101 protein-coding genes and 1 pseudogene (1 of these 102 cut by a window edge) are annotated in these 94,056 nt (G+C 43.6%); 82 read left to right on the forward strand and 20 right to left on the reverse strand.

The window, feature by feature from the left end:
* Window positions 1–1,115 carry the 3' portion of an amidohydrolase gene (locus BR02_RS0102355; RefSeq protein ID WP_031513824.1) on the forward strand. The gene continues 253 nt to the left of window position 1, outside the view, so the window shows 1,115 of its 1,368 coding nt (coding positions 254–1,368); its start codon lies off the left edge, out of view; its stop codon occupies window positions 1,113–1,115.
* 41 nt (window positions 1,116–1,156) lie between these two features.
* On the opposite strand, the gene BR02_RS0102360 is transcribed toward BR02_RS0102355, so the two are convergent.
* Window positions 1,157–1,924 carry an SDR family NAD(P)-dependent oxidoreductase gene (locus BR02_RS0102360; protein ID WP_031513826.1) on the reverse strand — a complete coding sequence of 256 codons (768 nt, stop codon included), beginning with the start codon at window positions 1,922–1,924 and terminating at the stop codon, window positions 1,157–1,159.
* Between the two features lie 241 nt (window positions 1,925–2,165).
* Between BR02_RS0102360 and BR02_RS0102365 the strand changes: the two genes are divergently transcribed.
* The 9 genes from BR02_RS0102365 to gltA all read left to right on the forward strand — a co-directional run bounded on the left by BR02_RS0102365 (window position 2,166) and on the right by gltA (window position 12,776).
* Complete coding sequence (locus BR02_RS0102365; RefSeq protein ID WP_051688080.1) at window positions 2,166–2,615, forward strand: MarR family winged helix-turn-helix transcriptional regulator; 450 nt, start codon at window positions 2,166–2,168, stop codon at window positions 2,613–2,615.
* Between the two features lie 21 nt (window positions 2,616–2,636).
* Window positions 2,637–3,740 (forward strand): efflux RND transporter periplasmic adaptor subunit, encoded by a 1,104-nt coding sequence (locus tag BR02_RS0102370; protein ID WP_051688081.1) that lies wholly within the window; start codon window positions 2,637–2,639, stop codon window positions 3,738–3,740.
* A complete protein-coding gene (locus BR02_RS0102375) occupies window positions 3,740–6,877 on the forward strand; it encodes an efflux RND transporter permease subunit (protein ID WP_031513831.1) in 3,138 nt (1,045 codons plus the stop codon). Before BR02_RS0102370 ends, BR02_RS0102375 begins: the two co-directional genes overlap by 1 nt.
* A gap of 374 nt (window positions 6,878–7,251) precedes the next feature.
* Window positions 7,252–8,289 carry a molybdopterin-binding protein gene (locus BR02_RS0102385; protein WP_031513833.1) on the forward strand — a complete coding sequence of 346 codons (1,038 nt, stop codon included), beginning with the start codon at window positions 7,252–7,254 and terminating at the stop codon, window positions 8,287–8,289.
* Window positions 8,290–8,397: 108 nt separating this feature from the next.
* On the forward strand, window positions 8,398–9,195 hold the full coding sequence (gene yqeB, locus BR02_RS0102390) for a selenium-dependent molybdenum cofactor biosynthesis protein YqeB (RefSeq protein ID WP_031513835.1): 798 nt from the start codon (window positions 8,398–8,400) through the stop codon (window positions 9,193–9,195).
* A 2-nt stretch (window positions 9,196–9,197) separates the two neighbouring features.
* Window positions 9,198–9,938 carry a selenium cofactor biosynthesis protein YqeC gene (gene yqeC, locus BR02_RS0102395; RefSeq protein WP_031513837.1) on the forward strand — a complete coding sequence of 247 codons (741 nt, stop codon included), beginning with the start codon at window positions 9,198–9,200 and terminating at the stop codon, window positions 9,936–9,938.
* Window positions 9,935–10,540, forward strand: coding sequence for a nucleotidyltransferase family protein (locus BR02_RS0102400; RefSeq protein WP_051688082.1), 606 nt, complete (start codon window positions 9,935–9,937; stop codon window positions 10,538–10,540). The genes yqeC and BR02_RS0102400 overlap by 4 nt, the downstream gene beginning before the upstream one ends.
* A 5-nt stretch (window positions 10,541–10,545) precedes the next feature.
* Window positions 10,546–11,394 carry a sulfide/dihydroorotate dehydrogenase-like FAD/NAD-binding protein gene (locus BR02_RS0102405; RefSeq protein ID WP_031513841.1) on the forward strand — a complete coding sequence of 283 codons (849 nt, stop codon included), beginning with the start codon at window positions 10,546–10,548 and terminating at the stop codon, window positions 11,392–11,394.
* A complete protein-coding gene (gene gltA / locus BR02_RS0102410) occupies window positions 11,382–12,776 on the forward strand; it encodes an NADPH-dependent glutamate synthase (RefSeq protein WP_031513843.1) in 1,395 nt (464 codons plus the stop codon). Before BR02_RS0102405 ends, gltA begins: the two co-directional genes overlap by 13 nt.
* A 41-nt stretch (window positions 12,777–12,817) precedes the next feature.
* On the opposite strand, the gene BR02_RS14670 is transcribed toward gltA, so the two are convergent.
* On the reverse strand, window positions 12,818–14,746 hold the full coding sequence (locus tag BR02_RS14670) for a sensor domain-containing diguanylate cyclase/phosphohydrolase (RefSeq protein WP_031513845.1): 1,929 nt from the start codon (window positions 14,744–14,746) through the stop codon (window positions 12,818–12,820).
* Window positions 14,747–14,750: 4 nt separating this feature from the next.
* Window positions 14,751–15,869, reverse strand: a complete 1,119-nt coding sequence (locus tag BR02_RS0102420) for an FIST signal transduction protein (protein WP_051688083.1) — start codon at window positions 15,867–15,869, stop codon at window positions 14,751–14,753.
* Between the two features lie 161 nt (window positions 15,870–16,030).
* Between BR02_RS0102420 and BR02_RS0102425 the strand changes: the two genes are divergently transcribed.
* The 3 genes from BR02_RS0102425 to BR02_RS0102435 all read left to right on the forward strand — a co-directional run bounded on the left by BR02_RS0102425 (window position 16,031) and on the right by BR02_RS0102435 (window position 17,438).
* Window positions 16,031–16,453, forward strand: coding sequence for a hypothetical protein (locus BR02_RS0102425; RefSeq protein ID WP_031513849.1), 423 nt, complete (start codon window positions 16,031–16,033; stop codon window positions 16,451–16,453).
* 72 nt (window positions 16,454–16,525) lie between these two features.
* Entirely contained in the window at window positions 16,526–16,855 is a 330-nt protein-coding gene (locus BR02_RS0102430) for a hypothetical protein (protein WP_238442383.1), read from the forward strand.
* 22 nt (window positions 16,856–16,877) lie between these two features.
* The gene (locus tag BR02_RS0102435; protein WP_031513853.1) at window positions 16,878–17,438 is read left to right on the forward strand and encodes a nitroreductase family protein; all 561 of its coding nucleotides are present in this window, start codon (window positions 16,878–16,880) and stop codon (window positions 17,436–17,438) included.
* Between the two features lie 44 nt (window positions 17,439–17,482).
* On the opposite strand, the gene BR02_RS0102440 is transcribed toward BR02_RS0102435, so the two are convergent.
* Genes BR02_RS0102440 through BR02_RS0102450 form a run of 3 tightly spaced genes read right to left on the reverse strand, consistent with a single transcriptional unit; the run spans window position 17,483 to window position 19,879 of the window.
* Window positions 17,483–18,199 carry an ABC transporter ATP-binding protein gene (locus tag BR02_RS0102440; protein ID WP_031513855.1) on the reverse strand — a complete coding sequence of 239 codons (717 nt, stop codon included), beginning with the start codon at window positions 18,197–18,199 and terminating at the stop codon, window positions 17,483–17,485.
* On the reverse strand, window positions 18,196–18,951 hold the full coding sequence (locus BR02_RS0102445; RefSeq protein ID WP_031513857.1) for an ABC transporter permease: 756 nt from the start codon (window positions 18,949–18,951) through the stop codon (window positions 18,196–18,198). The genes BR02_RS0102440 and BR02_RS0102445 overlap by 4 nt, the downstream gene beginning before the upstream one ends.
* The gene (locus BR02_RS0102450) at window positions 18,926–19,879 is read right to left on the reverse strand and encodes an ABC transporter substrate-binding protein (protein ID WP_169738558.1); all 954 of its coding nucleotides are present in this window, start codon (window positions 19,877–19,879) and stop codon (window positions 18,926–18,928) included. Before BR02_RS0102450 ends, BR02_RS0102445 begins: the two co-directional genes overlap by 26 nt.
* A gap of 263 nt (window positions 19,880–20,142) precedes the next feature.
* Here BR02_RS0102450 and BR02_RS14675 point away from each other — a divergent pair, with 263 nt between their 5' ends.
* The 6 genes from BR02_RS14675 to BR02_RS0102480 all read left to right on the forward strand — a co-directional run bounded on the left by BR02_RS14675 (window position 20,143) and on the right by BR02_RS0102480 (window position 28,228).
* Window positions 20,143–21,288, forward strand: coding sequence for an HD-GYP domain-containing protein (locus BR02_RS14675; protein ID WP_051688084.1), 1,146 nt, complete (start codon window positions 20,143–20,145; stop codon window positions 21,286–21,288).
* A gap of 90 nt (window positions 21,289–21,378) precedes the next feature.
* Window positions 21,379–23,526 carry a Tex family protein gene (locus tag BR02_RS0102460; RefSeq protein WP_084170900.1) on the forward strand — a complete coding sequence of 716 codons (2,148 nt, stop codon included), beginning with the start codon at window positions 21,379–21,381 and terminating at the stop codon, window positions 23,524–23,526.
* 95 nt (window positions 23,527–23,621) lie between these two features.
* Window positions 23,622–24,263: an adenylate kinase gene (locus BR02_RS0102465; protein WP_031513864.1), complete on the forward strand. Its 642-nt coding sequence runs from the start codon at window positions 23,622–23,624 to the stop codon at window positions 24,261–24,263.
* A 223-nt stretch (window positions 24,264–24,486) separates the two neighbouring features.
* Window positions 24,487–26,001, forward strand: a complete 1,515-nt coding sequence (locus BR02_RS0102470; RefSeq protein ID WP_031513866.1) for a spore germination protein — start codon at window positions 24,487–24,489, stop codon at window positions 25,999–26,001.
* Between the two features lie 3 nt (window positions 26,002–26,004).
* On the forward strand, window positions 26,005–27,108 hold the full coding sequence (locus BR02_RS0102475) for a GerAB/ArcD/ProY family transporter (protein WP_031513868.1): 1,104 nt from the start codon (window positions 26,005–26,007) through the stop codon (window positions 27,106–27,108).
* The gene (locus BR02_RS0102480; protein WP_031513870.1) at window positions 27,101–28,228 is read left to right on the forward strand and encodes a Ger(x)C family spore germination protein; all 1,128 of its coding nucleotides are present in this window, start codon (window positions 27,101–27,103) and stop codon (window positions 28,226–28,228) included. Before BR02_RS0102475 ends, BR02_RS0102480 begins: the two co-directional genes overlap by 8 nt.
* Window positions 28,229–28,273: 45 nt before the next feature.
* Here BR02_RS0102480 and BR02_RS0102485 read toward each other — a convergent pair whose 3' ends face one another.
* A complete protein-coding gene (locus BR02_RS0102485) occupies window positions 28,274–29,584 on the reverse strand; it encodes a [Fe-Fe] hydrogenase large subunit C-terminal domain-containing protein (RefSeq protein WP_051688085.1) in 1,311 nt (436 codons plus the stop codon).
* A 178-nt stretch (window positions 29,585–29,762) separates the two neighbouring features.
* Window positions 29,763–31,691 carry an ABC-F family ATP-binding cassette domain-containing protein gene (locus BR02_RS0102490; protein WP_031513874.1) on the reverse strand — a complete coding sequence of 643 codons (1,929 nt, stop codon included), beginning with the start codon at window positions 31,689–31,691 and terminating at the stop codon, window positions 29,763–29,765.
* Between the two features lie 111 nt (window positions 31,692–31,802).
* Here BR02_RS0102490 and BR02_RS0102495 point away from each other — a divergent pair, with 111 nt between their 5' ends.
* On the forward strand, window positions 31,803–32,228 hold the full coding sequence (locus BR02_RS0102495; protein WP_031513875.1) for a hypothetical protein: 426 nt from the start codon (window positions 31,803–31,805) through the stop codon (window positions 32,226–32,228).
* Window positions 32,229–32,374: 146 nt separating this feature from the next.
* Here BR02_RS0102495 and BR02_RS0102500 read toward each other — a convergent pair whose 3' ends face one another.
* A complete protein-coding gene (locus BR02_RS0102500; protein ID WP_031513876.1) occupies window positions 32,375–32,851 on the reverse strand; it encodes a phosphatidylglycerophosphatase A family protein in 477 nt (158 codons plus the stop codon).
* Between the two features lie 433 nt (window positions 32,852–33,284).
* Between BR02_RS0102500 and BR02_RS0102505 the strand changes: the two genes are divergently transcribed.
* The 17 genes from BR02_RS0102505 (at window position 33,285) to trxB (ending at window position 49,519) form a co-directional block, all read left to right on the forward strand.
* Window positions 33,285–34,907, forward strand: a complete 1,623-nt coding sequence (locus tag BR02_RS0102505; RefSeq protein WP_034638697.1) for a sigma-54 interaction domain-containing protein — start codon at window positions 33,285–33,287, stop codon at window positions 34,905–34,907.
* Window positions 34,908–34,998: 91 nt separating this feature from the next.
* On the forward strand, window positions 34,999–36,207 hold the full coding sequence (locus BR02_RS0102510) for an ABC transporter substrate-binding protein (RefSeq protein ID WP_031513879.1): 1,209 nt from the start codon (window positions 34,999–35,001) through the stop codon (window positions 36,205–36,207).
* A 76-nt stretch (window positions 36,208–36,283) separates the two neighbouring features.
* Window positions 36,284–37,156 carry a branched-chain amino acid ABC transporter permease gene (locus BR02_RS0102515; RefSeq protein WP_031513881.1) on the forward strand — a complete coding sequence of 291 codons (873 nt, stop codon included), beginning with the start codon at window positions 36,284–36,286 and terminating at the stop codon, window positions 37,154–37,156.
* A gap of 10 nt (window positions 37,157–37,166) precedes the next feature.
* Window positions 37,167–38,069: a branched-chain amino acid ABC transporter permease gene (locus BR02_RS0102520; protein ID WP_031513883.1), complete on the forward strand. Its 903-nt coding sequence runs from the start codon at window positions 37,167–37,169 to the stop codon at window positions 38,067–38,069.
* A 29-nt stretch (window positions 38,070–38,098) separates the two neighbouring features.
* Window positions 38,099–38,872: an ABC transporter ATP-binding protein gene (locus tag BR02_RS0102525; protein WP_420795375.1), complete on the forward strand. Its 774-nt coding sequence runs from the start codon at window positions 38,099–38,101 to the stop codon at window positions 38,870–38,872.
* On the forward strand, window positions 38,873–39,583 hold the full coding sequence (locus BR02_RS0102530) for an ABC transporter ATP-binding protein (protein ID WP_031513887.1): 711 nt from the start codon (window positions 38,873–38,875) through the stop codon (window positions 39,581–39,583).
* 42 nt (window positions 39,584–39,625) lie between these two features.
* Complete coding sequence (locus BR02_RS0102535; RefSeq protein ID WP_476580446.1) at window positions 39,626–41,344, forward strand: sigma 54-interacting transcriptional regulator; 1,719 nt, start codon at window positions 39,626–39,628, stop codon at window positions 41,342–41,344.
* A gap of 142 nt (window positions 41,345–41,486) precedes the next feature.
* Window positions 41,487–41,792 carry a (2Fe-2S)-binding protein gene (locus BR02_RS0102540; RefSeq protein WP_031513890.1) on the forward strand — a complete coding sequence of 102 codons (306 nt, stop codon included), beginning with the start codon at window positions 41,487–41,489 and terminating at the stop codon, window positions 41,790–41,792.
* Window positions 41,789–42,865 carry an NAD(P)/FAD-dependent oxidoreductase gene (locus tag BR02_RS0102545; RefSeq protein WP_031513892.1) on the forward strand — a complete coding sequence of 359 codons (1,077 nt, stop codon included), beginning with the start codon at window positions 41,789–41,791 and terminating at the stop codon, window positions 42,863–42,865. The genes BR02_RS0102540 and BR02_RS0102545 overlap by 4 nt, the downstream gene beginning before the upstream one ends.
* Window positions 42,866–42,870: 5 nt before the next feature.
* Window positions 42,871–43,410, forward strand: coding sequence for a 4Fe-4S binding protein (locus BR02_RS0102550; protein ID WP_337999110.1), 540 nt, complete (start codon window positions 42,871–42,873; stop codon window positions 43,408–43,410).
* Window position 43,411: 1 nt separating this feature from the next.
* Window positions 43,412–43,720, forward strand: coding sequence for a (2Fe-2S)-binding protein (locus tag BR02_RS0102555; RefSeq protein WP_031513895.1), 309 nt, complete (start codon window positions 43,412–43,414; stop codon window positions 43,718–43,720).
* Window positions 43,713–44,861 carry an NAD(P)/FAD-dependent oxidoreductase gene (locus BR02_RS0102560; RefSeq protein WP_031513897.1) on the forward strand — a complete coding sequence of 383 codons (1,149 nt, stop codon included), beginning with the start codon at window positions 43,713–43,715 and terminating at the stop codon, window positions 44,859–44,861. Before BR02_RS0102555 ends, BR02_RS0102560 begins: the two co-directional genes overlap by 8 nt.
* Before the next feature lie 25 nt (window positions 44,862–44,886).
* Complete coding sequence (locus BR02_RS0102565) at window positions 44,887–45,273, forward strand: 4Fe-4S dicluster domain-containing protein (protein WP_034638700.1); 387 nt, start codon at window positions 44,887–44,889, stop codon at window positions 45,271–45,273.
* The gene (locus BR02_RS0102570; RefSeq protein ID WP_031513900.1) at window positions 45,273–47,429 is read left to right on the forward strand and encodes an aldehyde ferredoxin oxidoreductase family protein; all 2,157 of its coding nucleotides are present in this window, start codon (window positions 45,273–45,275) and stop codon (window positions 47,427–47,429) included. Before BR02_RS0102565 ends, BR02_RS0102570 begins: the two co-directional genes overlap by 1 nt.
* 21 nt (window positions 47,430–47,450) lie before the next feature.
* Window positions 47,451–47,648, forward strand: a complete 198-nt coding sequence (gene thiS / locus BR02_RS0102575) for a sulfur carrier protein ThiS (protein ID WP_031513903.1) — start codon at window positions 47,451–47,453, stop codon at window positions 47,646–47,648.
* A gap of 118 nt (window positions 47,649–47,766) precedes the next feature.
* A complete protein-coding gene (deoC, locus tag BR02_RS0102580; RefSeq protein ID WP_031513905.1) occupies window positions 47,767–48,450 on the forward strand; it encodes a deoxyribose-phosphate aldolase in 684 nt (227 codons plus the stop codon).
* Between the two features lie 148 nt (window positions 48,451–48,598).
* Complete coding sequence (trxB, locus tag BR02_RS0102585; RefSeq protein ID WP_031513906.1) at window positions 48,599–49,519, forward strand: thioredoxin-disulfide reductase; 921 nt, start codon at window positions 48,599–48,601, stop codon at window positions 49,517–49,519.
* A 442-nt stretch (window positions 49,520–49,961) separates the two neighbouring features.
* Here the strand turns inward: trxB and BR02_RS0102590 are convergent, their stop codons facing one another.
* Window positions 49,962–50,288, reverse strand: a complete 327-nt coding sequence (locus BR02_RS0102590) for a transposase (protein ID WP_031513908.1) — start codon at window positions 50,286–50,288, stop codon at window positions 49,962–49,964.
* A 50-nt stretch (window positions 50,289–50,338) separates the two neighbouring features.
* Here BR02_RS0102590 and BR02_RS0102595 point away from each other — a divergent pair.
* Window positions 50,339–50,712: pseudogene (locus BR02_RS0102595) on the forward strand (IS1595 family transposase); the annotation flags it as partial.
* A 120-nt stretch (window positions 50,713–50,832) separates the two neighbouring features.
* The gene (locus BR02_RS0102600) at window positions 50,833–51,300 is read left to right on the forward strand and encodes a hypothetical protein (protein ID WP_031513912.1); all 468 of its coding nucleotides are present in this window, start codon (window positions 50,833–50,835) and stop codon (window positions 51,298–51,300) included.
* A gap of 334 nt (window positions 51,301–51,634) precedes the next feature.
* Here BR02_RS0102600 and BR02_RS0102605 read toward each other — a convergent pair whose 3' ends face one another.
* Complete coding sequence (locus BR02_RS0102605; RefSeq protein ID WP_031513913.1) at window positions 51,635–52,072, reverse strand: hypothetical protein; 438 nt, start codon at window positions 52,070–52,072, stop codon at window positions 51,635–51,637.
* A 196-nt stretch (window positions 52,073–52,268) separates the two neighbouring features.
* Here BR02_RS0102605 and BR02_RS15580 point away from each other — a divergent pair, with 196 nt between their 5' ends.
* The 4 genes from BR02_RS15580 (at window position 52,269) to BR02_RS0102630 (ending at window position 55,335) form a co-directional block, all read left to right on the forward strand.
* Window positions 52,269–52,433 carry a hypothetical protein gene (locus BR02_RS15580; protein WP_169738559.1) on the forward strand — a complete coding sequence of 55 codons (165 nt, stop codon included), beginning with the start codon at window positions 52,269–52,271 and terminating at the stop codon, window positions 52,431–52,433.
* An 81-nt stretch (window positions 52,434–52,514) separates the two neighbouring features.
* Entirely contained in the window at window positions 52,515–53,414 is a 900-nt protein-coding gene (locus tag BR02_RS14680; protein WP_157834915.1) for a S1C family serine protease, read from the forward strand.
* Between the two features lie 163 nt (window positions 53,415–53,577).
* Window positions 53,578–54,543: a metallophosphoesterase family protein gene (locus BR02_RS0102625; protein ID WP_084170904.1), complete on the forward strand. Its 966-nt coding sequence runs from the start codon at window positions 53,578–53,580 to the stop codon at window positions 54,541–54,543.
* A 102-nt stretch (window positions 54,544–54,645) separates the two neighbouring features.
* Window positions 54,646–55,335 (forward strand): metal-dependent hydrolase, encoded by a 690-nt coding sequence (locus tag BR02_RS0102630; protein WP_031513916.1) that lies wholly within the window; start codon window positions 54,646–54,648, stop codon window positions 55,333–55,335.
* 181 nt (window positions 55,336–55,516) lie between these two features.
* Here the strand turns inward: BR02_RS0102630 and BR02_RS0102635 are convergent, their stop codons facing one another.
* Window positions 55,517–56,236, reverse strand: coding sequence for a hypothetical protein (locus BR02_RS0102635; protein WP_031513917.1), 720 nt, complete (start codon window positions 56,234–56,236; stop codon window positions 55,517–55,519).
* Between the two features lie 105 nt (window positions 56,237–56,341).
* Here BR02_RS0102635 and larE point away from each other — a divergent pair, with 105 nt between their 5' ends.
* From larE to BR02_RS0102670, 7 genes are all read left to right on the forward strand, one after another.
* Window positions 56,342–57,169, forward strand: a complete 828-nt coding sequence (gene larE, locus BR02_RS0102640; RefSeq protein ID WP_031513918.1) for an ATP-dependent sacrificial sulfur transferase LarE — start codon at window positions 56,342–56,344, stop codon at window positions 57,167–57,169.
* Window positions 57,169–57,927: a nickel pincer cofactor biosynthesis protein LarB gene (gene larB, locus BR02_RS0102645; RefSeq protein ID WP_031513920.1), complete on the forward strand. Its 759-nt coding sequence runs from the start codon at window positions 57,169–57,171 to the stop codon at window positions 57,925–57,927. Before larE ends, larB begins: the two co-directional genes overlap by 1 nt.
* The gene (larC, locus tag BR02_RS0102650) at window positions 57,924–59,108 is read left to right on the forward strand and encodes a nickel pincer cofactor biosynthesis protein LarC (protein ID WP_031513922.1); all 1,185 of its coding nucleotides are present in this window, start codon (window positions 57,924–57,926) and stop codon (window positions 59,106–59,108) included. Before larB ends, larC begins: the two co-directional genes overlap by 4 nt.
* 98 nt (window positions 59,109–59,206) lie before the next feature.
* A complete protein-coding gene (locus BR02_RS14275) occupies window positions 59,207–59,536 on the forward strand; it encodes a LapA family protein (RefSeq protein ID WP_034638704.1) in 330 nt (109 codons plus the stop codon).
* 23 nt (window positions 59,537–59,559) lie between these two features.
* Window positions 59,560–62,331, forward strand: coding sequence for a helicase C-terminal domain-containing protein (locus tag BR02_RS0102660; RefSeq protein ID WP_051688089.1), 2,772 nt, complete (start codon window positions 59,560–59,562; stop codon window positions 62,329–62,331).
* 70 nt (window positions 62,332–62,401) lie between these two features.
* A complete protein-coding gene (gene pssA, locus BR02_RS0102665; RefSeq protein WP_031513928.1) occupies window positions 62,402–62,905 on the forward strand; it encodes a CDP-diacylglycerol--serine O-phosphatidyltransferase in 504 nt (167 codons plus the stop codon).
* A 278-nt stretch (window positions 62,906–63,183) separates the two neighbouring features.
* Window positions 63,184–64,452 (forward strand): two-component system sensor histidine kinase NtrB, encoded by a 1,269-nt coding sequence (locus BR02_RS0102670; protein ID WP_051688090.1) that lies wholly within the window; start codon window positions 63,184–63,186, stop codon window positions 64,450–64,452.
* Here BR02_RS0102670 and BR02_RS0102675 read toward each other — a convergent pair.
* On the reverse strand, window positions 64,449–64,850 hold the full coding sequence (locus BR02_RS0102675) for a TIGR04086 family membrane protein (protein WP_051688091.1): 402 nt from the start codon (window positions 64,848–64,850) through the stop codon (window positions 64,449–64,451). The two genes, BR02_RS0102670 and BR02_RS0102675, sit on opposite strands and share 4 nt — an antisense overlap.
* Window positions 64,851–64,942: 92 nt before the next feature.
* Between BR02_RS0102675 and BR02_RS0102680 the strand changes: the two genes are divergently transcribed.
* The gene (locus BR02_RS0102680) at window positions 64,943–65,551 is read left to right on the forward strand and encodes a TatD family nuclease-associated radical SAM protein (RefSeq protein ID WP_031513935.1); all 609 of its coding nucleotides are present in this window, start codon (window positions 64,943–64,945) and stop codon (window positions 65,549–65,551) included.
* A gap of 122 nt (window positions 65,552–65,673) precedes the next feature.
* On the opposite strand, the gene BR02_RS15585 is transcribed toward BR02_RS0102680, so the two are convergent.
* Window positions 65,674–65,838: a hypothetical protein gene (locus BR02_RS15585; RefSeq protein WP_169738560.1), complete on the reverse strand. Its 165-nt coding sequence runs from the start codon at window positions 65,836–65,838 to the stop codon at window positions 65,674–65,676.
* A 173-nt stretch (window positions 65,839–66,011) separates the two neighbouring features.
* On the opposite strand from BR02_RS15585, the gene BR02_RS0102690 reads away from it, so the two are divergent.
* The 23 genes from BR02_RS0102690 to surE all read left to right on the forward strand — a co-directional run bounded on the left by BR02_RS0102690 (window position 66,012) and on the right by surE (window position 83,888).
* Complete coding sequence (locus BR02_RS0102690; RefSeq protein ID WP_114638768.1) at window positions 66,012–66,227, forward strand: copper ion binding protein; 216 nt, start codon at window positions 66,012–66,014, stop codon at window positions 66,225–66,227.
* A 135-nt stretch (window positions 66,228–66,362) separates the two neighbouring features.
* Complete coding sequence (locus BR02_RS0102695; RefSeq protein WP_031513940.1) at window positions 66,363–66,569, forward strand: DUF1657 domain-containing protein; 207 nt, start codon at window positions 66,363–66,365, stop codon at window positions 66,567–66,569.
* A gap of 89 nt (window positions 66,570–66,658) precedes the next feature.
* Window positions 66,659–66,865 carry a DUF1657 domain-containing protein gene (locus BR02_RS0102700; protein ID WP_031513942.1) on the forward strand — a complete coding sequence of 69 codons (207 nt, stop codon included), beginning with the start codon at window positions 66,659–66,661 and terminating at the stop codon, window positions 66,863–66,865.
* Window positions 66,866–66,889: 24 nt separating this feature from the next.
* The gene (locus BR02_RS0102705; protein ID WP_031513944.1) at window positions 66,890–67,747 is read left to right on the forward strand and encodes a DUF421 domain-containing protein; all 858 of its coding nucleotides are present in this window, start codon (window positions 66,890–66,892) and stop codon (window positions 67,745–67,747) included.
* Between the two features lie 11 nt (window positions 67,748–67,758).
* A complete protein-coding gene (gene spoVAC / locus BR02_RS0102710) occupies window positions 67,759–68,238 on the forward strand; it encodes a stage V sporulation protein AC (RefSeq protein ID WP_031513946.1) in 480 nt (159 codons plus the stop codon).
* A 1-nt stretch (window position 68,239) separates the two neighbouring features.
* Window positions 68,240–69,244, forward strand: a complete 1,005-nt coding sequence (gene spoVAD / locus BR02_RS0102715) for a stage V sporulation protein AD (protein WP_031513948.1) — start codon at window positions 68,240–68,242, stop codon at window positions 69,242–69,244.
* Window positions 69,245–69,312: 68 nt separating this feature from the next.
* On the forward strand, window positions 69,313–69,666 hold the full coding sequence (gene spoVAE, locus BR02_RS0102720; RefSeq protein WP_031513950.1) for a stage V sporulation protein AE: 354 nt from the start codon (window positions 69,313–69,315) through the stop codon (window positions 69,664–69,666).
* Between the two features lie 15 nt (window positions 69,667–69,681).
* Window positions 69,682–70,119, forward strand: a complete 438-nt coding sequence (locus BR02_RS0102725) for a YhcN/YlaJ family sporulation lipoprotein (RefSeq protein ID WP_031513951.1) — start codon at window positions 69,682–69,684, stop codon at window positions 70,117–70,119.
* 14 nt (window positions 70,120–70,133) lie between these two features.
* A complete protein-coding gene (locus BR02_RS0102730; protein WP_031513953.1) occupies window positions 70,134–70,808 on the forward strand; it encodes a DUF421 domain-containing protein in 675 nt (224 codons plus the stop codon).
* Window positions 70,809–70,829: 21 nt separating this feature from the next.
* The gene (locus tag BR02_RS0102735; RefSeq protein WP_031513954.1) at window positions 70,830–71,210 is read left to right on the forward strand and encodes a DUF4363 family protein; all 381 of its coding nucleotides are present in this window, start codon (window positions 70,830–70,832) and stop codon (window positions 71,208–71,210) included.
* Between the two features lie 130 nt (window positions 71,211–71,340).
* Window positions 71,341–72,468, forward strand: a complete 1,128-nt coding sequence (locus BR02_RS0102740) for a DNA double-strand break repair nuclease NurA (RefSeq protein WP_169738561.1) — start codon at window positions 71,341–71,343, stop codon at window positions 72,466–72,468.
* Window positions 72,469–73,053: an HAS-barrel domain-containing protein gene (locus tag BR02_RS0102745; protein WP_031513958.1), complete on the forward strand. Its 585-nt coding sequence runs from the start codon at window positions 72,469–72,471 to the stop codon at window positions 73,051–73,053. It begins immediately after the preceding gene.
* On the forward strand, window positions 73,050–74,681 hold the full coding sequence (locus BR02_RS0102750) for an ATP-binding protein (RefSeq protein ID WP_031513960.1): 1,632 nt from the start codon (window positions 73,050–73,052) through the stop codon (window positions 74,679–74,681). The genes BR02_RS0102745 and BR02_RS0102750 overlap by 4 nt, the downstream gene beginning before the upstream one ends.
* Before the next feature lie 39 nt (window positions 74,682–74,720).
* Window positions 74,721–75,944 (forward strand): metallophosphoesterase family protein, encoded by a 1,224-nt coding sequence (locus BR02_RS0102755; RefSeq protein ID WP_051688092.1) that lies wholly within the window; start codon window positions 74,721–74,723, stop codon window positions 75,942–75,944.
* The gene (locus BR02_RS0102760) at window positions 75,941–78,508 is read left to right on the forward strand and encodes an AAA family ATPase (RefSeq protein ID WP_031513964.1); all 2,568 of its coding nucleotides are present in this window, start codon (window positions 75,941–75,943) and stop codon (window positions 78,506–78,508) included. Before BR02_RS0102755 ends, BR02_RS0102760 begins: the two co-directional genes overlap by 4 nt.
* Window positions 78,509–78,680: 172 nt before the next feature.
* Window positions 78,681–79,730 carry a tetratricopeptide repeat protein gene (locus BR02_RS0102765; RefSeq protein WP_031513966.1) on the forward strand — a complete coding sequence of 350 codons (1,050 nt, stop codon included), beginning with the start codon at window positions 78,681–78,683 and terminating at the stop codon, window positions 79,728–79,730.
* Between the two features lie 193 nt (window positions 79,731–79,923).
* A complete protein-coding gene (queD, locus tag BR02_RS0102770) occupies window positions 79,924–80,313 on the forward strand; it encodes a 6-carboxytetrahydropterin synthase QueD (protein ID WP_031513968.1) in 390 nt (129 codons plus the stop codon).
* Window positions 80,314–80,988, forward strand: coding sequence for a 7-cyano-7-deazaguanine synthase QueC (gene queC, locus BR02_RS0102775; RefSeq protein ID WP_031513971.1), 675 nt, complete (start codon window positions 80,314–80,316; stop codon window positions 80,986–80,988).
* Between the two features lie 5 nt (window positions 80,989–80,993).
* Window positions 80,994–81,557: a DUF366 family protein gene (locus BR02_RS0102780; RefSeq protein ID WP_031513974.1), complete on the forward strand. Its 564-nt coding sequence runs from the start codon at window positions 80,994–80,996 to the stop codon at window positions 81,555–81,557.
* Window positions 81,558–82,304 carry a 7-carboxy-7-deazaguanine synthase QueE gene (locus BR02_RS0102785; RefSeq protein WP_031513975.1) on the forward strand — a complete coding sequence of 249 codons (747 nt, stop codon included), beginning with the start codon at window positions 81,558–81,560 and terminating at the stop codon, window positions 82,302–82,304.
* A gap of 53 nt (window positions 82,305–82,357) precedes the next feature.
* Complete coding sequence (gene folE, locus BR02_RS0102790; protein WP_031513977.1) at window positions 82,358–82,912, forward strand: GTP cyclohydrolase I FolE; 555 nt, start codon at window positions 82,358–82,360, stop codon at window positions 82,910–82,912.
* Window positions 82,913–82,941: 29 nt separating this feature from the next.
* Complete coding sequence (locus tag BR02_RS0102795) at window positions 82,942–83,121, forward strand: YpmA family protein (RefSeq protein WP_031513978.1); 180 nt, start codon at window positions 82,942–82,944, stop codon at window positions 83,119–83,121.
* 8 nt (window positions 83,122–83,129) lie between these two features.
* Entirely contained in the window at window positions 83,130–83,888 is a 759-nt protein-coding gene (gene surE / locus BR02_RS0102800) for a 5'/3'-nucleotidase SurE (protein ID WP_031513980.1), read from the forward strand.
* A 31-nt stretch (window positions 83,889–83,919) separates the two neighbouring features.
* Here the strand turns inward: surE and BR02_RS0102805 are convergent, their stop codons facing one another.
* Together BR02_RS0102805 and BR02_RS0102810 are read right to left on the reverse strand one after the other, a co-directional pair.
* The gene (locus BR02_RS0102805) at window positions 83,920–84,996 is read right to left on the reverse strand and encodes an FUSC family protein (RefSeq protein ID WP_031513982.1); all 1,077 of its coding nucleotides are present in this window, start codon (window positions 84,994–84,996) and stop codon (window positions 83,920–83,922) included.
* Window positions 84,997–85,122: 126 nt separating this feature from the next.
* Window positions 85,123–86,676 (reverse strand): putative polysaccharide biosynthesis protein, encoded by a 1,554-nt coding sequence (locus BR02_RS0102810; protein ID WP_031513984.1) that lies wholly within the window; start codon window positions 86,674–86,676, stop codon window positions 85,123–85,125.
* A 306-nt stretch (window positions 86,677–86,982) separates the two neighbouring features.
* Here BR02_RS0102810 and fusA point away from each other — a divergent pair, with 306 nt between their 5' ends.
* The gene (fusA, locus tag BR02_RS0102815) at window positions 86,983–88,998 is read left to right on the forward strand and encodes an elongation factor G (RefSeq protein WP_031513986.1); all 2,016 of its coding nucleotides are present in this window, start codon (window positions 86,983–86,985) and stop codon (window positions 88,996–88,998) included.
* A gap of 56 nt (window positions 88,999–89,054) precedes the next feature.
* Here fusA and BR02_RS0102820 read toward each other — a convergent pair whose 3' ends face one another.
* The 4 genes from BR02_RS0102820 to lexA all read right to left on the reverse strand — a co-directional run bounded on the left by BR02_RS0102820 (window position 89,055) and on the right by lexA (window position 91,537).
* Window positions 89,055–89,237, reverse strand: a complete 183-nt coding sequence (locus BR02_RS0102820) for a hypothetical protein (RefSeq protein WP_031513988.1) — start codon at window positions 89,235–89,237, stop codon at window positions 89,055–89,057.
* A gap of 6 nt (window positions 89,238–89,243) precedes the next feature.
* On the reverse strand, window positions 89,244–89,402 hold the full coding sequence (locus BR02_RS15380) for a hypothetical protein (protein WP_157834916.1): 159 nt from the start codon (window positions 89,400–89,402) through the stop codon (window positions 89,244–89,246).
* Window positions 89,403–89,727: 325 nt separating this feature from the next.
* Window positions 89,728–90,912 carry a site-specific integrase gene (locus BR02_RS0102830; protein WP_031513990.1) on the reverse strand — a complete coding sequence of 395 codons (1,185 nt, stop codon included), beginning with the start codon at window positions 90,910–90,912 and terminating at the stop codon, window positions 89,728–89,730.
* Window positions 90,913–90,931: 19 nt separating this feature from the next.
* On the reverse strand, window positions 90,932–91,537 hold the full coding sequence (gene lexA / locus BR02_RS0102835; RefSeq protein WP_031513992.1) for a transcriptional repressor LexA: 606 nt from the start codon (window positions 91,535–91,537) through the stop codon (window positions 90,932–90,934).
* Window positions 91,538–91,710: 173 nt separating this feature from the next.
* Between lexA and BR02_RS0102840 the strand changes: the two genes are divergently transcribed.
* The 7 genes from BR02_RS0102840 to BR02_RS0102885 form a co-directional block, all read left to right on the forward strand.
* Complete coding sequence (locus BR02_RS0102840) at window positions 91,711–91,929, forward strand: helix-turn-helix domain-containing protein (protein WP_031513993.1); 219 nt, start codon at window positions 91,711–91,713, stop codon at window positions 91,927–91,929.
* Between the two features lie 67 nt (window positions 91,930–91,996).
* Window positions 91,997–92,347 carry a helix-turn-helix domain-containing protein gene (locus tag BR02_RS0102845; protein WP_031513995.1) on the forward strand — a complete coding sequence of 117 codons (351 nt, stop codon included), beginning with the start codon at window positions 91,997–91,999 and terminating at the stop codon, window positions 92,345–92,347.
* A 370-nt stretch (window positions 92,348–92,717) separates the two neighbouring features.
* The gene (locus tag BR02_RS0102860; protein ID WP_031514000.1) at window positions 92,718–92,924 is read left to right on the forward strand and encodes a hypothetical protein; all 207 of its coding nucleotides are present in this window, start codon (window positions 92,718–92,720) and stop codon (window positions 92,922–92,924) included.
* 58 nt (window positions 92,925–92,982) lie between these two features.
* Window positions 92,983–93,189 (forward strand): hypothetical protein, encoded by a 207-nt coding sequence (locus BR02_RS0102865; RefSeq protein ID WP_031514002.1) that lies wholly within the window; start codon window positions 92,983–92,985, stop codon window positions 93,187–93,189.
* Window positions 93,190–93,291: 102 nt separating this feature from the next.
* On the forward strand, window positions 93,292–93,546 hold the full coding sequence (locus BR02_RS0102875) for a hypothetical protein (protein WP_031514004.1): 255 nt from the start codon (window positions 93,292–93,294) through the stop codon (window positions 93,544–93,546).
* A gap of 16 nt (window positions 93,547–93,562) precedes the next feature.
* Entirely contained in the window at window positions 93,563–93,703 is a 141-nt protein-coding gene (locus tag BR02_RS15385; RefSeq protein ID WP_157834917.1) for a hypothetical protein, read from the forward strand.
* Window positions 93,675–94,056: host-nuclease inhibitor Gam family protein (locus BR02_RS0102885; RefSeq protein WP_031514006.1), on the forward strand; the 382-nt coding region annotated here is incomplete at its 3' end. The genes BR02_RS15385 and BR02_RS0102885, both read left to right, overlap by 29 nt.

A 94,056-nucleotide genomic window follows, 5' to 3' on the forward strand; every position in this document is an offset into this window, starting at 1 on the left:
CCTGGCTGCGTGAAAGAATTTGGCCTTACGAAAGCAATATAAACTTAGAAGATTCTTATGTGTCTTCGTTGGCCTGCTGTGTGGAACTAATTCATTCCGGTGTAACTACCTTTGCTGAAGCCGGAGGCCAAGAGGTGGACGGTATGGGCAGGGCCGTTGAGGAGATTGGCATCAGGGGTATTTTAGCCAGGTCAACCATGGACTGCGGTGATGGCCTGCCCCATAACTGGCAGGATAGCACTGATTCGGCACTGGAAAAGCAAGTGGATCTGATACAACGTTGGCACGGTAAGGCCGATGGACGCATTAAAGTATGGTTCGGGCTGCGTACCATTTTTAATAACTCTGATGACCTGATTACCCGCACTAAGGAATTGGCCGATAAGTACCAAGTGGGCATTCACATGCATGTGGCAGAGGTGCCTGAGGAGGTGCGTTTTGCAAAGGAAGAGCGGGGCAGTACTACGGTGGAGCATCTTGCCAAATTGGGGGTGCTGGACGATAATTTTTTAGCAGTGCACACCGTTTGGCTGACTGATAAAGAAATGGATCTTTTTGCTCTCCATAATGTCAAGGTGTCTCACAACCCCGGTGCAGCTATGCGGGTGCTGGGTTTTGCACCGGTGCCTGCTATGTTACAGCGAGGGGTGTGTGTATCCATTGGTACCGATGGCGCACCATGCAACAACCGCATGGACATGATGAGTGAAATGTATTTAACTTCTTTAATACATAAGGGACGCAACTTTAACCCTGAAATTTTACCGGCAGAACAAGTGTTAGAGATGGCCACTGTTAATGGGGCAAAGAGTCTCTTGTGGGATAAAGAAATTGGTTCTTTACAACCGGGAAAAAAAGCGGATATCATTGTTGTTAATCCCCTCAGCCCAGGCAGTATTCCCTTACATGATCCGGTGGCAAATATAGTTTATGCCATGCAATCCCATAATGTAGAATCTTCAATGTGTAACGGTAAGTGGTTGATGCGGGATAAAAAGATATTAACCGTAGACGAAGAGAATGTACTGCAGCAAGCACAAAAAAGGGCATCTGATTTGATAAAAAGAGCCGGTATTAAGCTGCCCAATCGTTTCCCGGTGATAAGGGTGAGATAAAATTTAGGTTGAAGGGCGGGTATGGCACCCGCCCTAAGGTTTTATACCGCTGTCCAGCCTCCGTCTACGAATATTGTTTGTCCATTGGTATAACTGCTGGCATCGGAGGCCAGGTAAATTAAAATACCGGCCAATTCACCGGCTTTGCCGGGACGCTGCATTGGGCAGCGGGATTTAATGTAAGCTAAAAAGCTTTCTTCTCCAAGTACCGATTGGGTCATTTCCGATTCGAAGAAGCCCGGACCGATGGCATTTACATTGATACCATATCTGCCCCACTCACCGGCAAGGGCCCTGGTGTAATTGATTACACCGCCCTTGGAGGCATGGTAAGCAGAGGCAGGGATGGCTGTGTTTCCTACCTGGCCGTACATTGATGCAATATTGATTATTTTGCCGTATTTACGTTCTATCATATGCTTGCCCGCATGTTTAGCAAACAAAAATACACCCCTGAGGTTGGTATTCAACACCTTATCCCAGTCCTCAACACTTAAGTTTTCTGCCACATCACCGGCAGACACCCCGGCGTTGTTTACTAACACATCAATTTTGCCAAACCTATTTAATGTACTTTGTATAACATCTGCCACCTCATCTTCTTTGTTTACGTCACATTTTATAGGAAGGCATTGGCGTCCCATGGCTTCAATTTCTTTTTGAAAGTTCAATAATTTTTCGTACCTGCGGGCAACTATTACAAGATCAGCCCCTTTGGAAGCTAATATCTTGCTAAATTCTGCGCCCAGCCCGCTGGATGCGCCGGTTACGATGGCTACCTTGCCTGACAAATCAAATATATTTTTCATTAATAATCCCCCTTCATATTTTAGTGAGAAAACTATAAATAGCACCCATAGGTACATGGACAAAACATACAATTATTACTATAACCGTTACTATGAGGAAAATACATAATTAAAAAACTTAATTAATTACTATAAAAAATATTTATTTGGGCAGGATTTTTATATTTGATATTGAATATACACTAGCGTGTTGTTTTAATGATTAAAACATTTAGCGACTTTAATATATGGAGGGAGTTTTTTGCAAAAAGATGTAGACATTAAAAAAATTCAAGAGCTTGATAAAATTTCACAGTCTGTACATCGCTTGGCTCAAAATTATCTAAGTAGTTCTTCTAAATTTTCTTCTCTAACGTTGGCGCAAATGTTCTTAATAAAAGTAATAAAAGATAACGGCACCGTAACCCCGTCAAGTTTAGCCCAACGGATAGGGGTGACATCCGGCGCCATAACCAGTTTAACTGACCGACTATATAAACAAGGTCTGGTAAACCGAAAGCGCAGTGATATTGATCGCCGCTTAGTTATAATCAGTCTCACCGAAAAAGGGATGGAGCTTGCCTGCAGCCTAGAGGAAGAGCGACTTAATAGGATGAAAGAAATATTTTCAGAGCTAACCAATGAAGATATTGAAACACTGATCAATATTTACGGCAAAATAAACAATACTTTAACACGACTTGTTAATTAGAAGATAAAGGGAGCGAATAGAGTGCGAAAATATTTTATTACTTTACTGGCAATGGTGGGCATGGTGGTTTTGCTGGTGGGTTGTGGCAATGGCGACAATGGAAATGAGGTGGAAGAAGAAAGTTCTGTTCCGGTGAATGTGGTTCTGGCATCAGTTGAGGACTTAGATCAGGAACTGGAGCTAACCGGTGAAGTGAAACCGGGAAATGAAATTACACTGGCACCGAAAATTGCAGGCAGGGTGGCAGCGGTACATGCTACCGTTGGTCAGACGGTCAGTAAGGGTGCAGTGCTGATAGAATTGGAAGGTACTGATATCAAGAACAGCCTGATAACAGCTGAAGCTGCGCTTGAAATGCAGCAAATTGCCTTGGAAGATGCCCAACGGAATTATGAGCGTATGAGCCTTTTAAATGCAGAAGGAGCCATTTCACAATTGGAATATGAAAAAGCGGAAACCCAATATAAGCTGGCCCAGGCTCAACTTAATCAAGCCAAGGCAAGTTTGGATATAGCCAAAGATAACTATAAGGAAATAACAATTACTTCTCCCATGGGCGGCAAAGTGGCCTTCATTAATGCTGAAGTGGGCGAAATGGTGGGTCCCCAAGTTCCGGTGGCCGGTATTGTTAATTTAAACACTGTAATAGTTAAACTAAATTTGTCTGAAAACCTGGTGGGTAAGATTGCTGTGGGACAAAAGGTAGATGTGTATATTAATGCTTTGGGTAAAACAGTGGAAGGGAAAATAAAATCCATTGCACCCCAAGCTGACAATATGACCAGGGCTTTTCCGGTGGAAATAGAAATACCCAATGCCGACGGTGATATACTGGCCGGCATGGTAGCAAAGCTACAGCTTTCAGTGGGTCAGGCAAAGGATACTGTGGTAGTGCCCACAGAAGCTGTGTTAGAGCATAATGGGCAGCACCGGGTATTTGTGGTGGAGGATGATCTGGCCCAACTGCGGGAAGTTAAAGTGGGGATATCCAATCAAGAAAAAACACAAATATTATCCGGCATTGAGCCTAACGAACAAGTGATTACCGCTGGTAACCGTCTTGTAGGTGACGGACAAAAAGTTACAATTGTAAAAACCACCGGCGAAGCCGGGGGTGATAAATAGTGAAAATAGCAAACTTTTCAGTTAATCGTCCTGTAAGCATAACCATGATAATATTGGCCATGGTTATTCTGGGTATGTTTTCATTACCCAGGCTGGCTGTGGACCTATTCCCCGATATGGAATTACCGGTGGCAGTGGTTGTTACCAACTATCCCGGTGCCGACCCTGCCGAAGTGGAAAATGTAGTTACCAGACCGCTGGAGCAAGCGGTGGCTAACACCAGCGGACTTGATACCATTCAATCAATTTCAAGCACCGGTAACTCGCTGGTTGTGGTGATGTTTGACTGGAACACAGACATGGACTTTGCCACCATTGAGCTCAGAGAAAAAATAGATATGTATCGGGATATGCTACCCCAGGATGTAAAATCACCCATGGTAATAAAGATGGATCCCAACAATGCTCCCATTATGCTTTATACCATTACCGGTGACGATTTGCTGGAGTTGACCAATATCACTGAAGATACTATATTAACCAGGCTGGAGAGAATTGACGGTGTTGCATCGGCAATAGTAGAAGGTGGCAAAGAGCGGGAATATAAAGTTGTTCTTGACCATGCCAAGTTAGAATCTTACGGCATCCCACCGGCACAAGTTGCTCAGATGATATCCGGCGGTGATATTGCCGGAACTGCCGGTTCTCTGTCCCATGGAAGGACCGACCTTGCCATTAGGGTGCAAAGTGAGTATAAGTCAATTGCCGATTTGGAAGAAATACAGATACCCTTAGGGACGGGAGCCAGCGTTAAACTTTCAGATATTGCTGAAATACGTGATGATTTTAAAGAAGATACTGCCTATGCCTATGTAAATGATAATACTGCTTTAAGTATGGCGGTATTTAAATCTTCCGGTCACAACACAGTACAAGTTTCCCGTGCTGTAAAAGCTGAGGTGGAAAGATTAAATGAAAGCTTGCCGGAGGGGCTGGAACTAACTCTGGTATATGACTCAGCAGAGTTTATTGAGGATTCCATTTCAAACGTAGTTAAACACGCAACCGTTGGTGGAGTATTGGCCATGATTGTGCTTTATCTCTTCCTAAGGAATTTGCGCAGCACCATGGTTGTAGCAATTTCAATGCCCATTGCGGTGATAGCCACCTTCACAATGATGTATTTTGGCAACCAAAGTATTAACCTATTGTCATTGGGTGGTCTGGCGCTGGGGCTTGGTTCTCTCATTGACTTTTCCGTTGTTGTGCTGGAAAGTATCTACCGATACCGAGAGGATGGCTACAGCGTAATAGAGGCGGCTAAAAAGGGTACAGCTGAAGTGGGCAATGCTGTGCTGGCTTCAGGAACGTCCCAGGTGGTGGTTTTTGCCCCGATTATCTTTGTGACCGGCCTGGCCGGCATATTGTTTACACCACTGGCATTGACGGTGAGTTTTTCTAACGTGGCTGCTATGCTGGTTGCGGTATCGCTGGTACCTATGCTTTCGTCAAAGCTACTCGGTAACGTAAGGCCAATTGATACTGCGGCATTAATGCAAGACACATCGAAAAAGCCTACCGTAGTATTTAATAAGTTCTTTATTAGGCTGAGGGAGCGCTATGTTGTACTGCTGAAGTGGTCACTGGGCCACCGTAAAATTGTTTTGGTAGCCACAGTGATATTGCTGGTGGTTAGTTTGGCATTGATTCCGGTTATAGGAGCCGAATTTATGCCATCCATGGATACGGGGGAAATAGTGATCAACATTGAAACTCCCCAAGGCACAGTGTTGGAAGAGACTCAAGTGGTGGCAACAAATATTGAAAACCTTGTAAAAGAACACCTACCGGACCGTGAACGAATATTTACCCGGGTCGGAACCAATGACATGGCCTGGCTAGGCGGTGCCGGCGGTAATGAGGCAACCATTCAAGTTAAACTATTACCCCAGGATCAGCGGGATTATACCACTGAAGAAGCAATGGAAATTATGCGCCAGGCAACTAAAAACATATCCGGCGCCACCATAACCATTGGTCAGGCAGATGAATTTCATATGAGCGGAAGTCCGGTACAGGTAATAATAAAAGGCGATGACCTGGATGTATTAGAGCAGCTTGCTAGCCTGATTACAGAGACTGTGAGCAATGTTGAGGGAACAAGAAACGTATCCAACTCGCTGGAAGATGCCAGACCGGAGGTACAGGTTACCATAGACAGGGAACAGGCCGACTTATACGGGCTGTCTGCTCACCAGATACTAACCACAGTTAACACTGCCTTTGACGGACAGGTGGTTGGTCGTGTGCGCACCGGGGAAGATCAAATAGATATTCGGTTGATGTATCCTGACGATTTTGAACAAAATCAACACCAACTGGCAAGCCTGATGATTACATCGCCCACCGGGGCCAGGGTATCCTTGGGATCGGTTGCGGACATTACAGTTTCAAGTACCCCCAGTTCCATCACCCGTATTGACCAATCTCGTCAGATCAGCATAACCGCTGACATATTTGGTCGGGATCTGGGAAGTATTAATAATGACATTCAAGCCGAACTGGATAAAATGATGCTCCCCGATGGATATATTGTGGAAATAAGCGGTGAGGCAGAAGATATGGCAGAATCCTTCATGGATTTGGGAATGGCTATAATGCTTGCTGCGGTTTTGGTTTACATGCTGCTGGCATCGCTGTTTGAGTCCCTGTACCACCCCTTTGTAATTATGTTTGCCTTACCTCCTACCATAGTAGGGGTGGTATTTGGTTTGCTGGTGACCGGACATACCATTAGTGTGGTTTCATTAATTGGGATGATTATGTTAATAGGTATTGTGGTGAGCAATGCCATTGTACTTGTGGACTACATCAACAGACTTCGGAGTAGAGGTTTAGGGTTAATAGAAGCCATTCTGGAAGCAGCACCTATCAGATTGCGTCCCATTTTGATGACTTCTGTTACCACCGTATTGGCATTACTGCCATTGGCCTTTGGTACCGGGGAAGGCTCTGAAGGTTATGCTCCCATGGCTGTGGTGGTTGCCTTTGGTTTGACTTTCTCCACATTAATTACCCTTGTATTGGTACCGGTGGTTTACACCTCATTTGAAGATCTGGGTACTAAAATTAAAAACCGCCTTGGAATATCAAAACCACAGAACGATGGAATTGATGTAACAGAAGCAAAGAGTTAAACCAAAATTGATATCCCAACTGCCGTCTTGTTTTGCGGTGGCCGCTGATTGGGCTGTTTGTGGGGCGGTATGAAATTTTTCACCTATATTAATGCTTGTGGCCACTGGTAACATTTCGTTAATCATAAAGCGTTTGCCGGTATAAACTACGGCAAACGCTTTATTGTGTACTACTATTACCAAAAGGTATTAGCAAAGTTCTCGTAGAATTCAAAAGGAAATACCTAATTATTTTTGGAAGAATCCCCTCATCCCACCGGCCCTTTTGCTGCCAAGGGCTTGGCCGGACAAAACCTATTGCCGCAGCTGCCGCCATTACTCACGCTGATTATGATACAATTGCTATTTACAAAACTTTTTAGAGGTGAAGGCCGGTGCGAACTGAAATTATTAAAGTAGAAGAAGCAGTAGGTAAGGTACTATGTCATGATATAACGAAAATAGTAAAAGGGAGTTTTAAAGGCCCTGCATTTAAGAAAGGTCATGTACTTAAGCAAGAGGATATACAAGAGTTATTAAATATGGGCAAAGAACATGTTTATGTGCTGGAATTAGAACCCGGTGATGTACACGAGGATGATGCAGGAATTAGACTGGCTAAATCTGTGGCAGGTTCAGGGGTAGAGTGGAAGGGACCCAAGGAGGGGAGGGTAAATTTGTTTGCTGCCGTCCCCGGTCTGCTGAAAGTAAATGTTGGTGCATTGGAATCAATTAATGATTTGTCAGATGTGATTTTGGCCACCCTACCAAACAACAGTGTGGTTGAGAAAGGGAATATGCTGGCAGGAACCAAAGTTATACCCCTGGTGGTTAAGGAAACCGTTATTACCGCTGCAGAAGAAATAGCTGAGGCCTCAGGTGAAGTAATTAGAGTTTTACCGTTTATTAAGAAGAATGTAGGTATTATTGTTACCGGCAGCGAGGTGTACAAGGGTAGAATAAAGGATGCCTTTGGGCCTGGGTTAAGCGAAAAGGTCAAGTCCTTTGGTTCTGACGTTTTAGAGCTTGTTTATGCACCTGACAAGGCCGATGATATTTCGCAAAAAATAAAAAACTTAATTGAAAAGGGTGCTGAGTTGATAATGGTATCCGGTGGCATGTCTGTTGACCCTGATGATGTAACCCCTACGGGTATTCGCTTATCCGGTGCTGAAATTATTAAATACGGCGCACCGGCATTGCCGGGTGCAATGTTTATGTTAGCCTATCTAAAGGATGTGCCGGTTTTTGGTGTTCCCGCTTGCGGTATGTTTTTTAAGACGACAATTCTAGATATTCTACTGCCTAAGGTACTAACCGGTGAAATAATTACCCGCAAGGATTTAGTGAAACTTGCCAACGGTGGATTATGTCGCTCCTGTGACCAATGTAGGTATCCAAACTGTAGCTTTGGTACGGGAGCATCATTTTAACTGAAGTGAGTTAAGCTGTATTATCAGTTGCCTTGGTACGGCTAATATACTCTTGGAATGCTATCTATTCGTAGTATTGGACGCTTATATAGAGAGGTTGTGGTATAAATGGGCGGGCTAGTTTTAATAAAGGGGGCAGGGGATTTAGCCACCGGTGTGGCACACCGTCTTTATAGGTGTGGTATGCAGGTGGTAATGACAGAAATTGAAAAACCTACCGCTGTGCGCCGTACGGTATCCTTTGCAGAGGCAGTATACAATGATAGCCACACCGTTGAAGGGATAACGGCTGTACTGGTAAATGATATTGCCACTGCAAAGGATAAAATATTGGCAGGTGTTATACCAATTTTAAAAGATCCCACCGGGAAAGTGGCATTGCAGTTAAAACCGGAGGTTGTGGTAGATGCCATCGTTGCCAAGAAAAATACCGGCACTAAAATAACAGATGCCCCGCTGGTGATTGGCTTAGGCCCAGGATTTACCGCTGGGGTGGATGTTGATGTGGTGGTGGAAACAAAACGCGGGCATCACCTGGGAAGGGTACTTTTAAAGGGCTCAGCTCAACCAAACACCGGCATTCCCGGCCCGGTGCAGGGATATACTCTTGAACGGGTGCTGAGGGCTCCCGGTGACGGAATATTTAAATCTTGTGTATCCATTGCCGGCAAAGTCAAGGCGGGTGATTTGATTGGTTATGTGGCTAATTATCCTGTAACAGCCGGCATAGACGGGATTTTAAGGGGATTAATAAAAGATGGAATATGGGTGCCAAAGGGGCTTAAAATTGGTGATATCGACCCGCGGTGTAAGTTGGACTACTGTTATACCATATCCGATAAGGCACGCTCCATTGCCGGCGGAGTGTTGGAAGCAATTTTGTATATGACAAAGGGAAGACCATAATTATGATGAAAGCATTGAAATTAACCCCTAAAGAAATGGTTTGTTTTGTGGGCGGCGGTGGCAAAACAAGTCTAATGTTGAAGTTGGCAGAAATGTGTGGTAAAAATAATAATGTGCTTGTGAGTACCACAACAAAGATGTATTCTTGGCAGCTGGAAAAGGCAGGCAAACTGGTTATTGAATCCAATTATCAATTGCTGCGGCAAAGGCTCGCTAATATCTTAAAGGATAGTCCAATAGTTGCCGCAGGCTCCCGCTTAGTAGGCGATAAAGTAGTGGGTTTGGATGCAAAATGTCTCGATGAAATATATGATGAAGGATTATTTGATTATATACTGGTGGAGGCAGACGGATCCCGAGGAAAATCATTAAAGCTGCCGGCCGGCAATGAACCGATAATACCGGAGCGGTGTACAGCGGTATATGTGGTTACAGGTGCCGATGTGTTGGGCAAACCGCTTACAGCAGATTATGTACACAGAGCATCTTTGATGGCGGAATTTGTGGGCCGGCCAATGGGTAGCATCATTGATGACAGTATATTCATTAAGGTAATTAACCACTATTGTGATCTTAAACAAATTGCGAGCAAAAAGGTAGCCATTCTAATTAATAAAATTGACAATGAAAAAATAAGGCGGCACACTAAGGGCTTTGCCTATGGCATATTATCTGATAAAATAAAGTTGGTGTTACTAACTTCGACACTGTTTCCCAACCCCTTAAGGGAGGTGTTGGAATGATATCTGCAGTTGTATTGGCTGCGGGTATGTCCCGCCGAATGGGTGAACCTAAGCTCTTGCTGAAACTGGGTGATAAAACAATCATAGAGCATGTAATACAAAATGTTGTACAGGCTAATGTAAATGAAGTAATCCTTGTTTTAGGGCATAAGGGTGAGGCCATAAAAGGTGTGTTATCCGGTTACCGTTTAAAATATATTTATAACCCCCGGTACACTGAGGGTCAAGGTACTTCGGTTTCTGCCGGAGTAAGTGCCGTCAACCCAAGGTCAAAGGGGATAATTTTTTTATTAGGTGACCAACCATTGATTACCGCCTCCCATATCAATCAATTAATAGATAAATTTAATGGCAGCGATGCAGTGATTGTAAGACCGACGGGGGCAGGAAATCCCACCATATTTAATAGCTGCCTGAAAAATGAACTGTTGAATTTATCAGGGGATGTGGGGGGGAGGCAGGTGGTTGAGAAATATAAAAACCATGTACTAACGGTGCCAATTTACAATGGACACCAATCTATAGATATAGATACCCAGCAGGATTATCTAAAAGTGTTGCACTATTTACAGGTAGGTAAACAAGACGGAACGGAGGGGTAGTATATATGCACAAGATTGTACACAAAGAAGTATTTTCACCGGTGATCAAGCTATTTGAAGTAGAGGCTCCGAAACTTGCAGCAAAGGCCAAGGCAGGTCAATTTTTCATGCTGCGCATTGATGAAAGAGGTGAACGCATTCCGCTTACCATTGCAGACTACAATTGCCAGGCCGGAACAATTACAACTATCTTTCAAGAGATAGGACACACCACCAAGGAACTGGGTAAACTTGCAGAGGGGGACTATATTTTAGACCTGGTGGGACCGCTGGGTGAACCTACCCAAATTAAGAATTATGGCACAGTGGTGTGTGTGGGCGGCGGAGTAGGCATAGCGCCTATCCATCCCATCGCCAGAGCTCTCAAAGAAGCAGGTAATGAGGTAATATCCGTAATTGGTGCCCGCAACAAAGAGTTGCTATTTTGGGAGGATAAAATGGCTGCTGTCAGTGATAGACTGATTGTATGTACCGATGATGGCAGTTATGGACATAAGGGCTTTGTCACTGACGTGGTAAAACAACTGGCAGAGGAAGGCGAAATAGCCCGGGTGTGGGCCATTGGCCCCATGCCGATGATGCGCGCAATGGCAGCCACCACCAAACCGCTGGGTATTAAAACCACTGTGAGCTTAAACCCCATTATGGTAGACGGTACAGGCATGTGTGGGGCTTGCAGGGTCAGTGTAGGCGGTGAGACTAAGTTTGCCTGTGTGGACGGCCCCGAATTTGACGCCCATCTTGTTGATTTTGACTTGGCCATGCGCCGCCTGGCATATTACAAAGACGAGGAAAAAAGAGCAGAAGCAGCAGGAAGTTGTGGTAGTGGAGGTGCTTGTGGATGTCAAAAATAAATCCTGTCAAACATGAAATGCCGGTTCAACCCCCCAAGGAAAGGATTAAAAACTTTAATGAGGTGGCCTTAGGTTATAGCGAAGAGACAGCACTGGCGGAAGCAAATCGTTGTCTGGGCTGTAAAAAACCCAAGTGTGTGGAAGGATGCCCGGTGGATGTACCCATACCGGACTTTATTAAAAAAATAAAAGAGAGAGACTTCTTGGGTGCAGCCCGAGTAATAAAAAGCAAAAACAGCTTGCCGGCGGTATGCGGCAGGGTATGCCCACAAGAAAACCAATGTGAGAAATACTGTATTATCGGTAAAAAAGCAGACCCGGTGGGTATTGGACGATTAGAGCGTTTTGTGGCCGACTATGAACTGGCCCATGGCGGCGAAACGGTAGAAAAACTACCCCCCTCCGGAAAGCGTGTGGCTGTTATAGGATCCGGTCCGGCAGGGCTTACCGCTGCGGGTGACTTAGCTAAAATGGGCCATCAGGTAACGGTGTTCGAAGCATTACACGTAGCCGGTGGTGTATTAATGTATGGTATTCCTGAATTTCGCTTGCCTAAGGATATTGTACAGGCTGAAATTAAAAAGATTAAAGAACTGGGTGTTGAGATAAAGGTTAACTATGTGGTTGGCAAGCTTGATTCTATTGACGATTTATTAGCCGAAGGCTATGATGCGGTGTTTATCGGTACCGGCGCCGGTCTGCCCTACTTTATGAATTTGCCCGGTGAAAACCTAAACGGCATCTACTCTGCCAATGAGTTTTTAACCAGAACAAATTTAATGAAAGCATATCAATTCCCCCAAAGTGCTACACCCATAAAGGTGGGTGAGACCGTTGCAGTAATTGGCGCCGGTAACGTGGCCATGGACGCGGCACGCACTGCACTGCGTTTAGGTGCTAAAGAATCATATATTGTTTACCGCCGCTCTGAAAAAGAAATGCCTGCCCGCCGTGAAGAAATTGAACACGCCAAGGAAGAGGGAGTAAAGTTTGCCTTATTGACCAGCCCGGTGGAATTCCACGGGGATGAAAACGGAAATCTCAAAGCCATGACATGTATTAAGTATGAACTGGGCGAACCTGATTCCTCAGGCCGCCGCCGTCCTGTGCCGGTGGAGGGATCAGAGTATGAAATGAAAGTAGACAATGTGGTGATGGCCTTAGGCCAAGGACCCAACCCCCTGGTACCCAGAACTACCCCTGGTTTGGAAATAACCCCAAGGGGTAATATAGTGGCAGATGAAGAGACCGGGGTCACTTCAAAAGCAGGCGTATATGCCGGCGGAGACATAGTAACCGGTGCAGCCACGGTAATTATGGCCATGGGTGCAGGTAAAAGGGCAGCCCGGGCCATCGATGAATACTTAAGACCCAAAGCATAACATGCTTTGGGTCTCCCATTGTAAACTATGAATATAAGGCACTATTTAATGTTTTGCTGCAAATTAATAAAAACTTCTACTAAGTCAGGATCAAACTGTATACCGGCGCTGAGCTTTATTTTAGACAATGCTTCTTCCTTGGTTATGGCTTTACGGTATGGACGATGGTTGGTCATGGCATCATATGCATCTACGATACTTAGTATACGACATATAATTGGTATATCTCTGCCCTTTAACCCATGGGGGTAGCCATTGCCGTTCCAGTGTTCGTGATGATGAAGGATATAGGGTGCTATCTTGGCCAATTCATTAAAGCTATTGGCAATGTTGTAGCCTATCTCAACGTGCTTGGTCATGGCTATCATTTCCGCTTCAGTAAATTTGCTGGGTTTTAGTAATATACTGTCCGGTATTCCGATTTTACCAATATCGTGAACCATAGCCAGAAGGGATAAGGAAGACAATTGTTGGTTGTCCAGACCGATGGCCATACCCATTTGCATACTGAGATTTTTAACCCTCAAGGTGTGACTTTTTGTTTCTAAATTTCTGGCAGACAGTACTTCTAATAAGGTTAAGATGAATCTGCCGGTTAGGCCGGTTAATGAAGCGGCCTTAATGGTGTACATGTTAGAATCTGCCTCATTAAAGGCTTCATCAATTAAAGCGGGATTATCTGCAATGCCCAAACCAATGGACATGGATACATGCACCCCATGGGTGGAATTATTGTAGTGGGTAATGGCCTCGTTAATGTCATTGATAATTCTATTGGCTTCACCCCGGCCGGTATGGGGGAGCAGGGCCACAAATTCGTCTCCGCCAAATCTGCACAGAATGTCCTTGGGACGAAGACAACTTTCTATTATATTACAGGCCTGCTTTAGCACTTGGTCCCCAACCTTATGTCCATAGGTGTCATTTATTGATTTCAGCCCGTCCACATCACAAAGAATTACAGCTGCCGGAAATATATCTTTACCGGGGGATTGGTAGATTATTTGGTCCAGATAAGTGCGATTATAGGCACTGGTAAGGCTATCGTGGGTGGCCATATATTGTAGTTTAGCTTTAGCCTTATGTCGCTCGGTTACGTCCACCAAAGTACCCACAATTGCCGGTCTGTTATTATATATTATGCGTATTGTCATACACTCACATATTATAAGGGTGCCGTTTTTTCGATAACAAAAAAGCTCAGTGCTGTTTTCTTCCAATGGCTGAAGCAAGTTAAAGTTATTGCTTAAAATATGTGATAATTCACTGTTCCCAATTACTAAGTCCTTAAAGCTAAGTTTATTTACTATTTCATCAAGACGGTAGCCAAATATCTCTGCAAACTTAGGATTTGCATATATTATAATATCGTCTATCATCATAAAAACACCCACCGGAACCTTTTCGGTCAGCAGGCGGTAACGCTTCTCTGATTGATAGAGGGCCTGGGCCAAACGATTGCGTTCCTTCCTTTCCAGCTCAATTAATTTTTGATAATTTAGGCATGAAAGAACAGAGTTAATAATTTTCTTACCCAGTCCCCTAATAACATTTGGTAACCCTTCCCTTTGCACCTCACTTCTACTATAAATTAGCTGAATGATTAACTGATCTTCTAAAGTAATTAAAACCACTTCTTTTTCACGTCCGTTTTTTGGTGCACAAAAGGTATCAAAGTGAGGATTGTCCCTTGTTATAATAGATGTTCCCTGCTTTTTAATTGTGGGCAACATTGTATCTAATAGGTGCGCAGTAGCCTTTGGGCTATACTCTTTTACCCCAAAGCCTGAAGCAGTAACAAAATTTATACTGCCGTTCTCCAGCATCCAGACAACTCCCCGGTGGGCAGCAGTTTTCCTAACAATTGTTGTTATTAACTGATGGAGCATTTTTTTTAGGTCAAGACTGTTGCCAATGGCGAGGGAGATTTCATATGAGAGTGATAAATTTTGGATTAACTCTTTATTCATAAGATTAGCCAACTCCAATGACTATTGATTTGTTAAAAAACTCTAAGTAACGATCACACACCGAGGCAACCTCCCCTAGGGTGAAAAACCCGGCCAAGGGAAGGGCATATTTGTTGTTATCTTGAATGGCACGAATTTCGCTATTAATTTCTTCATCCAGAAAAAGTACCCTGGAAATACAGGAAACCACAAGCATGCATGCCGGTTCTTTATTTGTTTGATCAATTGGATAGTCATTGTAAGCCTCTTGGGTGGCCTTACCTGCAGCCTTGATTAAGCTCTTGTTTTCCCCTTGCAAAATGGACAGTATTGAGTTGGACGGGACTTCTCCAACCAGCTTTAGAGCCTCTTTTCCATGTATAGCTATGGGGTCGCGAACGACAATTGTGCCGTCGGATTTATTCATACCGAAGGGATACCTTTTGGCTATTTCAAAAAAGTTACTGCTGTTTATATTGGTTCCTGTTAATGATTCTAACACTTGACTATAATAGCTAAAGGCAGGCATCCAATTTATTTCATAAAGAAAATGGTGCCGGGCATCATTGGCCACTATAGGGCCATGCATGGGCTGCCAGCCATGATCTACCCCTAAACCTATTACCGAGTTAATGTAAATCAATATGCATCCCCTGCACCAAAAATCTTCCTTTGTAAACAGTACCGGTTTTTGTTCCAAGGTTAAGCTGCCTGCGCCACCGCCAATATACTTAATATTTCTAACACTGGAAGAAAACAGGGTTTCTAAAAAACTGCTTATATTGGTTGCCAGGCCATCAATTAACACAAGGCAGGTGGGGTAATGATTGATGCTATCTGTTAACCGCTGTTTTTGAATATCAGCCAACTTATTATAACTAATAATATTAAGTTCACTATTAAGACCAATGGCCAGTATGCCTTCTTTAAGGGGTTTGCTGTCATAAATAATGCCCGGAAAAATACCACCGCAAATTGGTATATTAAAATTCTTAAACACCGATTGGGCCAGTTGATAATTAAAAGGAGTTTCTTCGCCTACTAACAATAAAACCCCGGTGGTTTCCTGATCTATAAACGAATTTAAAAAAAGCCCTAATTTAGAAATATCTTGATCATTAAAAAAACCAATATTTCGAAACAAAGGGAATACCTCCTTTTCCAATCAATTTCGACACTTATTTTATTATTCCTTTAATTTAATATTGCCGGAAAGTTAACAAAATCGTTAAACTCTATCCTCATAATAGAGACATTTAAGTATTATACTTAAGGTAATGAATGTTGAGGGGGGGTCGATTCATTATGAAGAAGAGAATTTTAGCTTTAGCAGTTGTAGCGGCATTGCTTTTACCTGTGGTGGCCCACGCAAATCCGGCAGAAATCCTTTCTAAACTTACTAATAAAACTGTCCAAGAGGTGCAGGCCGAAAGAAAAGCCGGTAAAACTTATGGTGCCATTGCCAAAGAAGATGGGGTGGCCAATGAGTTTAAAAAGGAAATGCTTAGCTGGAAGAAAGATCTTGTGCAGTCCGGAGTTCAAAGGGGAGATTTAAGTGCAGAGCAAGCCGCTGATTACCTTGATTGGCTGGAAAGTAGAATGGCTAACTGCGACGGTACCGGGCAGGGATGTGAACTGCCCCTGCATATGGGTATGAAGTTTGGTAACGGCCATGGTAAAGGCCATGGGATGGGATACGGCAATGGAAATGGAAAGGCAAGGCAATAAGGTAAATCAGAGACCCTGTGGAGTTAAAGACTTCACAGGGTTTTTTCATGTTCGGCGGTTTATAAAAATAAGGTGAAAAAAAGGAATTTTATTCTTGTTGAAGAATATAGAATACATGTTCGAAAGATTGGGGGCGAAGTTATGACCAATGGTAAGGATTTTCTGTCCAAAACACTACTGCAGGCCAAAATTAACAGGATGAAACATGGGGATGAGCAGGCCGATGATAACCGATCGCCGGCAGATTGGGCCATGATTGCCGGCGAGCATATGGGTCACTTGTTAGGTGCCATCAGAACAAATGATTATGCCGCCATAGAAAAGGAAATATTACATGTATCCGGGCCACTGTTGGAGTTACATGACGCTTTACAGCGAATAAAGGACCAAAAGGAAAAGTAATAGCTTAGAAAGGGTGACTTACATGGAATTGGTAGAGGCGATAAAAAGCAGACGCAGTGTACGTAGATTTACAGACAAATCGGTTGATGATGCCATTGTGCAGGAACTCATTGAGTTGGCAGCGTGGGCGCCCAGTGCGTCTAATCAGCAACCCTGGGGTTTTTTAGTGTTAAAGGATAAGGATGAGCTAAAAAGCTTATCTGAGCAAGCAAAAAAAGATTGGTTAGCTGATATGGACAGGTACCCACACATGCATAAGTATAGAAAGATCATGGAGGATGAAAATTACAATATTTTTCACAATGCCGGCACAGTAATTGTTATTTACGGCAACACCGACACTGCTTGGTATATATACGACTGCAGTTTGGCCGCCCAAAACTTAATGCTGGCCGCCCATGACAGGGGTCTGGGCACATGCTGGATAGGCTTTGCCCACAGAATTCTTGATACACCGGAATTTAAAGAAAAATATAATATACCGAAAAAATACAGTGTGGTGGCGCCCTTAATACTGGGTTACCCCGAAAAAGAGCCCGGCGACGGCCCGCCAAGAAAAGAGCTTCTTATTTTTTCATCATAAGAGACAAGACCTGCCTCCATGATTTTTAGTTAGTCTCTTTAAAATTAAAAATATTCTTTTTCCAGTATTGATAACAGCTGGCTGTATAGATGAGCCAGCTGTTTTTCACTTAAATCACGCTCCCTGTGGGGAGTGGCGATTTCAAACTGCTGCCGTACTGCAGTGGGTTTGTTAGAGTATACCAGTATTTTATGGCCCAGCAACAAGGCTTCTGCCACATCATGGGTAACAAAAACAATGCTGCTTTTATTAATATCCCATAATCGACACGTTTCCCTAACCAGGGCCAGCCTTAAAGGTGCATCCAAAGACTTAAAGGGTTCGTCCATTAACAGCAATTGATGGGGGAAGGCAAAGGCCCTACATAAAGATAAACGCTGTTTCATACCCCCACTTAAGGCGTGGGGGTAGTAATTGCGATATTGGGATAAGCCAACCAGGTCTAAATACCGATTTATCACCTGCTGCCTTTGGGGCATGGGTATTTGGCCAATCAAAACAAAATGCAGGTTTTCTTCCACCGTTTTCCAGGGCAGCAGTCGCGGTTCTTGAAAAGCATAACTGGTCTGCACCCCGGAAAGACCAACCATTTCGCCGTAATCTGGCTGCACTAAGCCTGCCAATATATGTAGCGTTGTGGTTTTACCACAACCGGACGGCCCCAATATACATACTATTTGCCCATCTTCAACATCAAAGGACAAGTCTTTTAAGACCCTTACGCCGCCAAGGGATTTATTTACATTCCGCAAGGATATCATTTTGCATACCTCCAAGTGGACAGCCGTTTATTAATTGCTTGTAAACCGCGATCGGTTAACAGTCCTAACACCACCAGCAGCAGGGTCCAGGCAAATACCTCAGGCGTTTCTAAATTGGTGCGGGCGGTGTGCATACCGGCACCGATACCCCGGTGGGCACTTAAAAACTCAGCCATGGCCACTGCTTTCCAAGTTGTACCCAAGGCAGCAGACATGGCTGCAATAAGATAGGGGATTACTTGGGGTAGGTATACTTCAAAAATCAAACGTTTTTTGTCCACCAAAAAGAGTTTAGCCATTTCAGTAAAGTGCGGGTTGACGTTTTGTACACCCTGTACAATGTTGATGATGACCAGCGGTAAAGTGGTTATAAAAACCACAAATATCGGCACCTTATCTGATCCAAACCAAATCATGGCCAGCACCAGCCAAGAGATGATAGGTATAACCTGAATAGTAACCACATATGGTTGGATTAATTTGCCAATGACAGAATTTAAGCCCATAAACAAACCCAATGGTACGCCTACCACTACTGCCAGTGCAAACCCTGCCAATCCCCTTACAATGGTGTTGCTGGCATGCTCAAATAATTTGCCGCTGTCATATAAATTGTGTAAGGCCTGCAAGGTCTCTATTGGAGAGGGCAAAATGACCGGCTTGTAAAAAAAAGACAGTATTTGCCACAGGCAGACTAAAAACAGCAGGCTAAGAAGGGGCAAGCCCTTACTTAGCCAAGTAGAATTTTTCATCGGGTAATTTTCCTCCCACCATTTCAGGAGAGAATTCTAACAGCTTAGATAAATAGTTTTCCACATCTTCTTTGGCCTGCTGTCCGTCAGCATAGGCCAAGTTAATGCGTGTCATGGACTGCTCAAAGACCGGCCCGGGAATACCAAAATGCTCTTCCACAAGCGGTGCCACCAAAGAAGGATTATCTACAGTTTGCTCCAGTGCCTGCTGATATGCATTCTGAATAGTGTTTAAAGCATCGGGATAATTCTCGGCAAAGGAGTTTTGCACCACTATACCCGTTTGGGGCAGCCGGGTGTTTTCACCTTCAGCTAATTGCCATTGTTGATTATAATCAAAAATTATTTCAACTGATTCAGCGTTATTTAATACATTGGTTACCAAGGGTTCGGGGAGAACGGCATGGTCAATTAAGCCTTGAATCATCATCTGAGCAATTTCCGGAGAATTCATATAGTTTAAAGATAATTCGTCCTCCGACACCTTATTTGCTGCCAAGAGATAACGGGTAATAATATCCGGACTGGCACCCTGGGCGCCCACATATAGCTCAGTGTTTACTAAATCAGTCCATTCATTAATACTGCTATCTGTGGACAGCAGGTATAGGATGCCCCAGGTGTTGACATTGGCAAGGGATATGTCTATATCCTTGTTATATAGTTTAGATGCCACATTGACGGGTAAAACAGTAAAATCCGCTTCATTCTTTACAATTCGTGAAGTGGCCTCCTCCACTGACTTGTATAATAGCAGTTCAATTTCCACCTCATCATCAAAGGGCTCGTTGGCAAGCATCTGTAACAAGGGTGCAGTGGGTGGGGCAGCGGGCGCCTGAATAACAATCTTATCAGGCTGTTTTGTTTCTGCCTGCTCTTGTTCTTTTTCTGAACCGCAGCCGGCAACCAATGTCAAGATTAAAGCCATGACAAAAAGCGCAATTATTTTTCTCAAAGTACCACCTCGCTATAGAATTTATAGTTATATATTTTACACAGCAAGCAAAATATCCTGCCGGCAGATATAAATGTCATATATAAATGTCATGCAACGACAATATTTGCAATGAAATGACATATAAAACATAAAAAGTTTTTTATAAGGTTTAAATAAATGCTTTTTATAGGAGGAATTCATTAGTTTATATAGAAATATTTAATAAATAAATTTAACGAGAGAAGGGAGATACTGTGTCATACAACCAATTATCTATTTTGATCAATGAAATAGGTATAAAAAAGATGTCCGTTAACCCCTGGGCTCCGTTAAGCAAACGCATATATAAATCCAGATTACACGAAATAAATATAAACGAATTGCTTTTTCGGGCGGTGCAAAAAACTTCAGTTGACCACAGATTGGTTGAGCTTTTCCCTCGGCCTGTGTTAATGCTGGACAATGAAGGCGGCATCGTGAAAGCCAATGACAGTGCCCTTGCGTGGATGGGTAAGGAATTTCCTGATGTGGAAGGAGAGTTTATTGGAGATTTACTCTTTGATCGTCGACGAAAAATACAGAAAAATCAGTTTTTGAGCCCGGTAATAGAAGCTATAGTGAAAAACAAAGAATGTTTCCTCGAAAAATGCTATGTATCCACTGCGGCCATTACCAATCCAATACCGGTTGAACTGAGTACCAAGGTGATCAGGATAAATGGCATACCACATACGGCAGTTGTTATCTATGCAGAGTTTGCAACCAGTAGCTTTGATCAAGACATTCAGCGCATGTTTTCCGAGATATTTGCAGACAGCCCAGAGGTGCTGACCAACTTATCAAAATACATAATTGGTCCTGACAGTTATACCTGCGGTCACTGCAAACAGGTGGCGGAATACGCTGCCCTGATTGGTGTGGAGGTGGGTTTAAGCAACCAAGAACTTGAATATTTATATTATGCTTGTATGCTGCATGACATAGGTAAACTTGCCGTAGCGCCCGAAGTATTACATAAAAAAACTTGTGAATTAACACCCGATGAATTGCAAGCGATACAAATTCACCCCGATGCCGGCGCTGATATTTTAGAAGAGTTTTCATTTTTTAAAGACATGGCTCCCTATGTAAGGCATCATCATGAGCGCTATGACGGCACCGGTTATCCCGCTAAACTGAAGGGAAAGGAAATACCGTTTTTATCAAGGATTATGACCATAGCCGATGCCTTTGACGTAATGACATCACCCCACCGTAAGTCCTATAGTTTAGAGCGGGCAAAAGAAGAGCTGGTCTGCAATGCGGGGGGGCAATTTGATCCTTACCTGGTAAGCATAGCTGTTAAACTAATTGACAACGGAAAACTAAAACCGGCCAGCTACTGTGAAACTGAAAATTAAACCACGACAACCCCTGCCATTGCGCGGGGGTTTAATTTTCTTTATATCAGATGTATACTGTCTAGCAGAAAGCTCTATAAGGAGGAAAAAATGGACAACCACATATTGATTGAGCAGGTGGCCTCGGCAACCCATATTCCTTATAAACAAGTTTTACGGACGGTAGAACTGTTGGATGAAGGAAATACAGTGCCATTTATATCCCGATACCGCAAAGAAGTAACCGGTGAGTTATCAGAGGTTCAAGTGAGGGATATAGAGGATAAATTAAAATATTTTCGCAATCTGGCCCAACGCAAACAAGAGGTACTTCGGTTAATTGATGAACAGGGAAAACTAACAACCGAGCTTAGAAAACAAATAGAAAGTGCAACAAAAATAATTCAGGTTGAGGATTTATATCGTCCCTACCGGCAAAAAAGGCGCACCAGGGCATCGGTGGCCAAAGAAAAGGGCTTAGAGCCTTTGGTAAATTATTTATTAAACTTTCCCCCAGAAAAAGATGTGATAAGTGAGGCAAGTCGTTATATAAACAAAGAAAAGGGTGTCAATTCCGCTGAAGACGCCCTGCAGGGTGCCCAGGACATTATTGCTGAAATGGTATCTGATGATGCCGAGGTGCGCGGCTGGGTAAGGCAATTGGTGTCTGAAAACGGTATATTATTAACGGCTGCAAAAGACAATGAAGTTCAATCGGTTTACCAAATGTATTATGAATTTAGTCAACCGGTAAATAAGCTCCCTCCCCACCGTATTTTAGCCATTAACAGAGGTGAGCGTGAGGGTTTCTTAAAGGTAAAAATAGAAGTGGACGAAAAACAAATTATCCAATACATAAACAAAAAATGGTTAAAAACAGGCTCCGGCCCGGTTAGATACGTGCAAGAGGCAGTGCAAGACAGTTTGCACAGGTTGATTTTACCGGCGGTGGAAAGGGAAGTGCGCAATGAGCTTACTGAACGGGCAGAAGAACAGGCCATAAAGGTCTTTAGTAAAAACCTGCAACATTTATTATTACAAGCTCCGGTGAGGGACAAAATGGTTTTAGGGGTAGACCCTGCCTACCGCACCGGTTGCAAGTGGGCAGTGGTGGATGACACAGGTAAATTGCTGGAGGTGGGGGTGGTGTATCCCACTCCGCCGCAAAACAAGGTGGAGCAGGCAAGGAAAGTATTTACCTGGTTGGCTGATAAGTACAACATTGAAGTAATTGCAATCGGCAACGGAACGGCCTCTAGGGAGACTGAACAATTTGTGGCAGACTTTATAAAAAATTACACCCGAAGACAATTGCATTACCTTATCGTCAGTGAGGCAGGGGCCAGCGTTTATTCTGCCTCGGAACTTGCAGGTAAGGAGTTTGCCCATTTAGATGTTGCGGAACGCAGCGCCGTTTCCATTGCCCGCCGTTTTCAAGATCCCATGGCAGAGTTGGTAAAGATCGATCCCAAGTCCCTTGGGGTAGGCCAGTATCAACATGATGTCAATGCTAAAAAATTAGAAGAAAGCTTGTCTAGGGTGGTTGAATCCGCTGTCAACCATGTGGGTGTAGATTTAAACACCGCTTCACCTGCCCTGCTTTCTTATGTGGCGGGGGTTAACAGTACAGTGGCAAAGAACCTTGTCAATTATCGCACAGAAATAGGTCGTTATAAAAATCGAAGTCAGTTGAAGAAAGTACCCCGGCTGGGACCCAAAACCTACCAGCAGTGTGTTGGATTTTTACGGGTTTTTAACGGAGATAACCCATTAGACAAAACCCCCATTCACCCGGAGTCCTACGACCTTGTAAAAAAATTACTTAAGGAAATAAATTGTGGCTTAGAAGATGTGGGCAGTGATGAATTGAGGGCTAAATTAGCTCAGCTGGATGTTGAAAAGATTGCAGATAAAATAAAAGCCGGAGTGCCCACCTTAAAAGATATTATTGATGCCTTAATGCGGCCGGGCCGAGACCCCAGGGAAGAATTGCCGAGGCCGATACTGCGCACTGACGTACTCACCTTAAATGACTTAAAGCAAGGCATGGAACTGAAGGGAACGGTGCGCAATGTAGTGGATTTTGGTGCCTTTGTGGATATTGGGGTAGGGGTAGATGGACTGGTGCATATTTCGCAATTAACGGACAAATATATCAAACACCCATTAGAAGTTGTTTCCTTGGGGGATGTGGTGGAGGTTAAGGTATTGGAGGTGGATACTGCCAGGGAAAGGGTGAGTTTAACTATGAAGGTATAATTAATTAAATATATAAAAATCAGATATTCAAATTATAGAGGGTTGTGATATAATACACATATTATAGACAAGTAATTAAACAGGAGGGATTATTAGTGAATTTATTAATTATGGGGCCACCGGGGGCAGGTAAAGGTACACAGGCCGAAAGAATGGTAAAAGAAATGCAAATCACCCATATTTCCACCGGAGATATGTTTCGTGCCGCCATTGCTAACGGCACAGAAATGGGCATGAAGGCAAAGGAATATATGGACAAAGGCGCACTGGTACCCGATGAAGTGGTAATTGGTATGGTCAAAGACCGTCTACAAGAGGATGACTGTAAAGAAGGCTTTTTATTGGACGGATTTCCACGCACTGTAGAGCAAGCTGTGGCGCTGGATGAAACTTTAAAAGACTTGAATATTAATTTAGATGCAGTAATAAACATAGAAGTTCCGCTGGACAAGTTAATGGCCCGTCTCACCGGACGCCGTGTCTGTAAGAGCTGTGGAGCTTCTTACCATGTCATATTCAACCCTCCGGCAGAAGAAGGCAAGTGTAACAGCTGCGGAGGTGAACTGTATCAGCGTGATGATGACAATGAGCAATCAGTGGGCACCCGTCTAAATGCCTATATGGAAAAAACTCAACCCTTAATTGACTATTACAAAGAAAAAGGCATCTTAAAGCCCATTAACGGCGACCAAGAAATCGATAAGGTTCTGGAAGAAGTACTGGCAGCAGTAAAATAATGTGACAAAGCAAAACCGGGGTAACCCCCGGTTTTTTCTATTTAGCTAAGAAAAAAGGTTAGCTAAGGCAGGTGAACACTTGCTTGCAGGAACCCACTACAGTTAATTGTGCCCTAAATAAATTTTGGATAATTTTACTCCCCTTGAGACAATTTAATAGTATTACATATTAATGAGTTTTTTGGCATATTAAGGGCAGGTGAGGACAATTTTTCGATACTTCATGCGGGGAAAGAAAAGCTATCCCAGTGCTAACCAAGCTGCTGATTTATTAAACCGGCAGGTGTCTGCTGATCTGCATACCAATGTAGAAATTATTCAAAAACTTTTTAGCGAAATGCCTGACCTTATCATCCATAGTTTTAAGGTCAATGAAACGGGCACACCTGCTGCCCTGGTTTTCATAGACGGATTAAATGAAAAAAAAGTGCTCAATGATAACATACTGTATCCATTGATTCATGAAACCAAACTTGACAAGCCCCATTTAGGACTAAGCATTACCGCGTCCAATATAAAAACCGAGCTTAAATGGTCTAACATAGAAGAGGCCCTGTTGCTGGGCAGCGCTGTTTTGTTCATGGATGGCCAAGCCAATGCGCTTATTTTGGATACCCAAGGGTGGGTACAGAGGGAAAGTTCTGAGCCGCAAAATGAGTCGGCCCTAAGGGGTGCCCACCAGGGCTTTGTGGAGACCGCAAAATTTAACATTGCCATGATCCGCCGATATGTGGCCAGTAGGGAGCTAAAGATGAAACAATTGATGGTGGGTAAAAGAGTGAAAACCCAGGTATTCTTATTGTACTTGGCCGATGTGGCAAATCCGCAAGTGGTACAAGAGATGGAGCGGCGTATCAGGAAATTGGATGTGGATGCAATTATTAATACCGGTGAACTGAAAGAATACATTGAAGACAATAGGTACAGCATATTTCCCCAGTTTCAGGTGTCTGAAAGGCCGGATAATGTGGCATTAAACATCTTAAAGGGCCGTGTGGCGGTCGTTGTAGATCGCTCGCCGGGTGTAATTGTTGCCCCTGCTACATTATTATCATTTTTTCAGACGGTGGATGATTACAGCTTTCGCTGGATTCTCACTTCCTTTATCAGATTATTGAGGGTATTTGCCGCTTTTATTGCTTTGTTTTTACCGTCCTTATACATTGCCATAGTTACTTTTCACTATGAAGTTATGCCCTTGGACATTGCAATGATAGTGGGTGAATCCCGGGAGAAGGTGCCTTTCACGCCCATTGTTGAAGCATTATTGATGGAGGTAACCTTAGAGATGCTAAGGGAAGCAGGATTGCGCCTGCCATCGCCCATTGGACAGGCCATTGGCATCGTGGGTGGCATTGTCATCGGCCAGGCGGCCATTGATGCTGCCATTGTCAGTAACTTGTTGGTGGTGGTGGTGGCACTGACTGCCATTGCATCGTTTATTATACCAAACCCGGAGATGTCTGCGTCTATACGGTTGCTGCGCTTTCCCATGATGATATTGGCCTCGCTCTTTGGTATGGTAGGGGTTATGGCCGGTATGATGATGCTCGTTGCTCATTTGATAAGCTTGGAATCGCTGCGTACGCCCCTGGCAAGCCCCTTTGCTCCGCTGCGCTTGACAGATTTGAAGGATGCATTTATTCGCTTCCCTATCAGAATGTTGCAGCATCGACCCCATGATGCACGGCCGACCCAGAGAAGGAAACAAGGTCAAAACAAAAGAAGTGGCGATTAAAATATGAAAAAACACCATCACAATTCAATCACCTTAATGCAGTATATCTTTATTATCGTCGGTACCCAGGTAGGAGTTGGTATTTTTTCACTGCCTGTGGAAGTGGCCGAAACTGCAGGCACAGATGGATGGATGTCTATTATTCTGGGCTGGTTTGTGGCTGTGCTAGTCAGCTTGGCCATCATTAATGTCATGAAAAGGCATCCTAATGATACTGTTTTTGATTTGTTAAAGAGATATTTTGGCAAATGGCTGGGCGGTATCGGCATAGGGTTGTGGATAATATATACTGCTTTTGCTGCCTTTACTGTAATAATGATGTACATTCACATTTTACAAATATGGGTATTGCCGGTAACCAGCACTTATATGTTGGCAATTCTGCTGCTGGTGCCCATGTATATGGTGGCCAGAGACGGCGTCAGAGTAATTGGCAGATATGCAGAATTAATTTTTTTCTTAGCCATTTGGATACCTTTTCTGATCCTTTCTAATATTACGGAATCCCGCTTAATATATATTCTACCGCCACTAAAGGAGGGTTTGTTACCGGTTATAGCGGCAACCCGGGAAACCCTGTTTGCTTTTTTAGGGTTTGAACTGGCCTTTTTGTTTTATTCTTATTTAGATAAGAAAGAATATGCAATTATAGGGGTAATTGCTGCCAATACCATCTCAATGATGATATTTTTAATGATTACCCTTACCAGCTTTACCTATTTTAGTCCTGACGAAATTCTGCAGTACATATGGCCTACTCTCATGCTGCTAAAACCGATCGAATTTACAATCATTGAAAGGTTTGAGATATTGATCTTAACATTTTATTTATTTGTTGTTTCCACCACCGTGATACCCTATCTTTTTACTGCAGCCTTTGGAACCGGCTTATTATTTAAACTTCAAAGCCATAAAGGCCCTTTAAAGGTCTTTATATTAATGTTTATCGGTGTAAGTTATATTGTGTATTTTGATCGTTATTTGCTGGGGTTGGCAGTAGATACTTTTAGTAAAATGGGGCTTATCTTTGCCTACCTATTTCCTGTTTTGTTATTCCTCTATATTCTTGTTTGCAGAGTCATTAAGGGGGAGCCCAAAAGTGATTAAAAAATTTTTGTCAGTTACCGTACTGTTTCTCATAGGTATAACTATTACCTCTTGCAGTTTCCGTGTTCCGGATATGATGGTTTTGGAAGACTTAAATGTTACATTGTCCATTGCCATGGATCTTGAGGACGACCGGTATGTTATTTATCAATCAATACCTGTTTTTAGGAAGGATGTAGAGGAAGAAGTCAGTGTACTATCTATGCCTGCCCAATCCATGGGCCAAGCAAGGAAGGTTATTTCCACCATGGGCACCGGGAAGATGGCAGAGGGAAAACTTCAGGTTTTGCTGCTGGGAAGGGAATTATTGGATGAAGGGGATATAATATGCCATCTTGACTATCTCTATCGAGACCCGATAGTGCCGGCCAATGTAAGGATAATTGCAGTTAATGGGCCTGTGAAAGAAATTATGCATTTAGATACCGGCAACAAGCCTCGATTAGGGGCCTACTTAAAGGATTTGGTAAAGTCCGGTTATTCGGATGATGCCACTGTTGAAACAACATTACAGGAATTTTTCCGGCAAAGTTATGACAAGGGGATCACTCCCAGTATAAGTGAGATAAAAAAGGGAGACACCGAGATCAGACTTACAGGCACAGCACTGTTGGGGAACGATGGCAGATATGTAACCTCATTAGATAATTTAGAGTCAGTCCATCTGTTGATGTTAAAGAACGAATTAATACTGCCGATGGAGGTGTCTTACCCAACTAAAGATATAATCACCATATACGTAACTGATTTTAAAAGGGATGTTCGGACAAGTTACCGGAACGGCACATTTATATTTGATGTGACAATGAGTGCTGAAACAGTTGGCATTAGAGAGATGACAGTGCCGTCCGGTGAGGGAGAGAATCACGTCCTTAAAAGTAAAAGCCTTGATGAGTTAGAAAAAATAATTGCTGAACAAATTATAGTGCATTGTGAGCAGGTGGTAGAAAAAGCACAGCAGCATCAAATAGAACCCTTTGGGTTTGGTCAGTTCGCCAGAGCCCAATGCTATGATGAATGGAAAGAAATAGAGGAGAGCTGGCCCAAGGTATTTTCAGATGCAGAGGTTAATTTAGATATTAAAATAAAAATCAAAGAGGAAGGGGTAATAAAAAAATAGTATCACTTGGTGGGCATCAACAAAGGACACCCACCGACCATAAACTTATACATGGGCAATGATGTCTTCTTTTTCGGACAATAGGTCTGCGTGCATGCCGTAAAAATCATTCCACCTGCGGGCTTTGTCGTTGGCCAGCGCTTCATATGCCCTGGCTTGATTGGCGTGCGCCCTGACAAGTTTTGCGGCCTCCTTGCTGTTAAGAATGGTTCCGGGGCCACCAACACAGCCGTGGGGGCAGCCCATTCCTTCCATAAAGTTGGCATTTAGTTTTCCTTCTTCCAGTTCTTTTAGTAATTTGTTGCATTCTTTAAGCCCATCACCATAAACGGCGCGAATCTCAAAATGCGGTGCCAGAGTTTCTACCGCCCTGGTTATCGCCTCGGTAACTCCGGCAGTGTGGGCATAGATGCGGCCGTCGTGGGAGGCATCTTCCATTTTTATTTCGCCCAGTGAACCGTCCAAGGGTACATCAGCCGCTTCCAACAAGGCCCTTGTCTCCTTAAAGGTGAGTACGCAATCCACCGCCGGTTGCAAATCAGGGCGCTTGGCCTCGGCTTTTTTGGCAATGCACGGCCCAATAAAGACCACTCGGCAGTGGGGTTCCCGTTCTTTTAACATTTTTCCCAGGGCAATCATGGGAGACATGGAGGCAGAAACCAGGTTGGCCACCTTGGGTCGAATTTTCTCTACCAGTTTAATAAAGGCAGGGCAGCAGCAAGAGGTAATCATAAATTTTTCACCCCTGTCCATGCGCTCCACAAATTCCTTAGCCTCCTGGACGGTGACCACGTCGGCGGCCATGGCAACCTCGTATACGTCAGAAAAACCAATTGATTTCAAGGCCCCCTTAAGTATTTCCGGTGTTACCTTTTCACCGAATTGACCCACAAAGGCCGGGGCCAATATGGCGTAAACCGGGTATTGCCGGCGCTGCATAATCATATTTGCCACCTGGGCAAATTCCGAGCGGTGCACTATGGAACCTGTAATGCAATTATCAACACACCAGGTGCATTCCACACAACGTTGGGCGTTAATTTTATAATTGCCCTGTTCATCCTTATCAATTGCTCCTGTGGGGCAGACCTCAACACAGGGTTTGTTTTCGGCGCAGTTATCGCAAGCGCCCTCAATCATTTGCACCAGCAACGAATTATCATCTGATTCATCGTCTAACATTAAAGAGAGGCGCTTTTCTACCCTCTGCCGCCAGAATTCCCTTTGGGGGTCATTGTCATCAAAACAGTCTTTCATGATGCGGTTTACCGTTTTATCCCGATCTTTAATGCCACTTTCTTTAATTTGCCGTGCTAAACTTACCATTAAGCGGTGGGTAAATTCATTAGGCTGCAAAAAAATCACCCCTGTAACAAGGCTTTAAAATATAAAACAAAATGTCTTCTAAGCTAGTTTCCTCTAATCAATCCCTGTTTATCCCCGGTAATTAGTAAGTAGTAGAAAACACAGGGGTAATGACACAGCCTAGGGAGCAGTGCCCAGTGCCAAGAATAATAGAGAAACCGGAAGCTCCTTAGGAGATTCCGGTTTCTTCTTCTAAATTAATCCATTCCACAAGATGTTTCTCTAAATCAGTCTTTAAGTCTTCTATTTGTCCGTTTATTTCCAAACACCTATTATGATCCTGATATACTGTGGGCAGTTCTAACTGCTGCTCAAGTTTAGCAATCTCATTTTCACACTCTGCAATTAACTCTTCCAGCTGTTCTATTCTGCGTTGTCTTTTTCTTTGCCGGCGTTGAATTTCCTTATTTTCTAAGTACTTTTGTTTATCCTGCTGTATTTTTTTACTTTCTCCGCCGGTATTAGTGGCTTGCTCATCCTTTTCTAGCTCTTGTTTTTTAGCAATGTAATAGTCATAATCACCCAGATAAGCGGTGACCCCGCGCCGGCTAAGCTCCAGCACTCGGGTGGCAACACGATTAATAAAATATCGGTCGTGGCTGACAAAAAGTATTGTGCCGGGAAAGTTTATCAAAGCCTCTTCCAGCACTTGGCGGCTGTAAATGTCCAAGTGGTTGGTGGGTTCGTCTAATATTAATAAATTACCCTGCCGGAGCAGCACTTTACTTAAAGCCAGCCTGGCTTTTTCGCCACCGCTTAAATTATTTACAGTTTTAAGCACCTCTTCACCGGTAAACAAAAAATTTCCCAGCACGGTGCGAATGTCTTTTTCGTCCATACGGGGGAATTCATCCCACAGTTCATGCAGTACTTGCTTATTTCCGGTAAGTTTTGCCTGCTCCTGCTGGTAGTAGGCTATTTGCACCTTGGTACCGTAGCGGATGTGGCCAAATAAAGGGTGCAACTGACCGGTTATATTCTTCAGCAAGGTGGATTTGCCCACACCGTTAGGACCCACAACAGCAATACTCTCGCCACGCTCTACAAGAAAATTAATGTTAGATGCAAGCGGGTGGCCATAGCCAATGCTCAGGTTTTTCACCTCTAATACCTCTTTGCCGCTTTGCACCTTGACGTTAAACTTAAAAGAAATATTTTTGCCGTCTTGCTCCGGCCTGTCCATTAGGTCCATCTTCTCTAACATCCGCCTGCGGCTTTGGGCCCTTTTGGCGGTGGAAGCCCGTGCGATGTTCCGCTGTACAAAATCTTTAATGCGCGCCACTTCATCCACTTGCTTTGCATAGAGCTTTTGTTTTTGCGCCAATTCTTGAGCTGCCAGTTCTAGGTAGCGGGTGTAATTGCCCTTATAACGGGTAATTTTATTGTTTTCCAAGCGGTAAATTACATTAACCAGTGAATCCAACAGGTAGCGGTCGTGGGAAACTACCAATATTGCTCCGGGATATGATTTGAGATATTGTTCCAGCCAGTCAAGTGTGTTAATATCCAGGTAGTTGGTAGGTTCGTCAAGCATTAACACATCAGGGGATTGCAGCAGTAGTTTGGCTAGGGCCACAAGGGTTTTCTGTCCGCCGCTGAGATTATTGATCAAGGTATCCTTGCCAAGGGCGTCGATATTCAGCCCATGCATAAGGCTGCGCACAGTGGAATGATAACTGTAACCCCCCTGTTCTTTAAAATCTTCCGATAATGATGAGTAGTTTTGGCAAAGCTGTGAATAACTGCGCTTATCGGCAGCCACAGTGGGGTCAGCCATCATTTTTTCCATATTTCTAAGCCGGTGCTCCATTTCTATCAAGGGTTGAAAGACAGAAATAAGTTCCTGATAAATACTTTTATCCGATTCTAAACCGCTGTCTTGGGAAAGATAGCCCACCCTTATATCTTTGGGTTTGATTATTTCTCCGGAATCACAGGTAAGTTCACCCACCATTATTTTCATCAGTGTGGACTTGCCTGCGCCGTTTACCCCTACCAGCCCCACCCGTTCGCCGGATTTTACAGTGAGGGTAACATCGGTTAAAATAGGGGTGGCGCCGAAGGATTTGGTAATGTGGGAAGCCTGCAACAATATCATTTTCTATTCACCTCTACACTTTAAGTAGTTTATCGCACTGTATGGTTACAGGCAAGCCATTGTAATTTTAGTTTTAGAAAAACAAATTTAGATGCTCAGGAGGTATAAATAATGTATACTATTACACCCCAATCAGGCAATATCGGTATTATAAAGGCACCCCATGCAGTAAAAACCACCGGAGTGACCTTGGTCAGTCCTGATTTTGAAAAACCTTATAAAGCTCTGGACAAGCACCACTTGATCAGTGCTGCCATGACAGGCAAATTTGATTATCGTTGGGAGTACAGCAAAGAAGATGAGGCTTACCTGTTAAAAGTTAATTATTTTCAAGGGAAACTTGAATTTACGGTGAGATTTCCTAAAAAAGGTGCCGGGGAGATTTTACAGGCCCTGATATCTAAAAACCAGCGTGTTGTTACCATGGTGTTAAAATACAAAGAGGGTGCGCGCCTGCTCTTTGATGATGCGGTGGTTTTGATGGGCATTGAATTGGAAGTTTTACCGGAGGCAGGTTGGCCGCAGGCCGCTGAATAAATATTAAGTTGAAATCTGTCACTTTTTTGCTTGACACCAAATTAACCACTTGCTATTATACCTAATTAAAGTAGTAGTACATAAAGAGGGCAACGGTAATCATACCGTTGCCCTTTTTATGCAGCAAGTATAGTTTTTTAAACCCTCTACCCATTATTGGAATCTCGATGACGATGGGCCATCCGGCTGGCTGCAGCGGCTATAATGGCACACACAAGATCGTCTAAGAAAGTATTCACCTTGCCACTGTTGGTATCCAACTTTTTAATGATGCCGGGTTTGCCTTTGTCAAGGTAACCAAAGTTTGTCGAACCGATTGTTCCGTAAAGGGTACCAATACCCAAGGCCAGTATTTCGTCTATGCCATATAGACTGTCGTCGTTGCGCAGTATTGATAATAAGGGTTCTTCTAATAATCCCTTTTCGGCAAGTTCATCCAGGGCAATACCGGTTAATATTGCATGTTGAATGTCACGTTTATTGAGAACGGCCAATATGTTGTCTTTACATTTCTCGTAGGTTAAATTAGGCAGATAAGGGCTTTGGAGTTCATATAAAACCGGAACGAGATCATCTATCTTTACGCCCCGCTGCTGCAGTTTTATTATTACCTGTTCTTTCATAAGCCCACCTCATTTGCTTGGTTTTGTACTAAATAACTAACTGCCGTATATACAATATAACATATTTAACGGGACAAAAGATACAAATTTAACGGGACAAAAGATACAAAGTAAATAAATATAACACCCATGTCGAGGGCCATAAATCAAATTTAATAGGGCGCAGGGGACCCTAGGACCAAGAAAAACTAGCAAGGTTTTATCACCGGCACTTCCCCCCAGGCATAGGATGGTTAGAAAAGCATTTCAGTTGTCTATTATTTGTACATATTGAAGTAAAAAATTTTATAAAAATTTTAGATGTCAAGAAGGAATTTATTAAATCCATGAAGAATAATAGGCCTTGTCGTCAAATTATTAAACACCTGTTGTTCAAATGACATTTGAACAGTTTTGGGTGGAGAATACTAAATACATGGGGTGGTGCAACTTGATGGCGCAGCATAGTTTTAACCTGCGCGTTAAAGATTTAACACATATTCCGATACAGCAAGTTGAATCCAGCAAAAAACTAAAGGCACAGTTAGCAAAGGCCTTAACCGTTTCGTCCGATGACCTCTTAGAAGAGATTCTTACTGACACTGAATACAGGGGCCAGCCTTTATTAATTAAAGATTCTAAAGGTAACAGTTTGGGAATATTATTGCCGGCCATGCTGATTAGCCAACTAATCAGCGCCTATCAGCGTTTAATAAGGTACGTGGACTGTTTTTTAGAAACGGTAGATGAGGCTGTATGTGGTATAGACGGGCAGCAAAGGGTAGTCATCTGGAACAAGAATGCCGAAAAGATGTATAATCTTTCCTCCAATGAGGTGCTGGGCAATACCATACATAATTATTTTAATAATTTAGTTATAACCGGTTTAATACATCAAGATCAGCAGATAAAATCGCACTATCATCAGCCCTGCGAAGGAAAACACGTGCTTATAAATGCCTCTTCCATAAAGGTCGGTGAAGAATTTATAGGCGGCATTTCCTGCGAAAGGGATATCACCGAATTGGTTCAATTAAACCAGCAACTGGCTAAAACCAGCTCAAAGGTAAAGGTGTTGGAGGATGAGATCAAGAAAATTTCCAATAGTCAGTCAGCTTTTGATAAGATAGTAGGCAGATCCAATAAAATTACTGAAGCGGTGGCCCTAGGTAAAAAGGTGGCCGGCACCGATGCACCGGTTTTGATACGGGGTGAAAGCGGTACCGGCAAAGAAATGTTTGCCAGAGCGTTACACCTGGACAGCCATCGAAAAGACGGCCCCTTTATCACAGTAAATTGCGGAGCGATACCGGGTAATTTGTTTGAGAGCGAGCTCTTTGGTTATACCCCTGCAGCTTTTACCGGTGCAACTGCCAAGGGTAAACCGGGAATCTTTCAACTGGCTTCAGGGGGTACGGTGTTTCTGGATGAAGTGGGTGAACTGCCGAAAGATATACAGGCCAAGCTGCTCAGAGTGTTAAAAGACAAGGTGTTTTATCCCATGGGTTCAATGGAACCTGTGCAATTTGATGTGCGTGTAATTGCAGCCACCCATCGGGATTTAGAAAGCATGGTGAGCAAGGAACAGTTTAGGGATGATTTATATTACAGTCTTAGCGTGGTACAGGTAGATATGCCTCCGCTTAAGAAGCGTAAAGAGGATATTCCTGAGCTGGTACACCTATTTATCCAAGAGTTTAGCCAAATTTACGGCAAAACTATCAGCAAAGTAAGTCCAAAGGTTACCAACGCCTTTTTAGAATACACATGGCCGGGCAATGTGCGTGAGCTAAAAAACGCTGTTGAACGATTGGTAGTTTTAGCAGAAAACGAGATAATAAATGAAGACTGCCTGCCAGATAATTTACGCAGACATACATATATATCACTGGTGTCAGCACCGGACGGTGGAAATTTAACGGACGTAACAGTGGAAACAGAGCGGCAGTTGATTTTGAAAACCCTAGAGCAGGTTAACGGCAACAGATCGGAAACTGCTCGTATACTGGGTATACCACGCAGTACACTCTATTATAAATTACGTCAACTGGGTATACCTACCAAAGACCAGGGTTAAAGAATGTGATTTCGGGGGGAGGTGAGGACCTTTCATATAGTCTAGTTAATTACTGATAAAGAACATTAAATATCATGGGGGAGGAATAAATTTGAGAAAGAAGAGTTTGTTGTTAACAGTGATTGCCTTGCTGGCGCTATCACTTATGGTTGTAGGCTGTGGCGGTGACAGCGATACACCTGGCAGTCAGGCTGCAGGTGATGTGATTAAAATTGGTTTTTTAGGCGCTAAAACAGGCGGACATGCTGATTTCGGCATTAAAACCTTAGAAGGCATGAAGATGGCTGCAGAGGACATAAATAATGCCGGCGGCGTCTTGGGTAAAAACATTGTAATTGTGGAAGATGACCACGGCAGTAAGCTGACCGAGGGTGCCTCTGTTACCCAGAGGTTAATTACCAGGGAAAATGTTGTTGCCATCGTGGGTGACCCCACAACCGGTATCACTAAGCTTGCGGCTCCCATTGCTGAAGATAATAAAGTTGTATTATTGTCAGCCGGTGCTGTGGGTGCCGATGTGGTAAATGACGAACAAGGCAACCTGTACGAATATATCTACCGCAACACCTTGCTGGATGCCTTTGCTGCGCCGGCAGTGGTTGCATACCTAAAGGAAGAAATGGGCTGGGAAAATGTTGCGTTGGTTACTTCTATGAACAATGACTACAGCGTAGGACTTTCTGAAATCTTTAAAGGTGCTTTAGATGAACACGGTATTAGCATTGTTGCCGATGAAAAAATATCTGACGGCGAACAAAACTTCTCTGCCACAGTAACTGCCATTAGACAGACAAATCCCGACGGCTTGATATTCACCGGTTACTATACTGAGGGTGGACTGTTGATGAGGGAAATTAGAAACCAAGGCATGGATATTGTCATGGTTGGCGGCGACGGTCTACTGGGCTCAACCCTATGGGAGATGGGCGGCGAAGCAGTTAACGGCAGTATGGTTTACTGTGGATTCGAAGCTGATCCTACCATTGCTAACGAAAAAACCAAAGATTTTATCGAGCGCTACACAGAGGAATATGGTGTAATGCCTAATATGTTTGTGGCCCAGGGTTATGATGCAGTAATGATGTTGGCGGATGCCATGACTGCTGCCGGAAGTGATGATCCCACCGTATTTAAAGAAGAGATTAAGAGCTTACAAAACTGGCAGGGTGTTTCCGGAACAATTACCATTTTGGAAAACCACGAGCCATTGAAGAGTCCGGTGTTCTTGCTCGAGGTTGTTGAAGGTGAAGATGGCCAGCAGTTTGGTGTGAAAGCAGCAATCCCTGTGGAAGGTAATTAATTTTTGTCAGTTTACTGGGCATAGCCATCACAGTGGCTATGCCCAGTAATACCATGCCGAATGGAGGAAGTAACTGATGTTTGAACAACAAGTTATAAACGGGCTTACCCTGGGGGCTGTTTACGCCCTGATTGCCTTGGGGTACACCATGGTTTATGGGATTATACAACTGATTAACTTTGCCCACGGAGAAATATACATGATTGGTGCCTTTACCGGTGTTATAATGGTTGCCATTTTAGGCCAAGGGTTTTTTGTCTCCATTGTAACAGCAATGGTGGTATGTATGATTTTGGGTGTATCCCTGGAACGGATTGCATATCGTCCGTTAAGGAAATCTTCACGTTTAGCAGTGTTGATTTCTGCAATTGGGGCATCTATATTTTTGCAAAATGCCATTGTCTTGTGGAGAGGCCCTCAGCCCATGGGGTTCCCGAAGGTAATTAACGATGTCATTTATCATGTGGGACCGATTGAGATTTCCAAAATGCAAATATTAATTTTAACCACAGCTGCAATATTAATGGCTATTCTCAATTATGTAGTGAAGTATATTAAAATCGGCAAAGCCATGCGTGCCGCTTCCGAAGATTACGATGCTGCGGCGCTGATGGGTATTAACATTAACAGGGTAATTTCCTTTACCTTTGCAATTGGTTCTTCCTTGGCGGCAGCAGGCGGGGTATTGGTGGGTATGTACTTCAGCTCGGTGGCACCCTTGATGGGTGTTATGGCCGGTCTAAAGGCATTTTGTGCAGCGGTCCTTGGTGGCATTGGCAGTATTCCCGGTGCCATGTTAGGTGGTATGTTTTTAGGGATTGCCGAGACCATGGGTATTGCTGCCGGCTTTAGTACATATAAAGATGCCATTGCCTTTACCTTGCTAATCATTGTTTTACTGGTTAAACCCACCGGCTTAATGGGCAAGCCAATTCAAAGGAAGGTGTAGGTGAGCTAAGATGAACGGATTTCTCGAGTCTTTAATTAACCCTTACTACATGCAAGTGCTCACTCTGATGGGAATATATATTATTGCTGCCTTGGGCTTAAATTTGATCACCGGTGTCACCGGACAACTGTCCTTTGGCCATGCTGCATTTTTGTCGGTGGGTGCTTATGGCGCGGCCATAGTGTCTGTGAAATTACAATTTCCATTCTTCATGGCACTTATTATTGGCGGCTTGTTGGCAGCACTTGCCGGGGTGGTAATTGGTTTTCCGGCCCTTCGTTTGAGGGGTGATTATTTAGGTATTGCTACCCTGGGTTTTTGTGAAATAATCCGAGTTGTTTTTTTGAACAGCAGCATAACCGGCGGGGCACTGGGTTTTGCAGGTATCCCTCGGGCATCCAATATTGTACTGGTATTTTCTCTGGTGATTGTCACCGTTGTTGTGATGTATTCAATACAAAACTCTCGCTTTGGCCGAGCACTGATATCGATTCGCGAAGATGAAATTGCTGCTGAAACCATGGGGGTTAATACTGCGGCCTATAAGGTAAAGGCCTTTGCCATTGGTTGTTTCTTTGCCGGCATTGCCGCTGGATTATATGCGCACCTGTTACAATATATTAATCCTTCAGATTTTGGTTTCATAAAGTCTTTTGAATTATTATGTTTTGTGGTGCTGGGTGGCTTGGGCAGTATACCGGGTGTGGTATTGGGCACCTCTGTGCTAACGCTGGCACCTGAAGCTCTGCGTGTGTCATCTGAATACCGGATGCTGATTTACGGTGCCCTAATGGTAACCATGATGGTATTCCGTCCCAATGGATTTTTGGGTGGCGTTGATTTGCATCGTGTCTTCTTTAAGAATAAATATAAAGCAGAAGCCGACCGGGGCTCCACTGCCGGAGGGGCTTAAAGGTAGTATGCGATGAGGAGTTGATGGACGTGGCAAATATTTTAGAATTGCAAAACGTGACCATTCGTTTTGGCGGGCTGACGGCAGTGGACAGTGTAGATATGTGTGTTGAGGAAGGATCTATTAGGGCCCTGATAGGGCCCAACGGAGCAGGCAAAAGCACTATTTTTAACATTGTTACCGGTATTTATGCCCCTACCAATGGTAAGGTGATTTTTAAGGGCGAGGATATTACCGGTATGAAACCTTATAAAATTACTATGAAGGGTATTGCCCGTACATTTCAAAATATCCGGTTATTTGGGCAAATGACGGTATTAGATAACGTTAAGATTGGCCAGCACTGCCGTACTAAAAGTGATTTTTTAGGCGCTATTACCGGTTTTGTTAATCCAATTGTTAAAAGAGAAGAAAAGGAAATTGAGGAAAGGGCATTAGAAACTTTAGAGATTATGGAGCTTTACCATAAGAGGTATGAGTATTCTAAAAACCTTTCATATGGTGAGCAGCGACGCTTGGAGATTGCCCGGGCTTTAGCCACAAACCCAGCGCTAATATGCCTTGACGAACCTGCGGCGGGTATGAACCCCCAAGAAAAACAAGTGCTGATGAAAATGATTAGAAAAATACAAAATATGGGATTGACGGTTTTCTTAGTGGAACACGATATGAAATTTGTTATGAACCTATCAGACCAAGTGGCAGTTTTGGATTATGGTCGTAAAATTGCTTCCGGTACCCCTGCGGAGGTACAAAAGGACCCGGATGTTATCGCTGCCTACCTGGGAAAGGATGTGGATTAAATGCTGCTTGAAATTAAAGATCTTCATGTTTCCTATGGAGCTATCCGGGCATTGGAAGGTGTTTCTTTTACAATAGATACAGGCGAGATAGTTGCCCTTATCGGTGCCAATGGTGCCGGCAAAAGCACAACCTTGCGTACAATTTCCGGTTTAATTAAACCTACCCAAGGATCTATTATGTATAAGGGCAATGATTTGGTTAAGCTGCCACCCCATAAAATTGTAGAAGCAGGTATTTCCCAGGTGCCTGAGGGCAGAAGGGTGTTTACCCGTATGACGGTGTATGAGAATTTAGAGATGGGGGCTTATACCAGAAATGACAAGTCCGGTATAAAAGAAGATTTAGGCAAGGTATTTAAAAGGTTTCCCCGTTTAGAGGAACGTAGGAATCAGTTAGCCGGAACTCTCTCCGGTGGGGAACAACAAATGTTAGCCATGGGAAGGGCATTGATGTCCCGTCCGGAGGTGTTGTTATTAGACGAACCTTCTATGGGTTTAGCACCCATGTTAGTTAAAGAAATATTTGAAATCATTAAAGAAATTAACAGTTCAGGTACTACTGTGCTGCTGGTGGAGCAAAATGCCCATATGGCATTGTCCATTGCTAACCGTGCCTATGTATTAGAAACCGGCAGGGTTGTGCTATCCGGTTTGGCCAGTGAGCTGATTAACGATGAAAAAGTGCGCAAAGCTTACCTTGGGGAAGAATAAAACCCCTTTGTGGATGGATTATGCATTGAGGGAGCGATTGATTTGGTGCTGACTGTAAAAGAAGTGATGTACTGCAATTTTGTAAAAACAACTCCCGAAATTACTGTTGCTGAAGGAAGAGCTATTGCTTCTAAAAATGACGTTATTTTATTGGTGGTGGATAAAAATAATTTACTGGGAATAGTTTTCCATAAATATTTATTTGACAATAAGGTAGAACCAGATACCGGCATTACAGAAGTGATGCGCAGTGATTTTTCTATTCTCGATAAGGATGCTTTAAATGATGACGTTATGACCTATTTACCTGAATTGCGCTATCATCCTTTAGTGTTGGCCGGGAATGATGATGAACTCTTGGGTGTCTTGGCCTTTGACTTATTATTTACTGAGCTGGCTAAAGAATTGGTGGTTACCAAGGCCAGGTTGAGTGCTGTGCTGGATACAGTGGGTGAAGCCGTTTGTGTGGTTGATGATGAAGATAAGGTGGTCAATTGGAATTATCGGGCCGAGGCTTTGTACAATATTAAATCCCAAGACATTGTCGGTAGAAATATTGATGAGTATTTCTCCAATTTAATGGTTACCAAGGTCATTAAAGAGCGTTCCGGTGTAAGTTCGGTTTACCATCAACCCTGTGAAGGCACCCATGTATTGATCAGTGCCAAACCCATCAAGGTAGGCGATCAAATAGCGGGTGGAGTATCCGCTGAAAGAGATGTTACCGAGGTTGTGCAGTTAAATCAGAGACTTAATCTTGCCAGCAGTCAGGTACATGAGTTGCAGAGTGAAATTAAACGTATAACCGGAGGTAAAAATCCCTTTGCCCGTATTAAGGGACACCATCATAAGTTAACAGAGTTAATAAACATGGCCCAAAAGGTAGCCCAAACCAACGCTCCGGTGCTAATTAGGGGTGAAAGCGGTACAGGTAAAGAACTGTTTGCCCGGGCCATTCATGATGCCAGCAGTCGAGCTGATAAACCCTTTGTGGTGGTTAACTGTGCTGCTATACCGCCGACCTTATTTGAGAGTGAAGTGTTTGGTTATGAAGCGGGTGCCTTTACAGGTGCCGACCGTCGGGGTAAAATTGGGTATTTTGAAAGTGCAAACGGGGGCACCTTGTTTTTGGATGAAGTGGCAGAACTGCCCCAGAATTTACAGGTTAAATTATTAAGGGTGCTGCAAGACCAAGAATTTTACCGGGTGGGAGGAAGCACACCGGTAAAAGTAGATGTGCGCATCATTACAGCCACCCACCGCAACTTAGAGGAAATGCTCAGCAAAGGCTTGTTTAGAGATGATCTTTACTATCGCTTAAATGTGGTTACTTTGGAGGTGCCTCCTCTCAGAGAGCGCAGGGAAGATATTCCGGAATTAGTCTATCTGTTTGTTCAAGAATACAGTCAACTTTACGGTAAAAACATTGTCAAATTAGAACCGGGGGTTATGGCTATTTTACTGGCTTATCCCTGGCGAGGTAATATAAGGGAAATGAAGAATGCCATTGAAAGAATGGTCATTTTGGCCGAAGGAGAAGTAATTGACGAATCCTGTGTTCCGAAAACATTGAAAAAACAAGGTGGCAAAAATCAAGCTCCATATCAAACGGGCTTAGTCTCGGTTACAGAACAAACGGAACGGGAACTTATTCAGCGCACCTTAAAACAAGCTAACGGTAACCGTTCCCAAGCAGCGAGAATGCTTGGTATTCCGCGCAGTACTTTATACTATAAAATGCATCAATTAGGAATTATGTAAACATCTATCAGGTGTCAACAACACTGTCTGGTGTTTAAAAAACTGACATGTATATAAAAATACGGCAGGTAAAAGCGCGCCATTGCGCGCTTATTGTTTTGGCATGTATTTTGCAATGTCATAATTGGGGGAGGTAATGCCAATGCGAATAAAAGAACATCCTATTTTAAAATTTGAGCACGGCAAAAAGGTGAAATTTTATTATAACGGTACCGAACTTGAAGGTTATGAGGGTGAAACCATTGCTGCAGCTCTACATGCGGCAGGAATACGCACCATGCGGGAAAGTATTCATTTGCACCGGCCCAGGGGCCTCTTTTGCAATATCGGCAACTGCTCATCATGCTTAATGGTTGTTGACGGTATGCCCAACGTCAGGGTATGTGTAGAAAAATTGCGTGAGGGTATGCGTGTGGAAACCCAAAGAGGGAAGGGTGAGTTGAAATGAGATACACTGAAATATGTATTATAGGTGGTGGACCGGCAGGCCTGACTGCGGCCCTAAAAGCTGCCGGTTTAGGTGCAGAGGTTACCCTGGTGGACCGCAATGACTATTTAGGTGGTCAATTAATTAAACAAACCCACCGTTTTTTTGGCTCTAAACAACAAAGGGCGTCGGAAAGGGGCATTAACATTGCCCGGGAACTATCTGCAGCCGTTCTTAACAACGATAAAATAAAGGTTCTTACTGAAGCCACTGTTTTGGGCTACTATGAAGACGGTGTGGTGGCGGTGGAACAGCATGATAAATTCATTAAAATAAAACCCCAAAAACTTATTGTAGCCACCGGCGGTGCAGAAAAAACACTGGCCTTTCCCAATAATGACTTGCCAGGAATATATGGGGCAGGGGCGGTGCAAACGCTGGTTAATGTAAATGGGGTAAAACCGGGCAAAAAGGTTTTGATGGTTGGAGCAGGTAATATTGGTGTTATTGTCAGCTATCAATTGATACAGGCCGGCGTGGAGGTGGCTGCAATTATTGAAGCAGCGCCCACAATTGGGGCTTATTGGGTTCATGCCTCAAAGGTGGTGCGTGCCGGTGTGCCCATTTATACCAGCCATACTATCAAGCGTGCCTGGGGTGATCAAGAACTGGAGGGCGCAACCGTTGTCAAGCTGGACGAGAATTGGCAGCCCATTGCCGGTACGGAAATAGATTTTGATGTGGATGTAATTTGTCTGTCGGTGGGCTTGAGCCCCCTCACCGAATTGTTATGGCAGGCCGGATGTAAAATGGCATATGTGCCGGAGCTGTGTGGTCATGTGCCCCTTAGGAATGAGAACCTGGAGACTTCAATACCCGGCATATATGTGGCCGGCGACGTGGGCGGTATTGAAGAGGCCTCGGCTGCCATGATGGAAGGCGCATTGGCCGGGCTAAATGCAGCAAAATCCTTAGGTTACCATGCTCCGGACTTTGCTGAACAGCGTGCCGGTGTGCTAAAAGAACTGGAAGGCTTAAGGTCCGGTCCTGTGGGTGAAAAAATTCGTTCCGGGCTGGCCAAAGTGGTCCTTTAAATATTGTGCCTGAGGTCCGTTTTCTGTTTTTAGGAAGGGAGGAGTTTAATGTGTTAGCAAGAACCGGTGTACCAACCGCAGAAGATATAGCTGAGGTTATGCCCAGCAAAGAGAGATTAGCTAAGGGTGCGGTGGCAATGATTGAGTGTTTTCAGAAAATACCATGCGACCCCTGCTACCATAGCTGCAAGAGACAGGCCATTCAGCCCTTTGCCGATATTAATGATCGCCCCCGATTAGATCATGATAAATGTAACGGCTGTGCAATGTGTTTAAGCCGCTGCCCGGGCTTGGCCATATTTATTATTGACCAAACCTACAGTGCCGATAAAGCACTGATAAAAATTCCTTATGAATATTTACCGCTGCCCGCCGAGGGTCATGTGGTGGATGCGGTGAACCGTGCAGGACAGACAGTGGGAGAAGCCCAGGTTGTTAAGGTACAATCCTCTGAAAAATTAGAGGGAACCAATATTGTTTGGTTAGCTGTACCCCATCACCTGGCTATGGAAGTAAGACACTTTAAGGTTAAGGAGGTGCGGTAAAATGTCAGGTTGCGGTTGTAAAACCAAAGATAACAAAGATGTAAACATTATTTGCCGTTGTGAAGACATAACCTTGGAAGAAATCCGTGCCTACATATATGACAAAGGTATCACAGACCTTGAACAGTTAAGGCGGTTGCTGCGGGTGGGCATGGGCCCTTGCCAGGGAAGAACTTGTACACCTTTAATCGTTAGGGAGATTGCTGCGGCCACCAAAGAGCCGGTCAGTGATGTGCCCCTAACCACTTTCCGCCCTCCTACTACACCAGTGAAATTAGGAGTGCTTGCCGGGGGTGACGATAATGATTAAAACTGCAGATGCGGTGGTGATCGGTGGCGGAATTATAGGTTGTTCCACCGCTTACAACTTAGCCAAAATGGGATTAAAAAAGGTTGTATTGATAGAAGAAAAGTATATTGCCAGCGGGGCCACAGGCCGTTGCGGTGCGGGTATGCGGATGCAGTGGGGCACCGAGCCAAATGCTGTGCTGGCCAGGGACAGCGTGGCCATGTATGAAACGCTGGAAGAAGAATTGGAATATGACGACAGTATCGAGTTAAAACAAGAGGGTTATTTGCTGTTGGCTTACAATGAAAAAATGGTTGAGCAGTTTCATAAAAATTTAGGCCTGCAGCACAAATTGGGTATTCCTTCCCGCTGGGTTACCCCTGAAGAAATCAAGGAACTGGTGCCCCATATAAATCTGCAAGGATTACACGGTGCAACATTCTGCCCAAAGGACGGTCACTGCAATCCTTTTAAAGCAACGGACGCTTATGCCCAGGCTGCAAAAAGACTGGGTGTCGAAATATTGACATACACAAGGGTTACAAAGCTCCTTAAAGAAGGGGATAAGATCAGTGGTGTAGAAACTACTAAGGGTACAATATTATCACCACTGGTAATAAGTTGTGCCGGTGCATATACCCGTGAGTTAGGGCGCATGGTGGGGGTAGAATTGCCCATTTACCCGGAACGCCACCAAATCTTAGTTACTGAGCCGGTGGAGAAACTGCAAGGCCCCATGGTGATGTCTTTCTACCATGGTATTTATTGCCAGCAGGTACCCCATGGTGGTTTTATTATGGGTTTAGGTGACCCCAACGAGGTAAAGGATTATAATATTAAGTCCAGTTGGCAGTTTATGCATGAAATGGCCGCTAAAATTACCTTTATCCTGCCCATACTGAAAAACTTGAGGGTGGTAAGACAGTGGAGCGGTCTATATGATTTAACACCTGACAAAACTCAAATACTGGGTGCTATTCCTGAGGTGCCTGGTTTCTTCGTTGCCGCCGGTTTTTCCGGTCGTGGCTTTATGATTGCTCCGGTGGTTGGCAAACTGATGGCAGAGGTGATGCTGGGCCAAGAACCGGAATACCCCATAGATATGTATGGCGTGAAGAGATTTGAAAGTGGCCAACTATATGTAGAACCGTCAGTTGTTTAGTTGTCATCATTGGGAGGTGAAGATGTTGAAAAAGTTGGATAAAAAAGAAGAACTATGTACTGCCTGCCATCTGTGCGAGCAAATATGTTCCCGCACCTATTTTAAAGAAGAAAACCCCAAAAAATCTGCCATACGAATTGAGGAGCAACCGAACATAAAGATTACCGTATGTTCTCAATGTGGTGAATGTATTGACCTTTGTCCGGCGCAGGCCATTTATCGAGACAAAAAAGGTGTTGTTAGAATTAGGAAAGCCATTTGTGCCGGCTGTTTTGCCTGTGTTGGTTTTTGTCCCGAAGGGGCCATGTACCACCAGGGTGAGCTGGAAGAACCCTTTAAGTGTATCGCCTGTGGAATTTGCGCTAAGGAATGCCCAACTGGAGCAATATTTGTAGAAGGGGAGGCGACATAATGAATGTTGAGCAGTTAAAAGCAGCCCACAAATTGCTGGCAGAGTACAGATATACCCCAGCAAAGTTAGACAGGGGCTATGCCAATAAATCGCTGTATATTAACCTATCCGAGAATAAAATTGAAGAAAAAGTCGTTACCGAAACAATGAAGGAAAAATTTATTGGTGGCAAGGGCTTTGGTCTTTGGTATTTATGGAATGCAGTAACACCGGAAACCAAATGGAATGATCCGGAAAATGAAATAGTAATTTCACCTGGACCCATTGGCGGTATTACTCAGTATCCCGGTGCAGGCAAGTCACTGGTGGTAAGCATATCTCCCACCACCGGTTCGGTGGTGGACAGTAACGTAGGCGGTTACTTTGGACCACTGCTGAAATTTTCCGGCTGGGACGCCCTAGAGGTGCAGGGTAAAGCAGAGAAGGATGTAATTATCTTTATAGATGGAAACAATGGTCTTGTTACCATTGAAGAATCCCCGGAGGAAGCGGTAGACAGTCACCTGCTGGGTGAACAACTAACAGAAATGTTTGCAGATAATGAAGAGGATAAAAGAAACATTTCAGTTGTCTCAGCAGGCACCGCTGCAGAACATACCTTAATTGGTATGTTGAACTTTTCTTTTTACGATGCAAGAAGAAAGGCAGTGAGATTAAAACAGGCGGGCCGTGGCGGTATAGGAACGGTACTAAGAGATAAAAAGATTAAAGCAATTGTTGTAAAATTCCGGGGTGTTAAAGGGAACTTGAACAATGTTGCTGACTTTGAAAAGGTGTCCAAAACAGGTATCAAGCTACACAAAGAAATTTATAACGGTGACGACAAGCAAAACAAAATGAGACTGCGTGGCACCACATTTTTAGTGGGAATTATGAATGACTACGACTTACTTCCCACCAATAACTTTAAATTTGGTTCTCACCCAAAGGGCAAGGAAATATCAGCCCCCAAATGGGTAGAGAGATTTAATTACACCGGGAAATCCGACGGATGCTGGTACGGGTGTACCCTGTCATGCTGTAAGGTAATGTGCGACTTCGAACTAAAAACCGGGCCCTATAAGGGACAAAAAGTAATTATTGATGCACCTGAATACGAAACCATCGCCGGGGTAGGTTCCAACTGCGGCATATTTGACATTGATTATATAGCTGAGTGTAACTTTTATTGTGATACCTACGGCATTGATACCATTTCCTTTGGTACTTTAACTGCCTTCCTGATGGAGTGCTACGAAAATGGTATTATAAACAAAGAAATAACCGGCGGCCTGGAGCTGAACTTTGGTAACAAAGAAGCTGCCATGGAACTGCTGCACCAAATGTCCAGGGGTGAAGGATTCGGTAAAATAGCCGGGCAAGGTGTTAGAAAGTGCAAGGAACTGTTTATTAAGGAATACGGCGCAGACGCTAATTTCCTACAGGATATAGCCATGGAAGCAAAGGGAATGGAGTATGCTGAATACCTGAGCAAAGAATCGCTTGCACAGCAGGGTGGTTTTGGTTTAGCCAACAAAGGGCCACAGCACGATGAAGCATGGCTAATATTTATGGATATGGTAAATAACCAGCTGCCCACCTTTGAAGATAAAGCAGAGGCCCTACACTACTTTCCAATGTTCAGAACATGGTTTGGCTTAGTAGGACTTTGTAAATTGCCTTGGAATGATATTGTACCGGAGGACAACGGATTAACCGATGAACCTGCCAAAGTACCTGAGCACGTGCAAAACTATGTAGACCTATTTAACGGGGTTACCGGCAAAAACATCACGAAAGAGGATCTAATTGCACAGTCCGAAGGTGTATATAATTTCCAAAAGGTATTTAACTTAAGAATGGGTTTTGGCACCAGGGAGTATGATAAGGTACCTTATCGTTCTGTGGGACCGGTTACTGAGGAAGAATATCTGTCCAGGCAAGAAAGGTATGACGGCCAGTTAAAAGAACTATTAGGCATGGATCCGGAGGGCATGTCCACCCAAGAAAAAATGGCTGCCCTGAGAAAATACAGGGAAGAACAATACGAAAAATTATGTGATGCCGTTTATGAAAGAAAAGGCTGGACAAAAAATGGCATACCAAAGTTAGAAACACTAAAACGTCTAGGCATGGATCTACCTGAAGTTGTTGAGGTGGTTAAACGCTATTTATAGTAAATTTAAGAGGTGGTATAAATGATTAAAGTCAACGGAAAAGATTTTCAATGGGAGGAAGGGCTTACCGTGCAAAAAATGTTGGAAAAAAAGAATTATACCTTTCCCCACATTGTGATTAAAATTAACGGTAAGTATATACCACCGGAGGACTACCAAACCACAATAATAAACAAGGGAGATGACGTTGAAGCCATCCACCTGATTACCGGCGGCTAAATAAAACTGTGCCAGTGACACTGCCGTAAGCAATAAACAAGCTCGGTTTATCGGACTGGGCTTGTTTTATTATATCTAAACTTGGTAGCATTATATAAAAAGCCAAAGGAGATTAATAATGAAAACCAAGAAGCAATTGGCCGCAATGATTGACCATACACTGCTGAGGCCCACCGCCACCAAAGATGATATTATAATGCTGTGTAAAGAAGCAGCGGATTATAGTTTTGCTTCCGTTTGTGTAAATCCTTGCCATGTGCCTTTGGCAGTGGAGCAGCTGCAGGGAACAGATATAGCCGTTTGTACGGTAATCGGTTTTCCCTTAGGTTGCTCAACCACCGCTGCCAAGACCTTTGAGGCGAAGGATGCTGTTAGTAACGGTGCCCAGGAATTAGATATGGTCATTAATATCGGAGCATTAAAGGCGGGCAAGCAAGAAATTGTTTTAGAGGACATAAAAGCGGTGGTGGCTGCTGCCCAAGTCATTAACCCAAGCGTAATCATTAAAGTTATAATTGAAACATGCTATCTAAGCAAAGACGAAAAAATTACTGCCTGTCAACTGGCCCGCAGGGCAGGTGCCCACTATGTGAAAAACAGCACCGGTTTTGGTAGCGGCGGTGCCACTGTGGAGGATGTGTGGCTGATGCGTAAGACAGTGGGACCACACCTGGGGGTAAAGGCAGCCGGAGGAATTAAAACAGCCTCCCAGGCCCTCGCCTTAATAGAAGCAGGGGCCACCAGAATAGGAGCCAGCGCCGGTATAGCAATAGTTAATGAAATGGCCGGGGAAGAATATTAACATCTTAGTATTTTGGCATCAAAAGAGGACAAATATCAAAGATTATTTTATATGTGCTTAAAATGTAGATTTGATTTGATTACTTGACGGACAATTTAAAATAATGCAATAATGTAATAGTGAGAATATACCATAGGTGGTGCATATAATGACTGTAAAAGACTTAGTAATAATTGGCGGTGGACCTGCCGGATTAACTGCCGGGCTGTATGCAGCCAGGGGAGCTTTAAATACCTTAATCATAGAAAGGGGAATGCCCGGCGGGCAGGCAGCAGCAACGGAGCGGGTAGAAAACTATCCGGGTTTTCCGGATGGTATCGATGGCCCAGATTTGTCAATGAAAATGGCTGAACAAGCCCAGCGTTTTGGATGTGAAATAATATATTCTGACGTTGACAAATTAGAATTGCATGAAAAGGGTTTCAAAATTACTTATTCAGATGAAGAGGTAATAGCGAAAGCAGTGATAGTAGCCACCGGCGCTAAACCCAAGTTTATTGGGGTAAAAGGTGAACAAGAATTCCATGGCAAAGGAGTATCCTATTGTGCTACCTGTGACGGAGCATTTTTTAGGGACGGTACCTTGGCAGTGATTGGCGGCGGGGACGCTGCGGTGGAAGAGGCGATGTTTTTAACTAAGTTTGCAGCCAAAGTGTACATTGTACATCGCCGGGGCCAGTTAAGGGCCACCAAGATCTTGCAGCAGAGAGCCTTTGACAACCCCAAAATAGAATTTGTATGGCATTCGGTGTTGACAGAAATTAAGGGCCAAGAAAAGGTTACCGGCATAGAGGTAAAGGATGTGCGGACCAACGAACTTAGTGAGATTAAGGTAGACGGTGTCTTTATATATGTGGGCACTGAGGCAAACTCAGACTTAATAAAGGATCTGGTACAATTGGACGAAAGGGGCTATGTAATAACCCAAGAAGATACCGGCACAGGTGTACCCGGTCTCTATGTTGTGGGTGACTTAAGGCAGAAACCATTGCGGCAGGTGATTACCGCCGCTGCAGACGGTGCCATAGCAGCAGCCCAGGTGGAAAAATATCTTGCATCATTGGAGTAATGAAATAGGGCGGACAATACTTGTCCGCCCTATATTTCATTACTGCCTCCATTAACAAAGGGGCGGCGGTGGAAACCCGTATCTGAAAAAAATAAAGAAGCAGGGGTTTTCTGGATTATTTTTTAAATGGCTCTATTAAAGGTAAATGTTGATGTTTTGTGTATTTTCCTATACTCTGCTATAACTAGGTAATTTAGTTCGTCAGGAGGAAAGCGGGATATGAGAAAAGAGCTTTGTGAGTTGTTAAAGGATTTATCAAAACTAAGTCAAACTGAAAAAAATAGTCTATCAGGCTATTAAACGCCAGATAGACCCTGCTTCCACTGCTAAAGGTCGGTTAATAGACGAAATGAGAGAAACACGTTTTAAAGAAGGTTTTGAATGTCCTCATTGATTCTTAGCACTTTTGCTGCTGCATATCCCCGAGCTATCCATTTGTCGACTATTTCAATTTTCTCAGAGAGTCGGGGTTGTTCTTTTTTAAGAGATCCCTCAGTATGTGTATTTCAAGGTCCTTTTCACCTAGCAATTCTTTTAATTTGGCGTTTTCACTTTCTAACTCTTTAAACTCTTTAGGTGATGGGATATACTTGGCAATTCGTTTATCTTTATTTGAGGTATTATCCCAGGCTTTATGGTTATTTTTCTTGGCTTTTAGCCAGCCATATACTGTAGTAGGGGCTACCTCGTGTCGCTTTGCTACTTTATGGACGCTTCCCACTTCTTCGACTTCTTTAAGAATCTGTTCTTTGACCTCTTTGGGGTACATTACTCAAATCCAGTTAGGGGGCTTAATAGAAACCTCAACTGGAAAAAGTTATTGGCCCTAAACTTAATGCAGAAATGTATTGGTTACAGACGCTTGGAGAGCATATAAGACCTATGCGATAGAGAATGGTATTAAACATTATCGCATTAAGTCTAACAGTGGAAAGCACGTTATTAAAGGGCTTTACCATATTCAAAATGTTAATGCGATTCATTCACGCTTAAAGCAGTGTATTGACCGTTTTGAAGGTGTAGCCAGTAAGTATCTTGATAATTACTTAGCATGGTTCTTATTTATAGATAACCGTGGACATGAAAGCACCAGGCAGAATATCAAAGATATGTTACTGTCTTCCTTTAAGTTTGAGGTAGTTGAAACGTTTGATAATATTCGGCAATCAAGTTTTAATGTCTCGGAGAGTTAATAATGCACATTAGATGGTAAATGTAGTAGGAAAATATAGTAAAGAGGTTTTCCTTTCTTACTTCAGAATATAACCACCATATAAATTCATGTTCTTAATAAATTCAGGGGGAAATACAATATGAAAACAAAAAAAGCTATAGTTGTTGTCACTGGTTTGCTATGTGTAGTTGCATTAATTAGCTTGCTAAAGAAGGACTTGTGGGAAGTAAACTCAGAGTTGTTGAGGGAAGAAATACTGTCAATTGATCAATCTGTTGAAACAATAAATTTGTTAGATGTAACGCCATTTGAATGGGATGTAGCCTATTCATTTGACCCATATACTCCTAAGGAAAAAATTTATAGTACGATAGGCTATAAATGGCAAAACATTAAAGAAACAGTAAGTGAAGGAATGAATCAATTAGTTTTTTTAAAGGACGGTAAAGTGGTTTGTTATTTATATGGATACCCTACTAATAACGGATATAGTATATCTTTCACAACAGGAAATCATACAGATGTTGCTTCTATCCTAAGTGTAAGGAATGATCTTGATTTTCAAATAATTAGAAGTGATGGCATCATATATTTGAGAAACTACTAATAAAATTTTCTTCAACTAATGGCAAGATTTGTACAGGGTCGTCATCAACAACCGAGTAATTTGTTGATTTAATCATATATTATATGCTGAAAACAAGCGGTCAAAGACCGCCCCTACAATACAATTATCAATGTTTTGAATTCGCATTTTCTATAAAATGCGTCAGAGATGCATAAAAAAGTAGCACCTCTGACTTTTTACTAAAATATCAACAATAAACATTAACTGAGCCTTAAAAATAAATAGAGCTGTATCCGAAGATACAGCTATAAAAAGGGAGAGGAGATTGAGGTATCGTTCTACCTATAATCTAGTATAACCATAATAACAGAAACTATAACGAAAATATTTTTGTGGGATACCTTAAATCAAACAAATCGGCTATCCACAAAACAACAACAAAGCCGATGATATTAAGCCCTAAGCTGTTCAACAAACTCCACTTTAGGTGCTGGAAATAACCAATTTTAATAAAAAACCATTCCACCAATAGAAATACCACCGCCAAACCCACAGTAACAAGCGGTTTTAACAAGCGGTCTTCCGGAACCAGGCGCTTAAGCAGTATGCCGTTGGCAAAGTTTGCAATGATATAAAACAATGGCACACCGGCCATTGCATACAGTGGCGCCTTATAGCGAAAGGCCCCCAATTGCACCAAGGTTACATCCAACATTAAAGTTACCGCCACAGCCGCCAGACCGGCCGGCCAAAGTTTATTAATGCCGGGACTGCGTACTAATAAAAATACCAAGGCCAATGAAACAAACATTAGAGCTACCCACGCAAAGGTAACCCCCCTTATCGTCTAACACCGACCAAGTGGCTAGGGCGGTGTTTTTTATATATAATGTTTACTATAAGATACAAAGATATGTAACATAATTGCAGGGAAACTAATGGCATTGTAGAAATTGTTATTTTACTGACACAGGGGCATATCGAGTTTTACTGTTTTGACTTTATAAATGGCTTTGAAAGGAGTAGTATTAGTTTTGGAAAGTCTCTTGTTGATTGCTGTTGGTGCAGCGGCCTTGTACTTGGTTATTAAATTTTTGGTTGGAATAGTAAGGATGATATTTGGCTTTGCAATTTTAGCAGGGGTGGTGTGGGCTATATTTCAACTTTTATAGTCCATATGGCGGCAAAACAGAGTGAAAAGGGCAAATGAAAAGCTGATACCATCACACAGAAAAAGGTTTGGAGCTGTTCTTATGCACAAGGATCGGTTAAATCATAGGGAAGATGAATATGAATTTGAATTGGATGAAGATGGACTACCCCCTGAGGACCTGCTGGCCGAAATTGATCCTGATTATCAAGAATATGATGAGCACTATGATGATGAGGATGACGATGATTTAGACCATGAAGCGGCAGGCAGATCGCCGTGGGTAAGAATTATTGCTTTTATCACCGCCATGGCCTTTGTGGCAGTGGTGGTGGGAAGCACAGTGTCGGCTCTAAACTTACCAATGGCTGGGCTGTTGGCTGAGTCCTTGAAGCTAAAAAAAGATATGGACAGTAATATGCTGCATTCGGTGGTGCAGATTAGGACAGTGGCCCGCAAGCCCGATGCCATGGCAATTGGCCAAAGTTCCGGTACCGGTTTTAATATTCATCCAAACGGTATAATTGTCACTAACCATCATGTTATTGAAGGGGCATTGAACATGGCAGTTACTTTTCCCAATGGACAAATTTACCGTGCCGAAAAATGGATTAGCAGGCCGGAATACGACTTGGCAATAATTAAACTGGATGGTAAAGACCTGCCTAAGGTCCCCATAAATTCTGATTTTCCACCGGCATCCGGTGACAGTGTAAGGATTGTCGGCAACCCATTGGGTTATAACAATGTGGTGGTTGAGGGCACTGTGGACGGTTATCTTAGGGTTCAAGGGACCTCGGATAAAGTTATAGCCCTGGATGCCCCCATTTACCCCGGCAATAGCGGCAGCCCGGTATTTGACAGCAGCGGCGCAGTAATAGGTGTTGTTTTTGCCACTGCACGCATCACCCATGAGGGGGAGGAAAGGGTGAGGGGTCTAGCGGTGCCCATTGAAAAGGTACTTAATTTACAAAGAAATCTGCTCAATGACTGGACCACCTAACGGTGTAAACATAATTAAGGCCTGTGCCTAAGTCTAAAGACCGGCACAGGCCTTAATTTGTTATTAACCGCCTCTTCCCAGGGGTAGCAAACTACATAAAAAATCAAGTAACGCCACCTGGCTTTAAGTAATAGAATGTAGCAACTGGATAAAAAAGGGAGTGATGGCAAATATGGGAATCTTCTCCGGCAGAATTAGAAGGTTGCTGCTACCCTTGGTAATTGTGCTGATATTTGCAGTGTTATCAGTCTACAATTACTCAAGGGACCAAGCTGACGTACAGAGGTTAGATGGCTTTAGTTTTATTGTGATGAGTGACAGCCAAGGTTCTTCATCGGGTGTCAATGAAAAAGTTTTGGGTGCCCTTATGGATAACATTAAGGAGTTATCTAATCAACCGAGATTTATTTTGTTTGCCGGGGATATGGTCCACGGCAACTCAAAGGATTTGCCCAGGGAACTGGAGCGTTGGAAGAGAATAATGCAAGGGTATACTTATTTTCCGGCCATAGGAAACCATGAGAAGAACGAATCGCTTTTTAGCAATACCTTTGGCAGTCTACCCAATGATCAGTTACCCGGGTACAGGCGTACGGTCTATTATTTTGATTACGGTAATTCCAGATTTATAGTGTTAAATTCCATCCGCCGGGATGCCGCTAGGAATTATGTTGTGGATGCAAATCAGCGGGTCTGGTTGGAAAAATTATTGTCGAGCAGTAATAAAACTCATAACTTTGTCATGCTTCATGTTATGCCTTACCCAGTGGGGCGGCATTACGGGAGGGCCTTAGATGCAAACCCAAACGAACGGGATGCCCTGTGGGCAATTTTTGATCGGCACAGGGTATCTGCTGTGTTTGTTGGTCACGAGCATAATTACAATCGCCGGCTGGTGGATAGCTCATTTAGCAGTAATTATTATAAATTTTACAATGAGATCTATCAAATAACCGCAGGGGGAGCAGGGGGGCCTTTGGATTCTGCAGTAAGGGATAAGAGAAATGTGGTGGTTGGGCCGGTTTCAACACATCATTATGTCCTGGTTGAGGTAAGGGGTGGTTCTGCATCCTTTAGCGTTTTTGATCTTCAAAATAGGCTCATTGACAGTTTCAAAATAGAAAGGTAAATTAAACATATTCTCCTTTGGGCCAAATTAATAAAACAAGAGGATTGTTGGTAATAATGGCAAATAATGATATTATTAACGGTCAAAAGGAGAGTGTTGCTAATGAAGTTATCTTTCATCGGTCATGCGGGATTTATTATCGAACATCAAGGTGTAAAAATAGCAGTGGACCCCTTTATTACCGGGAATTCCAAGGCAAAAATTAAAGTGTCGGATATTAAGGTCGATTATGTACTTGTGAGCCACGGCCACGGTGATCACCTGGGTGATGCCATACAAATTGCCAAAACCTGTAATGCCTTAGTAATTGGTGTATTTGAGATTGCTAATTACTGTGCCCGAAAGGGGGCCCGGGCCCACGGCATGCATATTGGCGGCAGTCATCAATTTGGTGACTTTAAGGTTAAATTGACCATGGCGCTGCACGGCAGTTCCATTGGAGGGGACAGTGGACCGGCAGAGTATTTAGGTAACCCCTGCGGTTTTCTTATTAGCCTGGATGGTATCACAATATATCACGCCGGAGATACAGGTTTATTTGGTGATATGGAGTTAATTGGCAAACACCACAGTATTGATATGGCCTTATTGCCCATTGGCGATAATTTTACCATGGGTATAGATGATGCTGTGGAAGCGGTAAAGATGTTAAAGCCAAAGCTGGCAATACCAATGCACTACAATACCTTTCCGCTAATTGAGCAAAACCCCCTTGAATTTAAAGAGAAGGTGGAATCCCAAACTGATTCCAAGGTAGTTATTTTGGAGCCCGGTGAGAGTATAAACAATTAAGGGTACACAAATGTACCCTTAATTGTTTATTATTGCCCCAAGTTGCGGCGGCTTACCATTGACTGTGTGTGCTGCCCCGTATTCGGCGCCGCATTTCCTTTTGCACCCAGCCCTGCTAGACCGGCGGTTTTTGCCGGTATTGCCGGCCACTTACTCTTGGTAGGCCCTATAAATCAGCCCCTTATTTCATAGGCCGGTAACTGCGTATTAATTGGTTTGATTTCTTATCAAGAAAAATGGTACTGAGGATAACTTCAATGCCGGACGGCATGGCTATATTCTTGGCCATTAATTCAGCACCTTGGGTTAAAAGCTGCTCCAGTGTATAAATAGCCATTGGTGGCAGGTCAACATATAAGACGGCCGGCGGTTTTATAGCTTTAATATCTTCGGCTATCGCAGAAAGACCGAGGTCTTTTAGATCTTTATTACCACCTATTTCCGCTCTAATGGTATATACCGCCACCTCTTTGGCGGACAGGCCAAGTTTAATATCAGGGTCCCCGGTTTTATGGGCCAAGAATAATTTAAGCTTTTGCCTGGCAAGGGTGGCAGCCACGTCTAAACGGTATTCCACATGAAGAAATATTTGCTGGCCCTGTTTTAGCAGGGGAATTTGCTCATTATAACCGGGCACCCTGGTTAAGGCTTCTAAATTACTGCCCAGCCTGGCTATACGTAAGGTTGATTCTGAAGGAACTACATGGCCCCTTAGCTGACCCAGTGCTAATTCATCCTTGGCTTTAAGCCACAATAAAGCCAAGGGAGGCACCCGGTATTGCATTCTGCCCATGTTATCCCGCATATGGTGAACCCAATTTTCTAGCCAGTCTTTACCCACCGTCTGTTCGATAAAAGATAGGTTTCTATCCAGTCTATCTAAATTTAATTGATTTTTCATTTTTTCACCAACCTTTAATTTGAGTATATCATAATCAATTAATTTTCTTAACCAAAAACAAATAAGGTGCTATCATATTACAGAAATAACCGGGAAGTGGTCTTATTGACAGATAATAATTTAATACAAACCAAGGTTGACAGTCTTATTGATATTTTGGAAGGATGCGGCAAGGTGTTGGTATGTTTTTCCGGAGGGGTTGACAGCTCTTTATTAATGGTTGCCGCCAAAAAGGCACTTGGTAATAACCTGTTGGCTGCAACCGCTGTGTCCGAAACTTTAACTAAAAAAGAAGTGCAGCGGGCTAAAGAGCTGGCACTGATGTATGGGGTTGAGCATTTAATAATCAAAACCAATGAATTAGAATACCGGCCATTTATCGAAAATACGGCGGAACGGTGTTATCATTGCAAGTATCTTCGCCTCAGCAAGCTAAAGGAAGTGGCTGCCGGTAAGGGGATGGTGTTGATTGAGGGTTCAAATGCAGATGATGCCTTTGCTTATCGACCGGGCATGAAGGCTGTGCAGCATTTTAAGGTGCTCAGTCCGCTAAGGGAGGTAAATTTAACAAAAAAAGAAGTGCGTCATATAGCTAAATTGTGGGGCATACCGACCTGGAATGAGCCGTCACAGTCTTGCCTGGCCACCCGGATACCCTATGGTGAAAAAATTACCCTGGAGCGTTTGCAGCTTATTAACAGGGCTGAGGATTTTCTTGAAAAGCTAGGTTTTACAAATGTGAGGGTGCGGCACCACCGGGATATTGCCAGAATAGAAGTGGCTCCTTCCCAGTTGCATGAATTAGTAAGTAAGGGTAAATACATATCTTTACAATTAAAAAAAATGGGTTTTACCTACGTAACGGCAGATCTTGACGGGTTTAACAGCGGTAGCATGGATAGAAAACTAACAAGGACAGAGGATGGGTTATAATGTACAAAGAGCAGTTAAAATATCTGTTAGAACAATTACAGCAGGGAAAAACTGATGTGGATACCGTACTGGCAAAAATTATAGACTTACCCTATCAAGATTTAGGTTTTGCTAAAATTGACAATCAAAGGGAGTTGCGCAGGGGCTTTCCCGAAGTAATATATTGTGCCGGAAAAACCAGAGACCAGGTGGCCGGTATATTTGAAAGGATGGCCGAGGGCAGTGATAACATATTGGCCACCAGAGCCACAGAAGAAATGTACCGGGCAGTGGTTCAAAGGGTGCCCGATGCCCAGTTTCATCCAATGCCGGGCATCATTACCCTGTGGCGACGGAAATGTAAAGGCATTGGCAACATTGCAGTGGTCTGTGCCGGTACCTCTGACTTGCCGGTGGCTGAAGAAGCGGCAATTACTGCCCAAATAATGGGCAGCCATGTGGAGCGTTTATACGATGCGGGAGTGGCAGGGCTTCACCGCCTGCTGTTAAACAGAAAAATACTGGACAATGCCAAGGTATTAGTGGTGGTGGCAGGAATGGAAGGGGCCCTGCCCAGTGTGGTGGGCGGTTTAGTAGACAAGCCGGTGGTGGCGGTGCCCACCAGTGTGGGTTATGGGGCCAGCTTTAACGGTTTAGCTGCTTTACTGGCAATGCTTAACAGTTGTGTTGCAGGTATAACGGTGGTGAACATTGATAACGGTTTTGGCGCCGGTTATGCCGCCGCATTAATTAATAGACTGGGAGAGATTGAACAGTGAAAATAGCATATTTTGATTGTTTTGCAGGTATAGCCGGAGATATGATTGTCGGTGCATTCTTAGACGCAGGTTTGCCCTTTGATAGGTTGGAACAAGAGCTGAAAAAACTAAATTTGACGGGCTGGCAAATATCTGCCCAAAAAATAAAAAAGCACGGTATAACAGGCACCAAGTTTAGCGTAAAGGTTTATCACCATCATTGCCGTCATCATCACCATCGCAACCTGCAGGACATTGAAGATATTATCCGGCACAGCGATTTTGATGAACCAATCAAAGAAACAGCCTTAAAAATCTTTCAACGCTTAGCAATTGCCGAAGCAAAGGTACATGGCACATCAATAAATGAAATTCATTTTCATGAAGTGGGTGCTGAGGACTCAATTATCGATATAGTGGCTGCTGCCATAGGTTTTCATCATTTAAAAATTGACAAGGTAATGGCATCACCATTGACCACCGGCACAGGATTTGTAAAGTGTGCCCATGGAACCATACCCGTACCCGCCCCGGCCACGGTGGAATTATTGCATGGGGTACCATACCGCCACGGTGACATTGCCGAAGAAATGGTCACCCCCACGGGCGCAGCAGTACTGACCAGCCTGTGTAGCGAATACAGAACAATGCCGGAAATAATTACCCAGGCAGTGGGCTATGGTGCCGGTGACCGAGAACTGCCGATTCCAAACTTACTGCGGGTCCATATCGGTGAAATAAGCCATGCAAGCCAAAGGGAACAGGTATGGGTGATAGAAGCCAGCATTGACGATATGAACCCCGAATTTATCAGTGCGGCAACTGAGCAATTGTTAGCGTCAGGGGCCTTAGATGTATATGTATCCCAGGTACTAATGAAAAAAGGCCGTCCGGGTTTGGTCATTCATGTATTAACCCCCGGGGATATTAGGGAACAATTGGGCCAAATATTATTACAGCACACCACAACCATTGGCTACCGCTACTATCCCGTTTGGCGGCAGGTATTACATAGGGAAAAGGTATCGGTAAACACAGCCTATGGATCGGTGACGGTGAAAGTGGCCATGGAGGGTGAAAAAATAATGAACATTGCCCCTGAATACCGGCAATGTTTGGAACTTGCCAAAACACATAAGGTGCCCCTTAAGCAGGTTTATAACATGGCGCTAAAAGAGTATTATAGTAAGAAAACAGACTAAGAGCACTGCAAAAGGTGCTCTTTTTGTAGTTTTGGCAATATAAAGGAATTTAGCATTATTGGTCGAAGAGTATATAAGCAAAATAAAGGGGTGATAAAATGCAACTATACGCTGTTCTTGGGTTGCTATTTGCATTGCTGGTGGCAATGTTTGCGGTACAGAACTCCACTGCGGTGGACATAAGAATACTGACTTGGAAATTTTCAAACATTTCCTTGGTGCTGGTTATACTTGGAAGTGTTGTGGGGGGCGCCCTTATTGCATTTCTTTTGGGCTTACCAAAGCAATTGCGCAATATGATTAAAATTAAAGAGTTAAGTGCTCAAAACCAACGTTTGGTGACTGAAGTAGATCGTCTTACTCAAGAATTAGGGCAGGAAAAAGAAATGGAAGAGCCTAAAGAAGAGAAACCTGTGGTCAATGAGTAAATGTATGTTTGGATGTGTATATGTTGAAAGGTACCTATATTGGTTTAGATCTGGAAACAACCGGGTTAAACCCGGAAAAACATCAAATAATTGAAGTGGGACTTATAAAATTGGTGGACGGGGTAATAACTGAAACATATCATTCCCTTGTCAATCCCGGTACCGGTTTACCACTGAGAATAAAGCGGTTAACAGGTATAGATGATGAAATGTTAGCTGATGCCCCACCTATTGAAGAAATACTTCCGGAAATATTTGAATTTATTGGAGATGCCCCCCTATTAGGCCATAAGGTTGAGTTTGACCGCGATTTTTTATCAACCTTCAAATACTTAGACAACCCTATCTATGACACTGTGGAACTGGCTCGCATAGTGCTGCCGACTGCCCCTAACCACCGGCTGGCAACACTGTGTGAATTATGTTTAGAGGGCCCCTTTACCCAACACCGGGCACTGGATGACGCCAAGGCATCGGTGTTATTGGCACTGGAGCTGGTTAATCGGTTAAAGGATTTTAATAATGAATTATTACAAGACCTAACAAGATTGTTGAAGTTGGCAGGTTCTTCCTGGTATACAATATTTCAACAGGCGGCCTTTGACCAATTTACTTTAGGCTCCTGGGGGAAGATGGGCGGCCTAAAGCCTTTAAAGGGTGAAAACTTAAAAAATAAAGTTATTAAAGGTGATGTATCTGAGCATAGGGTGGAAGAAGATGAAATAGAACAATACATAGGTAGGGGCGGTGCAATAAGTAAAGTCTTAGACCGTTATGAGTATCGCCCTCAACAGATTGAAATGGCCCAAGCTGTTACCAAAACCATGAATGAGGGCGGCTATTTACTGGCAGAGGCAGGCACAGGAACAGGTAAAAGTATGGCCTATCTATTGCCTGCAGCCTTATATGCAAAAAGAAATAATCAGCGGGTGCTTATATCTACCCATACCATTAACCTGCAGGAGCAACTTTGGAGTAATGATTTGCCCTTACTGCAGAGAATGGGGATTAAGGTGGATGCCGCCTTAGTGAAGGGGCGGGGCAATTACCTTTGTTTACGGCGGTGGTATGCAGCTTTAAGGGTAGAGAATATAAGTGCTAAAGAGGCAGCTTTCTTTGCCCGGTTGATGGTATGGTTGACAATGACTGAAACCGGAGACAGAAGTGAGTTAAATATACCCTGGTATGAGTCTGAACTATGGAAGAATCTATGTGCGGAAAGTGCCGGCTGTATCGGCACAAGATGCAGGTTCTTTAAAAATCTGTGTTTTAGCAATAGGGCAAGAAGAAAGGCGGACCAGGCCGATATTATCATCGCTAATCACTCCCTGGTATTTTCAGATATTAAGGCAGATAATAAAGTATTGCCCCAATACTCGGTATTGGTGATGGACGAGGCACATCATTTGGAAGATGCAGCCGCCCTTCATCTGGGAACTACGTTTACGCGGGCGGATTTACTGCGTTGGCTTGCTGATATAACTAAATTAACAGGTCGCCTAAATGCTGCCCCGCCGGATGATAATCGACAATGGTGGGTAGCAAAGCTTGCAGAAATAAAAGTGGGGCAGCACCGGGTTAAAGAGGCGGCCCAAGTTTTTTTTGATATGCTGGTCCAGTTTTTAAAACTTGATCTTGATGCCGGAAAAAATGAATACCGTAATTTGCGGTTAAAAGAGGGCAAGGATCTTTCACACATGGCCATAGAAATTGAAAACCTGACCAGGCGTGTAAATACACTTTCCGGCCTGCTGATACAAATGGCCGGAGAAATAGAAGGCCAAAGCGTTGAAGGCGAAAGCGATATGGCTAAGGAAGCTGCCCTGGTGGGGGAGTCAGGCCTGGCATTGGCCGCAGACATATTATATGTCTGTGATAGCAGCAGTGCCGATACGGTAAACTGGGTAGAGGGCGGCATCTCTGAAAAAGGAATGATAAACATGTCCATCCACGCCGCTCCGGTGGAAGTGGGCCCCTTGCTGCACAGAACCTTGTACAGTGAAAAGGATAAGATCATATTTACTTCGGCTACCCTAACAGTGGATCGGTCATTTCAATACTTTATAGAGCGAAGCGGCTTAGACCTGGTTCAACCGGAACTGATTACAGGGATACAGGTGGAATCACCCTTTGATTATGAGAAACAAAGCCTTTTTTATGTTTTAAATGACGTTCCCATGCCAGGAAGCTGTTCAGAAGAAGAATATATTAATTCCCTTGCCAGGGTGTTAACAGAAATGATCATCGGCACCGGTGGCAAGATGTTGGTTCTATTTACGGCCCACCGGATGTTAAAGGAGATATATTATCGTGTAAAGGCCACAATAGAGGAAGAAGATATACTGTTACTGGGACACGAAATAGATGGCAGCCGCAGCAGATTAGTGGAGGATTTTAAGGAATCAGAACGGGCGGTAATTTTCGGCGCGGCAAGTTTTTGGGAAGGTTTGGACATCCCCGGGGATTCTTTATCGCTGGTGGTATTGGTAAAGTTACCCTTTTGGCCACCCAGTGTACCGGTGATTGAAGCAAGAATGGAGGCCCTGGAACGGCAAAACAAAAACGGTTTTCGATGTTACAATCTACCCACGGCTATTATTAAATTCAAGCAAGGTTTTGGCAGGCTTATCCGCACCAGATACGACAAGGGTGTAGTGGTGGTCTTAGACAGGCGAATAATTGGCAAGGCATACGGCCATCAATTTTTACGTTCGTTACCTGTGGCTAGCTACCTGAGGGATGACCTTGGCGGAATGTTGAATAAAATAAAAATATGGTTAAATGAAGTGGATTGAATATGTTATTATATGCTAGAATAGGTTGATATTTATTATCAAATGTATGTAATAATTAGGAGGCTTATGAATGAGGGGTAAAAATATCCCCAATGCGATAACGGCAGTAAATCTTGCTGTGGGGGTGGTTTCGTTAGTACTGGTATTGGCAGAGAACTATACCGCTGCTGCTGCCATGGTACTTTTGGCCACTATTTTAGACAGCATGGACGGCAAGGTTGCCAGACACCTACAGGTATCTTCTGACTTTGGTAAAGAGCTGGACTCTTTGGCCGATTTGGTAAGCTTTGGAGTTGCCCCTGCCATTTTAGCATATGCCACGGTGCTGGTAACTTTAGGCATACCGGGTGTTGTGGTGGCTGTAACCTTTGTAATATGTGGCGCCCTGCGCTTAGCCAGATTTAATGCCACAGATTTCACCGGTAGGTTTGTAGGTGTACCAATTACTGCTGCCGGGGGGCTATTGGCACTGTTAATGCTAGTGGCCAGGGATATTAATGAGTTTTTTGTGGTGGTTATAATGTTGGCATTGTCCTATTTAATGATTAGTAGAATCTCCATTCCAAAATTTTAAGTATGCATATGCACATTTCTGCCCCTTCTACAATAAGATATAAAGAAGTCAAAAATTTGAAGGGGTGATATGACTTGCGTGTTTACTATGTAAAGTTGCCGGGTTTTTTACGTTCATTATTAATGAAGTTTATTAAGTAATGGTTATTGATTTACAGTGCGGTGCCAGGCCGCGCTGTTATTTTTTTCGACAAAAAAACTTCCAAAATTAGGCAGGATTATTTGAAATTATTGTAGAAAAGTGGGTCTAACCAATAAAAACCTATGGTGGGGAGAAAAATGCTTAAAAGAAATGACACAATAATAATATTTGGCCTCCTGGCGGCCATTATAGCAATTGATTTTGCCAATCATTTAAATTTATTTAAAACATATAGTATTTCTTTTACTCCCCTTACGTTTTTAAAAGTGTTTTTTTCAACCCTATGTATTTTAGTTTTATTATTATTGTATAGAAGAAGGCAATCAATAAAAATTAATCAACTGGTCCATGATGTTAAAATCAATAAAACCATTTTATGGCAGGTGGTTAATCGTTTACCCGTGGCAGTGATAGCTGTAGATATGCATGGTAAAGTTATGGTGTGCAACAAAACCGCCAAGAAAGTATTTAATTGCCATACCGGTTGCGATGATATCTCATCATGGGTTGAAAATTGCCCTGGAAATCTGCTGCGGCATACAATAAGTACAGGGAAAGGGGTATACAATTATGAATATTTTTTAAAAAATGACGGTGATTATAAGAAAATATTATTAAACACTGAAATAATCAAAGGAATTAAGGATGAGCATTTGGGAGCTGTACTTACTGCCCATGACATTACAGAACACCAGCAAGTGATGCAACAAATGCAACAATCGGAAAAAATGGCAATGATCAGTGAACTGGCTGCCGGGGTGGCACACGAAATTAAAAACCCCCTTACTACCTCCCGGGGGTTGTTGCAGCTTCTTAATCTGCGTTTTGAAGAGGGTGACCAAGCGCGCCTACATATAAAGGTGGCCTTGGACTCGCTGGATAAGATTAATGCTATCATTCAAGAACTGGTTTTACTGTCTCAACCCAATAAGCCTGAATTAACCATTAATCAGCTGGAAAAGGTGTTAGATGAAGTGTCTGTGCTTATAGACAGCGAAGCTGCCTATAATAAGGTGGCGGTGGAAAGAATATATCAGCCAAACTTGCCCTTGGCAGTGATGGACGTCAATCAGATTAAACAGGTCTTTATAAACATAGCTACCAACGCCATACAGGCAATGCCCCAAGGAGGGAAACTAACCATCACCGTAGAATATAATGACAAAGAAAAAGAATATATCATTTCTTTTAAGGATAACGGTGTAGGAATTGCTGAAGAGGACTTGAAAAAAATCTTTAATCCCTTTTTCACCACCAAGGAACATAGTACAGGTTTGGGCTTAACTGTCAGTTATCAACTTATTAAGCATCACGGTGGTGACATAAAAGTTAAAAGCGCAGAAAACAAAGGTACAGTATTTACCGTACTGCTGCCGCTGCTTAATAACGGGCAAAGGGCATCTTAAAAACTTACCCCCAGGATACCGCCAATGGCGCCGGAAACCAGCGATAAAAGTAATTTTAGACCAAAACCGGTAAGCAAGACGCTGCCGGATAAAAATATTAAAGCCACTAACCACAATATAATAAAAAACATAATGCCGACACCCAATCCGTGATATAAACCCTTTACCTTAGCCCTGGCGGAAGCGTATCCACCACCGATGAAAACACTAAAGCAGAGTATACCGGTGGACAGCCAGGGTAGAGTGCTTTCAGACAGACCGGTTAAATAATAAACTGCCCCGGCCAACATACTTATAAACAAGCTTGCAATTAGGGCCGCCAGGGTACCCTGAAAGATTGCAGAAAAATTTAGGGACGGATTTTGATTATTGAGACCGTCGTTTTTTAGGGACTGCAATCTATACCACCTCCTCAAAAATTAATCATTATAAGATTATGGTGACCTGTGTTAAAATATGACTAAAGGGTTTAATGTAAGGAGAGAAAACATTGAGTAATAACAATACCGTTGCTTATAAACTGGGCAACTCATTATATTTGAATGTAACCAATCGCTGTAGCAATGACTGTGTTTTTTGCATAAAAAAAACCAATAAGGGGATTGGCTACGACTTGACTTTATCTGAAGAACCCAGTCTTCAATCACTCCTTAATGCAGTGGGTGATCCGTTGGGCTATGACGAAATAGTTTTTTGTGGTTACGGAGAACCCCTAACCAGGATAGAATTGGTCATCGCTGCCTCTAAAGAATTAAAAAGATTAGGGGCTAAATCAATACGCATAAACACCAACGGCCAGGCTAACTTAATTCACGGCAAAAATGTAGTACCTGAACTTGCCGGTTTGGTGGATGTGGTGTCAATCAGTTTAAACGCACAAAATGCCACCGCCTACGGGGAACTGAGCCAACCCTTAAAGGTCAATCCGGAAGAAGCCTTTGAAGCGGTGTTGGAGTTTGCCAGGGAATGCAAAAAGCATATACCCAGGGTGGTGCTGTCGGTGGTTAAATGGCCTGGGGTTGATATTGCGGCATGTGGCAGAATTGCCGATGATTTAGGGGTGGATTTTAGAGTGCGGGAATATATGGGCAATGGGTAGGGGCCTGGAGAAGGCCAAAGGTGCAGGTGGGCGGCGGACGCAGGACTGTGTACCTAAACGTCCGCATACCTGCCGGATCTTTTGCGGTTCATATAATTCTGCACAAGAACATGTGCCTATCTTTAATTCTTTTTTTCTTCAAAATCAGGTGCCGGGGTGTTGTCGTCTACAAAATCATGTTCCCATTCACCGTCCACGTTAATCATGGTGGCCGAACCGGTTTTCTCATCAACAAATGCCCTTCCCTTCGGGTATGTACCTCCTAGGTCTTTTTCTTTTTTTGGCATATTTTATCCCTCCAAAATAAATTGATACTTTATTGTGGCCGGTTATTGCGGTATTTAATCCGGCATCAGGCCTTCTTTTAAATGACAATGAATTTCATTTGCCATTGACTTAATATTATTGGGGGATGTAATATAAGGTAAACAAACAATCCCATTACAAGGAGGTACTACATATGGCAATTGCGCAAGAAAATCTTAAGGTAAAGGGCATGTCTTGCGGTCACTGTAAGTCAGCGGTGGAAGAGGCTCTTGGCAAGCTAAAGGGTGTGGAGCAAGCAGTTGTTAACCTGGAAGCAAAAAGTGTTACAATTACATATCAGCCGGCCATTATCAACCGCCGGCAGATAATTAATACCATAACAGAAGAAGGTTATGAAGTGGTGGAATAAAAAGACTAATCATTTTAAACTGCACCTCAAATGTTAGACTAGCTGACATTTAAAGGTGCAGTTTATTTTTTTGTATAAAGTAGAGCAATTTTGCCAATACATAAAACAACTTATATTAGGAGAGTGATAATACTTATGACAGTGGGAAGTCAAGTGAAACAAACTTTGGCCGGACTTAAAAGTGCCCATGCCAGTCTAGAAACCTTTGCCTTGCAGACCCAAAACCAAAAGGCTAAACAGTTGTATGCCGAAGCGGCCCAGCAGGTTAAAAGTATAGTGGATTCCTTGGAACCCCGGATACAGGAAATTGAAAGCCAGGAACCACAGTACAAAGGTTTTTAAAACCGGATTTATATCCGGTTTTTTCTCTAATAATATTGGTAAAAATAGGTTAAGTTGAGGTATATTATGTGGGTCGGAGGTAAACACTTATGACTGTTGCTACACAGGTAAAACAAACCCTGGCTACCCTTAAAGGGGTATGTTCCACCTTAGAAGCCTTTATGTCGTTTGAACAAGACGAGAAAACTAAAGCCTTGCTGCAGAAAAACACCCGCCGTCTTGGTGCTGTTATAGATGATCTGGAAGAAAGGGTAAAAACCCTGGAATATGAGGAGCCGCAGTATAAAGGCTTTTAGACACTAAAATAAGGGGTAATAATTATGTCGGATGTGCTGATGATATTATTGCGTTCATTGGGGGTGTTTGTGCTGGCCCTGTTTATTATACGTTTTTTGGGCCGAAGACAAACATCACAAATGACGCTTTTTGACTTTGTAACCGCAACGGTGATTGGATTTATCGCTGCATCCTTGGTACTTAAGCTTGTACCGGTCCTTCCGGGATTGGCAGCCCTTATCGTCTGGACCATATTGCCAATATTTAGCTACCTATTGGCTTTTAAATATAAATGGGTAAGGGATATTATCCAAGGCAAAGAAACTGTTTTAATTAACCACGGCAAGGTGTTAGAAGATAAGCTGCTGGAAGCAAGGTATACACCCGAAGACCTTTTAAGCCAACTGCGCAGGAAAAATATTTTTCAGGTGGCCGATGTAGAGTTTGCGGTGCTGGAACCAAACGGTGATTTAAGTGTGCTTTTAAAGAAAGATAAAATGCCTGTAACTCCTAAAACCCTGGGCATTGAAGTGGCCAACCAAAGTGTACCCCAAACGGTGATGATGGATGGAGAAATCATTGATGAGCATCTTACTGCCCTGGGTTTAAATAGAAACTGGCTGCTAACGGAGCTGGAAAAGGCAGCTGTGGCGCCGGAAAATGTTTTTATAGCACAGGTTGATTCGGTGGGTCAACTTTATTTAGATTTATTTGATGATGCCCTTATTGTGCCCCGGCCTAAAACTAAGGAATTAGCCTATGCAAATATAAAAAAATGCCAGGCGGATTGTGAATTATACGCCTTGGCAACAAAGCATCAGGGTGCCAAAAAAATGTACAGTAATGCAGCAAAGGAATTGGCACAGGTGGTTGAAGAGCTAAAGCCTTTGCTCAGCAGATAGGGGTGTGAAAAATGTCTGACTTACAGAAGAAAAAATTAAGCCCCACCCAGCAAGAGTATCAGTCCTTTGCTAAGGACAGGGAGCCCCGGCGTCCGGTATTAAGAAATTGTGCCGTTGCCTTTTTAGTGGGGGGAAGTATTTGTATCCTGGGTCAAGGGATCCAAGATTTATTTCTGTGGAACTTTGACTTTACTGAAAAAACAGCCGGCAACCCCACAGTGGCTGTTTTGATATTTATAGCCGTGGTACTGACGGCAACGGGGGTGTATGACCACATTGGACAGTGGGCCGGGGCCGGTACCGCTGTACCTGTCACCGGCTTTGCCAATGCCGTTGCCTCTGCTGCAATCGAGCATCGCACAGAGGGTTATGTTTTGGGGGTAGGGGGTAATATGTTTAAACTTGCCGGCTCGGTGATCATTTTCGGCGTATTTGCTGCCTTTATTGTGGCCTTATTAAGTACACTTTTAACAATGTTGGGGGGAGCCTAGCATGTTACGAGGACATCAAACATGGGTGTTTCCCAACAAACCTGTGATAGTGTCTGCAGCCGCAGTGGGCGGACCCTTTGAGGCCCAGGGGGCCATAGCTGAAGATTTTGACCTTTTGCATGGGGATTTGTGGTTGGGCCAAGACAGTTATGAAAAGGCAGAAAAAAAGATGTTGGAAGAGGCCTGTGAAATCGCCATTCAAAAGGCAGGTATGCAGAAATCAGACATCCAATTTTTCTTGAGCGGTGACCTGTTAAATCAAATTATATCCAGCAGTTTTGCCGCCCGGACAATGGCAGTGCCTTACATTGGGTTGTTTGGGGCCTGTTCCACCTCAATGAAAGGCCTGGCCCTGGGCTCCTTGATGGTGGACAGTAAATTTGCCCAAAACGCCCTTTGCGGGGCCGTCAGTCACAATGCCACTGTGGAAAAACAGTTCCGTTATCCCACTGAATATGGGGCACAAAAACCCCCCACCGCCCAGTGGACGGTAACCGGTGCCGGGGTTGCACTGCTGGCCGGTGCCGGAGAAGGGCCCCGGGTGACGGCGGCCACCATTGGCAGGGTGATAGACATGGGTATCAGCGACCCCTATAAGATGGGTTCGGCCATGGCGCCGGCGGCGGTGGATACAATCACCGCCCACCTTAGGGATTTAAAGATAAGGGCAGATGAATATGACCTGATAGCCACCGGAGATTTAGGTAGGGTGGGCCATCAAATAGCCGGCGATTTATTGCAAAGGCATGGGATCAAAGTACCCGGTGATATTTTTGTGGATTGCGGTATGCTCATATATGGTGAAGATCAACCGGTCTTTTCAGGGGGCAGCGGTTGTGGCTGCTCTGCGGTGGTTACCTACGGTCACATATTGAACCGTATGAAAAAGGGTGAGTTAAAAAAGGTATTGATAGTGGCCACCGGAGCCTTACTGTCTCCCTTATCCTATCAGCAAAAAGAAAGTATACCCTGCATCGCCCACGCCGTTGCCATTGAAGCACCCTAGTCTAAGCCAAGCTATATAGCGTAGGCATACCAAGGCTGTTTAAATCTATAAGGTCAGGAGTGGTTTTTTTGGAAGCATATTTGTGGGCCTTCATAGTGGGCGGGATAATATGTGTTATCGGTCAACTGCTTATGGATGTTGGCAAACTTACCCCGGCACATACTTTGAGCATTTTGGTGGTTAGCGGAGCGGTTTTGGGCGGATTGGGTATATATGAATCGCTGATAGATTTTGCCGGTGCAGGGGCCACCGTACCGATAACCAGCTTTGGCAACTCATTGGTAAAGGGTGCTTTGGATGAAGCCCAGCGCACAGGCTTGGTTGGGGTTTTAACCGGTATTTTTGAGGTGACCAGCGCCGGAATATCTGCCGCCATTATTTTTGGCTTCATGGCAGCACTCTTGGTTAAACCCAAGGGTTAAAGGGAGGGTGGTACCATGAAATTATTATTTAAAATTCTTATCTTGATGTTGACATTTTTCCTGCTGGCTGCTTGTTCCATGCAGGGGTCACAAAAGAAACCCTTACCGGAAGACCTGGAAGTTACCTTTGAAAACGAGGTATCTCAAGGGGCCATGCAATTGGCCATGTCTGTTGCCGGTGTTAAGGAAGCCACTTCGGTGGCCATAAACCGGGAAGTCGGCACTGCAGTTAAGGTAACCGGTTTTGACCGCTGGCGGTTGAAATCCATTCGGGAAGAAACCTATAAAAAAATTAAAGATGCTTACCCTGATTATGAGGTGCATGTTACCTCAGACAAAAAACTTTTTTGGCAGCTGCAGCAAATTAGAAATGAGATAGATGAAGGAAAAGTTAAATCACCGGTGGAGGTTAAAGACCGGTTTGACAAAATCAATGAAAATATGGGAGGGTAAAAGCCAAATAAACTATGATTCTTGTAATTATAAGAACCTTAATACTATTTACCTTAGTGGTTATTGCCCTAAGGTTAATGGGACAAAGACAAATTGGTCAATTACAGCCCTATGAATTGGTGGTAATAATTTTGCTGGCGGATTTAGCCGTATTGCCCATGGCCGATACCGGCGTGCCCCTGATTTCAGGGATACTGCCAATATTTCTACTGCTTTTGTTTCAGGTGGCCATTTCATATACCGGCCTGAAAAGCCAATGGGCCCGGGGGATTATTTGCGGAACCCCGGCAGTTTTGATAGAAAACGGGAAAATAATAGAAGAAGAGCTGCGGCGCAACCGTTATAACCTCAATGAACTTAACGAGCAGTTAAGGGCCAAAAACGTGCCCAACATCGCCGACGTGGAATTTGCCATTTTGGAAACCAGCGGGGATTTAAGTGTCATACCCAAATCCCAAAAAAGACCCTTAAACCCTGAGGATTTGAAGATACCCACTAAATACGAAGGCCTACCCATAACACTGATTATAGACGGTAAGCTGCAGCAAAAAAATTTAATTAACAGTAACATCGATAAACAATGGTTACAAACGGAATTAAAAAAATTTGGCATTGACAGTTTTAAAGAGGTCTTATTTGCCAGCATAGACACCGAGGGTAAATTATATTACCAAGCAAAGTCAACATAATGAAATTAAGGAGCTGCTGATATGCGGTTGTTAATTGTGTTGTCTGCCATACTTGTTTCCTTTATGGTGTTGGGCAGCTGGGTAAATCATAGCTTAACCGACACCGCAGAAGTATTATCCAAAGACCTGGTGGAGATAATGCAGGAGATAGAACAGGACAATTGGCAGGATGCATTGGACAAAACAAAGGCACTGGAACAGCAGTTAAAGGAAAAAACCCACTGGTGGCCCATGATACTGGACCATCAAGAGATTGACGAGGTTGAATTTGCTCTGGCACGCTTGAAAGAATATGTTGCTGCTCAAAATCCGGACTTGTCCCTGGCACAGCTTTCAGAAATAAAGTTGATGCTTCAACACATACCGGATAAGGAATCAGTTACCCTGAAAAATATATTTTAATCGCTCAATTCCCATTTTATGAGAGGGAATTAATAAGGGCCGTCGAAGTATTAAGTATGCATATCGAACAGCGGTTCTGTGAGGTGATATCATGCTTGACTTGGGCGGCCTTTTTCATCAAATCGATCAAATGGTAGTAGAATGTAAAAGCAGGGTGGATATAAATAACAAGAAATTGTCAGTGGCCAAAGGGGCCATGGCCCATTTAAAAGATAAATGGCAGCAAATAACTCACAGGGTGAGGGAGAGTAAAACCTCTTGGTTGGTTGCTGAACCAATGGAGGAGGTGGATGCGGTACATTCTCCCATAAGACCGCCAAGGGAATATACTGTGCTGGCCACTGACGGATCTCAAATAATGCCCGACCATCATCAGGTGGTATTGTGTTATTTAATTAATATAGGAAAAGTTGTCTTGCATTATGGTGAAAAGGCGGCAGCTAAATTGACCAACGATGCAAGCTTATATTTTAAGGAAGAAGATTTGTACATGGATGAAGACGGTGCAAAGCGATTGGTTGACAGCCAAAGGGTTTCTGCCATGCGCACGCTGGCAGAAACCAAGGCCCTTGTTGAATTGGCTCAACAGGATAAGCAGACCGAAAGCACCGTTGCTTTTGCCGATGGGACCTTGATACATTGGACCAGCGCCCAGCAGGCTTGGTCTAAGCAATTTTTAGAAGAAATACTTGCAAACTATGAATATTTGTACCAATTAAAGGTGCCCCTGGTGGGGTATATATCAGGCACCAGAAGCACCGATGTTGTCAATATGTTAAGGGTGGCCATGTGTCCCCATAGCCGGGTGGATTGCGATCACTGCCAATGGAGAAACCTTCCCGAGGCCGGCTGTGAACAGGTTAGCGGCCTTAGGGATGCTGTGCTTTTTTCTGACAAACTTAAATACGGGCAGCGTTCTGCGGTCTTTAAATCCCGCTCCCAGGTGTTAGAAAAGTATGGCCGGCATTGGGTGTGTTTTTTTTATGTAAACCTAGGTGCCGAGGTGGCCCGGGTGGAAATACCCTTATGGGTGGCGGAAAACAAAAAATATTTAGATCTGGTACACTGCCTGGTCATTGATCAGGTTATTAAGGGTCTTCATTATCCCCTTTGCCTTTCCGAAGCTCACCGGCAGGCAGTGGTCACCGGGTCCGATCGGGAATTGTTTTATCAATTGGTTAATAACAAACTAATTGAAAATGGCTTAAAATCTGAGATATCTTATAAAAGTCTACGAAAAAGGAGCGTTCCGGTTTAAATGTTGGTCAATAATGAAGCTATTGGTGAGGTAATTGAAAGTGATACCACCCAATTTACTTGCGAAGCCAGCCATCTTCACAGCCCGCCAGAATTTGGTTCCTTCGTACAGGTTGATAATGGTGACACCGGTATAATAGGTGTGGTCTTTCACACCACCACATTAAGCAGCGATCCGGGCCGAAAACCAATGGCATACTGGCAGTCTGAGGATGAGTTAAGGCGGCAGCAACCCCAAATATTTTATTTGCTGCGCACCTATTTTTCTGTGCTGGTGGTGGGACACTGCCGTGATGGCTCTTATAATGGCTACCTTCCCCCCAGACCTGCCCGCATACATTCCTTTGTCCGCAGGTGCGATGGGTTGAGATATCAGCAGGTGGGCGAAAATGTTAACTATATCAGCACCATTCTCGGCTCCGGATGTGAGGCTAAGGATGAACTGTTGGCTGCAGCGGTGCGCAATATCAGTAAGTACCAGCAGGATGAAGCCGTTTATCTAAGGCGGGTGGGCAATGAATTGCGGCGGCTGTTGGTGGCGGATTACGAGCGTTTTAAATCCATTGTAAGGAGGATTCGCCGGTGAGGGGTAGGATAATTAGAGGGTCGTTAAGCGGCGGTGTGGAGGTAAAATTGGACCCCGAATATACGGTGGAGGATGTTAAGGTAGGTAATTTTGCAGTGATTGAGGGGCAAAGGTACCGTTATTTTTCCCTGGTGTCCGATGTAAAGATAGAATCCACCAATCCGGCCATGTTAGTGGACAGTTTTAATGAGGAAGATGATCCGCTGGTCCGGGAAATGGTTGTGGGTGACGGTATCTTCGGCAACATTTCCCTAAATCCCATGCTGATGGCTGATAAGGATTTAGAGGGAGAGGTGCGGGCGGTGCGCACCATACCGCCCCATGGCTCTCCTGTTCGCACTGCCGGCGATGAAGATGTGGCCCATGTGTTCGGGGCACCGGACAATAGGGTCTATTTTGCTATGGGAACACCCCTGGAAATGAATACCCCGGTCTGTGTTAACTTGCCTCGTTTAGTGGAACGGTGTACCGGCATTTTTGGAAAGGCAGGCACGGGGAAAACTTTCTTAACCCGCCTGGCGCTGGCGGGCATCACCAAAAGCCAGGCGGCGGTGAATTTGATTTTTGATGCCCATAATGAATATGGTTGGGAAGCCACAAAAGAAGAGGACCGGGGCGACGGTGTCAAGCAACAATCCTTTGTGAAGGGTTTAAAACAACTTTTTCCCTCAAAGGTGGTAGTGTTTACCCTGGATCCGGAATCCAGCCGCCGCCGAGGGGCAAGGTGTGACCACGAAATTTATTTGGCCTACAAGCAAATTACCCCGGGAGATATTTTATTATTGCAGTCCCAGCTGAATTTAAACAACACCGCCACCGAGACCATGCATCTTTTGGCGGGTAAAATGGGTCAGGAACACTGGTTTAAATTGCTAATGGAAATGGGTGCCGAAGAGCTGAAGGATTATGCAGAAAATAACGGCCTGCATCTGGGGGCACTGCAGGCACTGCAGCGCAAATTAAACCGGGTCTACACCCTGCCCTTTATGAGGGAGAGGGTACCCTTTGACGCGGTGGACAAGATTATGCAATACATTACCAATGGTAAGCACGTGGTGATTGAGTTTGGCAGCACCCAACTTTTGGGGTATATGCTGGTGACCAATATATTGACTAAGCGCATTCATGGGGAATACGTACGCCGCATGGAAAGGTACTTTGCCACCAGGGAGCAAAAACCCCCGCAGTTGGTAATTACCATCGAGGAAGCACACCGTTTTTTGAGCCCGGAATTATCACGGGACACCATATTTGCCACCATAGCCAGGGAGATGCGTAAATATAACGTAACGCTGCTACTGGTTGATCAACGCACCTCCGGCATCGACAGTGAGGTAATGTCCCAGATAGGTACCAAAATAGCCTGTAAACTGGATGATGAATCCGATGTGAATGCCCTTCTGACCGGTGTGCACAATGCCAAAAATTTGCGCAATGTGCTCTACAGCCTGGACTCTAAACAACAGGCCTTAATCCTCGGACATGCTGTGCCCATGCCGGTGGTAATTAAAACCCGCAATTACAATGTGGAGTTTTATAATGAGGTGGGGGAGACTGACTACGCTGAAAATGACCGGGCCTTTAAAGAAATGGTCAGTGATATGTACCAAGACCATTCAGATATTTAGATTATCCATGGCGAAAACAAATCAAAGAAGGTGTTTTCCTTGATCCGTATACTACATACCGCAGATTGGCATATAGGAGTGGAGAATTACGGCCGCATAGATCGGGCCACCGGAGTACATGGGCGGCTATTGGACTTTTTAAGCTCTTTAGACTTGTTGGTAAAGCAGGCCATTGAACAGCAGGTGGATTTAGTGCTGTTTTGTGGCGATGCATTTAAAAACAGGGAACCTTCGGAAACCCACCAAAATGCCCTGGCCCGCCGGCTGAAACAACTTTCCGATGCCGGCATTAAAGTTTTTTTATTGGTGGGTAATCATGATTTGCCCAATGCCGCCGGGAAATCCAACGCCCTGGATATTTACCGTACCTTAGAGGTGCCGGGGGTTACGGTGGGAAGGCATCCTGATCTTTATACAATTGAAACCAAAGGCGGGCCGATACAGATAGGGGCAATACCTTATCCTTCCCGCAGTGCTTGGCTGGCTCGTAAGGGGCAGAGCGGCAAAACCATTGCTCAGTTGGAAGAGGAAATGTCTGCCAACCTTGCGGCGGTTGCCCGGCAACTGTCTCGCCGCTTGAACACATCCCTGCCGGCGGTGCTGTGCGCTCATATCACTGTGGACGGCGCGGTGGCCGGTTCAGAACACACCATTATGGTGGGTAAAGATTTGGCGGTGCCTGCCAGTGCTCTGCAACAACCCGGTTTTGCTTATATTGCACTGGGGCATATACACCGCTACCAGGTGTTGGCTGACCATCCTCCCTTGGTTTACAGCGGCAGCCATGACCGGATTGATTTTGGAGAAGAGAATCAAAAGAAAGGTTATGTGTTGGTGGATATAGATCAAGGGCGTTGTGATTATCGGTTTTGTGAGTTAGATCCCCGCCCCTTTGTCACTGTCCGGGTTAAAATCGGCGGTGATGATCCCACCGGCCAGGTGATGGCCGCCTTAAAGGCAGCGGCCAATGCTGAGGCGGTGCTGCGTTTGATTGTTGAGGATAAGGCAGCAGATTATGCCGGCATTGATCATAGGGAGCTACGCCGGTTTATAGACCAAAACTTTTACTATCTGGCATCCATTAATCGGCAGTTGGTGGAAGACAGCGAAAATTTACGCAATCCAAATTTAAATGAACGCATTGAGCCCTTGGCCGCTTTTAAGGAATATATAAAAGATACCGGTGTTAAAGATCAAAGGGAACTGCTTAAACGGGCGGAAAGACTGTATCGCAAGTTGAAAGAGAGGGATATTTATCAATGATACCGGTGGAGTTAAAAATAAGTAACTTTATCAGCTATGGCCCTGACAACGAGCCCCTGCGCTTTGACGGTTTTAACATAGCCTGTCTCACCGGTAATAACGGCAATGGTAAATCTGCCCTACTGGACGCAATCACCTGGGCGGTTTGGGGTATGGCCAGGGGCACTGACGAGCGGGGTGCCGGAGTTGATGATTTGGTGCGTTCAGGTGCCGATAATATGGAGGTGGAATTCACCTTTCAATTGGAGGGTGACATTTATCGCATTTGCCGCCGGCGTGATAAAGGTCGCGGTAAGTCTTCTTTAGAATTTCAGATTTATGATGGCGGAATTTTTCGCTCTCTTACCGGGGAAAATATTTCCTCCACCCAGCGAAAGATTAATCAAGTGCTGCGCATGGATTATCACACCTTTACCAGTTCGTCGTTTTTGCTTCAGGGTAAAGCCGATACCTTTACTTCGATGAAACCGTCAGAACGGAAAAAAATACTGGGTGAAATCTTGGGTTTGTCGGTGTATCAGGATTTAGAAGCGCTGGCCCGGGAAGAAGTAAATGCAGCCACCGCCACTTGTTCCCGTTTAGATGCAAAACTGGAAGAAATAGAAAAAGAATTAACTCATCAGCAGCACTATCAAAAACAGAAATTGGAGTTGGAGCAAAACTACCGCCGGATAAAGGAAAGGCTGGACAACGAGCAAGAAGAACTTGAGCAATGGCGCAGAACTTTTATGCAATTGCAGCAAATACAAGAGCGGGTTAAGGAGCTGCAAGGGCAGTTAGAGGAACAGCAAAAAAGCTCGCTGGAATTAAAAGAAAAGGTAAATATATTAACCGCACAGATCAAACAGGGTGAAGAGCTTTTGAGCACTGCCGATGAAATAGAGAAAAATTACACCTTACTGCAGCAACTGCAGCAAAAAGACCGGGAACATAATGAAAAATCTCGTATGCTGTTGGAACTAAAAGAGCGGAAAAGGCAACTGGAAATAGAAATTGATGAACAGCGCAGTATATTAGAAAAAAAATACACCCAGCTAAAGGCCGAGAATGATCATTATAACAGCCTTTTCCAAAGCCATGGGGTTCTGGCGGCAAAAGAAAGCTCTTTAATGGCAAAGCTGCAACAATTGCGGGAAGAGGAAGCTGAGCAACAGAAATTAAAAGAAGCCATTCTAACCCATAATCAGCAAATAAAGAGTAAGGAATTGTTCATTGAGAGACTGAAGGAAGAACTTACAGAGCTGAGAGAAAAATATACTGTATTACGACAGCCGGTGGCCCAGTGTCCCTTATGCCGTACAGAGTTATCCGGTGCCCATAAAGATCAAGTATTAAATGACATGATTAAAGAAGGGGAGCAATTAAATCATCTGTGCCGGCTGTTGCAGCAAGAGATAGATAAACTAAAAGAACAAACTCAAAAGGATGCTGGAAAAATAAAGTTAACTGAAGAAAAATTATCCCGGCTGCCGGCCTTAGAAAATGAACATTCAGTTTGCCGGCATAAACTAAGTGAATCCCTGCTGGCCGGTGAAAGACTAAAAGAATTACAACCGCAAATGGAATTGCTCAACCGTCAATTGCAACAGCTAGAATATGCCAAGGAGCAACAAGAGAGCCTTCGCCAAATTGAAAAACAAATAAATTCCTTAGGCTACTCTCCCCAAGGGCACAGCGAAATTCAAAAACAAATTGCTGCCCTAAAACAATTTGAAAGCCGCTATCACAGCTTACAAACAGCCCGTTCGACATTAGCAAGCCAGCAAGAAAACCTGCAGCATTTTAATGATCACCTGCTGTTATTAGAAAAGGCAGTTTCTAATACCAGAGAGCTGATAGAAGAGCATTCGTTAAAACTGGTTGACTTACCTGTTGTTAAAAAGAAAATTGCAGATGCCACCGGTTCTGTGACCCATTTACAGCAGCAGGTATCAGAAATAGAACGTCAATTGGGAACGGTGCAAGAAAAATTGGACCGCTGCACACGCTTAACACAAGAAAAACAAGTGTTGACAGCAGAGAAAAATGCTGCCCTGGAAGAAAAGAAATATTACAATCAATTGGTTAAAGCCTTTGGTAAAAAGGGTATACAAGCCCTGATAATAGAAAACGCTATTCCTGAGTTGGAGCGAGAGGCCAACAGTATTTTGCAGCAGGTATCAGACGGTCGACTGACAGTTGCTTTGGTAACCCAAAAGGCGGCCAAAAGCAGTAAAAGGGTGTTAGAAACCTTGGAAATTGTCATTTCTGATGAGTATAGCACCCGTCGATATGAATTGTATAGCGGTGGAGAGGCCTTTAAAGTTAACTTTGCCCTACGCATCGCCCTTTCCAGATTACTGGCCAGGCGTGCGGGGGCCCGATTGCAAATGTTAGTAATAGATGAAGGTTTCGGCACCCAGGATAACGAAGGCAAAGAACGATTGGTGCAGGCCATCAATGCAATAGCAGCTGATTTTGAAAAAATTATTGTAATTACCCATATAGAGGAACTAAAAAACGCCTTTCCGGTACAGATGGTGGTCACCAAGGGCATTAACGGTTCGCGGGTAGAATTAATTTAATTAAATAGCCAAAGGGCATTGGCTGCCAGGGCATGATTTCAGTTTTTGAACTGGATTCATGCCCTGTCGCATTACCCGGTAATTTGTTGATATAAAAGCTGCCAAACAGGAAGGAATTGGAAATTATGGAGCGAAATATTTACATTAGTAATTTGGAAGGGAGAGATGCCAGTTGTGGTTTTTTAGTAAAAGCAAGGTTTTGCAAGGGCTGGCTTATGCTTTAGAAACATGTGGTGCCCACAAACTGGCACTGCGATATATAGAAAAAGCAATTGCCAAAAGCCCGGAAAACCTGGACTTGCATATGCATGCCAGCCGTCTTTATTTAAAAGGCGGTCAGCTGGACAGGGCAGCATTGCATTGTAAGAAAGCAGCCATCGGGGTAGGTTCCGGGGGATTTCTTTACTGTCTTAATAAAGCCAGTAATGGCGGCTATTATTTGCATAAAGAAAAAGAAGGGGATATTTTTATTAGCGGTGACGATGCAGGAAAAATGAAGGACCTGGCCAACATGTTAAACGATCGCGGTATTTATTTATTAGAAAACCAACGCTACGAAGAAGCCCTTGTTTGTTTTGAACAGGCATTAAAGAGTAGTAAAGGCAATGTGGCCATACTTACAAATTTAGGATTGGCCCATACAAAATTGGGTGAGTATCAGAAAGCGCTGGAAGTGTTAGAGTTGGCCCAAAACAACGGACATACCACCTTGGAGTTATTAATACATAAGGGTTATAATCTTTTTTGCATAAACAGATTTGAAGAGGCAGTGACCTGTTATGAGTTGGCAAGGCAAATGGAGCCGGAAGATGCTGCGGTGTTAAGCAATTTAGGCTCCTGCTATCAAAGGCTGGGAAACTATGGCAAAGCTGTTGAGTGCTATCAAATAGCCATAGGAATAGCACCCCAAGATGCGGCCATTTATAACAATCTAGCCCTTTCTTTGGAGCATTTGGGCAAAATAGATGAGGCAGTGGAAAATTTTAAGAAGGCCACCCAGCTGGATCCCAATGATGCTACTATTTATACCAACTATGCGGCATGCTTAGGCAAAATAGGAAAGAGAGAGGAAGCCATTAGTCTCTGTGATAAGGCCTTGGATATTCAACCACACAACTATCAAGCCTGGGGTGTAAAGGGAAACATGTATTTGGAATTGGGCAAGAATAAGGAGGCAGCTAAAGCCTATGCCAAGGCCTTTGGGCTAAATGCATACTGTTAAAGGCAAGTGATACCGACAGCTAGTCGGTTTTTTTATTGGTAAAAAATCCTAACACAAACCCGGTAAGCCTTGCTATTTAATCGTTTAATCTTTATGTTATTTTAATAATTCTAAGCAGGAAGTTAAAAGGATTTGCAGAATATAGTAAATTTTGGGCAGTTGTAGCATACTAACGGTCGAAGGAGGAAGTTTTATGTATGAATTAACAGTAAAAACCAGTTTCGATGCCGCCCATAAGCTTTGTGGTTACCAGGGAAATTGTGCCAGAATCCACGGCCATACCTGGGTTGTGGAAGTGGCGGTGGCCGGCGGTAAACTGGATTCAATAGGTATGTTGATCGATTTTAAAGATTTAAAGAATATGGTAAAAAAAGCCACGGCACACCTAGACCACAACTTCATCAATGAACTGCCGGAATTTGCTGTCAACGGAAAAGTTGGCAACCCCACCGCTGAAAACTTGTCCAGATATATATATGAGCAAGTAAAAGAAGAATTAGATAAAAACCATCCCAGCGTAAAAATAAGACGGGTAAGTGTTTGGGAATCTCCAAACTCTTGCGCCACCTATCGGGAGGATTAAATGAGAAAAAGCATAGTATTATTATCTGCGGGGTTAGATTCGACGGTGTGCTTGGCCCAGGCAATGAGAGAAAGCAAGGTGGAATTGTGTTTAACCTATGATTATAATCAACGGTCGGCAAAACAAGAAAGTGAACATGCCCTGGCCTTGGCTAATTATTATCAGGTTCCACATCAGGTGATTAAACTGGACTTCTTTTCGCATTTTGCCGGCGGAGCCCTAATAAACAGAGATATGGAAGTGCCGGAACCCCAAGAGGATGCTTTGGATGATCTTAATATTGGAAAAGAAACGGCGGCGGCTGTTTGGGTACCTAATCGCAACGGCATCTTTATTAATGTGGCTGCCGGTTTTGCGGAGGCCTTGGGCTGTCAGTTAATTGTAACAGGTTTCAATGCGGAGGAGGCCAAAACTTTTCCTGATAACAGCGAACAATATGTAAAGGCAGTCAACGCTGCTTTGGGTTACGGCACTGCCAACGGTGTGCAGGTGATAAGTTATACCCAAAGGCTAAATAAGGTGGAGATTGTTCAGCTGGGCCAGCGGTTAAATGTACCTTGGCAACTTATTTGGAGTTGCTATAATGATGGAGAAGAGATGTGCGGCAAATGCGAAAGCTGCCGCCGTTACTATCGTGCTGTGCAGCAGGCCAACAAAAATGGCAGTGGGGGGTAGTGTGGATGATAGGTAAGTTTATTCAAGAAAATATAACTTATGACGGAAGTCAATTAAGTTCCCTTTGGGCCTTTAGAAATTTTGGTTTACAGGGAGACAGTATTGTAAGTTTTAGAGGCAGTTGTGAAGTAAAAATAGATGCCATGGTTGATTTAGCTGATGTGCGGGATGGCGACAGCATTTACAGCGAAGACATGCTGCATTTTATTGTGGAACATTTTGACATGGACTTAGAAAAAGCAGTGACAAGGCAACGCTTGTTAATTACAATTATTAAAGAGCTGCTGGAGGAGCTGACCGGTTGCCGCCTGAAAAGAAAAGGCGATGATCTGTATCATGGCGAGAATAAATTATCGGTTTCCATTGCCACCTTGAGCCCTGTTTCATCAATGATTCACACCGCCATTAACATCTCATCCAATAATACCCCTGTGCCAACGATAAGTACAAGTGAACTGGGCTGGCCTGAACATCGCAGTGCTGAGTTGGCGGAAGAAATTTGCCAAAGATATGTTGCGGAAATAAATAGCATCTTTATGGCCCGCTGTAAGGTGCGAGGGGTTGATTAAATGCAGGTACCTTTGTTGGAAATATTTTCTAGCGCCCAGGGAGAGGGGCCACTGGTGGGTTGTCGGCAAATTTTTTTAAGAATGGCCGGTTGTAATCTTAACTGTGCCTATTGTGATACTCCCACAAGCCCGGATGAAAAGGGATGTAAAATAGAAGCGGAAGCCGGAAGCAACCGGTTTACATATTTGCCTTGGCCTATTAAAATAAATGAAGTTGTAAGTACAATTGTTAATAATTATGATTTGTCTAGGCATCATTCGATAAGTATTACCGGTGGCGAACCTTTACAGCATCCCCAATTGTTGCAAGAATTACTGCCCCTATTAAAGGGGACCAGAAAGGGAATTTTCTTAGAAACCAACGGAACCTTGTTTAACAGTCTTAAACAGGTGTTGGAACACATTGACATCATCAGTATGGATGTTAAGTTGCCCAGTGTGGCTAAAATTGAGCCTTGCTGGGATTTACATCAGCAGTTTATAAAGGTGGCACTTACTAAAAGACTCTTTTTATATTTAAAAATAGTGGTGTCCGATGAAACTGCCGCTGATGATTTACAGAGGGTATATCAATTGCTGAGCGGTGAAAGCCGGGATATTCCACTGGTAATTCAACCGGTAACCCCCCATAAGGGTATAAATTCTCCCAGTGTTTCTCAATTGTTAGAATGGCAACTACAGGCTTTGGAGCACTTGCATGATGTGCGAATAATAGCACAAACGCACCGGGCAGTTGGTATGTTGTAATTCTTAAGAAAGCAACCTTAAAGGAGGACATCCCAGTGTCGGAAAAAGTTGATATGCTTAAAATAGAAAAGGCGGTGCGAATGATACTGGAGGCCATAGGTGAAGATGTTAACCGGGAAGGGTTAATTGAAACTCCCCAAAGGGTGGCCCGCATGTATCAGGAAGTATTTAGCGGGCTACACGAAGAACCTATGGATCACTTAGAAAAAATATTTTCAGAACAGCACGAAGAAATGGTCTTGGTAAAAGATATACCCCTATACTCCATGTGCGAGCACCACCTAATCCCTTTCTTTGGAGTTGCCCATGTTGCTTATATACCCAGGGACGGTAATGTTACCGGTCTTTCAAAGCTGGCCCGGGTGGTGGATGGATACTCTCGACGTCCACAATTGCAGGAAAGACTTACTTCTCAGATTGCGGACGGTATTATGCTTAAGCTTAATCCCTACGGCGTAGTAGTGGTGGTGGAAGCAGAACATATGTGTATGACAATGCGAGGGGTGCGTAAGCCCGGAACAAAGACTGTTACCTCAGCGGTAAGGGGAATTTTTCAAAAGAATCAAGCCAGCAGAGCCGAGGCTTTTTCACTAATTATAAGACAATAAAATACTGCATAAGGAGGAATAATGTTAACATGTCCGAAAGGGATAAGAGGGAAGGTAAGCTCGAACTGATAGCCCATAAATCCTTTGCCCAATACAGCGAAATGTATAAATTAGTGGATTTTTTAAATAAATCCCTTAAAGATAAAAATGTAATCTTTGGTTTAACTAAAAAAAATGATAAAATGACTATTACTATTTATGAAACATAGGAGGGCTTATGCGATTTCTGGTTTCCAATGATGATGGCATTTATGCTCCGGGAATTAAGGCGTTGCGAAAATCTTTAGAGGAAATTGGGCAAGTAACAGTGGTGGCGCCGGATAGGGAACGCAGCGCCACAGGGCACGGCATTACTGTTTTTAGACCCCTGCGGGCTAAACCGGTGAAGTTTAAAAATAGCTCAGCTATTTGTTATTCGGTGGACGGAACGCCCGCCGACTGTGTAAAACTGGGATTGGAAGCCCTGGTGGAAGAGACGCCTGATTTAGTGATATCGGGCATTAATCTTGGTCCCAATCTGGGCACAGATGTCCTCTACTCAGGTACCGTTTCGGCAGCCTATGAAGGAATAATTAACGGCATCCCTGCCATAGCAATATCTTTAAACACCTGGTCAGATCCCGACTTTAGCTATGCAGCAAAATTTATAAAAGAATATGTACCACATGTTATTAAACACAAACTTCCTCCCGGTGTTCTATTAAATATTAATGTTCCATCAACGGATCCCAAAGGTATTAGGGTAACCAGGTTAGGAAACAGAAGGTATATTGATGTGTTTGATAAACGTACCGATCCCAGGGGAAGGGTATATTTTTGGATGGCGGGAGAGCCGGAAAACCTTGACGAAGACAACCCGGAAACAGATGTTAATGCTGTGAAAGAGGGTTACATTTCAGTAACGCCGGTTCAGCTGGACGTTACCCATAGGGGATTTATGGAAGAGCTTAAAAAATGGCCGGTTAATGGCGGTTAGCCATGGGCTTAACGACAATAAACCATTTTACCTATGGGTTATTGTCGTTAAGGTCCCGCAAAAAGTCTTTTATTCCTTTGCATGCCAGTTTTATATCGTTTGCCACCACAGAAAAAAACATAAAGGCATGCAAAAAACGAGCCCCTGCTATATTTTCATGCCATTTGTCAACGTGTAAACTCAATTCTTCCCAAAAACTTTCGTCTATTGATTGTGCCTTAACGTTTTCTTTAAATAGCACAGCCTGGTAGAGCTGCTTATTTAATTGTTGAAAAGTATCCATTCCATACCCAAGCATTTTTAATATATCCTTAAACTCTGCACTGACCTTAGGATTTCCGCTTTCCATTCGCCAAGCAATTCTCTGTCCGGTAGCCACGTGAATATCGCGACTGCTGTGATAAAGGTTGGCGTTATAATCAATATATCTTTCATACACATCAAGCTCTTTATCGTTGGTTCTTATTTGCTCCCTGCTTAATTCTAAATATTTACGTCCTTGGCGCAGCAGGCTTTTAATTTCCGCCCGCCGCTTATTAAAGGTTTCATCATCCATAGGTGAAAGATTAATAAAGCCATTGACAGACTGCTCAAAAAAAGCAACGGTTTTCTCGTTTAAATCGGCCAGCACTTCCAGCAACTTATCCTTGTATTTAGGTGGCACTATCACTAGGTTGACTATTAATGCCACCGCCAAGCCTAAAAAGATGACATAGGATCTGCTGATTGCTTGGGTTAAAAATTCATCTTGGGGGGCATCCAGCACAAAAAGGGCTGCCACCACACCCATTCCAATGGTGTTTTGCATGCCTAATTTATTGTTTAGGGCAATGACTATTATGGTAATTGCTATCATTTCAAAGGGTCCTGCTCCTATAAAATACCCCACAAAGAGAGCAAGGGATACTGATAGTATGTGGCATAACACTTGCTCACCGGCATTTCTAAAGGAGCGAAATACCGAAGGCTGAATATTCATCAGGGCACTTACACCTGCAAAAAGTTTGGGTTCAAAATTAAATAAATCTGCCAAATACATGGCTATTCCTACAGCCAGTGCGGTTTTAATAATTCTAGCCCCAATAAAGGTTTTCAGGTTAATGTTCATAAAAATAACACCTTTTTAAAAATAAAATGTCCCCACACAAAGGAGTGCAAGGACTTATCAAGTAAATTACAAAGTTTATTTATTAGCCTATTATAATATTTTGTAAAAAAATAATCAACCACTGTATTATTTTGGCAATAATCTTGAAATAATCTTTTTAATACGTTTGCTATCCTGAGGAGAGATTCCTCCTAGGAAATATAATGCTGTCAGGTAAGTGAGGCCCCCTAATAGCAAGGTGGAAAAGGTGACAAGCACCTGTGAACCGGTCAGGGTATAAAGATTATTTATTAAAAACCAAACTAAAAGGGCCATTATTACTGCTGAACCCAGGGGTTTTGCCACAGAATTTACGAAATACATTCTAAAACCGGTTAACCTTTTTAAATCAATGTAATTGAGACAGGCCATTACCATGCAGTACAGGGTGATAGCCACTGCCACGCCATTATTACCAAGCTTAGGGGTGAGATAATATATAATAATAATTTTAAATGAGGAGGCAATAACTAAATTTTTAAAGGGTCTTATGGCTTCGCCCATACCCTGTAATATGGCGGTGGTGGTTTGAGAAAAATACAAAAACACACCGCCCAATGCCATAATGGCTAAACTTGATGCAGCCTCTTGGTAACCAAAAAGCAGCCCACATAGTTGGGAGGGGAGAAGTAAAAAAAACACAACACAGGGCATGGATGCCATTAATGTCAGTCTAATTGCTTCTGAAGTTCGTGATTGAACCAGTTTAATATTATTTTGTGCCATGGCGTCAGATACCGCCGGGATTAGGGCAGTTGCCAAGGCAGCAGTAATAATTCCCGGTGTTAACAATAAAGTTTGAGAAACCCCTACCAAAAGACCGTAAGAAGAGGTGGCCTCTTGAAGTGTTAATCCACCGGCCTGCAATCTTTGTGGTATTAAAATGGCTTCTATACTCATTAAACCGGTAGAGATAAATCTGGTTAAGGTAACCGGTATGCCCAAAGTAAATATTCTTCGACATGTGTTGGGTAATGATTCCCTTATAAAACCGCCTGCCGGTATTGTCGGACGCCTGTGCAAATATATGGTAAGCATGGTTACAAACCCTACTATTTCACCGCAAACCACCCCAAGGGATATTCCGATGGCAGCGTATTCTACTCCCCTAGGCAGTAGTAAATAAGCTATTGCTAATCCGGCACTTACCCTTACCAACTGCTCCAGCACTTGTGTTATTGCAGTTGGTGTCATTTGGTGTAAGCCCTGAAAGAATCCCCTAAATGCAGAACATAAGGATACAATTATTATTCCCGGTAATAAGGCCAGAAAGCTGTAGTATACATCAGGGTTGGGGAAGTAATATTCAATCATTAGGGGTGCGCAAAACACCAGTAAAAGGGTAAAAAAAGTACCGCTTATGGTCAATATACCAAGGCATAAGTAAAAAATGCGGTAGGCTCCCCGCAAGTTATTTCGAGCAACTTCTTCTGCCACTAATTTCGATATTGCCAGCGGTATACCCATGGTTGAAAGCACTATTACCATAACATAAACCGGGTAAACCATATTGAAAAGCCCAATACCTTCGGGCTTAATCAAGCGAATAACAACCATTTGATAACCGAAACCGATTATACGATTGAATAGGCTGGCCACCAATAGTACCAATGCACCGTAGACAAAGGATTGTTTTTTCATAGGTAGACCCCTTGTACATATACTGTATAACATTTCTATGCCGTCAGTGGGACGCCTATGAAAGTAGAAGAGAGAAAAAAACCAGATAATTCTTTATTTAAACAAGGAAAAATATCTTTACTTGTAGAATAAGTCACATGTATATTAATAATTGGATAAAACTTAATTTTCACCTTAGCATTGGCATGCAAGACAGATTTTCCTATTGGGTGTACCAAAAACAAGCATTTTTGGTCATACTAATAAATAAAATCTGTTTAAGACAAAGCATATACTAAATGAATGGATGTAAAGGAGGCCCTAGACTTGAAAAACTATTCTACGGACAAAATTCGGAACATTGGATTGGTAGGTCATGGTGGAACTGGTAAAACATCTTTGGTTGAGGCTATGGTGTTTAACACAGGTATACTCTCCCGTATGGGTCGGGTTGAAGATGGTAATACAGTGGCAGACTACCATCCAGAGGAAGCACAAAGACAATCTACCGTACACACCAGCTTAGTTCCTGTGGAGGTAAAGGGTGTAAAACTAAATCTTTTAGATACACCGGGCTTTTCAGATTTTATTGCAGAAGTTAAAGGCGTCATGCGTGTAATCGACAGCAGTTTGTTTGTTTTTTCTGCGGTGGACGGTGTGCAAGTACAGCACGAGCTGATTTGGAAGGATGTTAAAAAGGCTGACATTCCTAGAATTATATTCATTAATAAAATGGATCGGGAGAATGCCAGTTTTGATAAATTAATGGATGATATGAATAATATATTGGGCGGCAACTTTGTACCGGTTAACTTTCCTCTGGGGGAAGCTTTAGATCACAAAGGAATTGTAGATGTAATCAGCCAAAAGGCCTATGAATTTGATAATGGCAAGGCAAAGGAAGTGGCCCTGCCCGATGAATTAAAGGATCAATTGGAAGAGTACCGTGAAAGGCTGGTGGAAGCAGCGGCTGAAGGTGACGACGATCTCACCATGAAGTACTTGGAAGGTGAGGAGTTAACACCGGAAGAAATAACCTTAGGCTTGCAAAAATCCATTGCTGCCAATAATGTTATCCCGGTTCTTTGTGGTTCTGCCACTAACAATATAGGTATAACAACATTGAGTGAATTCTTGGCCCAATATGCGCCGGCACCTAAGGTTGAAGAAGGTGCAATGGCTGCCTTGGTATTTAAAACACTGGCTGACCCATATGTTGGCCGCATGAATTTTATCCGTGTATTCAGCGGTACCTTTAAGGCAGATTCTCAGGTATACAATCCAAACAAAGAGAAGAATGAGAAGGTTGGCCAAGTACTTTATGTGCGCGGCAAACATTCAGAGCCTACAACCCAGGTGCCCTGCGGCGATCTTGCAGTGGTAGTAAAATTAAACGACACCGCATCCGGCGACACCTTGTGTGACAAGAGCATAAAAGAGCCGCTGGAGGGTATAGATTTTCCGGTGCCAAACTATACTGTAGCCATTGCACCAAAGAGTAAAAATGACGAAGATAAGCTGGGCGATGCGGTACAAAAGTTACTTGAGGAAGACCCCTCTTTAGTGGTAGAAAAAAATGCAGTTACCAAACAAACCCTGCTGACAGGTATGGGTGAAGCCCATGTGAATATTATGATTAATAACTTAAAGCGGCGCTATGGTGTGGACGTAATTACGGAAGATATTAAGGTGGCCTACCGGGAAACAATCAGAGCTAAAGTGGAAGCGGAAGGTAAGCATAAAAAGCAGTCCGGCGGTCGTGGCCAATATGGTCATGTATGGATCCGGTTTGAACCCCTGGCAGAAGGTGATTTTGAGTTCCATGAGGAGGTTTTTGGCGGAGCAGTGCCGCGTAACTTCTTCCCGGCCGTAGAAAAAGGTTTGCGGGAAGCTATGTTAGATGGGGCCTTGGCAGGTTATCCCACCGTTGGTATAAAAGCTACACTTTACGATGGCTCTTATCATACCGTGGATTCATCAGAGATGGCCTTTAAGATTGCTGCCTCGTTAGCATTTAAAAAGGCGGTGCCCCAGGCTAAACCTGCTATTTTAGAACCTATTATGTATGTTGAAGTGACAGTACCTGACGAATTTATGGGTGACGTCATTGGAGACTTTAACACCAAACGTGGCCGTGTTCTAGGTACTGAGCAGGTTGAAGGAGGCACTGTGGTTAAGGCCCACGTGCCCCAAGCGGAAATGTTTAAATATGCCAACGATTTAAAATCCATGACCCAAGGACGTGGTCAATTTAAGGTAGAGTTCTATGGTTATGAGGATGTACCGGCTAATTTAGCAGAAAAAATAATTGCCAAAGCTAAGGAAGAAAGAGAAGAAAAATAATCAATATAGGGTTATTCTTAAAGGACGGCAGAGTCTATATCTGCCGTCCTTTATTGTTATTTGTTTTTGTTCGGATCGTGTTTCTGGGCAAAATCAGCAATTTCCCGGGTGAGCTCACCGCACTCACAACTACCATATTCTTCTGAGGTGTTTATGGGTGAACCCCCCAGCTCGCCGCCGGCCTGATACCGATACTTTTCTTTTAAAAGATTGTTTTTCGCTTTCATGTTCGTTTTCATTTTATACTACTGCTGTTCTTGTCTTTGTCTTTTTTGCCTTTGCTGGGGTTTAAATTCCTGCCCAAATTCAAACTGCTGATTTGCTTGTTCTTGTTTTTGTTGAGGGCTTAATTCTTGGCCAAACTCATACTGTTGACCCTGTTGCCGCTTTTTTTGTTGTTTCATTAAATGTCTTTACCTCCTAAATAATTTATTTATTCGGAGACCAATATTATTTTGTCCTCTAAATAACATAAAAAATAAGGTATTATATGTAAAAACAATAAAAAGGCACTCAACCCATTGTTGAGTGCCTTAGTTTTTTGGCAGGGGAGACAGGATTTGAACCCGCAGCCCTCGGTTTTGGAGTGCGTAAGAAGTCCTATTGTCAACCACTGTCAACCGCTGTAACCTGCTATATTGCTGGGTTCTCTTATCGTCTGATGTTTTACTGTCGTGCACAGTGTTACGGAAAGTGTCAACCAAGTGTCAACCAAGCGGCAAATAAACCCTATCCGTGTTTTCTATCTGTCTTTTCAACTAGCCCTCCAGTTAGTAATTTCTCAAACTTTTCTGCGGCTACGCGGTCTACACTCTCCAAAGCGTGGGAATATATGTCCGCAGTGGTGCCGTAGACGGTATGTCCTAACCTCTTACTTATGTTTTTTAAGGGTACGCCCTCTTTGATCAATAACGTTGCGGATAAGTGGCGGAGCGAATGGAAGGGTACATGAGGTAGGTTGTTTTTAGCCAAGAATTTGTTAAACCATTGCCCGGGCCATTGGGGGTAACCGGGTCTGCCATCCCAAGTGGTGAATAGCCTCTCCGATCCTTGCCACATATCGCCCAGACGCAACCGGTGGCTAAGCCATTCTGCCCGGTATGCGCGCAATAACTCCATCACATTACCCGGCATAGAAATAGTGCGTTTACTGGCTTCGTTTTTGGGCTCCTTTGTAAAAACACCTTTGCCGGGAAGATACTGGCTTGATTGTTCAATTTTAATGGTGTTGTCATCAAAATCAATATGCCGCCATTCTAGGCCCATGATTTCTCCTTGCCGGGCACCGCTGGCTATAGCGAGGTAGATGAGTGTCTGGTGTTTAAGTGGCTCTTTTTTTAAAAATTTTAGCATTTCTTCGACTTGATTTTCGCTGTAACATTTGGCCTGAGTTATCTTAACCCGAGGCGGCTTAACTCTACTACACGGGTTGTCTGGGATAACATCCCACTCAACTGCATCCTGCAGGATAGCGGATACACACCGAAAATGATGCTTAATTGTTTGGGCCGCTAGTTTACCGGGCTTACCGTCCAACCGGGGAGAATCCTCCAGGTCATTGATCAATCGGTTTATGGTCATGGGACGAATCTTGTCCATCCGCAGATGTCCGATCAGTGGAAGTATCCTACTGTTTAACATCTCCTTATACCTTGCCAGGGTTTTAGGGGCGAGGTGTCGGTCCCCGTAGTCTTTTTCCCATAGTTCAACAAATTCGGCAAAAGTAAAATCCTTGCTTGCTGCGCAATACTTACCCTGTTTTATATCTTCCTCAAATAAAATTGCCGCCTTAATGGCTTGTTTTTCAGTGCCCTGAAAAGCTTTGGTGTGTCTTTTCCTTTTGCCGTTAGCGTGGAACCCATCTGATACCACCAGTAGCCACTTGTTTGGGCCTTTATTTTGGACGGAGGCCATGTTATCACCTGCCTTTTATTTATAAATTGCTTTGGAAAAATATCGCCTTACCTAGTATCCTGATATCTTTAAAGTCTTTTGCTGTATAAAATCTCGGTTGGTACCTAGGATTTTCAGGCTTTAGAATTACACCATCGCTATTTTTGTAAAATCGCTTGAGCGTAACTTCGTTGTCAATTATTACCGCGGCAATCTCGCCATTATCCACTATTGGCTGCTTGCGGATAAACACAACGTCGCCGTCATTAATACGAGCATCGATCATGGAGTCACCCTTGACCCTGAGACAGAAATCAATGTGTAAACTATCATCAACTTCTACATAGTATTCGCAACGTTCTTCCGCGACATACAGCGGTTCCCCAGCGGCTATTTCCCCTAACATGGGGACTTTTTTTGTTTTTTTTGTTTCGTAAGGGTGGATATTTTCCCAACCCATGAGGTAGGCCGGTGTAACACCCAATGCCTTAGCTAGAGGCTCTAAAATATTTAATGGTAGGTTTTCTATTTCATCACTTTCGTATCTATATACTGTTGCCCTGTTCTTCCCGAGTTTTTTTGCTAGATCGTCTACAGATAAACCTAATCGCTTTCTTCTGTTCTTAATTCTTTCTCCAACAGTCACTTGTAATCACCATCCTTACGACTATTATATACCTACTATCGCATTTTTGCAACAGTTATATGTAACAAAATAAAATAATTTGCGTGATGTGCGAAATTTGTCTTGACAACGGGGCGGGGATCGGGTACAATTTGGTTAATCGCACAGTATGCGACAAAAAAGGGGGTGTAAAGATGGTAAACATAAACAAACTAAAGGGTAAGATTGTAGAGCGGGGCATGTCCGTGGGAGACTTAGCAAAAGAGATAGGCGTCGACAGGAGCACACTCTACCGAAAAATGAATGCCTCTGGCGAGCCGTTTACAATAAGAGAGGCAAATCTGATATGTAAAGCCTTGAAACTAAGCGGACAAGAGGCAATGGCTATTTTTTTTAGCGACTGTGTCGCATAGTATGCGACATTAAGGATAACTAATTAATCAACCAACTAATTGCCGGGGGGAGGTTATAAAGGGGGGTTTGAATCATGCCAAAGCTCCTGACCCAACAGGACCTGGCGACCAGCAGGGAGGCGGTGAAATGTATTGCCAAAAATGCGGCACAAAAACGGAGGGCAGTGTCAATTTTTGTGCTCAATGCGGTATCAAGTTTGAGCAATCGCAAACAACAGACCCGATGCCTAAAATGTACACTGTCCAAGGAGTACTAACAGAATATTTCCAAGGGACGCTCGGGGAGTCGAAACTGCGCGAGTGGGTACGCCAAGGCAAGATTCCGCACACCAGGATCGGGCGGCGGATCATATTTAGAAAGGAGGCTCTAGATATTTGGTTTGACGAACAAGAAAAGGCATCCATGAAGGTACATTGATTAACGATCTAACTAAAAAAGGAGGTACCCGAACATGGTTAAAACGGATTTACACTGTACTAATCTAGACTGGTTGTTGTGCAGCAACCATAAGTGCGAGCATCAGTATAAAGGCAAGTGTATTGCATGCGTACCACATTACGCAGGACAGGCAGTCGTGTGGTGTAGTAAGTTTACCGCTAAAGAGCCAGATGATATGCCAATCAGGTATCAGCTGGTAGAGGGGGTTTGCTAGTTGGTTAAATACTGCCCGCTATTTGGACAAGGCATCAATGGTTTGATCGAGTGCAAGCAGAGTAAATGTGCATGGTGGGTTGAGGCCCATGGCGCGTGTGTAGTTTTTGTTATTACATTAGGGGGTGGAGTGTAAATGCAAAAACAAAAAATCTACCACCTGCAGTACCTACCCCATAAACCAGTATCTACTAAATATCGCTGGGCATGGCGTCCGGTAAATAGGGTGCAAGAGTGGCTAGAGGGTGAGGACAAGCCTGCTGGTAAGGTAATGGCGTACTCACTGCTGGCACTGGTAGGGATGTGCTTTGCCATGGCGATACTAGAGGCTGTAGCAAGATAGTAGTCAAGAGAGGTGAACACTCGATTGTCACTCTAATGGTTAAGGGGGGGGAAACCTAATGTTAGCCTTTTGTGAGAACTGCCATGAGCTGGCTGAATACACTGTCAGAGATGAACCAAAAGAAAAGATTATCAAAGGCAATAAGGTTGAATACATGGGTAAAGAGGCGTACTGCAAAGACTGTGGCAGTGAAATCTTTGTGGCCGATATACGGGATCATAATTTAAGCATGTTGGATAAGGCTTATAGGGAATGGAAGGGTTGATTACTGTTGCGGAAATTGAACTCATAAAGAAAAAGCCCGGCTGCAACCGGACTGTGGTAAAACGCTTAAGCCATTATACCACCATTAGGAGGTGGAGGCAATATGCCTAATAATTGTCCAATGTGTTATGAGGTGTTGGATGGTCAATACTGTGCAAGTTGCTGTAAGCATTACTGCCCAATATGTCAGGGCATGATGGAGTTGGGTGAGAGAGATTTTTCGCAAGCTCAATTTGTGCGTGGTGATATAGAGGTGGACAGGGTTGTGCAAAATGTGTTGTATTGCCCTAAGTGTGAGGTGGTGGAGCATGATGCAGAGGAAGTTTACTCCGGGGATGAAAGTCGAGCACCTTTTTAGGGGGCCATGCACGGTTGTGAGGGAGTCCACCACGCTGATTGGTTGGCCTGTAGTAATTATTAAAGACAGCAAAGGTCAAATTTATGACGTTAACCCTATTTACTTGAGAGAGATTAAGGAGGTGCACGATGAACGCATTGCAAGCAAAAGAACTTGAAGGCCTGCCGATAGAGCAGGAACGGTTTGAGATACAGGATATTAACGCCGCCAATTGGGCGGTGCGTAAAATAGCAGCTGCACAGGCGGCCATTAGAGAGAGGGAGATACTGGCCCAAGCAGAGATTGACCGCATTAAACAGTGGCTTGTTGGTGAGACAAAGGAACTACAGCAAACGATAGACTTTTTTACCAGGCTACTAGAAAAATACCACCGGAAACAGATTAAGGCGGATCCAAAAAATAAAACCATTAAGCTGCCATACGGTACACTAAAAATGCGGGCCCAACAGCCGCAATATCAGCGGGATGATGCAGCGATAAAGGAGTGGGCCCGAGTCAATCGGCCCGAGG

Origin of the sequence: Desulfofalx alkaliphila DSM 12257, assembly GCF_000711975.1 — a bacterium.
GTDB lineage: Bacteria > Bacillota > Desulfotomaculia > Desulfotomaculales > Desulfohalotomaculaceae > Desulfofalx > Desulfofalx alkaliphila.

Excerpts from the sequence above, each read along its gene's own strand:
- BR02_RS0102360 (WP_031513826.1), bottom strand. The coding sequence starts at position 1,924 with ATGAAAAATATATTTGATTTGTCAGGCAAGGTAGCCATCGTAACCGGC.
- yqeB (WP_031513835.1), top strand. The coding sequence starts at position 8,398 with ATGGGCGGGCTAGTTTTAATAAAGGGGGCAGGGGATTTAGCCACCGGT.
- yqeC (WP_031513837.1), top strand. The coding sequence starts at position 9,198 with ATGATGAAAGCATTGAAATTAACCCCTAAAGAAATGGTTTGTTTTGTG.
- BR02_RS0102400 (WP_051688082.1), top strand. The coding sequence starts at position 9,935 with ATGATATCTGCAGTTGTATTGGCTGCGGGTATGTCCCGCCGAATGGGT.
- BR02_RS0102405 (WP_031513841.1), top strand. The coding sequence starts at position 10,546 with ATGCACAAGATTGTACACAAAGAAGTATTTTCACCGGTGATCAAGCTA.
- gltA (WP_031513843.1), top strand. The coding sequence starts at position 11,382 with ATGTCAAAAATAAATCCTGTCAAACATGAAATGCCGGTTCAACCCCCC.
- BR02_RS14670 (WP_031513845.1), bottom strand. The coding sequence starts at position 14,746 with ATGAATAAAGAGTTAATCCAAAATTTATCACTCTCATATGAAATCTCC.
- BR02_RS0102425 (WP_031513849.1), top strand. The coding sequence starts at position 16,031 with ATGAAGAAGAGAATTTTAGCTTTAGCAGTTGTAGCGGCATTGCTTTTA.
- BR02_RS0102435 (WP_031513853.1), top strand. The coding sequence starts at position 16,878 with ATGGAATTGGTAGAGGCGATAAAAAGCAGACGCAGTGTACGTAGATTT.
- BR02_RS0102440 (WP_031513855.1), bottom strand. The coding sequence starts at position 18,199 with ATGATATCCTTGCGGAATGTAAATAAATCCCTTGGCGGCGTAAGGGTC.
- BR02_RS0102445 (WP_031513857.1), bottom strand. The coding sequence starts at position 18,951 with ATGAAAAATTCTACTTGGCTAAGTAAGGGCTTGCCCCTTCTTAGCCTG.
- BR02_RS0102450 (WP_169738558.1), bottom strand. The coding sequence starts at position 19,879 with ATGGCTTTAATCTTGACATTGGTTGCCGGCTGCGGTTCAGAAAAAGAA.
- BR02_RS0102460 (WP_084170900.1), top strand. The coding sequence starts at position 21,379 with ATGGACAACCACATATTGATTGAGCAGGTGGCCTCGGCAACCCATATT.
- BR02_RS0102470 (WP_031513866.1), top strand. The coding sequence starts at position 24,487 with ATGCGGGGAAAGAAAAGCTATCCCAGTGCTAACCAAGCTGCTGATTTA.
- BR02_RS0102475 (WP_031513868.1), top strand. The coding sequence starts at position 26,005 with ATGAAAAAACACCATCACAATTCAATCACCTTAATGCAGTATATCTTT.
- BR02_RS0102490 (WP_031513874.1), bottom strand. The coding sequence starts at position 31,691 with ATGATATTGTTGCAGGCTTCCCACATTACCAAATCCTTCGGCGCCACC.
- BR02_RS0102495 (WP_031513875.1), top strand. The coding sequence starts at position 31,803 with ATGTATACTATTACACCCCAATCAGGCAATATCGGTATTATAAAGGCA.
- BR02_RS0102500 (WP_031513876.1), bottom strand. The coding sequence starts at position 32,851 with ATGAAAGAACAGGTAATAATAAAACTGCAGCAGCGGGGCGTAAAGATA.
- BR02_RS0102505 (WP_034638697.1), top strand. The coding sequence starts at position 33,285 with ATGGCGCAGCATAGTTTTAACCTGCGCGTTAAAGATTTAACACATATT.
- BR02_RS0102515 (WP_031513881.1), top strand. The coding sequence starts at position 36,284 with ATGTTTGAACAACAAGTTATAAACGGGCTTACCCTGGGGGCTGTTTAC.
- BR02_RS0102520 (WP_031513883.1), top strand. The coding sequence starts at position 37,167 with ATGAACGGATTTCTCGAGTCTTTAATTAACCCTTACTACATGCAAGTG.
- BR02_RS0102530 (WP_031513887.1), top strand. The coding sequence starts at position 38,873 with ATGCTGCTTGAAATTAAAGATCTTCATGTTTCCTATGGAGCTATCCGG.
- BR02_RS0102540 (WP_031513890.1), top strand. The coding sequence starts at position 41,487 with ATGCGAATAAAAGAACATCCTATTTTAAAATTTGAGCACGGCAAAAAG.
- BR02_RS0102545 (WP_031513892.1), top strand. The coding sequence starts at position 41,789 with ATGAGATACACTGAAATATGTATTATAGGTGGTGGACCGGCAGGCCTG.
- BR02_RS0102555 (WP_031513895.1), top strand. The coding sequence starts at position 43,412 with ATGTCAGGTTGCGGTTGTAAAACCAAAGATAACAAAGATGTAAACATT.
- BR02_RS0102560 (WP_031513897.1), top strand. The coding sequence starts at position 43,713 with ATGATTAAAACTGCAGATGCGGTGGTGATCGGTGGCGGAATTATAGGT.
- BR02_RS0102570 (WP_031513900.1), top strand. The coding sequence starts at position 45,273 with ATGAATGTTGAGCAGTTAAAAGCAGCCCACAAATTGCTGGCAGAGTAC.
- thiS (WP_031513903.1), top strand. The coding sequence starts at position 47,451 with ATGATTAAAGTCAACGGAAAAGATTTTCAATGGGAGGAAGGGCTTACC.
- deoC (WP_031513905.1), top strand. The coding sequence starts at position 47,767 with ATGAAAACCAAGAAGCAATTGGCCGCAATGATTGACCATACACTGCTG.
- trxB (WP_031513906.1), top strand. The coding sequence starts at position 48,599 with ATGACTGTAAAAGACTTAGTAATAATTGGCGGTGGACCTGCCGGATTA.
- BR02_RS0102590 (WP_031513908.1), bottom strand. The coding sequence starts at position 50,288 with ATGTACCCCAAAGAGGTCAAAGAACAGATTCTTAAAGAAGTCGAAGAA.
- BR02_RS0102600 (WP_031513912.1), top strand. The coding sequence starts at position 50,833 with ATGAAAACAAAAAAAGCTATAGTTGTTGTCACTGGTTTGCTATGTGTA.
- BR02_RS0102605 (WP_031513913.1), bottom strand. The coding sequence starts at position 52,072 with ATGTTTGTTTCATTGGCCTTGGTATTTTTATTAGTACGCAGTCCCGGC.
- BR02_RS15580 (WP_169738559.1), top strand. The coding sequence starts at position 52,269 with ATGGCTTTGAAAGGAGTAGTATTAGTTTTGGAAAGTCTCTTGTTGATT.
- BR02_RS14680 (WP_157834915.1), top strand. The coding sequence starts at position 52,515 with ATGCACAAGGATCGGTTAAATCATAGGGAAGATGAATATGAATTTGAA.
- BR02_RS0102625 (WP_084170904.1), top strand. The coding sequence starts at position 53,578 with ATGGCAAATATGGGAATCTTCTCCGGCAGAATTAGAAGGTTGCTGCTA.
- BR02_RS0102630 (WP_031513916.1), top strand. The coding sequence starts at position 54,646 with ATGAAGTTATCTTTCATCGGTCATGCGGGATTTATTATCGAACATCAA.
- BR02_RS0102635 (WP_031513917.1), bottom strand. The coding sequence starts at position 56,236 with ATGAAAAATCAATTAAATTTAGATAGACTGGATAGAAACCTATCTTTT.
- larB (WP_031513920.1), top strand. The coding sequence starts at position 57,169 with ATGTACAAAGAGCAGTTAAAATATCTGTTAGAACAATTACAGCAGGGA.
- BR02_RS14275 (WP_034638704.1), top strand. The coding sequence starts at position 59,207 with ATGCAACTATACGCTGTTCTTGGGTTGCTATTTGCATTGCTGGTGGCA.
- pssA (WP_031513928.1), top strand. The coding sequence starts at position 62,402 with ATGAGGGGTAAAAATATCCCCAATGCGATAACGGCAGTAAATCTTGCT.
- BR02_RS0102670 (WP_051688090.1), top strand. The coding sequence starts at position 63,184 with ATGCTTAAAAGAAATGACACAATAATAATATTTGGCCTCCTGGCGGCC.
- BR02_RS15585 (WP_169738560.1), bottom strand. The coding sequence starts at position 65,838 with ATGCCAAAAAAAGAAAAAGACCTAGGAGGTACATACCCGAAGGGAAGG.
- BR02_RS0102690 (WP_114638768.1), top strand. The coding sequence starts at position 66,012 with ATGGCAATTGCGCAAGAAAATCTTAAGGTAAAGGGCATGTCTTGCGGT.
- BR02_RS0102695 (WP_031513940.1), top strand. The coding sequence starts at position 66,363 with ATGACAGTGGGAAGTCAAGTGAAACAAACTTTGGCCGGACTTAAAAGT.
- BR02_RS0102700 (WP_031513942.1), top strand. The coding sequence starts at position 66,659 with ATGACTGTTGCTACACAGGTAAAACAAACCCTGGCTACCCTTAAAGGG.
- BR02_RS0102705 (WP_031513944.1), top strand. The coding sequence starts at position 66,890 with ATGTCGGATGTGCTGATGATATTATTGCGTTCATTGGGGGTGTTTGTG.
- spoVAC (WP_031513946.1), top strand. The coding sequence starts at position 67,759 with ATGTCTGACTTACAGAAGAAAAAATTAAGCCCCACCCAGCAAGAGTAT.
- spoVAD (WP_031513948.1), top strand. The coding sequence starts at position 68,240 with ATGTTACGAGGACATCAAACATGGGTGTTTCCCAACAAACCTGTGATA.
- BR02_RS0102725 (WP_031513951.1), top strand. The coding sequence starts at position 69,682 with ATGAAATTATTATTTAAAATTCTTATCTTGATGTTGACATTTTTCCTG.
- BR02_RS0102730 (WP_031513953.1), top strand. The coding sequence starts at position 70,134 with ATGATTCTTGTAATTATAAGAACCTTAATACTATTTACCTTAGTGGTT.
- BR02_RS0102735 (WP_031513954.1), top strand. The coding sequence starts at position 70,830 with ATGCGGTTGTTAATTGTGTTGTCTGCCATACTTGTTTCCTTTATGGTG.
- BR02_RS0102740 (WP_169738561.1), top strand. The coding sequence starts at position 71,341 with ATGGTAGTAGAATGTAAAAGCAGGGTGGATATAAATAACAAGAAATTG.
- BR02_RS0102745 (WP_031513958.1), top strand. The coding sequence starts at position 72,469 with ATGTTGGTCAATAATGAAGCTATTGGTGAGGTAATTGAAAGTGATACC.
- BR02_RS0102760 (WP_031513964.1), top strand. The coding sequence starts at position 75,941 with ATGATACCGGTGGAGTTAAAAATAAGTAACTTTATCAGCTATGGCCCT.
- queD (WP_031513968.1), top strand. The coding sequence starts at position 79,924 with ATGTATGAATTAACAGTAAAAACCAGTTTCGATGCCGCCCATAAGCTT.
- queC (WP_031513971.1), top strand. The coding sequence starts at position 80,314 with ATGAGAAAAAGCATAGTATTATTATCTGCGGGGTTAGATTCGACGGTG.
- BR02_RS0102780 (WP_031513974.1), top strand. The coding sequence starts at position 80,994 with ATGATAGGTAAGTTTATTCAAGAAAATATAACTTATGACGGAAGTCAA.
- BR02_RS0102785 (WP_031513975.1), top strand. The coding sequence starts at position 81,558 with ATGCAGGTACCTTTGTTGGAAATATTTTCTAGCGCCCAGGGAGAGGGG.
- folE (WP_031513977.1), top strand. The coding sequence starts at position 82,358 with ATGCTTAAAATAGAAAAGGCGGTGCGAATGATACTGGAGGCCATAGGT.
- BR02_RS0102795 (WP_031513978.1), top strand. The coding sequence starts at position 82,942 with ATGTCCGAAAGGGATAAGAGGGAAGGTAAGCTCGAACTGATAGCCCAT.
- surE (WP_031513980.1), top strand. The coding sequence starts at position 83,130 with ATGCGATTTCTGGTTTCCAATGATGATGGCATTTATGCTCCGGGAATT.
- BR02_RS0102805 (WP_031513982.1), bottom strand. The coding sequence starts at position 84,996 with ATGAACATTAACCTGAAAACCTTTATTGGGGCTAGAATTATTAAAACC.
- BR02_RS0102810 (WP_031513984.1), bottom strand. The coding sequence starts at position 86,676 with ATGAAAAAACAATCCTTTGTCTACGGTGCATTGGTACTATTGGTGGCC.
- BR02_RS0102820 (WP_031513988.1), bottom strand. The coding sequence starts at position 89,237 with ATGAAAACGAACATGAAAGCGAAAAACAATCTTTTAAAAGAAAAGTAT.
- BR02_RS15380 (WP_157834916.1), bottom strand. The coding sequence starts at position 89,402 with ATGAAACAACAAAAAAAGCGGCAACAGGGTCAACAGTATGAGTTTGGC.
- BR02_RS0102830 (WP_031513990.1), bottom strand. The coding sequence starts at position 90,912 with ATGGCCTCCGTCCAAAATAAAGGCCCAAACAAGTGGCTACTGGTGGTA.
- BR02_RS0102840 (WP_031513993.1), top strand. The coding sequence starts at position 91,711 with ATGGTAAACATAAACAAACTAAAGGGTAAGATTGTAGAGCGGGGCATG.
- BR02_RS0102860 (WP_031514000.1), top strand. The coding sequence starts at position 92,718 with ATGCAAAAACAAAAAATCTACCACCTGCAGTACCTACCCCATAAACCA.
- BR02_RS0102865 (WP_031514002.1), top strand. The coding sequence starts at position 92,983 with ATGTTAGCCTTTTGTGAGAACTGCCATGAGCTGGCTGAATACACTGTC.
- BR02_RS0102875 (WP_031514004.1), top strand. The coding sequence starts at position 93,292 with ATGCCTAATAATTGTCCAATGTGTTATGAGGTGTTGGATGGTCAATAC.